Genomic DNA, 101,283 nt, shown 5'->3' on the forward strand with positions numbered 1-101,283 from the left:
CTAAAGCTAAAAAAACAGGCCTATGTACAGGATGAAATCTTGTCCACTGCCGCCATTCTTTTTGCTGACAAAGGTTTTCGCGCCATCACCATCAACGACATCGCTGCTGGGTTGGGGTACACAAAGTCGGTGGTTTATTATTACTTTAAAAATAAAAACGAGATACTCTGGCAGATCTTCAACAGAATGTATGAAAGCTACCAGCAGGCTATAGACGAGGTGATCGGAAAGTCGCTGTCTCCAACTGAGACTCTGCACGAGATTCTTTATCAACATGCGCTTCAGGTAATGAAGCGTAAGCACTGGACTGCTATCTACTTTCGTGATGAAAGTGAGCTGGAGCCAGAGCAGCAAAATCTGATGCGCAAGCGTAAGCGTGAATACGATGCGTCAATTGAGAAGGTCTACCATGAGGGCGTCAAGGAGGGTGTCTTTGTCGATATTCCATCGCATATTGCTGTGTCGGGCTTCCTGGGCATGTGCAACTGGTCTCATACCTGGTTCAATGACAATGGAAGTCATACAGCTGAGCAAATTGCCGGCTATTACTGCAGCATCATGTCAAAGGGATATTTGACGTAATAAGAGCAATAGCAGGCATGCGCCCTCCGATGAAGGCGCATTACGTTAGGACTTATTGATCAGCATAACGTGGCGTACCCGGAGTCGCGGCACTTGCATCCAGCCCTGCTTTTTGAAGCTCTTTTCCCAGCGAACCATTGTCTTGCAGCTCCTTGATGAGCCGATCCATGGCCTGCCCCAATTCCTGGTTCCCTTTTTTGTACAGATAAGCAGTTTGTGCGGGTTCGATGGACGACTTGACTGCCGGGTCTGGAGTCGCGACCTTGACCTGTATGTCCTTAGGCATTCCGCCTTGCTTCTGCGTTTCCACGCCTATGGAATAAGTGTTGACTGCCGCGCTGATACGCCCACTGCTCAAGTCTTGTGCAAGTGCAACTGCAGTAGGATAGAGATTTAGATCCGAGCCATACATTTTCTTTAGCTCTGGCACCCACAGGTAGCCCTGCACGGTTCCTACCTTCCTTCCTTTAAGCTGAGAGAACTGCGTAAGTCCCTCGCGCGAATAGATGGCTGTTTGTTCTAGGTATACGGGTGCGCTGACACCCAGTACCTTCGCGCGTTCGGCAGTGCGGTACCACGCGCCTACCGCAACGTCTGAACGACCTGCTACAACGTACTGGATAGCCGCTGCCGAATCGGTGAACTGGTGTTGGACTTCTAGGCAATTGGCCTTGGCGAAAGCCTCCATGACGAAAGCGTCGATGCCAGCTGCAGTTTTGCCATCTTCAGCCTGAACGATGTAGGGAGGTACGACCGCTGATGTGACCTTCAAAACACCTGGCTCCAGCGTCGAGAATTTGTCTGCTGGCTTGCAATCCGCCGCGGAGGCGATGGATGGTACTAGGTTGAACACGCCTGCGATCACGACAACACCGAGTTTTACTGCAGTACTTTTGCTTACCATTTTGATTCTCCGAAGATATTATTAGTTAGGCAGGACTTGAAACTAAGTAAAGCAGTGACGCATTCAGGTATTTTGTTTTTTAATGCTATGAGTTCCTGTAGCCAACAACGCAAAGTATCAGCGAAGCAATTTTTTCTTTAGCATATGTGTAATTAAGATTTGATGGGTCTAGTTGCTGAAAAACACCTTCTAACAAAGCGCGAATCGCACCTGTCGTAAGCGTCACATCGCTAACGCTAAAAGTGTTCTGTGAGTTGCCTAATGTCAGAATGTCCTGTAGGACTGCTACCTGCTCATTACGGATCGCTAATATCATTTCTAACTGTTGTTGTGAAAGATAACCCGAATCGCGCGTTGCTAGTACATGGTGACAACGATTTTCATAAATGAAACGTAGGTGGCACTGGACGTAGCATTCCAGAAGTTTGATGGCGACCTTCTTGCTCCGTTTCGAAGGCCGGATTGCGCTCAGCAGTACGTGCTCTGCTTCCTCAATGAGTTCAAAGAGGAGCTCTTGCTTGTTCTCCATGTGGTTATAGAGTGATCCCACTTGGATGCCTACCGATTCTGCAAGATGACGAAGACTGACAGAGGGGTAGCCGTGTATTGAAAACAGCTCAAGAGCCGCCTCCTTTACCGCCTTCCCTGTATCCAATTTTCTGGCTTCAGTGCCATTGGTCAGGACGTCTTCAAAAATTGCGGCCATGTTTACCTTGGGCGACGAGCGTCGAGTCAAAATAATCCGCCCGGGAAGCAGCAATCTCACGGGCGGCTGACAAAATCGTCAGAAACAGAGGAACCGAAACTGGTAGATCAACTGGCTGAGTAATCCTCAGCAAACGAGCGACGGTCGCGGGCGTAATCAACGTTTACATCTGGAATGACCCGGATGCGGACTTTGCTCTGCATTTCTTCCGAGATGTGCGCCACAACACCTGGCATGGTTGAAATCACGGCAAGACCAGTCATTTCAGCAGGCGTAAAGCCCATCTGAGCCAAAATAGCGCCCATCATGCCTACTTCATTGATGACGATTTCAGGCTTATTTGCTTGGGTGGTGAACGCCTTGTGAATGGCTTCATACCATTCACATACATCACCCCAAACGCCACACTCCAATGCCAATGCTTTCAGCTGCTGAGCGCGAGGATCGGTGAAGCGAAAAGCCGGATGACCCAGGCCTGGAACTCGTTCTTTTCGAGCTCGCATGCCATCGACCAATGCGCTAGCAGCCTCGTCAAGGCTTGCAGCGCTTCGTGCGTTAGGCAGTGTCTGGTTCAGGAAATGGCCAGTCTGATCGGGTGCCAGCGAGTACTCGCCAGCCGATAACACCGCCGTAGCAAGGCCGGCGACCATAGAAGGATTGCTGGATACACAGTAGCGCGCGGCGGCTGTGCCAGGCTTTTTCAGAGCGTAATCCAGTACTGAGCACAGAACCCCATCGATCATTTTTGCCTCGCCCGCTGACGGCAGACGGCCCCGGATGAGCAAAAACGTTGCTTCTGGGAAGCTCAGCTTGCCGATCAAATCACTCAGATCATAACCGCGGATGTAGACGGTGTTGTTCTCGACGTCGCTTACCGATGTTTGCCAATAACGATTTTGCTCTGTGCTCATGTGGATGTCCTTAAAGCGGTGTGACGGCGGCGCCATTGGGCCGGTGTACATCCATCGTATGGCAGGTCTGTTTTTTTGTCTAGCGGGTCAGTTAGAAAGAATGACTGGTTGGTCAGTCACCCGAGGAGTGGCATTGGCATGCGCTGATTGCACGTCACAGGCTAGCCATTGCCCCATGAGTCACGCAGCGCCCAGTCGCCGTCAGCACATCCGATGGGCTTTCTCTGCTCGTGAAATCGAAGGCTTACGCTGCCAGATAAGCGGCAGGCGGTTTCCCCATGTCCCCAGGAGCGATCAGAGGTGATAGGGCAGCATCAGCAGCCAGCTTCCGTCTGTAAAAAGATCATTCTTCACCCTGAAAATACCCTGTGGTCTGATAAAGTGACCATAGGGTATTATTGCTTTTTAGGCTGTGCCTAACCTGTATAGGCTCAGCATTCGGCTTGGAAAATGGGGATGCTCGGATGAAAGATCGGCCTAGAATTGAAGAGCTGAGCCACATTGGATCGCCCGCACGCGCCAATGATGTTGATCGAATGCATGAGGTGGCAACCAGGTCATTTCTTGAAAAAGGATCCGCGGCAGTTAGCCTGAGGGACATTGCATCGGCGGCCGAGATACCTATAGGTTCGATGCATAAACTCACAGGCGGGAAAGAGTGCTTGTTGTTCAGGCTTATAGAGGGGTATGAGATAGGTTTGCATGAAGCAGCATCAGTACGCGTCAAATGTGCACGTACAGCCACAACTGAACTAGATGCCTATGTTACTGCTTATGTGGAATATGGCGTTTCTGCTCGGCAACGGCACCACTTGGCAAGACAAGAATTGTCGGCGCTTCCCGAAAGCTTACAGGCAACTCTACGCTCTCTGAGAGACAAGCGGGTCAACAGTTTGTGGCGAATAATCGCACATGGACATTCAACGAAGTCGTTCGATTGCCCCGAGCTTAGATTCACTGCCAAAATCATCTTAGCTAGCCTGGAGGGTATCTTGAGTAACCGAACGGTCGGAAACGATGAGATTCTGCAGTCTCTTGATCTTCTAAAAAGAATGGCGAATAGATTTGTTATTGCTTATAAAGAACCTGTTTAATGTTTCTCTTGGGGCGAGGCTGGAATTTTAGACTCACAGCTACTCATGTCATCCGTGCAGAAGAGTGGTATCAGCATAAATGAATTAAAGCTACGCTTGTTTTGAACTATTTTTAATAAGTAAGCACGATGCGTCGCATTCTTTGAAACTTCAAGCAGTGAATATCGGCTAAGCATCGGATGTTAGGTCTAGCAGGCTGCTTCAATCAGAATGATCCTCCAGCCACAGAGCTGCATTGGTGTGCCCAACGTTTTATATGCTCCATTGATTGATCCAACAGGGTGAGAGGTGGTATTGGACACGACAACTCGGCCCTCAGAGTTGACAATCAAGCACGGTAGCTCGAATCTTGAAAGCGGGTAAGCCACAGAGCGTTCGAAGTCATCCAGCCTTACGTCTGCAGCTGCTACGCCTATGAAATGATCGGATACAACGATCGGCACGGCTAAGGTGAGCAAGTACTTATCAAAGTCGACATAGGGCCCGACGACCACAGGCTCTCGATTGAGCCGAGGGAGGCTCATCCACTCAGCCTTGGTGTACTCGTAAAAATTACCACGCCAAGGATAGCGACTATTGGAGTCTTCCTGGATGCTTCCATCTGATGAGAGTTCTAGCCAGCTGAGCGCGTAGTCTGTCCCTGGGATAACGTTCTCATCTAAAATAATGCCCAACGAAAAGGCAGATCCATCCAGGCGCATGAGCGCTTTCACAAGACTGGGTCGCATGTGCTTGACATCAGACTCCGCAACTTTGCTATTTTGAGCTGACTTGTTTTCGATTAGTTGGGTGAATTGGCTGCTTATCAGTCTTAATTCACCGAAGACCTTTTCAAATGCAGAGCAGGCGGCCTGCTTTAGAAAATCATTCAACGGTATGGCCTCGAAGTGCTTGTTGGTGTGATCGTGAAGCAATCAAGCTCAGACGCTTCTTGGCCAAAGATTCGAAGGATATTCGCGTTCTGTCACGAGCAAGCGTACCGGCCTCATGCACCAACCTTTGGCCCACCATCTTTGTCACCGCTGCAAGTGTCTGAGCGCACTCTTCTGTATACCCTTGGTCTTCGTGGGCGAGCGCGAGAAGCCAGCTATATTCTTCGTAAGTATGAAGCGCTGCTGAGCTTAATCTGACTGACTGAGCCGCTGCTGCTAGCTCGATGTCGAACCTGGCGTGTGCTCGGCAGGCTGCAATTGCGCTAGTAGCACTAAGCACTCGATTGCAGTATTCCTCCAAACGCGCAATATTCGACGGTGAAGCGCGGCTAGCCGCGAGCTCGGCCGCCTCACCTAGGAGCATTGCTTTCCAATCCGACAGGTCTCTAAGAGCCGTAGCAGATAAGTCTTTCAGTCGAATTTCCGCTTTATCATGGGCCACCCGGGATGTGCGCTGCACGAACGTGCCGCCGCCTCGTCCAGGCTTGGTATCGACTAAACCTTCCAGGCGCAGCTCAGCTAACGCCTCGCGAAGAGTGAAGGCAGTAACGTGAAGCTCCTTGGATAAGGCTGCTTCTTTGGGCAGCATCTCTCCGTCTTCAAAGAAGCCAAGATCAATAGCTGTGCGTAAGCGCGTCACCACTGAGCTGACCCCAGTAAGGTGCTGAGGTCGCAACGAAAACATGGTCACTCCCTGCGGGAGATCTGAACCGAGAGCCATGAGCGTCCTATGGGACAAATGATTACTCCCCATTCTATCGGTCATGACCAACCTATGCGACCCGGAATGTCTCTATCCGGGTCGTGGCCTCGCTTGTAAGCGACACCTTTCGTCAGGTGTTCAGCTTAGCTGTAATAACCTACCGTTGCTTTGACCTCCAAGTACTCGGTCAACGCATGCGGGCCGCCCTCCCGGCCATTCCCGGATTGCTTGTATCCCCCAAATGGAGCCATGACGTCCCAGTCCGGATAATTGATGAAAACCGATCCAGCCCGCAGTTTGCGGGCCACCAAGCGAGCGCGGTCGATATCAGAGGATTGAACGTATCCGGCCAATCCATAGTGACTGCTGTTCGCGATGGCAAGGGCTTCTTGTTCCGTGCTGTACGCGGAAATGACTAATACAGGCCCGAATATCTCCTCGCGAAGAATAGCCATCGACGACTTAGCGTCTGCGAAAACAGTCGGCTTCGCGTAGTAGCCTTTCGTGAGGCCGTTTGGTGTACCCACGCCGCCGGCGACAAGCCTGGCGCCTTCATCGATCCCACTCTGGATCAGCGCTTGCACCTTGTTGAGCTGCATTTCGCTCGCCAGCGGCCCTAGCTCAACTGACTCGTCTTGAGGGTCTCCCACGATCAGCGTATTGGCCGTCCTTGCGGCTACGTCCAGCGCCTGTTCATAAAAAGTCGCCGGCACCAACATATGGGTAGGTGCATCGCATGATTGGCCGCTGTTAGACATGCAGATGCGTACACCTGTCGAGACAGCAGTCTCGATATTGGCATCATCCAACACAATATTGGCGGATTTCCCACCTAGTTCCTGGGTAACCCGTTTGACCGTATCAGCAGCCGCTTTTGCCACCAAAATTCCGGCTCTTGTGGAGCCTGTAAAGGAAATCATGTCCACATTGGGGTGCCTAGATAGAGCCTCGCCCACGTTTGGGCCATCCCCATTCACTAGGTTGAACACACCATTAGGTAGCCCTGCTTCATGCAGAATCTCCGCAAATATGATTGCATCAAGAGGTGCTATTTCGCTTGGTTTGAGCACGATGGTGCACCCTGCAGCAATAGCAGGAATTACCTTGCAAATAATTTGATTCAGAGGCCAATTCCACGGGGTAATCAACGCGACTACGCCAATAGCCTCCTTAGTGACCTGGGTGGTTCCGTGCTGTTCCTCGAATGGGTAGTCTTCTAGGATCTTGATCATCGCTTCAATATGCGCGGAGCACGTGTAGGTCTGTGCTTCACGGGCGAAGGAGATAGGTGCCCCCATCTCCCTTGTTGTGATTTGAGCCACTTCCTCTCTGCGTTCGTTGAAGCCTTTGAGAATCCGCTGAAGCAGGTGGACTCGTTCCGACACTGAGGTGGTCGAAAACCCGTCAAACGCCGCCTTGGCTGCGGCAACAGCCTTGTCAACGTCAGCAGCCGTCCCCATAGCGATTTGGTCAAAAGCCTCTTCTGTGGATGGATCGATCACATCCAGGAAATTTGATTCCGTAGGAGCTACCCAGGCGCCATCGATATAAAATTTCTTTGTATTGCTCACTGCATTCCCCTTAATACTCTTATCGAACCAACATGCCAGCGGCTCGCTGGCATGCCTAAATTCAGATTTCTTGACGACCAATTGCCCGGTAGACCCCTGGTTTCGAAGATTTCAGTCTTATCCCGTAGATTGAGCCGAGGACGAGTGCGGCGAACAAGAATGCCAGCAGGATCATTGCTGTTTGCTCGCTACCAGTGAGAAGACCGATGTTGGACGTGGCCAGCCAAGCGGTGACGAGCAGTCCAAGCAATGCCAGCACCGGCGCAATCACGGACTGCCATTTAGACGCTGTGTGATCCACTCTCTTGAAAAATACCAATACGGCCACGGTCGTTAGGATTTGCAGGATCAAGAGGGTGTACCCCGCGATTCCAACCAGAGATGCATAGCCGCCGTAGGGTTCGATCTGAGAGATGACCACAGCTATTACGCTTGCCAGCGTAATTAACAGAACTGTCGCCGACGCTTTATAAGGGGAGCCATGACGCGGGTGCACCTTGGCAAAGGCCTTTGGGAATACGCCATCAACGCTCAATGAGTAGATGTAGCGGCCTAGAATGTTATGAATGGCCAAAACACAGGCAAAGATGCTTGTGGCCATCAACGTATGAACCACATCAACGCCCACCCGACCCAAATACATCTCGATCGCCAGCAAACCCGAATTTGACGGGTCGTTGATCGATTTTTGAAGCGCTTGCTCTGGCCCTAGCGCCCAGATAAACGCAGTGGTACCAGAGGCAAAAATAAAAGTCATAACGATAATGGCGATGTATGTAGCGCGGGGAACTGTCCTTTCCGGGTCGCGAGCTTCTTCACGAAAAACGGCTGTTGCCTCGAAGCCAGCAAAACAAGTCACGCCGAACAGGACAGCAAGGCCAATCGAGCCTGACGTAATGGCACTGGGGGTAAGCCATTCAAAACCAATACCACTCGCACCACCCTTGGTTACCACGCTCGCTTCCCATACGAAAACGACGATAATTTCCAACACTAGAGCAGCAGTCAGTACCTTCGCTGAAAGGCTAATGCGGTAATGACCCAAGATGCCAACGAGTAGCGCAATCAGCAGAGTCCACTGCCACCAGGGGAGGCTATCTATTCCGATCCATGACAGTGAAATGGAAGAAAAAATGACACCTGCGTACAGATAGGCACCCACCAACATGAACGTGTAGGCAAGGATCGCCATGAACGCGCTCCCTAGGCCGAGCGGACGTCCAAGACCAGCTGTGATGTAGGCGTAATAAGCACCAGCATTCGGTACGTGCCGCGCCATAGTCGTGAAACCCACAGCGAACAGGAGCATTAAAGCTCCCGCTGCCAGGTATGTCAGGGGCGCGCCCAGACCGTTGCCTGCACCGATGATGACGGGAATCAACCCAATGATGATCGTAAGCGGCGCGTTGTAGGCCAGAACAGTGAACACGATATCCATCGTGCCCAAATGCCCTTTCAATCGACGGTTTGTGTCTGTAGCGGTAGCAGGTGAACCCGCTGAATACGCCATTTTTTCGGAATAGCTCATACATCCCCCTTGCTGCTGCCAGAGCAATTGCTCAAATGACGATTGTGAAAAAACGGGCTGAGGCTCATGCCTTGTATGGCGGTCGTTTTTTCGTTTCGAATCTGCATGAAGTGCAGAGTCATTGGCAGAGAAGCTAAGGGTCGCCGCGTTCGGGATTTGGATGAGACATCCGGCCTGAAGGGCGTAATGCTGCTTGTTTTTACTCTACCGGCGCGATGATCGGGGCCAAGGTAGGTTGCTGTGCTCGCTTCGTCATGGGAGCGATTACTCCCACGCGATCGATGCCAGCGCTGTGTCTGGAGTCGGGGCATGCTTCACCTCTTGTTGTTGTGTTCAGCGTGTCGTTGCGTAGCCCATTTAAAATCTACGCCCACAAATATTTTTAGACAAGGCCTTTTGAGGTTGGTAACGTAATCCTCAGCGTCCGGCATGGGCTGCTAACAGTAAATGGCCTACTGAGACAAGAAAAATGGCCTTTTTTGTCGCTATCTGCCGCTAATTTGCTAACTCATGTGCCACGCCAGAACTCGGCGACGATCGGCTTTTTTTCAGCCTGGTCGTAGTGGGCAGACACGCGATGCCACGAATTTTCGTGGGACAACGAGACGTATAGGTGGGCGAAATGAGTACGAAATCGAGTGAGAGCTACGATTACATCGTGGTAGGTGCAGGCTCTGCAGGATGCGTTTTAGCCAGTCGACTTTCAGAAGATCCGGAAGTCAGAGTGTTGGTAATCGAAGCGGGTGGGCCCGATCGAAAGTGGGATTTCCGTATCCAGATGCCTGCTGCGCTCACCTATCCGCTCACTGGAAAGACCTATAACTGGCAATTTCTGACCGAACCAGTCGAGGCCCTAAATGGGCGCCGCGTACCCTATTTTCGAGGCAAGGTATTGGGCGGTTCGTCAACCATCAATGGCATGGTTTACATCCGCGGCAACGCCATGGACTACGATAACTGGGCGAAGGATCCAGAGCTTAAGCACTGGTCGTATGACCAATGCCTACCCTATTTCAAGCGCGCCGAATGCTACGACCAAGGGGAGAGTGAGTATCGGGGTGGAAGTGGGCCTCTTCATGTCACGAAAGGATTTGGTGCTAGCCCCCTCTACCAAGTCTTCATCGAAGCGGCTCAAGAAGCTGGGCATGCGCGCGTAAATGATCAAAATGCCTATCGTCAGGAAGGATTCGGTCGAATGGACATGACTGTCCATAAAGGCGTCCGAGAAAGCACCGCAAAGGCATACCTGCACCCAGCCATGGCGAGACCCAACCTGGAGGTAATTACCGGAGCACTGGTTCGCTCAGTCGCTTTTGAAGGTACGCGTGCGGTAGGGGTCAGTATTCTGAGCGAAGGTAAGGAGCAGATCGTTCGCTGTGATCGTGAGGTGATCCTTTGTGCGGGTGCAATCCAATCGCCGCAAATTCTAATGTTGTCCGGTGTTGGCCCCGCCGAAGAACTGACCAAACATGGGATCAAGGTTGTCTGTGACTCACCCGGTGTTGGGAAGAACCTGGGGGATCATATGGAATTCATCGTTGCCTATGACTGCACGAAACCTGTCTCGTATTATTCGGAATTGAAGCTTCACCGTCAGGCTGCAATCGGAGCCCAATGGCTTACTACGCACAAAGGGCTTGGTGCTTCCAACTTCTTCGAGGCGGGTGGGTTTTTGCGATCTTCTCCTGACAAGCCCTGGCCGGACGTGCAGCTCCATTTTGTCGGTGTTGCTGCTGAATACAGCGGACGCATGGCGGCAGAAGGGCACAGCTATCAAGTGCACTTGGGGCCCCAGCGTCCGCTGAGTCGAGGATGGGTCACATTGGCGTCAGCAGATCCTACGGCAGCACCACTTATCCAACCTAATTGGCTCACTCACGAGCAAGATTGGATCGATTCGCGCAATGCGATACGCGCGACCGTGGACATCATGGAGCAGGAAGCTTTCAAGCCCTACCGAGGCAAGCAACTGAAGCCCACAGCTGACATGATGACTGACAAGGGACTGGATGAATTCATCCGCGATCATGCCGAGTCGGGCTACCACTTCTGCGGAACCTGTAAAATGGGCAGCGGCCCCGAAGCTGTCGTCGATGGCCAACTGCGAGTTAAAGGTGTCCAAGGTCTAAGGGTTGTGGACGCTTCAATCATGCCGGAGGTGACCAATGGGAACACAAATGCTCCCACGATCATGATTGCCGAACGCGCTTCTGACATGATCCGGGGCCGGCAACAGCTACCTGCCAATAATGCGCCGGTATATAGGGCTCTGGTTGGAATCCCCTCAGCTGTAAAAACATACGCGTAAGATCTTCAGATCGAAAAAGGCTCCCACTCAACCCGGGAGCCTTCAGGTCTAAGAGCCATGGTATACCATTGCCTCTTTTCTACAGCCTTCGCCTGAGCCGTGCTTGCGGTTTTTTCTTAAATCAGCGACGCTTTTCTGTAGAAAAGTTGGTCTGCAGTGGTCAACTGATCCCGGACACTGAATTGAGTTTTCCTCAGCGACAGCAGGCGCTAGCCCTTCGTTGAACTGATGGGGTTTCCGCCAGTGGTGCCGTTCTACCAGGACCCAGCCGATATCCTGTTTAGCCAACGCGGCGCTCATGTAGCCCACCGTCGGTATCCATTCGGTTTTCAGGCTGCAAAATAGCCGCTCCATCGGCCCATAATTATCGCAGTTGCCGCGTCGACACATGCTCCGAGTGAAGCGGTGTCGCCACAGTCTCTGACGGAAACTTCGGGTGTCGTACTGGCTGCCTTGGTCGCTTTGCAATAACACGTTTTGCCGCCTGCCGCGCTGCTCGTATGCCATGTCCAGTGCCTTGATTACCAGATCGGTGTCGGGCTCGGCTGAGAACGCCCAACCCACAACTTAGAGAACATAAAGGTCGATGACCGCTGCCAGCTAGTGCCATCAATCTTAGGCCCAGACGTACCTAATGCCACCGCACCAGACCTTGTTGGGCGATGCCACGCTGGACCCTCGATCAAGAACGTTAGCAATATCAGGTCGCTCCACGGTGGACTTTTTGTAGGCATGTTAGCCCGGCTTTTGCTGATCAAGTTCATCTCGCACATCAACTTACGTACGTCGAATCGCCCAATCTACATGCCGTCCTCTTTCATCATTAGCACGATGGTCCGGCTGCCCCCAGCGCCCCTGCTTTGCGTAAACAGCGCACTAACGCGGCTGCAGATAACCACACGTTCAGCGTCCGAATATCGACGTTTTCGGCAGTACGCGTAGTAACACGATCGGGTGACTTCAGATACCGAGCACAACAGATCAACCGGCTTCTCGGAGCGAAGCTGATCGACTGACGCGAGCGCTCGTGTCAATCGGCCATCAAGAGCGAATAGTCTTTTTTAAAATCGATTATTTCCGTTCAATGCGGTTGATCCGGGCTTCCAGTTCCTGGATTCCCTGCTGCTCGGATGTTAGCGCTTGGCTGGTCGGCTTGACGCCACCTCGCTCCTGCTGAAGCAGGTTGGCCCACCGGCGCAGGGCCTACGCAACCAGTCCAAGCGACTGCGATGCATCAGTGTGCTCAAGGGCCATCGAAATGGGCATCAGATCTCGTCAGAAATACCTCTTCTTCTAGCTATCCCACAGCTGAGCAATCAAGACAGCACAGCCGGAGTCACCCACTTGGCTCATCAAACGCAACCCAGGTTGTGATCCCCCTCCCTTCCAGTTAACCTCCCCACCGTCGCTGCATATTCAGTGACCCAGGCTTGGCGGCCTGAGAGATACGGCGTAAAGCGCCGCCTCACCCATCGCGGCTTTTTTATGCCCGCGATGTCGTGTTATGGCGAGTTGCGCAGGGACCTCTTCGGAGGTGCCGGTTCGTATCCCGGTCCGCCAACCTTGTGCAATTCGCCACCCTTCCTGCTTGGCGGCAGAGGGTGTCGATTCCTCACTCGATACGGATCATCACACCATGACTACTTTGCATAACTGCAAAACCTTGGGTATCACTTCGTTCGCCCGGTGCGGCGACGGCTCGCACACGTTATTTCTGGTCAACTCCAATGTCCCCGCCGATGTGGCGCTCGAATATGCAGCGATGCTGCAAGCGAGCGTTAATCAGGCGCTGCTGGAGGCAGTGGAGGGGGATACGGGGACTGCGCTGCTGTGGCCGGCTTTGTATTTAGGTGAGATGGCAAAGGCGATCATTGATGATCTGGCTGAGGGGGCGAAGGCGGTGGGCTAGGCTTGAGGCTATCGCTTTCAGGCTTTCGTCAGGAATGTCTGAATCCTGAGGGGATGAGCATGGCTCAATGTCGGAGGTGGCTTATTCGCGGGCAGAGCCCGCTCCCACAGGAGCTGCGGCATCCCGTAGGAGCGGTCATTGGCCGCGAAGGGCGCACCGTGTGGTACCTGACACACCGCGGTGCGCCCTTCGCGGCCACGGACCGCTCCTACGAACGGGGTTGCGTTCAGTGCGGACCGGTCACTGCGGTCAACCCGCCGCGCAGATCGGCGCCGCTGGGCTTCTGGTAGACGCTCAGGCCAAACTCCGGCAGCACGGCCAGCAGGTAATCGAAGATATCGCCCTGAATCCGTTCGTACTCCGCCCACGCCGTGGTGCGGGTGAAGCAGTAGATTTCCAGCGGCACGCCCTCGGCGGTGGCTTCCATCTGACGGACCATGCAGGTCATGTTCGGCTGGATGTCCGGGTGGGCGTTGAGATACGCCAGCGCGTAGGCGCGGAAAGTCCCCAGGTTGGTCATGCGCCGCTGGTTGGCCGACAGTTCCGCGACCTCGCCCTGCGCCGCGTTCCACGCCTTGAGTTCGGCCTGCTTGCTGCTGACGTAGCCGCTGAGCAGGCGAATCTGGGTCAGGCGCAATTGCTCCTGTTCGTCGAGAAAGCGTATGCCGCTGGCGTCGATGTGCAGGCTGCGCTTGATGCGCCGTCCGCCGGACTGCTGCATGCCGCGCCAGTTCTTGAACGACTCGCTCATCAGCCGCCAGGTGGGGATGGAGACGATGGTCTTGTCGAAGTTCTGGATCTTCACGGTGTGCAGGGTGATGTCGACGACGTCGCCGTCGGCGCCCACCTGGGGCATCTCGATCCAGTCGCCGACGCGCAGCATGTCGTTGCTGGTCAACTGCACGCTGGCCACGAACGACAGCAGGGTGTCCTTGTAGACCAGCAGGATGACCGCCGACATGGCGCCCAGCCCGGACAGCAGCAACAGCGGCGAGCGGTCGATCAACGTGGCGACGATGATGATGGCACCAAAGATGTACAGGATCATCTTGGCCAGTTGCACGTAGCCCTTGATCGAGCGGGTGCGGGCGTGCTCGGTGCGCGCATAGATGTCGATCAGTGCATTGAGCAGGGCCCCCAGGGCCAGCACCAGGAACAGGATGGTGAAGCCCAGCGCGATGTTGCCGATGACGTGCTTGCTGTTGTCGCTCAGCACCGGGATCAGGCCCAGACTGAACTGCACCACCAGCGACGGCGTCATTTGCGCCAGGCGATGGAAGACCTTGTTGTGCAAAAAGTCGTTGAGCCAGTGCAGCGATGGCCGGCGACTGAGCAGCTTGACCGCGTGCAGGGTAAGGAAGCGCGCCAATCGGCCCAGGGCGAAGGCGGCGATCAGCAGCAGGAACAGTGACACACCGGCCTGCAGGACCGGCTGGTCGTCCAGGCCAGTGATGAACGTGACGGTTTGGTGCAAGAGCGATTCGATGTTCATGGGGTGGCGTGCAGCTCCCGGATTGAAAAGGGGCGGGGATTAAAGCCCATCGAGTGGGGCAATCGCCACGCCTGGAAAGATTTGCACGCAATTTACCGACTTACGGGTAAAGAAATTCGGCTAATCGTGCGCAAACCGGTACCCTATGCAGTCGAATTTATGTACTCCGTCGAGGTAACACCCGTGTTTTCCCAATTCGCCCTGCATGAACGCCTGCTCAAAGCCGTCGCCGAGCTGAAATTTGTCGAGCCGACGCCGGTGCAGCTGGCCGCCATTCCCCTGGCATTGCAAGGGCGCGACCTGCGGGTGACGGCGCAAACCGGCAGCGGCAAGACTGCCGCATTCGTCCTGCCGATTCTCAACCGCCTGATGGGCCCGGCCAAGGTGCGCGTCGACATTCGCGTGGTGATCCTGTTGCCGACCCGCGAACTGGCCCAGCAAACTTTGAAGGAAGTGGAGCGCTTCAGCCAGTTCACCTTCATCAAGGCGGGCCTGATCACCGGCGGTGAAGACTTCAAGGTGCAGGCCGCCATGCTGCGCAAGGTACCGGATATCCTCATCGGCACCCCTGGCCGCCTGCTGGAACAGCTCAACGCCGGCAACCTGGACCTCAAGAAGGTCGAGGTGCTGGTGCTCGACGAAGCCGACCGCATGCTCGACATGGGCTTCTCCGAAGACGTGACGCGCCTGAGCGACGAGTGCGGCCAGCGTGAACAGACCCTGCTGTTCTCGGCCACCACCGGCGGTGCCGGGCTGCGCGACATGATCGGCAAGGTGTTGAAGGATCCCGAGCATCTGCTGATCAACAACGTCAGCCAGTTGGCCGAGGGCACTCGCCAGCAGATCGTCACCGCCGACCACAACGTCCACAAAGAGCAGATCCTCAACTGGCTGCTGGCCAACGAGACGTACCAGAAGGCAATCGTCTTCACCAACACCCGGGCCATGGCCGACCGTATCTATGGGCGCCTCGTGGCGCAGGAATACAAGGCGTTCGTGCTGCACGGCGACAAGGACCAGAAGGACCGCAAGCTGGCCATCGATCGCCTCAAGCAGGGCGGCGTGAAAATCCTCGTGGCTACCGATGTGGCGGCCCGCGGCCTGGACGTCGACGGCCTGGACCTGGTGGTCAACTTCGACATGCCGCGCAGTGGCGATGACTACGTGCACCGCATCGGCCGGACTGGCCGCGCCGGCAACGAAGGCCTGGCGATCTCGCTGATCTGCCACGGTGACTGGAACTTGATGTCCAGCATCGAGCGCTACCTCAAACAGACCTTCGAGCGCCGGGTGATCAAGGAAGTCAAAGGTACCTACGGCGGACCGAAGAAGGTCAAGGCGTCGGGCAAGGCGGTCGGCGTGAAGAAGAAAAAGACCGACAAAGACAAGAAGGGCGACAAGAAAAGCGTTGCCAAGGGCCCGACCAAGCGCAAGAGCGTCAACCGTCCCAAGGCCGATGCACCGGCGTTGGTAAGCCAGGACGGGCTGGCGCCGCTCAAGCGTCGCAAGCCGGCTGTCAGCGAGTAAACTGCCCCAGGCAGGCTGGCCTCCCGGCGGAGGCCAGACCTGCCAAAACACCCCGCAAAGCTGTCTTCGCGCAACTCCCCCTCACCCACCCGGTCCCATACCTGGCAAGCCCTTTCACTCATGTGTTGGAGGTTCTTCCGGATGACCACTTACGACTGGCAGTTGATCGAACGGCTGTTGCACGAAGTGCAGAACGGCGCCAATCAGGATTTCACCCCGCACCGCTATGCCCAGGACCACGCCGATGCAGCCACCGCTCAGGGTGACACGCCTGCTGCTGTCGACCAGTTGCAAACCCAGGCCCGCGACTATGAGAAGCTGTTGCTGGAGCGCGGGTTCATCGAGCAGCGTCCTGACAGCGAAGGTGGCACGGGCCGCAACTTTCAGTTGACCATGCGGGGTTCCAGCCTGTTGAGCCTGCTCGACAGCAGCATCCCCGACAACGATCACGGGCTGGAAGTACTCGACGAGCAGGACGATGCGCTGGACCCGGCTACCTTCGATGAGTTGGCCAGTAAACCGCAGATTGTCTGAGCCTTTGGCATGGCTTGAAACCGTGTTGCTCTCTTCGCGGCCGCTGACCGCTCCTACAAGGGGGGAATGCGGTGTGCCTGATGTAGGAGCGGTCAGCGGCCGCGAAGCAGGCGACGTGGTGTGCCTGTGTGAGCGCAACCTTCCGCCGCGTAAGCCTTGTGACGCGTGGCTTGTTACACTGGCGATTCCTCATTGCCTGAAGGCATCGTCATGTCGTGGTCAATTCGCCGATGAGCATCGAACGCCGTCAACCCGATGGATTCGCGCTCAAGGTCATGCTCGGGTTGTGCCTGATCTGGGGTATCCAGCAGGTCACCATAAAATGGGCCGCGCCCGATATCGCCCCGGTGATGCAGGCGGCCATGCGCTCGGGCATTTCCGCGGTCCTGGTGGCCGCACTGATGTGCTGGCGCGGGGGCTGGGCGCACATGCCCTACACCTGGCGCGCCGGGCTGCTGGCCGGCTCACTGTTCGGGCTGGAATTCTTGTTCATCGCCGAGGGCCTGAAGCTGACCTCGGCAGCGCACATGTCGGTCTTTCTCTACACCGCCCCGGTGTTCACGGCGCTTGGCTTGCACGCCCTGCTACCCGGAGAGCGCCTGCGGCCCCTGCAATGGTTGGGCATTGCCCTGGCGTTCAGCGGTATCGCCTTCGCTTTCGCCGGCGGAATTTCCTGGCAACATCTGGACCGACGCATGCTGCTGGGTGATGCACTGGGCGTGATGGCAGGCTTGTGCTGGGGCGCGACCACGGTGGTGGTGCGCACCTCGCGCCTCTCCGAAGCACCCGTGACGCTGACGCTGTTCTACCAGCTGATCGTCTGCGTGATCGGATTGTTGCTTATCGCCCTGGCCACGGGGCAGTTCACGCAGGTCAGTTTTACCCCGGTCGGCATCGCCAGCGTATTGTTCCAAGGGGTGGTGGTGTCTTTCGCCAGCTTCCTGATCTGGTTTTGGCTGCTGCGACGCTACCTGGCGTCCAATCTGGCCGTGTTCTCGTTCATGACCCCGCTGTTCGGCGTGACGTTCGGTGTGCTGCTGCTGGGCGAACCGCTGAGCGTGAATTTCATTCTGGGCGCGCTGTTCGTACTGCTGGGCATCACCTTGGTCAGCGCCGAGCAGTGGGTGCGCCGACGATTACGAACGTGGATAAGGTAATGAATTACTTGCCTGGCAGATGATCAATACGTAGGACTGCGACTTTTCGACACAAGTGCGTGAATGCATCCTACGTCGCTTAGCGCTATGATCGAACAGAAGCGACGGACCATGACCGTCGTTCGGGCTTTTCCCTGAAGGGGGGCGATATGAACGGTAACTTGTACAACTGGCTCCACGATCTGGCTGTCGCACTGGGGCTGGTGCCGCCGCCACCACAGCCTGTGCCTATCCCGGCCGACAACCACCGGCCTCGGCAGCGCCCTCGGCGCTGAGCCCTCCGGGCCCGTCGCGCGCCATGCAAAACGCCCCTTACGGGGCGTTTTTCGTTGCTGACAGCGCTCAAGCCGCCTGGGTATTGGCCCGGCTGGCGTCGACTTTCGCCAGGTAAGCATCCAGGCGAAGCGCGGCCGCATCATCGACGAACAGCCCCAGCTTGCTGCGACGCCACAGCACGTCTTCGCTGCGGGTGGCCCATTCCTGCTCGTACAGGTAATCGACTTCGCGGCTGAACAGCCCCGTGCCCAATTCCTCGCCCAGATCGGCTACCGACTGTGCACCTTCGATCAAACGCCAGCTGCGGCTGCCGTAGCTGACCGCCCAACGCTCGGCCAGGCCGTTTGGCAGCCAGGGAGCTTTCACCCGCATGTCCTGAGCCAGGGCCTGCGGCGTGCTCATGTCTTCGCCACCGGGCAGGGCACTGGTCGCCGTCCAGCTACCGCGCATCTGCGCGAAGAATGGCTTCAACTGAGCCATGGCCGACTCGGCCAGCTTACGGTAAGTGGTCAACTTGCCGCCGAACACCGAAAGGATCGGCGCCTCGCCCTGGCCGCCGCTGAGCGACAGGGTGTAGTCGCGGGTGATGGCCGATGGGTTGTCCGACTCGTCGTTGCACAGCGGGCGAACGCCCGAATAGGTGCGCACCACATCGCTGCGGCTGACCTGTTTCTTGAAGTGGGCGTTCACCACCTTGAGAATGTAGTCGGCCTCGGCGTCGGTGATCTCCACCTTGGACGGGTCGCCTGTGTATTCACGGTCGGTGGTGCCCAGGATGGTGAAGCGATCCAGGTACGGGATGGTGAAGACGATGCGCTGGTCTTCGTTCTGCAGGATGTGCGCCTGCTCGCCTTCGTACAGGCGTGGCACGATCAGGTGGCTGCCCTGGATCAGGCGGATGCCGTATGGGGATTGCAACTGCAGGTCGTCACGAATGAACTTCGCTACCCAGGGCCCGGCCGCATTGACCAGCGCGCGCGCCTTGAGGGTGAACGTGCTGCCGTCCTCACGCTGCAGATTGACCTTCCACACACCGTCTACACGCTTCGCGTCGACACAGCGGGTGCGGGTATGGATGTGTGCGCCTTTTTCTCGCGCTGCCATGGCGTTGAGTACCACCAGGCGAGCGTCGTCGACCCAGCAGTCGGAATATTCGAAACCGCGGGTGATTTCCGGCTTCAACGCACTGTCGGCGCCGAAGCGCAGGCTGCGCGAGCCTGGCAGCTTTTCTCGCTTGCCCAGGTTGTCGTAGAGGAACAGCCCGGCGCGGATCATCCAGGCAGGACGCAGATGGGGCCGATGCGGCAGGACGAAACGCATGGGCTTGACGATGTGCGGAGCCTTGGCGAGCAACACTTCGCGTTCGGCCAGTGCTTCGCGTACCAGGCGAAATTCGTGGTGTTCCAGATAACGCAGGCCGCCGTGGATCAGCTTGCTGCTGGCCGAAGAGGTGTGGCTGGCCAGGTCGTCCTTCTCGCAGAGAAACACGGAAAGCCCACGCCCGGCAGCGTCGGCGGCAATCCCCACGCCATTGATGCCACCACCGATCACGGCGACGTCGTAGATTTCAGCCAGCGGTTGGCGGGGCAAGGTCGAATGGGGCATGGCAGCCTCCTGCGTTTATCAAGGAGCGTTCGAATGAGTGCTTTGAATTCGAACATCAATGTTCAATTTCGAAAATACTAGCCCAATACGAAGGGCTTAGCCAGTCGAAGATGATTGAAATTGTTGATCGAAGGGGGGCAAAGCGAAGAAATACGAACATCACAGGCGAAGCTGATGCGCCGTGGGCGGTGCCAGGTGGGGATTGCGGACGGGCAGGGCGGCTTGCGCCGCTGCCACAGGGTCAGACGATCTCGAGGCGGATCTTGTGTTGCTGCAGCAATTGCAGCAAGGCGGGCACGGGCGGTTGGTCGGTGACCAGGCAATCGATCAGGCTGATCGGGCCCAGGCGGACCATGGCATTGCGGCCGAACTTGCTCGAGTCGGCGGCCAGAATGACTTGGCGCGCATTGGCGATGATCGCCTGGCTGACGCGAACTTCCTGATAGTCGAAGTCCAGCAGGCTGCCGTCTTCGTCGATACCACTGATGCCGACCAGGGCGAAGTCGACCTTGAACTGGGTGATGAAGTCGATACTCGCCTGGCCCACCACGCCGCCGTCACGGCGTACGTTGCCGCCGGCCAGCAGTACGTCGAAGTCGTCCTTGCCGCTGAGGATCGAGGCCACGTGCAGATTGTTGGTGATGATCTTCAGGTGGCTGTGGTTGAGCAGGGCGCGGGCGATGGATTCGGTGGTGGTGCCGATATTGATGAACAGCGAGGCGTGGTCGGGGATCTGGGCGGCAATCGCCTCGGCGATGCGCTGTTTCTCGTCGCGCATCTGGTCGGCACGCATGGCGTAGGCCGTGTTTTCGATGCTCGAATCGTAGGCGGCGCCACCGTGATAGCGACGCAGCAGATTGACCTCGGCCAGCTGGTTGATGTCACGCCGGATGGTTTGCGGCGTCACGACGAACAGTTGGGCCATTTCCTCGATGCTGACATAGCCGCGTTCGCGTACCAGTTCGAGGATCTGCTGTTGGCGGGGAGGCAGGTTCATGGGGCTTCCTTTGGCTGCCATGCAAAAGCATGCATGATGCCGCAGGAACGGGCCCCATCGCCAGAAGTGATTCCATGGACCGCACTTGCGCAGGCCGGAACCGCCCGGTCTGCGCGTTCACTCGGTCACTGCTCTTCGTGCGGTTCCCAGTCACGGGTGCGTTCAACGGCCTTTTTCCAGCCGGCGTAGAGTTTTTCCTTGCCGGTTTCGTCGAGCAGAGGCTCGAAGGTACGCTCGATCACGGCCTTGCCGCGCAACTCATCCAGGCTGCCCCAGAAGCCGCACGCCAGGCCCGCCAGATAGGCGGCACCCAAGGCCGTGGTTTCGCGCATCTGCGGACGCTCCACCGGAGTGCCGAGAATGTCGGCCTGGAACTGCATGAGGAAGTTGTTGGCCACCGCGCCGCCGTCCACGCGCAGGGCGCTCAGGCGCTCGCCGGAATCCTGTTGCATGGCGTCGAGCACGTCGCGGGTCTGGTAGGCAATCGATTCGAGCGCCGCGCGAATGATGTGGTCGACGCGCACGCCGCGGGTCAGGCCGAACAGCGCGCCACGGGCATAGGGGTCCCAGTAGGGCGCGCCCAGGCCGGTGAACGCCGGCACCAGGTAGACACCATTGGTGTTCTTCACCTTGCTGGCGAAATATTCGGTGTCGTAGGCGTCGTTGACGATCTTCAGTTCGTCACGCAGCCACTGCACGGTCGAGCCACCGTTGAACACGGCGCCTTCCAAGGCGTAGGCGACTTCGCCACGCGGGCCGCAGCCGATGGTGGTGAGCATCCCGTGCTGCGACGTGACGGCCTTCTTGCCAGTGTTCATCAGTAGGAAGCAGCCGGTGCCATAGGTGTTCTTGGCCTGGCCAGGCTCGACGCACATCTGGCCGAACAAGGCGGCCTGCTGGTCGCCGGCGATCCCGGCAATGGCGATGCCGCTCTTGGTATGGCCGTAGATTTCCGACGACGACTTGACCTCTGGAAGCATCTCGCGCGGGATGTCCAGGGTCTGCAGCATCTTCTCGTCCCACTCCAGGGTGTGGATGTTGAAGAGCATGGTGCGCGAGGCGTTGGTGTAGTCGGTGACGTGCACCTTGCCGCCGGTGAATTTCCAGATCAGCCAGCTATCGACGGTGCCGAACAGCAGCTCGCCGTTGCGTGCGCGCTCGCGGCTGCCTTCGACGTTGTCGAGGATCCATTTCAGCTTGGTGCCGGAAAAGTACGGGTCGACCACCAGGCCGGTGGTCTGCTTGATGTAGTCTTCCAGGCCGTCGCGCTTGAGCTGCTGGCAGATCTCGGTGCTGCGTCGGCACTGCCAGACCACGGCATTGTAGATCGGGCGACCGCTGTTCTTGTCCCACACTACGGTGGTTTCACGCTGGTTGGTGATGCCGATGGCCGCAACCTGGGCGTGGCTCAGCCCGGCCTGGGCCAAGGCCTCGACCATGGTCGCGCTCTGGGTGGCGAAGATTTCCATCGGGTCGTGCTCGACCCAGCCGGCCTGCGGATAGTGCTGGACGAATTCGCGCTGCGAGGTGCCGACGACATTGGCGTCGCGGTCGAAAATGATCGCCCGGGAGCTGGTGGTACCTTGGTCCAGGGCAATGATGTAGTTCTTGTTGTCGGTATCGGTCATGTCGATGGCCTTGCGCAAGTGTGCAATAAATGCGGAATGTGGTGTTTGTGCAGGCTCAGGAGGCCTGCACCTTCGATGCGGACGCTTCGGCCGACCCGTTGTTCGAGTTTGGCAAATGGCGTGCGATCAGTACCCGGTACGCGCCGGCGCCCAGGCAGGCACCTACGATCGGCGCCACGATGGGAACGATGAAATAGGGAATCGTGCGGCCACCGGTGAAGGCTATTTCACCCCAGCCGGCGATGAACGTCATCAGCTTTGGACCGAAATCCCTGGCCGGGTTCATGGCAAAGCCGGTCAGCGGCCCCATGGCGCTGCCGATCACGGCGATCAGCAAGCCGACCAGCAGCGGCGCCATGGCCCCGCGCGGAAGACCGTTGTGCTCGTCGCCCAGGGCCATGATCACCGCCATCAGGATGGCGGTGATGACCATCTCGACCAAAAAGGCCTGACCGATGGACAGCGCCGCATGGGGGTAGGTGGAGAAGATGCTCGCCGTTTCGAGGCTCGCTTGCGTGCCCCTGACGATGCCGTGGGTTTGTTCGTAATCGAAGAACAGGCTGCTGTAGAGGGTATAGACCAGTGCTGCGGAACAGAACGCGCCTGCCACCTGAGCCAGAATATAGAAGGGCAGCTTGCGTTTATCGAAGCCGCCGAACAGGCACAGGGCGATGCTGACCGCAGGGTTCAGATGGGCACCGGACACGCCCGCCGTCAGGTAGATCGCCATGCTCACGCCGACGCCCCAGATGATGCTGATTTCCCACAGACCGAGGCTGGCACCTGCGACCTTGAGCGCCGCGACGCAGCCGGTACCGAAGAAGATAAGCAGTGCGGTGCCGAGAAACTCGGCAGTGCACTGGCCCGACAGGGTCGGTTGTTGCTGTGCGGTCATCGTGTATTACCCCAATTGTTTTTTTTGTCTGACGTCGTTTTCGGCGCCTGGAATCTGTCGTCGTACGATCCCCATCACACGTCGCAGTACAGCCTTCGAGCACATTGTACTATCGTGCCTATCTTCACAAACGAAAAAATATAGACAAGAAACGCCGCTGTCAAAGGTCGAAAGCGAACGAGTTCGTTCATTGCCTACGAACTTTTCCGCGCATTTCCGGCAAAGCCACGGTTGGCGTGGCTTGCCCGCCTGTGTCCTAATGCCGGGCCTGTTTTTTATTTGTCTGGAGTCCCTGCATGACCCCCGCCCTGGACCTCTTGAAGAAGCACCGCGCCGAGCATCGAGTGCATGCCTATGAACATGATCCCAAAGCAGCTTCCTATGGACTCGAAGCGGTGGAAAAGCTCGGTCTGACCGCCGCGCGGGTGTTCAAGACCCTGCTGGCGGCGACCGAAAGGAGCGAGCTGCTGGTGGCAGTGGTGCCGGTGACCGGCACCCTGGATCTCAAGGCGCTCGCGCATGCGGCCGGCGTGAAGAAATGCGAGATGGCAGATCCGCAGGCTGCGCAGCGGGCCACGGGGTATCTGCTGGGCGGGATCAGCCCGCTGGGGCAGAAGAAGCGCTTGCGGACCTTCATCGACCAAACCGCCGAGGCATTGCCCAGCATGTTCGTCAGCGCCGGCAGGCGCGGGCTGGAAGTCGAGCTGGCGCCGCAGCTGCTGGCCGAGCACACCCAGGGTCGCTTCGCCGATATCGGCCGCCCTTGATGCACCAAGGAAATTATTCATCGACTCGACGAGTCGAACGCCGATAGCCAGACGGCTTGGCCGCCACCCCTTTCCGCAACAGCGAGGATTGCCATGCAACTGGATTTCCATCAGGTCGATGCGTTTACCCAACAGCCTTTTGCTGGCAACCCGGCAATGGTCTACCGCCTCGACAGCTGGCTGGCCGACGAGCTGATGCAGAAGATCGCCGCCGAGCACAACCTGGCGGAGACCGCGTTTTTGGTTCGCGAAGCGCAGGGCTGGCACATCCGCTGGTTCACCCCGCGCACCGAGGTGCCCTTGTGTGGCCACGCCACCCTGGCCAGCGCCTACGTGCTGTTTCATGTCTATGGGGAGACAGCGTCGAGCCTGTCATTCGCCAGCCGCTCGGGCAACCTTACCGTCAGCCGCGAGGGCGACCGGCTGTGGCTGGACTTCCCGGCGATGATGCCCGAGGAGCAGTTGGGCCTGACCTTGGAGGTTGAGCGTGCCTTGGGTTGCGAAGCGGTCGACGTAATGGCGGCGGCGTCGCTGTTCGTCCTGCTGGAGTCGGAGCAGGCGGTACGCCAGTGCCGCCCGAACATGGCGGCCCTGGCACGCTTGCCCTGGCCCGGGGTGATCATTACCGCCCGGGGCGACCATCAGGACTTCGTTTCGCGCTACTTCGCACCTGCCATCGGCATCGACGAGGACGCGGTCACCGGCTCCACCCATTGCAGCCTCATCCCGTACTGGTCGAGGCGTCTGGTCAAGACCAGCCTCACTGCCTACCAGTGCTCGGCGCGGGGTGGCGATCTGTTTTGCCGGATGGAAGGCGAACGAGTCAAGATCGGCGGCTACGCCACGTTGATCAGCAGCGGCCGGCTACTGCTCGGTGCCCAGCCCTGATTGCGCCGAAGCCAGTGTGCCGGCCTGATCGTCGAGCAGCGCCATGAAGGCCCGCGCCGCATTCGACAGGGTCCGTTCGGTGTGCAGGATATAACCCAACTGGCGGCTCAGCTGCACACCGGGTAGCTGGAAGCGCGCCACTTGCTCGTCGAGCATGGTGCGCGGCAGCACACTCCACGCCAGGCCGATCGACACCATCATCTTGATGGTTTCCAGGTAGTTGGTGCTCATGGCGATGTTCGGGCTCAGGCCTTGCGCCTCGAACAGGCGGCTGACGATGTGGTGGGTGAAAGTATTGCCGCCCGGAAACACCGCCGGATGTTCGGCGATATCGCTCAGCTTCACCACCGCCTGCAGGGCCAGCGGATGTTCCGGGGCGGCGACGAAATCCAGCGGGTCATGCCACACCGGTACCGAGCGCACCAGGTGATGGGGCTCGGGCGCCAGGGTGATCACCGCCAGCTCCGCACGTCCGTGCAGGATCTCCTCATAGGCCACTTCCGAATCGAGAAACTGGATGTCCAGGGCGACCTTGGGGTACATCCGCGTGTAGGTGCGCAGCAGCGAGGGCAATCGGTGCAGACCTATGTGGTGGCTGGTGGCGAGGGTCAGGCGGCCCGTCACGTCGCCGCTCAGGTTGGTCAGGGCGCGGCGGGTGTCTTCCAGCACATCGAGAATCTGGTAGGCGCGGGGCAGCAGGGCCCGGCCGGCCTCGGTCAGATTGACTTCGCGGCCCAGGCGATCGAACAAACGCACGCCCAGCTGCGATTCCAGCCCGGCGATGCGTTTGCTGATCGCCGGCTGAGTCAGGTGCAGCCGATCCCCGGCCCTGGAAAAACTGCCCACTTCGGCGATGGCTATAAAGGCATTGAGACTGGCCAGGTCCATGCGCGAATTCCTTTTGGTTATCCAAAGTATGAAAATTATGAATTTGAGTTATTCAAGATAACCTCATAGCATCACCCCTACAAGCCAAGCGGTTATAGGCATAGAAAAGACAGCAAGACTGATGAGGAAACGTCTGATGGCCGGCAAAACGCTCTACGACAAGCTCTGGGATTCGCATTTGGTCAAGCAGCGCGACGATGGCTCGGCGCTGATCTACATCGACCGTCACATCATCCACGAAGTGACTTCGCCCCAGGCGTTCGAAGGCTTGCGCCTGGCCGGCCGCAAACCGTGGCGCATCGACGCCAACATTGCCACGCCCGACCACAACGTGCCGACTACCCCGGAACGCAAGGGCGGCATCGGCGCGATCGCCGACCAGGTGTCGCGTCTGCAGGTGCAGACCCTTGACGACAACTGCGACGAGTACGGCATCACCGAATTCAAGATGAACGACGTACGCCAGGGTATCGTCCATGTCATCGGCCCGGAGCAGGGCGCGACCTTGCCCGGCATGACCGTGGTCTGCGGCGATTCGCACACCTCGACCCACGGTGCCTTCGGTGCCCTGGCCCATGGCATCGGTACCTCGGAGGTCGAGCATGTGCTCGCCACGCAGTGCCTGGTGGCCAAGAAAATGAAGAACATGCAGGTGTTGGTCGAAGGTACCTTGCCGTTTGGCGTGACCGCCAAGGACATCGTGCTGGCCGTGATCGGCAAGATCGGCACCGCCGGCGGCAATGGCCATGCCATCGAGTTTGCCGGCAGCGCCATTCGCGACTTGTCGGTGGAAGGCCGCATGACCATCTGCAACATGTCGATCGAGGCCGGCGCCCGCGTGGGCCTGGTGGCTGCCGATGAAAAGACCGTCGCCTACGTCAAGGGTCGGCCGTTCGCGCCCAGCGGCGCTGATTGGGACAAGGCGGTGGAGTCGTGGAAAGGGCTGGTATCCGACGCCGATGCCCACTTCGACACCGTGGTGCGCCTGGATGCCGCGCAGATCAAGCCGCAGGTCAGCTGGGGGACCTCGCCGGAAATGGTCTTGGCCGTTGACCAGAACGTGCCGGACCCGGCGCGCGAGTCGGATCTGGTCAAGCGCGGTTCCATCGAGCGCGCGCTGAAATACATGGGCCTGACCGCCAATCAGGCGATCACCGACATTCAGCTCGACCGCGTGTTCATCGGCTCGTGCACCAATTCACGCATCGAAGACTTGCGCGCCGCCGCAGTGATCGCCAAGGGCCGCAAGGTGGCCTCGACCATCAAGCAGGCCATCGTCGTGCCAGGCTCGGGCCTGGTCAAGGCGCAAGCAGAGCGCGAAGGCCTGGACAAGATTTTCCTCGAGGCGGGCTTCGAATGGCGTGAGCCGGGCTGCTCCATGTGCCTGGCGATGAACCCGGACCGGCTGGAGTCGGGCGAGCACTGCGCATCGACCTCCAACCGCAACTTCGAGGGCCGCCAGGGCGCCGGTGGGCGTACCCATCTGGTCAGCCCGGCCATGGCCGCCGCAGCCGCCGTCGTCGGTCGTTTCGTCGACGTTCGTGAATTGATCCAGGGGGACGCAGCATGAAAGCCTTCACTCGACACACCGGCCTGGTCGCTCCGTTGGATCGTGCCAACGTCGATACCGACCAGATCATTCCCAAGCAGTTCTTGAAGTCGATCAAGCGCACCGGCTTTGGCCCGAACCTGTTCGACGAATGGCGCTACCTGGATGTCGGTCAGCCTTACCAGGACAATTCCAAGCGCCCGTTGAACAAGGATTTTGTCCTCAATCACGAGCGCTACCAAGGTGCCAGCGTGCTGCTGGCGCGGGAGAACTTCGGTTGCGGTTCCAGCCGCGAGCATGCGCCGTGGGCGTTGGATGAGTATGGCTTTCGCGCCGTGATCGCGCCGAGCTATGCAGATATCTTCTTCAACAACAGCTTCAAGAACGGCTTGCTGCCGATCATCCTCAGTGATGAGCAAGTCGATGAGTTGTTCCAGGAAGTCGAGGCCGCCCCGGGTTACCAGTTGACCGTGGACCTGGCGACCCAGAGCGTGACCAGCCCGAGCGGCAAGGTCTACAGCTTCGAGATCGACGAGTTTCGCAAGCATTGCCTGTTGAATGGGTTGGACGATATTGGCCTGACCTTGCAGGACGGTGAGGCGATTGCGACGTTCGAGGCCAAGCATCGGGCCAGCCAGCCTTGGTTGTTTCGTGATTGATTGATGTAGGCAGGTTTGGCCTTTTCGCGGGCAGAGCCCGCTCCCACATGGGCGGCGAGTCCTCTACGCGCGAAGAGGCCCGCAAGACCACCGAAAACCCAGGCACAAGGAAGCCCAGCCCATGACCCAGCACACCCAAGTCGTGCAGAAACAGTTCGGTGAACAGGCTTCGGCCTACCTGAGCAGCACCGTTCACGCCCAGGGCGCGGAATTTGCGCTGCTTCAGGCGGAGCTGGCGGGCCAGTCCCAGGCTCGGCTGTTGGACCTGGGGTGTGGCGCCGGCCACGTCAGTTTTCATTGCGCGCCTCTGGTCAAGCAGGTGGTGGCCTATGATCTGTCGCAACAGATGCTCGACGTGGTCGCCAGCGCTGCCAGCGAGCGGGGGCTGGGCAATGTCAGCACCCAACTCGGCCCGGCCGAGCAGCTGCCGTTCGCCGACGCCGCCTTCGACTATGTGTTCAGCCGCTATTCGGCGCATCACTGGAGCGACCTCGGCCTGGCCCTGCGCGAAGTGCGCCGTGTGCTCAAACCCGGTGGCATGGCCTGCTTCATCGACGTGATGTCGCCGGGCAGCCCGCTCCTCGATACCTATCTGCAAAGTGTCGAAGTGCTGCGCGACACCAGCCATGTGCGCGACTACAGTGCCGGCGAATGGCTGAGCCAGGTCAATGAAGCGGGTCTGCAGGTACGCGGGCACACTCGCCAGCGCCTGCGCCTTGAATACGCCTCGTGGGTCGAGCGCATGCGCACGCCCGAGGTCATGCGCGCGGCCATCCGCGCCTTGCAGCAAGCCGTGGGCGCCGAGGTGCGCGAGTATTACCAGATCGACGACAATGGCTCGTTCAGTACCGACGTGCTGGTGTTGTGGGCCCAGCGTTGAGCATTCATTCACGGCCCGCCCGAGGGCATGCCGTATTACCGGAATTAACGAGGAACGCATGAGCAAGCAGATTCTGATTCTCCCAGGCGACGGCATCGGCCCGGAAATCATGGCCGAAGCGGTCAAGGTGCTGGAACTGGCCAACGACAAGTTCCAGCTGGGCTTCGAACTGGCCCACGACGTGATCGGCGGCGCTGCCATCGACAAGCATGGCGTGCCGCTGGCCGACGAGACCCTGGCACGTGCCCGTACCGCCGACGCGGTGCTGCTGGGCGCGGTGGGCGGGCCGAAATGGGACAAGATCGAGCGCGATATTCGCCCGGAACGCGGTCTGCTGAAGATTCGCTCGCAGTTGGGCCTGTTCGCCAACCTGCGTCCTGCCATTCTCTACCCGCAACTGGCCGATGCTTCCAGCCTGAAGCCGGAAATCGTTGCCGGGCTGGACATCCTCATCGTCCGCGAGCTGACCGGCGGCATCTACTTCGGCGCGCCGCGTGGTGTGCGCGAGCTGGAAGGCGGCGAGCGCCAGGCCTACGACACCCTGCCGTACAGCGAGAGCGAAATCCGCCGCATCGTGCGCGTCGGCTTCGACATGGCCCAGGTGCGCGGCAAGAAGCTGTGCTCGGTGGACAAGGCCAACGTATTGGCTTCCAGCCAGCTGTGGCGCGAAATTGCCGAGGAGATCGGCAAGGATTATCCCGATGTCGAGCTGAGCCACATGTACGTCGACAACGCCGCGATGCAGTTGGTGCGCGCGCCGAAACAGTTCGACGTGATGGTCACCGACAACCTGTTCGGCGACATTCTTTCCGATGAGGCGTCGATGCTTACCGGCTCCATCGGCATGTTGCCTTCGGCCTCGCTGGACGCCCACAACAAGGGCATGTACGAGCCCTGCCACGGTTCGGCGCCGGACATCGCCGGGCAAGGCATCGCCAACCCGCTGGCGACCATTCTGTCGGTGTCGATGATGCTGCGTTACAGCTTCAACCAGCACGATGCTGCCGCTGCCATCGAGCAGGCGGTCAGCCTGGTGCTGGACCAGGGCTTGCGCACCGGCGATATCTGGTCTGAGGGCACCACACGGGTCGGTACGCAGGAAATGGGCGATGCAGTAGTCGCCGCGCTGCGGAATCTGTAATCTCTTGGGCCCGCTGCGACTTTCCATCGACAGCAGCGGCCCACTTTTCAAGAAGGTGTAGTTGCGATGAAACGTGTAGGTCTGATCGGTTGGCGCGGTATGGTCGGTTCCGTGCTTATGCAGCGGATGCTGGAAGAGCAGGACTTCGATCTGATCGAGCCGGTGTTTTTCACCACTTCCAATGTTGGCGGCCAGGGCCCGGCGGTCGGCAAGGACATTGCCCCGCTCAAGGATGCCTACAGCATTGAAGAGCTGAAGACACTCGACGTGATTCTGACCTGCCAGGGTGGCGACTACACCAGCGAGGTATTCCCCAAGCTGCGCGAGGCCGGCTGGCAGGGTTACTGGATCGACGCGGCTTCCAGCCTGCGCATGCAGGATGACGCGGTGATCGTGCTCGACCCGGTCAACCGCCGGGTGATCGACCAGCAACTGGATGCCGGCACCAAGAACTACATCGGTGGCAACTGCACCGTGAGTCTGATGCTGATGGGCCTGGGCGGGCTGTTCGAGGCCGGGCTGGTGGAGTGGATGAGTGCCATGACCTACCAGGCGGCTTCGGGCGCCGGCGCACAGAACATGCGCGAGCTGATCAGGCAGATGGGCAGCACCCATGCCTCGGTTGCCGATGACCTGGCCAACCCGGCCAGCGCCATTCTGGACATCGATCGCAAGGTCGCCGAAGCCATGCGTGGCGAGGGTTACCCGACCGAGAACTTCGGTGTGCCACTGGCTGGCAGCCTGATCCCCTACATCGACAAGGAACTGCCGAATGGGCAGAGCCGTGAAGAGTGGAAAGCCCAGGCCGAGACGAACAAGATTCTGGGACGGTTCAAGAGCCCGATCCCGGTGGATGGTATCTGTGTGCGTATCGGTGCGATGCGCTGCCACAGCCAGGCGTTGACCATCAAGCTGAACAAGGATGTGCCGATGGCGGACATCGAAGGGCTGATCAGCCAGCACAACCCATGGGTCAAGCTGGTGCAGAACAGCCGCGAAGCGAGCATGCAGGAACTCACGCCTACACAGGTTACCGGCACGCTGAACATCCCGGTCGGGCGCCTGCGCAAGTTGAACATGGGCTCGCAGTACCTGGGCGCGTTCACCGTCGGCGACCAACTGCTGTGGGGCGCCGCCGAGCCGCTGCGTCGCATGCTGCGGATCCTGCTGGAGCGCTGATTCCTCCAGCGTGACCGCATCCACCGCCGAGCGGCTTGCGCCGCTGCTACAGGGGGTTGGATCTCTGTAGCAGCGGCGCGAGCCGCGTCCGGATCCAACGGCGTTCGTCCAGGATCACCGCATCCACCGCCGACGCGGCTTGCGCCGCTGCTACAGGGTTGCGGTGTGGGGAGGATTATTGGGCTGGGAAGGTTTCCAGCGCATGCTGCAGGCTGGCTTTCGACAATTCGCCGAGATGGCTGCCGAGCAGCTTTCCTTCGCTGCTGTAGAACAGCGTGGTCGGCAGCGCGACCGAACCCAGCGCGCGGCCCAGTTCGCCTTGGCTGTCGAATAGCACCTGAGTCAAATCCAGCCCCGTCGTCCCGGCGAAGCTCGCCACGATCTGCGCGGTTTCGCCATGGTTCACGAACAGAAAACGCACCTCAGGGTGAAGTTTCTGCATTTCCAGCAGCACCGGCATTTCTCGTCTGCAGGGTGGGCACCAGCTTGCCCAGAGGTTGATTACCATAGGTTTGCCATCGTAGCTGCGCAGCGCTACGGGTTGGCCTGTGGCGGTGTGCAAGGTGACCTCGGGCAACTGCGAGTGCCGCGCCTGCTGATACCCGTGGCTGCCGACGCTGGCGAGCGTCCAGAACAACAGGCCGCTGGCCAGGCTCCAGCCCAGCGTGCGGCGTATTAACGGGCGCCGCCAGGCACACACCAACGCCATCAGAGCACTCACCAGCAAGCCGGGCCACAGCAGGAAGCCACCGTCGCGGATATCGGGAATCTGCCAGAGATCCTGCCGATACTGCGCCCAATAGCGCAGCACGAAAGCCCCGCGCGCGACCACCAGGCACAGCAGGAACAGGCGAAATATCAGCGCTTCTGGATTGCTGCCAAACCCCTTGCGCGCCAGCTGCCAGCCCACGAGGCTGGCCGAGCCCAGCGCCAGCAATATCAGCAGGTGATGCAGGGAAAGGGCGAAAGGCCCTACGGCAAGGCTCAGCATGACAACAGATCCTGATGAAGTGATCCGACAAGTATGGCTGCATCAAGGTTAACCGATGGTTAACCAGCTCCAGACCATTGTCACTGTGTGCACTCGATATCTCCCTGTAGGAGCGGTCCGTGGCCGCGAAGGGGCGGCGCGGTATATCAGACAGACCGCAGCGCCAGCTTCGCGGCCGATGGCCGCTCCTACAGGGGGGCGCTGTTCAGCGCATTGTGGGAGGGGTCCGTGGCCGCGAAGGCCCAGTGCAGTTCGCACAGATGAACCGCGGTGCGTTTTTCGCGGCCAATGACCGCTCCTACCCTGTATCAGGGGCATAATGTTGTGTTAATCACGGCCCGTCACTGTGCGGCCTTTATTCTTCGAGCGCTGTCATGCACGTATTGCTTTGCGAAGACGACGACCTGATCGCCAGCGGCATCGTCGCCGGGCTCAATGCCCAGGGGCTGAACGTCGACCGGGTGGCCACCGCCTCGGCTGCGCAGGCCATGCTGCAGGCAGCCAGCTTCGATGTGCTGGTGCTGGATCTGGGTCTGCCCGACGAAGACGGTATCAAACTGCTCCACCGCCTGCGCCAGCGTGGGGTGGCTCTGCCGGTGCTGGTATTGACCGCCCGCGACAGCGTCAGCGACCGGGTCGCCGGGTTGCAGGCAGGTGCCGACGACTACCTGCTCAAACCTTTCGACCTGCGCGAACTGTGCGCGCGGCTGCACACCCTGCAGCGCCGCGTGGCTGGCCGCACCTTGAACATGATCGAACATGGCCCGCTGCAGCATGATCCCAGCACCCGGCAGACCTGGCTGGCCGGCCAGGCCATCGACCTGTCCCGCCGCGAACAGGCGCTGTTGTACGCCCTGCTGCAGAACCGCGGCCGCGTCCTCTCCGGCGAACAGCTCAAGGACAGCGTCTACGGCTTCAGTGACGAAGTGGAAAGCAATGCATTGAACGTGCACATTCACCACCTGCGCCGAAAGCTGGGTAACGGCATCGTCGAAACCGTCCGCGGGCTGGGCTACCGCCTGGGCCCGGCCCACACCGAACCAAAAGAGGCCCCATGAGCCTGCGTCTGCGTTTGAGCCTGATCCTCGGCGCGGCCTTCGTGGTCATCTGGGCACTCGCCGCCACCTGGATGTTCCGCGATCTGCGCAGCCAGATGATGTTCTCTCTGGACCAGCGTCTGGTGGCCTCGGCACGCATGGTCGCCGGCATGGTCGACCGTTTGCCGCAACCGCTTGCGGCACAGGGCGAAGGCACCCGCTTCAGTGCCGACCAATGGAGCATTCCTGATGGCATCGCCTGCCAGATCAGCTCGTTGCGCGGCGAAATCCTTGCCCGCAGCCACAGCAATGCCGACCAGGTGCTGGACGATCAGCGCACCGGTTTTCACGATCAGGCCATCGATGGTGAGCACTGGCGCAGTTTCACCCTGGCCCGTGACGATGTGCGAATCACCACCGCCGACCGCGAACTGGAACGCGAAGCCTTGAACCGTTCGGTCATGCTGGCTGCCTCCGCGCCGGTGCTCATGGCCCTGCTCGGCAGCATCGCGATGCTCTGGCTGGGTATCGGCAAGGGCCTGGCGCCTCTCAACCGGATGTGCGAGGCGCTGCGCAAGCGCGATGTCGATGCCCTCGACCCGCTGGTGCTGAAGTCGCTGCCCAGCGAACTGCAGCCGTTGCTGGACACCCAGAACCAGCTGTTTCTGCGCATCGGTCGCACCCTCGAGCGCGAACGACAACTGACAGGCGATGCGGCGCATGAGTTGCGCAGCCCGCTGACCGCGATCAAGACCCACTTGCAGGTGGCCCGCATGACCACCGGCCTTGCCCATGAGCAGGCTCTGGCGCACGCCGAGGAAGGCGCCGACCGGCTGCAGCGCACGCTCGAGCAGTTGCTGCTGCTGGCGCGGGTCGAGGGCAGTCTGTCGTTCGACGATGGCGCACCGTGCAGTGCCGAACATGTGGCGCGCCTGGCCATCGGCGATGCCAGTCAGACGGATCGTTGGCGGGTCGAGTTGCACATGCCGCCGCAGTTGCCGTCGATTGCGTTGGGCATGCCGTCGACCCTCGCGGTACAGGCGCTGCGCAACCTGATCGACAATGCCCTGCGGCACAGCCCCGACCGGGCGCCGGTGTGGCTGACGCTGGCCACCGAGCCTGGCTGGGTCTGCTTCACGGTGCGCGACTTCGGCCCTGGCATCGGTGCCGAAGATTTGCAACACCTCACCCAGCGTTTCTGGCGCAGCCGCGCCAGTGCCGGTTGCGGGCTGGGCCTGGCGATCGTTCAGGCCATCGCCCAGCGTTGCGGATGTAGCCTGGACTTCGACAGTGGCGAAGACGGCCTGCGCGCCATTTTCAGGATTCCGGTCCGGCCGGTGTGAGCGGCAGTGGCTCAGCGCGCCGAGAGCGCGCTGGCCAGTTGCTGCGGGTCATTGAAGGTCTTGATGTCCACCACTACGCCATCCTTGAGTTCCAGCCACTGCACGGTTTCCCGATCACCGTTGTAGCGCGGCGCCACCCGGCCTTCTTCGTCCAGCAGGATGCGGTAGTTGAGTTTCTTCATGCCCGGGATGGCGATCCACTTGGCCACCGAAGGCATGTGCTCGATATCCGCGATGTAGGCCGCATGTCGTGATTCGAGAAAGTCCTTGGGCCGCTTCTCCATGGCAGTCCCCATCAACTGGGCGGCGTCCATGCTGCGTGCGACGATGATCAACTGGGTCTGGTCGCTGAGCGAGTAGGGTTGTTCGAATTGGTCTAGCAGGGTCCACGGGCCCAGGCGTTCACCGATCTCCGTGGCCTGGGCAGTAAGGGACAGCAAGCTGAGAAGTAATGCGCAGCAGTATTTCATTGCGGCAAGGTCCTGGGACAGTGGGGTTTACATTAGAGCGGATCGGCCACGTGGGTACAAAGGTTTAGCGGCACCATGGGTGACTTTTTCCGTGCTGGTCGATCGAGCAAGGTGTTGCCTGTTCGCCGCGCCGTGGCACAATTGCGCATGTCCAGACCCCAATGCCCGCGCTGCCACCGCCCCCTGGCCCAGTGCCTGTGCGCCCTGATCCCGAACCTGCCCAGCCACACTCGGGTGCTGATCCTGCAGCACCCTAGCGAGGTCGATCATGCCTTGAACACAGCGCGTCTGGCCGCACTGGGCCTGCAAAACTGTGAGATCAGGGTCGGCGAGGTGTTCCAAGACCTGCCCCGATGGCTGGTCCAGCCCGGATATCAGCCCTGCCTGCTGTTTCCCGGGGAACACAGCGAAGCATTGAGCGCTTACCAGCCCTGCGCCCAGCCCAGGCTACTGGTGGTACCGGATGGTACCTGGCGCAAGGCACGCAAACTGCTGCACCTCAATCCGCCACTGGCCGCCTTGCCCAGGGTTCAGTTGGCAACCGCCGAGCCTTCGCGCTATCGCTTGCGCAAGGCACCCGGCCCCGGCGCGCTATCGACCCTCGAAGCCATCACCCAGGCGCTGGAAGTGCTCGAATCACCGGCATCATTCCAGGCATTGCTCAAGCCCTTCGACGCGCTCATCGAAGGTCAGATCGCTGCCATGGGCGAAGAGGTCTATCGGCGCAACCATCAGCGCCATTGATGGATCGGCCAGCCGGCCTTTTCGGCATGCTCGCGCAGCACCGGGTCGGGGTTGACCGCATGAGGCGACGGTACTTCCAGCAGCAGCGGCAGGTCGTTGCGTGAATCCGAATAGAAGCTTGCGCCTTGCAGGGTTTCACCCTCGTCGTGCATCCATTCGCGCAGGCGCTTGATCTTGCCCTCGCGGTAGGTCAGTACGCCCACCGTATTGCCACTGTAGGTGCCGTGCTTGAGCTCGAGCTCGATGGCCAGCACATCGTCGACGCCCAGCCGCGCCGCAATGGGCCCGACCAGGTGAATGCCCGAGGCGGAAATGATCAGGATGCGGTCACCGGCCGCGCGGTGGGCGGCGATGGTGCGGGTGGCGTCGCTGAAAATGATCGGCTCGATGAAATCTTCCACCCACGGCTCGACCAGGTGTTCGACCTCTTCCGGCGTGCGCCCGAGCATGGGCTCCAGGCTGAACGCCATGTAGTCTTCCATGGCCAGCCGACCCTCGTTGTAGGCCTGCATCAGCTCGTGGTCGCGGCGCATGAAGGACTCGGGATCGACCCAGCCGAGGCGACCCATCTGTTCGCTCCAGAGCGAAGCACAGTCGCCGTGGATCAGGGTTTCGTCGAGATCGAAAATCGCTAGAGCCATGTGGAACCTCCCGTGGAAAGACGCTCAGGCTACCTCACAAAGTGCGTCGGGCCCAATCGTCAGGGACACCCTTTGGCCGTCGGGCAGCAGGTCGGCGGCCGTGCGGTTGAGCACGTCCACCAGCAGCTGCACGCCGTGGGCCTGCACCCGGTAGCGGATCACGTTGCCCAGCAGGCTATGGCTGCGGATCTCGCCGTCCAGGGCACCGTCAATCCCCAGTTCGATGGCTTCCGGGCGAATCGCCACGCGGGTGTGGATCGGCCGCTGCAGCAGGGCGCTGGCCTGGGCGGCATCGAGCAGGTTGTAGTTGCCGATGAAACCGGCAGCGAACGCATCGACCGGCGCCGTGTACAGACTTTGCGCATCGCCGCTCTGGACGATGCGGCCCTTGTTCATCAGGAAGATGCGGTCGCTCATGGTCAACGCCTCTTCCTGGTCGTGGGTGACGAAAATCGTGGTCAGACCCAGTTCCCGCTGGATCTGCCGGATCTGCTCGCGCAGGTGCTTGCGGATACGTGCGTCCAGGGCCGACAGGGGCTCGTCGAGCAGCAACAGGCGCGGGCGGGTGACCAGCGAGCGGGCCAGGGCGACCCGTTGGCACTGGCCGCCGGACAACTGATGGGGATAGCGCCCGGCAAACTCACCCAGCTCCACCAGCGCCAGTACCTCGGCCACGCGGCGGGTACTTTCGGCGCCCTTGACCTTTTGCATGCGCAAGCCGAACGCGACGTTCTGTTCCACGTTCATGTTGGGAAACAGGGCATAGCTCTGGAAGACCATGCCGATATCGCGCTTCTGCGGGCCAAGCGGAGCAAGGTTTTGGCCATCGAGCAGGATTGTGCCGGCATTGATCGGGGTCAGCCCGGCAATGGCGCGCAACAGGGTCGACTTGCCGCAGCCGGAGGGCCCGAGCAGGGTGATGAATTCGCCTCGCTCGACGGTGAAGCTGATATCGCTGAATACTTCGGTAGTGCCGTAGCGCTTATCCAGTCTTTCGACGCTGACGAAGCTCATATCAGTCTTTGTCCTTGTTCAAGCGATTGGCACCCCAGGTGAGCAGCAACACGAAAAGAAAATAGGAGATCACCAGCGCACTGTTGAAGTGGCCGCTGCTGTTGCGCATGTTGTTCAGGTAGACCTGCAGGGTTTCGTAGCGCGTGCCTACCAGCAGGTTGGCGAACACGAACTCGCCGAACAGGAACGAGAACGAGAGCAGCAGGGCGATCATCAGGCCCTTGCGCAGGTTGGGCAGCACCACCAGAACAGCCGCCTGGAACGTGCTGGCGCCCAACAGCTGCGCTGCGTCCATCAGGTCGCGCAGGTTGATCGCCTGCAGGTTGTTGGTGATGGCGCGGTACATGAACGGCAGGGCCACGGTGAAATAGCAGCCGATCAGGATCCAGGGTGTGCCGACCATGGCCAGCGGTCCCGAGCCGTACAGGTTCAACAGGCCAACCGAAGACACCACCGGGGGCACGGCAAAGGGCAGCAGGATGAGAATGTTCATCAGCGCATCCAGCCGCGGAAAGTGGTAGTGCACCACGAACAGCAGCGGCAGGATCACCAGCACCGACAGCACCAGCGCACCGACGCAGACCACCAGCGACTGGCCAAAGGCCTGGAGGAATCGCGGGTCGCCCCACAGCTGCAGGTACCACTTGAAGGTCAGCCCGCTGGGCAGGATCGATGCCGACCAGCTGGTGGCGACCGAGTACAGCAGGGTACCGGCCAACGGCAGCAGCAGAATCAGGAACAGCAGCCAGACCACGGCCCGGTGGTAGAGGCCGGGTGCGTCGAGTTCAGCGCGCGACATGGTAGCTCCTGCGCAACAGCCATTGATGGACAAGGGTGACCAGGGTCATCAGCCCCACCAGAATCATGGCCAGGGCGCTGGCCAGGTTGGGGTCCAGACTGATGTCGCCGGCCACCATGGCGGCGATGCGGATCGGCAGCACGTTGAAATTGCCGGTGGTCAGCGCGTACACCGTGGCGTAGGCACCCAGGGCATTGGCCAGCAGGATGACGAAGGTGCCCAGCAGCGCCGGCGTCAGCACCGGCAGGCCGATGTGGCGCCAGTAGGCCCAGCCGTTGGCCCCGAGCAGGGCAGCGGACTCGCGCCAGTCTTCGCGCAACGCGTCGAAAGCGGGGTAGAGCAGCAGTACGGCCAGCGGGATCTGGAAATAGGTGTAGGTGATGATCAGGCCGGTCTTGGAGTACAGGTTGAAATCGTCGATCAGGCCGCTTTGCTTGAGCATCATGGTAATCGCGCCATTGAAACCCAGCAGGATGATGAAGGCGAACGCCAGCGGTACGCCGGAAAAGTTGCTGGTCATGTTGGCGAAGGCGCTGACGAAATCCCGTAGCCGCGAGTCGACCCGGCGCAGTGAACTGGCGCCGATGACGGCGATGACGATGCCGAACAGGCTCGACCAGAAACTGATTTCCAGGCTGAACTGGATGGCCTGGCGATAGAACCGCGAGCCGAAGGCCTTGCTGAAGTTGTCCAGGCTCCAACCGGCGTCGGTCTGCACGCTGTGGATCGCCACCCAGGCCAGGGGGGCGATCTGGAAGACGAAAAAGAACAGGGCGAAGGGCACCAGCAGGAGCAGGGCCAGGGTTCTGCCGCGGGTAGGGGTGGTCACTGCTGGAGGGCTCCGGGGTGTCAGGGATGTCGGCGTTGGCGGCTTCGCGGCCGCTGACCGCTCCTACAGATGTTGCGGGGTATCGGAGGTGATCAGTGTTGGCCTCTTCGCGGGCAGAGCCCCGCTCCCACAGGGATCGACGCTTCTGCTCATGTGGGAGCGGGCTCTGCCCGCGAAGAGGCCCTACCTGATGCACCGCGATCACTGCATCTCGAAGATCACCTGCTCCTGCCACTGCTGGGGCAGGGCCTTGGAGCTTGCCTCCCAGACGTCCGGATTCTTGATCGGTGTGACATGGCGATACTGCTCGGCCGGCAGCAGCTTGGCCGCGACATCATCCGGCAGCTTGATGTGGTCAGCACGGATCGGCCGGGCGTAGCCGCGCGCCAGGTTGATCTGCCCGGCATCGCTGAGGATGTACTCGCGGGCCAGCTTCGCGGCATTCGGGTGCTTGGCGTACTTGTTGATGATGGTGGTGTAGCCGGAAATCACCGACCCGTCCGAAGGGATCAGCACATCGAAGCGTTTCGGATCGATCTGGTCGCGATAGCTCAGGCCATTGAAGTCCCAGACCACACCCACTTCGATCTCGCCTTTTTCCAGGGTCTGGATGGTCGGGTTGGCCAGGGACAGGCGTTTCTGCTTGGCCAGTTCGGTGAACAGTTGCAGGCCCGGCGCCAGGTTGCTTTCATCGCCCTTGAAGGCGATTGCCGCCGCCAGCACGCCATTGGCTGCCTGGGCCGCGGTGCTGACATCACCGATGGCCACCTTGTACTTGCCGTTCTTCAGGTCTGCCCAGCTTTTCGGAGCATCTTCGGGTTTGACCAGTTGCTTGTTGACGATGAACGCGATGGTGCCGGTGTACGCCAGCATCCAGTGGCCATCGGCATCCTTGGCCCAATCGGGGATCTGCGCCCAGGTGGAAGGCTTGTAGGCCTGGGTCACGCCCTGTTTGGTGGCGATGGGGCCGAATGCTGCACCGACATCGCCGATATCGGCACTGGCGTTGTCTTTCTCGGCGGCGAACTTGGCCACCTCTTGCGCCGAGCTCATGTCGGTGTCCATGTGCTTGAGGCCGTACTTGCTGGCCAGGTCGTCCCAGGTGCCCTTCCAGTTGGCCCAGGCGTCGGGCATGCCGACGCTGTTGACCATGCCTTCGGTCTTGGCCGCGGCTTCAAGGGTTTGCAGATCGGTATCTGCGGCCGAGGCCAGGTTGCACAACGCGATGCTCGAACCTAACAGTGTGGCCAGGAAAAGCTTTTTCATCCGGTGCTCCTATGGGCGCCTATCGAAACGAGGGGACTGTCGACGACTGGATTGATCTGGATTCAGCAATACCCGAGCCAACGTAGGTGACGCTCATGACATTTTGACGTCGAGCACGTCGGCCACAGGCATGCCCAGGGCAGTCGTGCCCTTGGAGGCTAAGCGTAGACGAGATTTGCCGCTTCGATCGGTGCTAAGGAAAGGCAGTTGCAAGCGGACATGTACACAAGGGTATGCACGGACAGGCGGCCGCGGGACAGCAGCAGAGCAGGACCGCGAGCCGGGCCCTGCAACCAAACGGATGCATCAGTGCATCAGTGGTTCACGGTAAAGGCGAGCATCGCCGAGAGTTGGCACATCGGTCGACCGCTTTCGGCATGCCACTGATTGAATGCCGCCTGGACCGCCGCCTGATCGCGTTTGGAACTGGGCACCTTGTCGACGATCTCCTGGGCGCTCAGCGCCGCTACCACGTCCCAACTGGGAATGAAGGTATCCTTGCCCACCATGCGCAGGAAGCGTGGCGCCGACAACCCGCCCATCTGGTTGCCATGCTTGGCGATGTACTGCCACAGCCCGGTGATGTCCTCTACCGGCCAATCGGCGATGAAGTCACCGAAACTGCCGTGTTCCATGGCCACGTCGAGAATCATCTGGGCGTTGCGCGGCACGCTCTTGAGTTTGCCGAAATGGCGGATGATGCGCGTGTCCTGCATCAGCCGTTCCAGGCGCTCGGCGCCCATCAGCACGATTTTCTCCGGATCGAAGCCGAAGAACACCTCTTCGAAGGCAGGCCATTTCGAGTCGACCAGGCTGTGCTTCAAGCCTGCGCGGAAGACCCTCAGGGCCATGGTGGACAGGTAGCGGTCGGCGCTGATCTTGCGCAGCTGCGCCGCTGACTTGGCCGTCGGCAAACGCGCTTCCAGCGCCTTCTGCGAGCCGAAGCGATTCAGGCAGTACTCGTTCAGCCACTTGTAGTCATGCATGGAACCGGTGTCCTCAACTGCTGGATGAATGCACGGGCAGGTCGCCTTCGCGCAGCCAGACCTCGTCGATGCGGTGGTCCGGTGCCTTGTGCAGAATCATCTGCGCCCGATCGCGGGTCACCAGGATGTTTTCCGTGAGGTTCTTCAGGTTGACCTCTTCCCACAAATAGTCGGCGCGCGCCTGTGCAGCGTCGCCCGATAGAGTGGTCAGGCTCATGAAGCGTTCCATGTACCAGTGACGAATGTCCGCAGTAGGCGCATCCAGGTAGATGGAAAAGTCGTGGGCATGGTCCAGCTGCAGGATGTTCAGACCTTCCAGAATGAGAATGTCGGGCTGGTCGATCAGGTGGAAATTCGTGTCGATGTCCTTGAGCGCCTGGGAATAGACCGGCACCTGCAAACCGCGCGCACCTTGCCTGAGGTCATGCAGAAACGCCTTCAAGTCGTCGGTGCGATAGCTTTCCGGGAAGCCCTTGCGGGGCATCAACTGGCGTTGTTCCAGAATCCGGTTGGGATACAGAAAACCATCGGTGCTGACCACCTCGACCCGCGGTGCTTGCGGCCAGCGCTCGAACCGCTCCTTGAGCAGCGTGGACAGGGTGCTCTTGCCCACGGCGACGCTGCCGGCGATGGCCACCACGAAGGTGTGCCGATGGCCCAGATAGTGCTGGTGGATGTGTTCGCTGATCCAGGCCAGCGGCGACTCGTCGCCGAGGGCCGTGGCGGGGTACTTGGTGTAGGTGTGGATACTCAAGCGTGACCCGCCATCGTGCGATTCAACCTGCGATTCAACCTGAGATTCAACTTAGCCACGCGGTGTGCTCAACAGTTGTGCGGTCTGGCCCAGACGCTTGCCCAGCGCTCGGCAAAGGGTTTTCTCGTGCTCGTCGAGCACACGCTTGCCATCGGCGCCGGCGTGGTGGCTGGCGCCATAGGGGGTGCCGCCGCCCTGGGTTTCCACCAGTGCCGACTCGCTATAGGGCAGCCCGGTGATGAGCATGCCGTGGTGCAGCAGGGGCAGCAACATCGACAGCAGGGTGGTTTCCTGACCGCCGTGCAGGCTGGCGGTGGAGGTGAACACGCCGGCCGGCTTGCCGACCAGGTCGCCACTGAGCCACAGGCTGCTGGTACCGTCGAGGAAGTACTTGAGCGGCGCGGCCATATTGCCGAAGCGCGTGGGGCTGCCGAGTGCCAGGCCGGCGCAGTTCTTCAGGTCGTCGAGGCTGGCGTATACCGCGCCTTGCTCGGGAATTGACGGTGCCACGGCCTCGCACTCGGTGGAGATCGCCGGCACGCAGCGCAGACGTGCCTCCAGCCCGCTGGATTCGACACCGCGGGCGATCTGTCGGGCCATCTCGGCGGTGGCGCCGTTGCGGCTGTAATAGAGCACCAGGATGTAAGGTGTGTTCACGACAGAATCTCCAGTACGTTTTCCGGTGGCCGGCCGATCACCGCGCGCTCACCGTTGACCAGAATCGGACGCTCGATGAGTTTCGGGTGGCTGGCCATGGCTTGCACCAGTTGTTCTTCGCCCAGCGTCGCGTCGGCCAGGTCCAGGGTCTTGTATTCCTCTTCGCCGGTGCGCAGCAAGGCCCGGGCGCTGACGCCCAGCTTGCCCAGCAGGGCGTGCAAGGTGGCCGCATCGGGAGGCGTTTCCAGATAGAGCACGACGACGGGTGCAAGCCCGCGGGCGTGCAGCAGCTCCAGCGCCGCGCGTGATTTGGAGCAGCGCGGATTGTGGTAAAGGGTCAGTTGGGTCATGGGAAAAGTCGCCTCCGGCATCCAGTGGCGGGTATTCTAACCACGTGGCGGTATTCGGTCGCCTTTTTCGCATGGCCTCGGGAATAAGGAAGGATAGACCCATGAACTGGCGTATCAAGACCCACCTCGCGCCGCTGGCTGGCCTGTTGCTGGCCGCCCTGCTGCTGGGCGGTTGCGGCGGCGACTACGGGCCCGATCAGCATGGCACGCAGGTCGGCGCCAAGACGCTGGACAAGCAATGGCTGGTGATCAACTACTGGGCCGTATGGTGCGGGCCGTGCCGCCGCGAGATCCCCGAACTCAATGCGCTGTCGCAGAGCCTGGAAGGGCAGGGCGTGCGCGTGATCGGGGTGAACTTCGACAACCTGCAGGGCGACGAATTAAGCGCCGCTGCCAAGACCCTGGGAATCGACTTCACGGTGCTGGCTCAGGATCCGGCACCGCGCTTCGAGCTGCCCCGCAGCCAGGCCTTGCCCGTAACCTATATCATCGACGCCCAAGGCAAGGTGCGCGACCAGTTGCTCGGTGAGCAGACCGCCGCCGGCATCAAGGCGCGCCTGACAGCCCTGCAGCGCGGCGAAAGCTGAGAAGCCGCAGGTAGGGGGTTTGCCTGATGTTGCACTCCGGCTCTAAGGGGCTGGCTGACTCATACGCGGCTTCGCACAGCTGATGGATGCTGCCTGCGTGCGTTGAGCCCAGGCATGCGGGTGCTAGTATTCACAGATGCCGCCGCGAGGGGGAAATCGATCACGAGGATCGAGTCCGTCCATGGATGTAATGACCGGATTAAGGATGATTATTTTGAAGGATCGAAGCATAGAAGTTACTTATGAGAAAATGTATGCCTATGAAGAGGAGATAAAGAACAGTATTTCCATCAAGACCCAATTGATATTCACTGCCATCTTCGCGCTCTTGTCCGTATCTGCGTATTTGGCTAGATTTCTGGACTTCACTGAACGTCATGGTATTGCTTATGTGATCGCTTCTTTGATTCTATTGGTGATTGTCATTATTTCGGTTTCTGTTTATTTCAACTGCAGGGCATTCAGTGGGTCTGAGTTCAATCGAATGCCATATGCCGCTGAGGTAAAAAAATACCATGACGACCAACTAAACTATAACAGTGAGGTCAAGAAATATAATTTCCAGGTCAGCCATGCCGAACAACTTGATCTCGTAGACCCCATACATGAAACCGAGTCTTATATTTCCCAAACCTACGTGCGGTGCGCAACTCATAACGCATTGGTCAACGAGCAACGTTCAAGATGGGTCTTCAAATCGGTTGCAGCCTTCCTGATCGCGTGCATACCTCTCGTGTTGGCAAGCGTCCTGTTCGTTGTCTTTGATATGGATACATCGTCTCCGAGAAAAAACCTGTCTATCAGGGACAGCTATGTAGGAGATGAGATCTCGTCGTTAAAGAATCAGCTCCTTGCTGGTCCTGGACGTAATCAGATAGCAGATTTGGAAAAAAGGACTATAATTCTGGAAAATGCTTTGCTTGCAATGAGGTCGAGAACATTGAGTGACTCTGAAAAAGCCACTGCTGAACAGCAGTCAAAGCCTCCAGCTCCAGTCAAACCTGCAGCCCCCCCTCGTCGAATGACATTGGATGAGGCGCCACCAGGAGAAAGAAAATGAAACCCGACAACGAGAAATCCAAGCCGAATGGCTATATCAAGCCGATTCCGCCGAAGAAACCTTCTGTCCCGGTAGTAAGGCGCGTGGTCAATGAAAAGGTGATCAACAGGAGCGAAATTGCTTTAGGTGGCTGAAGCGCTGATCAATGATCATTGATTGGCCGCAGACTCACTGCACCAGATAGATGATGCCTGGGTGCGCTCATGATCAACTGTAATGCTTGGCGCTTTTTTTTACGTTGTCCATCTTGCTGAGTCGCTGAGCACCCACGGTGCATAGCGCGCCTCAACGGTGCGCCGCACCTGAAAATTCCTGACCCACTCAACCGCGCTGACCCTCGTTTAACGTGATCCGCTCGATCCGATGGGGTTGGCGCATGTATTGCAAGCACCCTCGCACACAATGCAATCGATGCCGATTGCCCCCCACACGACAACGGTGCCGTGCTGCCCGCTCTGATGAGCGAAGGCAGCCGGCGCCGTTTTTGTTTTGTAGCCAGCAGCGAGGAACGCCGATGACCCGCACTTCTGTCCGTAGCGTGTGCCCGTACTGCGGGGTGGGCTGCGGTATCGTCATGACCGTCGAGAACGATCGGGTGGTCAAGGTCAGCGGTGACAAGCAGCACCCGGCCAACGCCGGGCGTCTGTGCACCAAGGGCAGCAGCTGTGCCCAGCCGCTGACTGACCCGGGCCGGATGCAGCATGCCTACGTGCGCCACGGGCGCGACCACGAGCCGGTGCAATCGAGCATGGACGCGGCCATTGCGGACGCCGGTGGCCGTTTGCGGCAGATCCTCGATGAGCATGGCCCGGATGCAGTAGCTTTCTATGTTTCCGGGCAGATGTCGCTGGAAGCCCAGTACCTGGTCAACAAACTGGCCAAGGGCTACGTTCGCACTCGGCACATCGAGTCCAACTCGCGGCTGTGCATGGCCAGTGCGGGGAGCGGCTACAAGCTGTCGTTGGGTGCCGATGGCCCGCCCGGCTCCTATGATGATTTCGACCACGCCGACGTGTTCCTGGTGATCGGCGCGAACATGGCCGACTGTCATCCAATTCTGTTCCTGCGCCTGCTGGACCGTCTCAAGGCAGGGGCCAGGCTGATCGTGGTCGACCCGCGACGTACTGCCACTGCCGACAAAGCCGACCTCTTTCTGCAGATCGAGCCGGGCACCGATCTGGCCTTGCTCAACGGCTTGCTGCACCTGTTGCATGCCGATGGCGCTACCGACCCTGCGTTCATCGCGGCACACACCGAAGGCTGGGAGGAATTGCCAGCGTTTCTGGCCGACTACACGCCGGCGCGGGTCGCCGAGATCACCGGCCTCGATGAAGGGGCGATCCGTCAGGCCGCGCAGTGGATCGGTGGCGCGGCGAACTGGATGAGTTGCTGGACCATGGGGCTGAACCAGAGTATCCAGGGCACCTGGAACACCAATGCGCTGTGCAACCTGCACTTGGCCACGGGCGCCATCTGCCGTCCGGGCAATGGGCCGTTTTCCCTGACCGGCCAGCCCAATGCCATGGGCGGACGCGAAATGGGCTACATGGGGCCTGGTCTGCCCGGCCAGCGTTCATTGCTGGTGGACGCGGACCGGGCCCATGTCGAGCGGCTCTGGAACATCCCTTCCGGCAGCCTGCGCAAGGAAGGCAACGCCGGTACCATCGACCTGTTCCGGCAAATGGGCGAGGGCGCGATCAAGGCCTGCTGGATCATCTGCACCAACCCGGTGGCCAGTGTCGCCAACCGCCGGCAAGTGATCGAGGGCTTGCAGGCCGCCGAACTGGTGATCACCCAGGATGCGTTTCTCGATACCGAAACCAACCGCTACGCCGACGTTCTGCTGCCGGCTGCGCTGTGGGCCGAAGCGCAAGGGGTGATGATCAACTCCGAGCGCAACATGACCTTGATGCCCAAGGCCGTGAACGCACCGGGACAGGCCTTGGCCGACTGGCAGATCATCGCCCGGGTGGCCTGCGCCATGGGCTTCGCCGAAGGCTTCGACTACGCTAGCGCCGAGCAGGTCTATGAAGAGCTGCAACGGTTCGACAATCCGCAGAGCGGCTATGACATCCGCGGCGCAAGCTATGCGCAACTGCGCAAGCAGCCAAGGCAATGGCCCTCTGCGCCTGGCCAGGACGCTCCGCGCAGCCCGATTCGCTACCTGACCGATGCCGGGCCGCGCTTTCCCACCGCCAGCGGGCGCGGACGCTTCTTCGCCCGTCCGCATCTGCCACCCGCCGACCTGCCCGACGGCCAGTTCGCGATGGTGCTCAATACCGGCCGTCTGCAGCACCAGTGGCATACCCTGACCAAGACCGGCAAGGTCGCTACGCTGAACAAGCTCGACCCTGGCCCGTTCATCGAAATCCACCCCGACGATGCCGAGCGCCTGAGCATCGGCGAGGCTGATCAAGTGCAGGTCCGCTCGCGGCGCGGCCAGGCGGTATTGCCGGCACGCATCAGCGACCGAGTGCGGCCAGGCAATTGCTTCGCGCCGTTTCACTGGAGCGATGTCTACGGCAGCGACCTGGCCATCAATGCGTTGACCAGCGACGCCAGCGATCCGCTGTCGCAACAGCCCGCGTTCAAATTCGCGGCCGTGGCCCTGCAACGGGTCGGCTCGCCGAAGATCACCCTGCACGACCTCGACCCAGCGCTGGCCGAGGCGGTTGCGCCGCTTGCCGGGCAAGCGGGGACCCTGGTGCTCTGGGCCTCGCAGACCGGCAACGCGCAAGCCATCGCCGAGCGCTGCGTGCAGACCCTGCGCGAGCGCGGCGCGCCGGTGCTGCTGCGCGGCATGGACGAGATCACCACCGCCGACCTGCTGGCGGCGCGCAACGTCTTGCTGGTGACCAGCACCTTCGGCGACGGCGACGCACCCGACAACGCGGTGCGCCTGTGGGCGCAGCTGCAGGCCGAGGGTATCGAGCCCTGCTCGGACCTGCGCTACGCGGTGCTGGCGCTGGGCGATTCGAGTTACGGACAGTTCTGTGGCTTCGCCCGCAAGCTGGACGCACGCCTGCAGCAGTTGGGTGGGCAGCGCCTGCTGGCCCGCGTCGAGTGCGAACCTGACGATCAGGAGCTTGCCGAGCAGTGGACCCAGGCCGTTGGCCTGCTGCTGGCGGGCGCCCCGCTTGGCGAAACGACCCCATTGGCGACTCAGGCCCCGCCGCTGTACACCCGCAAGCGGCCATGGCTGGCGCGGGTCCTGCACAATCAGGTGCTCAATGCGCCGGGCACCGAGAAGGAAGTTCGCCATGTGGTGTTCGACCTCAAGGAAAGCGGGCTGGTGTACGAGGCGGGCGATGCGCTTGGGGTGTGGCCGAGCAACTGCATGAGCCTGGTCGAGGAACTGCTGGCGTGCCTGGGCCTGGACAGCAGCGAGCGGGTGATGCTCAAGGGGCAGGGCGAACAGCCGCTGGCGGTGGCGTTGCACAAGCATCTGGACATTACCCGCATCACCCCGCAGTGGCTGGCGTTCATTGGCCAGCGCTGCGCCGACCCGCTGCTGGCCACGCTGCTCAAGCCCGACCGCGCCGGTGAGCTCCAGCAATGGCTGTGGGGTCGGCAACTGATCGACCTGCTCGACGCCTTTCCCGTCACACTCACCACGCAGGAACTGCTTGGCCTGCTCAAGCCGCTGCAGCCGCGGCTGTATTCCATCAGCTCGAGTGCCCGCACCGACCCGCAGCAGGTGCACATCACCCTCTCGACGGTGCGCTATCACTGCAACGAGCGTGTGCGCAGCGGGGTGTGTTCGGGCTTTCTGGCGGATCGCTCGGCGGCGGCGCTGGTACCGATCTTCGTGCACAAGGCCACCCAGTTTCGCGTGCCCAGCCAACCCGAGACACCGATGATCATGGTCGGACCGGGTACCGGCATAGCGCCGTTTCGCGCCTTCCTCCACGAGCGGCAGGCGCTCGGCCACAGCGGACGCAATTGGCTGCTGTTCGGCGAGCAGCGCGAGCTCAGCGACTTCTACTACCGCGACGAGCTGCACGCCTGGTTGCGCAGCGGCCATCTGCATCGGCTCGATACAGCGTTCTCCAGGGATCAGGCGGAAAAGATCTACGTCCAGGACCGCCTGCGCCAGCAGGGTGCCCAGGTCTGGCAATGGTTGCAGCAAGGTGGCCATTTCTATGTCTGCGGGGATGCCAGCCGGATGGCCAAGGATGTCGATGCGGTGCTGCGACAGGTAGTGGCCGAGCACGGCGGCATGAGTGAGGTACAGACCGAGGCTTATATGGCGCAGCTCAGTCGCGACAAGCGCTACGTGCGGGATGTGTACTGAAACGGTGCGTGGTGCACTGGGATGGGTCTTGTTGTCAGTGAGGGCTTCTTCGCGGCGAGCCCTCTGCCCGCGGAAAGGCCCTACCTGACACACACCAAACCACCCTGGCACGCAATCTGCTTTCACCTTGGCCAAGTCCCGGTGATCAACGACGATTACCCTACCGGACAACCTCAATTCGACCATCAGGCAAAGGCGCCTGGAGCATTCGCTCCAGGCGTTTTTTTTTGCCCGATGGTCAGGACACCGTGACCCGCTTGGAGATACCTATGAATGCGCTCGTGAACCTCAGGCCCCGGCAGAAGCTCATCGTTATCGGCAACGGCATGGTCGGTCATCATTGTGTCGAGCAGCTGATCGAGCGCAGCGCGGTCGATCGCTACGAGATCCATGTCTTCGGCGAAGAGCGCCAGCGCGCCTACGATCGAGTGCACTTGTCCGAATACTTCGGCGGCTCATGTGCCGAAACCCTGGCCTTGGGCGATGCTCAGCTGTATGGCCTGCACGGCGTCACCCTGCACCTGAGCCAGCCGGTGCTCGAGATCGACCGCCAGGCGCGCGAAGTGGTCACCGCCACTGGGCGGCACGGCTACGATGTGCTGGTACTGGCCACCGGCTCGTTCCCCTTCGTGCCACCGATTCCAGGTTGCGAAGGCAACGCACGGCTGGTCTATCGCACCCTGGACGATCTGGACGCCATTCGTGCAGCCGCGTGCGGTGCGCGCCGTGGTGTGGTGGTCGGCGGCGGTCTGCTCGGCCTCGAAGCGGCGAATGCCTTGAAGTCGCTCGGGCTGGAAGCTCATGTGGTCGAATTCGCCTCGCGTCTGATGCCCGTGCAATTGGACGTCGACGGCGGCGCTGCCTTGCGTGCGCGCATCGAGGCATTGGGTGTGGGCGTGCACACCTCCCGTGCCACGCAGAACGTCGAGGCCGGCGAGACCCATCGCTACCGGATGAACTTCGACGGCGGCGAGTTCCTGGAAACCGACCTGATCGTGTTCTCCGCCGGGATTCGTCCCCAGGATGCGCTGGGCCGCGCCTGCGGGCTGGAGATCGCCGCCCGCGGCGGCATCGTCATCGACCCGCACTGCCGCAGCAGCGACCCGGCGGTGTATGCGATCGGCGAATGCGCTTCGTGGAACGGCAGCGTCTTCGGCCTGGTGGCGCCAGGCTACAGCATGGCCCGCAACGTCGCCTGTGAGCTGGCCGGGGAGGCACCGGTGGCGTTCAGCGGCGCCGACATGTCGACCAAACTCAAGCTGTTGGGCGTCGACGTCGGCTCCATTGGTGATGCCCATGCCATTACGCCGGGCGCCAAGAGCTACCGTTTCATCGACGAAGCCAACGCCAGCTACCGTCGTCTGGTGGTGGACGCCAGCGGCAAGCAGGTGCTGGGCGCTGTGCTGGTCGGTGACAACAGTTACTACGACACCTTGCTGCAATATGCCCAGAACGGCATCGCCTTGCCGGCCGACCCTTCGACGCTGATCCTGCCCTTGTCCGACGGCGCACCGACCCTGGGCGCCGATGCGTTGCCGGACACCGCCATGATCTGCTCCTGCCACAACGTCAGCAAAGGGGCGATCTGTTCTGCCATCGATGGAGGCTGTGGCGACCTGTCGGCGCTCAAGTCCCAGACCAAGGCCTGCACCGGTTGCGGCGGCTGCGCCGCGCTGCTCAAGCAGGTGTTCGAACATGAGCTGATTGCCCGCGGCGTCAGCGTCGACAAGAGCCTGTGCGAGCATTTCGCCTACACCCGCGCCGAGCTTTATGCCCTGGCCCGTTTCGAGGGCATCGCCAGCTTCGAAGACATGCTCGCCCGCCATGGTCGCGGCGCAGTAGGTTGCGACGTGTGCAAGCCCACTGTCGGCAACATCCTCGCCTCCTGCTGGAACCAGCCAATCATGGACCCCTCGCTGGTGCCGCTGCAGGACACCAACGACACGTTCATGGCCAACATGCAGAAGAACGGTACCTACTCGGTGGTGCCACGCATTCCGGGTGGTGAGATAACCCCGGACAAGCTGATCGCCATCGGTGTGGTGGCGAAGAAATACGACCTCTACACCAAGATCACCGGCGGCCAGCGCATCGACCTGTTCGGTGCACAGTTGCACGAGTTGCCGGAGATCTGGAGCGAGCTGATCGAAGCCGGCTTCGAGACCGGTCATGCCTACGGCAAGTCGACCCGTACCGTGAAATCCTGTGTGGGCAGCACGTGGTGCCGCTACGGCGTGCAGGACAGCGTGGCCATGGCCTTGCGCATCGAGGATCGCTACAAGGGCCTGCGCTCGCCGCACAAGCTCAAGTTCGCCGTCTCCGGCTGCACCCGCGAATGTGCCGAGGCGCAGAGCAAGGATATCGGCGTGATTGCCACCGAGAAGGGCTGGAACCTCTACGTGTGCGGCAACGGCGGCATGCGTCCGCGGCACGCCGAACTGTTCGCCACCGATCTTGACGATGAACAGCTGATTCGCTACATCGACCGCGTCCTCATGTTCTACATCCGTACCGCCGACAAGCTGCAGCGCACCTCGGTGTGGCGCGAAAGCCTGGAGGGCGGGCTGGAGTTCCTCAAGCAGGTCGTGCTGGAGGACAGCCTGGCCCTGGGCGCCGAACTCGAAGCGCAGATGCAGCGGGTGGTCGATCACTATGAATGTGAATGGGCCAATGCCCTGAAGGATCCGGAAAAGCTCAAGCGCTTCCGCACCTTCGTCAACGACAAGCGCGCGGACCCGGGTGTGCAGTTCGTCAAGGAACGTGGCCAGCGTCGCCCAGCGCAGGCGGGCGATGTGGTCACTTTGATCCCGGTGATGGAGGAGGTGTTGTGATGCAGGCGGCCAAGGCGGTGCAAGCGATGGACTGGCAAGCAGTGTGCGATCGAGCGGACTTGATCGCCAATTCCGGTGTAGTGGTATGGCTGGACGGCGACCAGGTGGCAGTCTTCTACCTTCCCGACGCGGGCGAGGGCAGGGTGCTGCACGCCATCGACAACCATGACCCGCGCTCGGGCGCCAATGTGCTGGGGCGTGGCATCGTCGGGTATCTGCAGGGCGAGCTGGTGGTGGCTGCGCCGCTGTACAAGCAGCATTACTGTTTCAGCGACGGGCGCTGCCTGGAGGCGCCGGAGCAGGGCATCAGGGTGTGGCCGGTGCGCTTCAATGGTGATCGGGTGGAGATTGGCAGGGTCTAGGGTGGTCTTGCGGGCCTCTGCCTGCGAATGGGCCCTCACTGCCAAAGCAAACCCCATGGCCCAATGCTACGATTGGCGCCATGAACCTCGACAGCCGCATCAAATTCCGCCACCTGCTGTGCTTTCTCGAAATTGCCCGCCAGGGCAGCTTCGCCAAGGCTGCCGATGGCCTGTCCATCAGCCAGCCGGCGATTTCGAAGACGCTCAAGGAACTCGAAGACCTGCTGCAGACCCGCCTGTTCGACCGCGACAAGAGCGGCGTCGAACTGACCGCCGCTGGCGTGCGCTTCATGCGTTATGCCGGGCCCTGCGTGCAGGCCTTGCGCGACGGCGTCAGCAGCCTGCGCGGCGAGCCCCATGAAGCCCCCCAGGTGCGCATCGGCGTGCTGTCGACCGTGGAAAGCCAGCTGTTGCCCGAAGTACTCTGCCGCCTGCACGAACGCCACGCTGCATTGGTGGTGAGCGTGGCGACCGGGCCGGGTGCCTATCTGCTGGCGCAACTGCACGTCGGCGAACTGGACCTGGTGATCGGCCGCATGACCGACAGCCCGCAGATCCAGGGTCTGTCGTTCGAACACCTGTATAGCGAATCCATGACGCTGGTGGTGCGCCCGGCGCATCCGCTGCTGCAGATGCGCCCGCTGAGCGCCGAACAGGTCGGCAGCTACCCCTGGGTGCTGCCGCTGGCCGGTACGACCATCCGCAAGCATGCCGACAGTTTGTTCGTGCAATGCGCCATCACGCCCTCGGCGCAACGTCTGGAAACGCTTTCACCGACCCTCAGTCGACGCTACGTCGCAGGCAGTGACGCCATCTGGGTGGCCCCGCGCGATGCGGTGCAGCGCGATATCGCCACCGGCCAGCTGTGCGAACTGGATCTGGGCGTGCACGAGCCGGGTGGTTCGGTGGGTATCTGCCGCAACGCCGCGCTGCCGCTGGCCTTGCCGGCGCAGTGGCTGTGCGAGGTGGTGCGTGAAGTGGCTGCGCACTACGGCCAGGCACCCAGCCCTGCGTGACACATGTTTCATCCAGCCGCTGCCGCACCACTTTCCTTTTGCTGGCCTGAACTTATCGTCTTTTTGCCTCTCTCATGCCGGTAGCCATTGGTCGTGGCCGCCTGATAAGCTCGCGGCCTCATTCGATTGCCCTTATGGCGCATGAACAAGGAAATAGCATGAAACAGCATCGGTTGGCGGCGGCAGTTGCCTTGGTCACCCTGGTCCTCGCAGGTTGCGATTCCCAGACCAGCGTCGAGCTCAAAACCCCGGCGCAGAAAGCTTCCTACGGTATCGGCCTGAACATGGGCAAGAGCCTGGCTCAGGAAGGTATGGACGATCTCGACTCCAAGGCCGTTGCCCTGGGTATCGAAGACGCCGTCGGCAAGAAAGAGCAGAAGATCAAGGACGACGACCTGGTCGCAGCCTTTGCCGATCTGCAGAAACGCGCCGAAGAACGCATGACCAAGATGAACGCCGAGGCGCAGACCGCCGGCAAGAAGTTCCTCGAGGACAATGCCAAGAAAGACGGCGTGGTCACTACCGCCTCCGGCCTGCAGTACCAGGTCATCAAGAAGGCCGAAGGCGCCCAGCCCAAGCCGACCGATGTGGTTACCGTTCATTACGAAGGCAAGCTGATCGACGGCAAGGTCTTCGACAGCTCCATCGAGCGCGGCGCGCCCATCGATCTGCCGGTCAGCGGCGTGATCCCGGGCTGGGTCGAAGGCCTGCAACTGATGCACGTGGGCGAGAAGGTCAAGTTGTTCATTCCGGCTGATCTGGCCTACGGCGCGCAGAGCCCGAGCCCGACCATTCCAGCCAACTCGGTGCTGGTGTTCGACCTCGAGCTGATCGCCATCAAGGACGCAGCCAAGGCTGCCGCTGACGCTGAAGCTGCAACCGACGACGCCGAAGTCGAAGAAGCAGCACCCGCCAAGTAAGCTGCTTCGTTTCCCGGAACGCCCCGTCTCGACGGGGCGTTTTCGTTTGAACCGGGTCTGTGCCAATGGGTCTTAAAGGAAGCGGCAGTAGCTGTTTTCAGAACGCTGCGTCAAGGATTTTCGTGGGTTTTTTGTGTGAGTAAAAAACGCCCGATTTGACCTCAGCCCTTGAAAACCGGGCAGGTCAGGCGCGAAAAGCGGCTCTGTTCACAAGGTTATCCACAAATACTGTGGATAACCTCAAACCATCATTCGGCACCGGAGGGCTCATGAAAGCACCTTGGAATTTCACTCGTTTCCTGCCCATTGCCGAACGTGTCCTGAGTCGAGGCCGTCTGCCGGCCCTGATCTTCGCCGTGGCACGCAAGGGCAAGGGCTACCGGTTGGGCGCTTTGAAAGAGGACGTGCAACTGCTGCAGGCCCTGTGCCTGGCGTACTGGCGCGGCGAGTACCGCAGCATCAGCCCCAAGGCACTGGTGTCCATCGTTGCCGGACTGGTCTATTTCGTCAGCCCCATCGATGCGATCCCCGACTTTTTGATCGGTGTCGGCATGCTCGATGACATTGCCGTGTTGGCCTGGGTGATGAAGACCCTGTCCGGGGAACTCGATGCGTTCCGTGCCTGGCGTCAGCGTCAGTCGCCGGAGAAACTGCGAGTGCTCGAACGCCTGCCAGCCTCGGAGAAGGATCTGGAACTGGAAAAGTCCCACCGCTGAAGCCGCCCCGCTGGCTTTGGCGCGCAGTTAACGCCCCGGAGTCGGCAATCCCCTGTTAACATTCCGCCATTACGCTCGCATCGTCCGATGTGCGCGCTCATCGGGCGGGAGGATGCAATGGGGGTTCAAGTGATCAGCCGCGACGGCCAGCCGGAGTATGCGGTCGTGCCATGGGACGAGTATCAGCGGTTGATTGCTGCAGCTGCGGTCAACCCGGTTGGCGCCTCTGCCGACGTCGCAGCCTCGCAGCCTGCTGCCGACCCTGTCGGCGCTGCGCCGCTCGCGCCCCCGCCAGGCTTCGAGCGTCTGCGCGAACTGCGCGAGGCGCAGGGCCTGCCGCTTGAAAGCCTGGCGCGCGCCGTGGGCATCAGTCCCTCCTACCTGTCGATGATCGAAACCGGCGAGCGGGAGCCGGATGCCGCCATTCGCCGCAGCCTCGCCTGGGAGTTGGGGGTGCCGGGCTGGAGCACCCGCTCGTGAGCGTGCGCATCAGTCGGCAGCAATGGGACGGCCTGCTCGGCGAGCTGGACCACGCTCGCCGCCAGCGTCACCTGCTCACCTACCGCGCGCTGCTCGAACGCCTGGAATTGCCCACGCCCGCTATGCAGACACTGACGGCGGCACTCGAATACCTGGCCATGATCGACGCCCGCGCCGATCAGCCACTGCGCAGCTCTCTGGTGATCAGCCAGGGCGCCAGCCGCTTGCCGCGTACCGGTTTTTTCGAGTGTGCGGAAAAACTCGGACGTTTCTGCGGCCCATCGGATGGCGTTGCCGCCGCCTCGTGGCACGCCTCGGAAGTGGCGCGGGTGTTCGAATACATCTACCCGCCCACTACGACGGCCTGAGTCGTCAGGCCGACTCGGCGAGCTGCGTGTCGATCACGTGCACACTGGACCCCAAGACTTCTTTGGCCAAGTGCTTGGCCTGCGAAGCCATTTCCGCCAGTTGACTGCCATCCATGAGGCTACAGGCCTCGGCCCGCAAATGAACCACGCCGATGGACAGCGACAGCAGGGCAAATCGTTGCTGCTCGCCGCGACGATCCGTGGCCAGAAAACAGCCTGCTTGCAGATGCTCGGGGCGATAGAAGCGCCGGCACTGATGCTGGAAGTCTTCCTGTAACTGACTCAGGCGCCGGCACCAGTCGGCCGGACTGATGACCAGGATGAAATCGTCGCCACCGATGTGGCCGACGAAGTCTCGGCTCGGATCCACGCGCTCGCTCAGGCACTGGGCCAGGCACAGCAGCACCTCATCGCCACGTGCGTAGCCATAGATGTCGTTGAAGGGCTTGAAGTTGTCGATGTCCACATAGCAGATGATCGCCTCGCGGCCCTGTTCCAGCACACGGGTCAGGCACTGCTGGATCGGCACGTTGCCAGGCAACAGGGTCAAGGGGTTGGCATGCCGGGCCTGCTGGATTTTCAGCTCGGTGATCAGCTTGAGCACGTCGATGACCCGGCCCAGCCCCAGGTAGCACCCACCCTGGATGACGATGAAGTCTTCCTCGATCCGCTGCCGCGCACGCCCGGTGAGCAAACGGCTGACCTGTTGCAGCGATTGCTTGCAGTCCACTGCCAGAAAATCATTGCTCATCAGTCGGCTGATCGGCTTGCGCGCGAACAGCTCGTTGGCGAATGGCTTGAGCAATGCATCGGAGAGCGAGTGCCGATGAACGATGCCGCAGGGGCGCCGCTCGCCGTCGACGACGGCGAGGGTGTTCAGGTTGGCCTGCAGCCGGAAGGCTTCCAGGACCTGCTGAGTCGGCGTATCGCGATGCACCGCAGCCTGCTCGATGATCAGCGATGCAAGGTCGCTGCCGTTGTCGCCAAGCGGCGGATTGCCGTCCTCGAGCCGCGGGACCAGCCCACGTGCGTCCCGTGGCGGCTGTTCCTGAGGGCGGCAGAGGAGATAACCCTGGACCAGGTCGACACCCATTTCGATCAATACCAGCAACTCCTCGACCAGCTCGATGCCCTCGGCGATCACCTGGGCCCGGGAAGCCTTGGCGATCTGCAGGATCGAACCGACGAATTCGCGCTTGAGCGCATCCTGGTGAATGCCGTCGATGAAGTGTCGGTCGATCTTTACGTAGTCCGGACGCAACTCGGACCACAGGCGCAGGCTTGAATAGCCTGCACCCAGATCGTCCAGGGCAATCGAAAAGCCCATGGCGCGGTAGTGATGCAGGGCGTTGAACAGCAGTTGGAAATCGTCGGTAGGAGTCTGCTCGGTGAGTTCGATGACCACCTGGCTCGGGCTGATGCCGTAGCGCTGCAACAGCTGCAACGTGCGGCCGTCCTCGTGCAGCGGTTCGAGCAGCGACTCGGGCGAGACGTTGAGAAACAGCTTGCCGTCCAGGCGCTGTTCGCTGAAACGGCGGCAGGCGGTTTCCCGACACATCACTTCCAGCTCGTTGAGCCGACCGGCCTGGCGTGCCACCGCGAACAGATTGATGGGCGAATGCAACGGGCTGTTCGACGGCCCCCGGCTCAATGCCTCGAAGCCCAGTATCTGCCGTTGCGACAGTGACACGATCGGCTGGAACAAGCAGTGCACACCGCCTTGGGCAAGAATGGTGTCCAGGGCGCTGAGCTGTTCAATGACGGTCATCGGTTCCTACCTTGCTGAATGTCGTGCTGGCCGGTCGCGCGAACGGGTCGAAAGCCGCGGGCCAGACGCAAAAAAAGACCCGCTGCAGGCGCAGCGGGTCCCTATTTCACGACAGCTTCATGTCGGTTTGATGACCGTCCTGTCACCTATCCGTCAATGCAGGGCCATGCTCCGGTCAATGCTTGGCCACCGACGTGTTGAGCTTGAGGTAGTCGAGCAGAATGCGCCCGGTTTCCGCGAGGTAGGCGTCATCTTCCGGCTTGGTCTTGTCCGGATCGGCACCCAGGGCATCCTCGTCTTCCTTCTTCAGCTCTTTCAGCGGTTCTTCGCCTTTGGCCTTGCGTCGGGTGTTCTCCAGGGCCAGTTGCTTGGCTTCGATATCGCTGTGCTGCGCGCGACGGTCGGCTTCGTTCAGGCTGACGGTCTTCTCTTTCATCAACTGCTCGGCAAGGGCCAGGCGATCGCGGATGTAGATGAATTCCGGGTCCTTGACGGTGCGGGCGTCGTGGTCGGCGGTCAGCTTGGCCAGGTAGGGCTTGAACGGATCGCTGGCCGGCTTGATGGCCGGGCGGATGGTGTCCCAGGGCATGGCTTCGGGCAGGGCGCTTTCACCGATTTCCTTGGTGTCGATGATCGACGGGTAGGCGATGTCCGGCAGTACACCCTGGTGCTGGGTACTCTGCCCGGAAACACGGTAGAACTTGGCCAGGGTCAGCTTGAGCTCGCCATGGTTGAGCGGCTGGATGGTCTGCACTGTGCCCTTGCCGAAGGTCTGGCCGCCGACGATCAACGCGCGGTGGTAGTCCTGCATGGCGCCGGCGAAAATCTCCGAGGCCGAAGCCGACAGGCGATTCACCAGCAGCGCCAGCGGGCCCTTGTAGAACGCACCGGGGTTTTCATCTTCAAGTACATCGACGCGGCCATCGGCGTTGCGCACCAGCACGGTCGGACCTTTCTCGATGAACAGGCTGGTCAGCTCGGTAGCTTCCTGCAGGGAGCCGCCGCCGTTGTTGCGCAGGTCGATGACCACGCCGTCGACTTTCTCTTTCTGCAATTCGGTAAGCAGCTTGCGCACATCGCGGGTGGTCGACTTGTAGTCCGGGTCACCGGCGCGGAATGCCTTGAAGTCCAGGTAGAACGCAGGGATCTCGATCACGCCCAGCTTGTAGTCGCGGCCGTTTTCCTTGAGGTTGAGGATCGACTTTTTCGCCGCCTGCTCTTCGAGCTTGACCGCTTCGCGGGTGATCGAGACGATCTTGCTGGTCTGGTCGTTGGGCGCATTGGTGTGCGGAATGACTTCCAGGCGCACGGTGGAGCCTTTCGGGCCGCGAATCAGCTTGACCACCTCATCCAGGCGCCAGCCGACCACGTCGACCATTTCCTTGTCGCCCTGGGCGACACCGATGATCTTGTCGGCAGGGGCGACCTGCTTGGTCTTGTCGGCCGGGCCCGCGGGTACCAGGCGGACGATCTTGACCTGGTCGTTGTCGCTTTGCAGGACCGCACCGATACCTTCGAGCGACAGACTCATGTTGATGTCGAAGTTTTCCGCGTTGTCCGGGGACAGGTAGTTGGTGTGCGGATCGTAGGACTGGGCGAAGGTATTGATGTAGGCCTGGAAGATGTCCTCGGCGCGGGTCTGGTCCAGGCGCGCGAGTTGATTCTTGTAGCGCTTGGACAAGGTGTCCTGGATCTGCGCTGCGTCCTTCCCGGCGATCTTCTGGCGCAGCACTTCATCTTTCACGCGCTTGCGCCACAAGTCGTCGAGTTCGGCCTCGTTTTTCAGCCAAGGGGCATCCTTGCGGTCTACCAGCAGGGTTTCCTTGGTGGTGAAGTCGAACTTGTCGACGCCCTTGTTCAGTTCCGCCAGGGCGAAGTCCAGGCGTGCCTTGACCCGGTCCAGATAGCGCTTGTAGATGACGAAACCGGGATCCAGGTTGCCGTTCTTCAGGAAGTCGTCGAACTGGGTCTTCCACTTGTCGAATTCGGCGATGTCGGCCGCAGTGAAATAACTGCGCGAGGGATCGAGCAGCTTGATGTAGCTGTCGTAGATGATGACCGAGCGCGCATCGTTGAGCGGCGGCTTGCTGTAATGATGACGCTTGAGCAGCTCGACGACATTGAGGCTGGCCACCACTTCGTCGCGATCCGGCTGAAGTTTGTCCCAGCTGTTGGCAGCGAAGGTATTGGCGGACATCGACAGGGTGCCGAGGCCGATACACAGCGCCAGGGCACTGCCGGGAATGAAATGCTTCATGCTGATTCGACGTGGGGGCAATTGATCACGCATATTAGGCCGTCTTTGAATTCGCCGGTTCCGTTGAAGCCGGACGCATAATGCGAAAAGCCCGACGCCAAGGCGTCGGGCTCAGTCATGACTCAACTATGGAGGCACCGTGAAGGCATTGCAAGGCGTGGAAGGACATGTGGAGTGGCTCGAACAACCGAGCCCGACGTGTGACGTGGGTCAAGTGAAGATTCGGGTAGCCGCGGCCGGCCTCAATCGGGCCGACCTGATGCAGCGCGCAGGCTTGTACCCGCCGCCGCCGGGTGCCAGCGATATCCTCGGCCTGGAATGTGCAGGCGTCATCAGCGAAGTCGGCGTGGGTTCGTCCTGGCAGGTCGGCGACCGTGTCTGCACCTTGCTGGCTGGTGGCGGCATGGCTGAAGAAGTGGTGGTCGATGGCCGCCATGTGCTGCCTGTGCCCGAGGGGCTGAGCCTGCACGAAGCCGCGGGCATCGTCGAGGTCTACGCGACGGTGTGGCTGAACCTGTTCCAACTGGCCGACCTGCAGCCGGGCGAGAAGGTCCTGCTGCATGCCGGTGCCAGTGGCATTGGCTCGGCGGCGATCCAGCTGTGCAAGGCGTTCGGCAACCCGACCTGGGTCAGCGTCGGTTCCGCCGAGCGCCTGGCCTATTGCGAAGCGCTGGGCGCACAGGGCGGTGTGGTACGCGGCGACGGGCTTGAAGCGCTGAAGGACCTGGGGCCCTTCAATGTGATCCTCGACCCGGTCGGCGCCAACTACAGCGAGCTGAACCTGGACGTGGTGGCACTGGACGGGCGCTGGGTGATGATCGGCCTGATGGGCGGTCGCGAGGCGCAGTTCGATCTGGCCAAGGTGCTGGGCAAACGGGTGCGTCTGCAGGGTTCCACCTTGCGCAGCCGTGACGATCAGTTCAAGGCCGACCTGCTCAGTGACCTGGGCCAGCATGTATGGCCATTGTTCACCGAAGGGCGTTTGAAGTCGCAGTTGGCCAAGACGTTTCCGATCACCGACGCCGAAGCGGCGTTCGAAGCGCTGGCGAGCAATCAGATTTCCGGGAAGGTGGTACTGGTGATCGACGAAACCCTGAGCTGAGCCCAGGGCTTTCGTCATGCGAACCCCGTGACCGGCTGCGAACGAGCGGGCACGGGGTTCGGCGGAGCGGCAATCAGCGCATTTCTGGCAGGCGCGCTTCGCTCTTCACTTCGCTCAGGGCAACGGCTTCGGCTGGCAGCACGACGCGGGTCTTGGCCAGCAGCTCACCCATGCTCGAGAGCACGCGGTACATCGAGTATTCCTCGGTGTAGCGCACTTCGGCGTAGCGGGTGTTGGCGGTGTACAGCTCGTTCTCGCTGTCGAGTACGTCGAGCAGGGTACGCTGGCCCAGGCCGAACTGGTCCTGGTAGGCCGCTCGCACGCGGGTGGTAGTCTCGGCGTATTCACGGGCGTACGGAATCTGCGTGCTGGCGTTTTTCATCGCGTTCCACGACAGCGCCATGTTCTCGTTCAACTGACGCAGGGCATTGTTGCGGATGTCCATGGCCTGGTTGATGCGATGTGCATCGCCCTGCAGACGAGCCTTGTCGCTGCCGCCACGGTACAGGTTGTAGCTCATGCTCACGCCGGCACGCCAGTCGGTGTTGTTGTGGCCGCGCTCGCCCGACAGGTTGTTGTTGGCACCGGTGGCCAGTTCAGCGTCGATCCGTGGGTAGAACGCCGACTTGGCGCCTGCGTACTGGCTTTCGGCAGCCTGTACGTCGGCTTGGGCCGATTTGAGGTACGGATTGTTTTCCATCATCGACTGGCGGGCGGCGTTCAGGTCGGCCGGCAGTTCGCCACGCATCGAAGGCAGGGGTTCCAGTTCGTCGGGCATGCGGCCCACGGCGCTGAAGAAGGCAGCTTCGGCATCGGCCAGGTTGACCTGAGCGGTGTTGTAATTGTTCTCGGCCAGGGCGCGACGAGCACGCGACTGGTCGACGTCGGCGGTGCTGCCCACGCCGCGCTCGCTGCGCAGGCCGATCTGGTCGTTGACGCGCAGGTGCGCCTGCAGGTTGTTCTTGGCCAGAGTGACCAGTTCACGGTTGCGCAGTACGTCGAGGTAGACCTGCACGGCGCGCAGGGCCAGGTCCTGGGCGGTGGCCTGGACATAGTAGGCACGCGACGTGGCGGTGGAGCGGGTCCGGCTGACTTCACTGGAGGTGCTGGAACCGTCGAACAGCATCTGGCGCAGGCGCAACTCGGACTGGGTGTAGTTCAGCGTTTCCTTGTTGTGATTGCCGCGCGCGCGGGTGTTCAGGTTGTCCGAACGCTCGCGACCGTAGCCTGCAACGAAATCGACGCTGGGGCGGTAGGCACCCTGGGCGATCTTCACGTCCTCATCCGCGGCGAGGCGACTGTTGATGTTGGATGCCAACTCAGGGTGGTTATCCACGGTGCTCTGGATCGCCTCGGTGAGCGACATGGCTTGCGCGTGCGAGCACGCCATGGCCAACAAAATCGCGCTGCAGATGGGGGTGAAAACGCGCATTCGGGTGCTTCTCCGTGATGTGTGAAGTCGTGCAGACGCCAGAATGTTGGCGAATAACTCGTTTAAAAGTCCGTTTCGGGTTTGTAACAAGCGCAACCGAGGCGCCGAAAGCAGCGCGTTCAACGGAATTTTCACATGATATAGAGCAAAAAACACTTATGCCATCATTCGTTTCGATGATGGCAAATAGATTTCACTGCTCCTGAGGCGCGCGGTGTGAGCGGGGTTCGGCGATAAAGAAGGCGCAACGCCAGCGTTTTCGGGGGTCGCGGGGCATAGGCGAGAGAAGACGGAAAATTGCAGTCGGTTAGTGACGGAAAATTGTCACAGTGAATACAGGGTGTATCACCGTTGATTCATTCCGAGATATGAGATTAGTCAGTTGATTTCATTCGGTTTTTGTCGAGTATCGACCGTTCGTCGACATCATTGCCCAACGGATGCTGACCCTTTACGGCACTTGTCTTCAGACGAGCAATATAGACAGTCACTGCCATCGCGATGCCCACGAGCAGCACACGCAGCCACGGCCAGGGCACCAGCCAGCAGGACACCGCGATGCTGACCCACGTGGAACCAATGGCCAGCACCTTGGCTTTGCGCGGAATGCCTTCGCCGCCCAGGTAGGTCTTGAGCAAAGGGCCGAGTTGCGGATGGCCGAGCAGCCACGCATGGAAGCGCGGCGAGCTTCGCGCGAAGCACGCTGCGGCGAGGAGCAGAAAGGGGGTAGTGGGCATCACCGGCAGGAAGATGCCGATGACACCGAGTGCAACGCTGATGCAGCCGATGCCCAACAGCAGGTAACGCAGCCAGGCGGACCGAGCCGGCCGCATGGCGCAGGACTTAGTGATGACGGGGCTTGAGGATGGCCGGTTTCTCGTCCGGAGCGTTGCACAGCAGGTAGAGGGCGGTGAGCGCTTCGGGGATCTGCACGATCATGTCATCCATGAGATTGGCATCGGCGGCAATGTCGGAAAACTCCGGCTGCTCGTCGAACAGGCCGGAACCGACCATGATCGGCAGAAGCATCTCGCTGACTTCGTCTTCGGCGGTTTCGAACCAGGCGGCCTCGCGCAGGAATACCCCTTCCATGAAGCCGATGCACCAGCCGCGCAGGTCGGAGTCATCCGGCTCGTCGCCGAGGTCGAGGTCGCATGGCAGCTCGAATTCCTCGTCGCTGGCCAGTTGGCGCGCGATATGTGCCTTGAGCTGGATCAGCGTGCCTTCGATCTCTTCGCGCTGGGCATCGTCGCTGTAGTGCGGCGGCTCGGCGAACAAGGCGTCGATCCACTCGCGCTCGGGCACCTCTTCGGAACAGATGGAGAGGGCGGTCAGGTAGCCATGGGCGGCGACGTAGTCCAGCGCCTCGTCATGCAGCTCATCGGCGTCGAGGAAGGCTTGCAGGCGGGTCAGTTGCTCGGCGAAGGACATTAACAGGTTACCTTGGAAGACTATGCGGATACTGAATTCTAGGCCTTGTTAGGCCCTGTGCGCCACCCAAGGGGTGAAATGGCAGGATGGGCGGGTGCTGCGCCGCGGTGCTGGCACTGGGGTATACTGCCGCGGTCTTTCGCTCAGGCCCCGAGTTCACGGGGCGGTAACCCCCGCTTACGCAAAGGCGGATGCGGCAAAAGCGCTTTTCATCCAGCCTGTGCGGCCCGGGTGGTTTTACGATTTCTGGAGTGACCCATGCTCGAACAGGCTCAACGCGTTCTTAAGGACATCTTCGGCTATGACAGCTTCCGCGGTCGCCAGGGTGCCATTATCGAGCGTGTGGCCCGCGGTGGCGATGCCTTGGTATTGATGCCCACCGGCGGTGGCAAATCGCTGTGTTTTCAAGTCCCGGCCTTGCTGCGCGACGGCCTGGCGGTGGTGGTTTCGCCGCTGATCGCCTTGATGGACGACCAGGTCGCCACCCTCGAGGAACTGGGCGTGGCGGCAGCGGCCCTGAACTCCACGCTCAGTTCCGATGAGCAGCGCGAGTTGGCCGCGCGCATCCGCCGGGGCGAAATCAAGATGCTGTACCTGGCGCCGGAGCGCCTGGTGCAGCCGCGCATGCTGGATTTCCTCCGCGGCCTGGACATCGCCTTGTTCGCCATCGACGAGGCCCACTGCGTTTCCCAATGGGGGCACGACTTCCGTCCCGAATACCTGCAGCTGGGCCAGTTGGCCGAACAGTTTCCCCAGGTGCCGCGAATCGCCCTGACCGCCACTGCCGACAAGCGCACGCGCGAGGAAATCGTCACCCGTCTGCACCTGCAGGACGCCGAGCGATTCCTGTCCAGCTTCGACCGGCCCAACATCTTCTACCGCATCGTACCCAAGGAAAGCCCGCGCAAACAGTTGCTGGCGTTCCTCGCCGAGCGGCGCAGCGATGCCGGCATCGTTTACTGCCTGTCGCGCAAGAAAGTCGACGAAGTCGCCGCGTTCCTGTGCGAAAACAACTTTCCGGCCTTGCCGTACCACGCCGGTCTGCCTGCTGCGACGCGGGCCGCCAACCAGAAGCGCTTCCTCAACGAGGAAGGCCTGATCATGGTGGCCACCATCGCCTTCGGCATGGGCATCGACAAGCCCAACGTGCGTTTCGTCGCGCACCTGGACCTGCCCAAGTCGCTGGAAGCCTACTACCAGGAAACCGGCCGCGCTGGCCGCGATGGTCTGCCGGCAGACGCCTGGATGGCCTACGGGCTGCAGGATGTGCTGATGCTCAAGCAGATGCTGCAGAATTCCGAAGGTGACGAGCGCCACAAGCGCCTTGAACAGCACAAGCTCGACGCCATGCTGGCGCTGTGCGAAGAAACCCGCTGCCGCCGTCAATCGCTGCTGGCCTATTTCGATGAAGAGATGCCCAACCCCTGCGGTCACTGCGACAACTGCGTCGACGGCGTGCAGACCTGGGATGCCACCGAGCCAGCGCGCCAGGCGCTGTCGGCCATCTACCGCACTGGGCAACGCTACGGCGTCGGCCATCTGGTGGACGTGCTGCTGGGCAAGGACACCGAAAAGGTACGTAGTTTCGGCCACGACAAACTGGCAGTGTTCGGTGTCGGCAAGGGCCGCTCGGAAGGCGAGTGGCGGTCGCTGTATCGCCAGGTGGTCGCGCGCGGTCTGGCCGATATCGACCTGGAGGGCTACGGCGGCCTGCGTTTGAGCGACAGCTGCCGACCGCTGCTGCGCGGCGAGGTGACGCTTGCGCTGCGCAAGGAAATCAAGCCGCAGACCTCTGCCCGCGGCAGCGGCTCGGCAAGCCCCGCCAGCCAGTTGGTGCGCGACGAGGAGCGTGAACAGTGGGAAGCACTGCGCACTCTGCGGCGCAACCTGGCGCAGGAACATGCGGTACCGCCCTACGTCATCTTCCCGGACTCGACCCTGCTCGAAATGCTCCGCAGCCAGCCGACCAGCATGGCCGATATGGGGCGGGTCAGTGGCGTCGGCGCTCGCAAGCTCGAGCGTTACGGTGAAGCGTTCCTGCAGGTACTGGCTGGGTCGGGCGGGGCAGAGGCGCCACGCGAGGTGGCCGATATCCGCCACGAGCTCATCAGCCTTGCCCGCGCAGGCATGACGCCGCTGCAGATCGCTGGCCAGTTACAGTGCAGTGAGAAGAATGTCTACAGCCTGCTGGCCGAAGCCATCGGCCAGCAGCAGCTGTCGCTGGAGCAGGCGCTGGATCTTCCCGAGGAACTGCTCAGTGAAATCCAGGACGCCTTTCTCGACGGCGAAGGGGAATTGCCCGGCGTCGCCGAGATTGCGGGGCAGTTCACCGGCCGTGTGCCCGAAGGCGTCCTGTATTGCATACGTGCGGCGTTGCAGTCCGAATTCGAGGTGTGAACGAGGCTGCCACTCGGCATGAGTCTTGCCTGTGGGCTAAGGTCATGATTAGCTGACTAATCATCAGCTCCGACCTTCACGCATGCGCTGCTTGTGCAAGGCTGTTTTTTCAAGAGAGATCTATGCCGTTAACTGATCAACATCGCTTCGGAATGCAGCTGGCGCACATGTCCCGTGGCTGGCGGGCCGAACTGGACCGTCGGCTGGCGGGCCTGGGATTGTCGCAGGCGCGCTGGCTGGTCCTGCTGCATCTGGCGCGGTTCGGCGAAGCGCCGACCCAGCGCGAGCTGGCGCAGAGCGTGGGCGTCGAGGGGCCGACCCTGGCACGCTTGCTGGACAGTCTCGAAGCCCAGGGCCTGGTCGAGCGCCAGGCCGTGGTCGAAGACCGTCGAGCCAAGAAGATCACGCTGTGCGCGCCCGCACGGCCGCTCATCGAGCAGATCGAAACCATCGCCAACGCCTTGCGTGCCGAGCTGTTCATGGGGGTCGACGAAGAAGAACTGAGCACCGCCATGCGGGTACACAGCCGCATCCTGGCGAATCTGGAAAAGAAATCCTGAAGTCAACGGGCCGTCACCCGCTTGGAGCAAGTGGGCCGTACGGGCTATAAAGTTATTGGATGTCGGTCTTCAAGGGATTCCCATGCAAGTGCGTATACCGTCGCGTACCAGGTTTGCTTCACGTCGTCTGCTGGCATCGGTGTGGGCCATGGCGCTGTGCTATTCCACAGCCGCCTCCGCGCTGGGCCTTGGCGAGCTGACCCTGCGCTCATCGCTCAACCAGCCGTTTCGCGCCGATATCGCCTTGCTCGACACCGCAGGGCTGGAGCAGGACGACATCCGTGCCAGCCTGGCGACGGCCGAAGAGTTCGCCAGGGCGGGGGTGGAGCGCAGTTTCTTCCTCAACGACCTCAAGTTCTCGCCCGATTTCAGCGGCGGGCGCAAGGTCATTCATGTCAGCTCCAGCAAAGTGGTCACCGAGCCCTTCATGAGTTTCGTGATTCAGGTCGGCCGGCCGAATGGGCAGCTGCTGCGTGCCTTCACGGTATTGCTCGACCCGCCGGGGATGGGGCCGGGCCTCGCCGACCGCGCGCCCCAGCGCATACAGCCGGCGCAGGCCAGCGCGCAGCCTGCAGCAGCGCCCACTAGGCCCAAAGGCGCGAGTGCACCCACGCCGAGCGCCAGTGAGCCTGCGAAACAGGCGCCGGCCAAGGCCGCTGCGCAGGACGCTGCGCAACTGGCTGCCGCCGCCCTGGAGAACCAGCAACTGCAGAAGAGTTTCGACGAGGTGCAGGCGCGCCTGCAGAGCCTGGAGGCGCAGGTAGCCGACAAGGACAAGCAGGTTGCCCAGCTGCAGGCACGCATGGCCGAAACCCCTGCGGCCGAGGCCGATTCGTCCGTCGCTCCCGCAACCGCACCCGCTGCGGCAACGCCTGCGCCTTCGCCTGTATCTGCCCCACCCGCAGCGGTTGCCACGCCAGCACCGGCTCCGGCCCTGGCTCCGGCTCCGGCTCCGGCTCCGGTGGAGGATGGCAGTGGCTGGTTGAACATCCTGGCCCTGATTGCGGCACTGCTGTTGATCATCGCCCTGTTGCTGCTGTTGCGCCGCCAGCGACAGCGCAAGTCGGCCGCGCTGCAGGACGCCTTCGAGCCGGTCGCTACCCAGCCGCTCCGCGCGGCGCCGGTCGCCACTGTGCCGGCCGCCGCAGTGGCGGCCGCCACCGCGCCGCTGCGTGCCGAGCCCGCGCCGGTGGTACGCCGTGAAACACCGACAGCCACCGACGCCCTCGATGGTGCAAGCATCTATATTGCCTACGGCCGCTTCAACGAAGCGCTGGGTATTCTGCGCGACGGGCTGGCCAAGCAGCCAGAACGTACCGACCTGCGTGTGCGCATGCTCGAAGTGCTGGGCCAGCAGGGTAATGCCAAGGGATTTGCCGAGCAGGAAAGCCTGTTGCTGGCGGCAGGCTTCAGCGCGGCGACGCTGGCCGAGATACGCAGCCGCTTCGCTAATCTCGAACCCGCGCCAGTAGCGTCAACGTCAACCGCTACCGGGGGTCTGTCACCGGCAGTGGCAGCGACTGCAGTGACGCTGGCGTCCACTGCAGCAGCCGCAGCGTCGGTGCAGCCCGCTCCGAAGCCTGAGCCCGAGCCGGACCCCGAGCCGGAATTCGAGCTGCCCGATCTCGACCTGGCAGCGCCTGAGCCATCAGCTCGGTCAACCCCGCGGCGCGAGCAGGAAGACGAATTCCAGCTCAACCTCGATGACCTGTCCATGGACGCCGATTGGGCGTTGGTCAGCCCATTCGATGATGCGCCGTCGCCCAAAGGCAAGCCGGTGGTCGTCGAGACACCGCCCGAGGTCGAGATGGACCCGGCGTTCACCAGCAATCTGAACGAACTGCCGGAAGTCTTCGAGATGCCCGACGAGCAGTTCCTCAGCGACTTCGCCGATGTCGAGGAGGAGCCGTTCCTCCAGCAGGACGAGGCCCCGGCCGGGAAGACTCAGGACGACATCGACAACGATTTCCTCGACAGCTTCATCGCCGACAGCGACCTGCCCGAGCTGGATGCTCTGACCGTGGATTTCGACGACCTGGAACTGCAGCACGCTTCGGCGGAGAAACTCGATCAGGCCCAGCAGTTGCTCGACGACGGCGATACCAGCGAAGCCAGCGTGCTCTTGCACGAACTGCTGCGCGAAGGCGATGACTCCTGCAAGCAGGCGGCCCGGCAGTTGCTGAATCGGATGGACGAAGCATGAGCGAAGCCATCGCATCCAAGCCTCAGGTGGTGATCACCTATTGCACACAGTGCCAATGGCTGCTGCGCGCCGCGTGGCTGGCCCAGGAGCTGCTCAGCACTTTTGGCGAGGACCTGGGGCAGGTGGCGTTGGCGCCCGCCAGTGGCGGTCGCTTTCTCATCACCTGCGACGGCGTGCAGGTTTGGGAGCGCAAGGCCGACGGTGGTTTTCCCGAGGCCAAGGTGCTCAAGCAGCGCATCCGTGACCTGATCGATCCCGAGCGCGACTTGGGCCATAACGAATCCAGAAGTCCGGCAGCCGAGTAAGCCTCTGCCGGCTCATGCTCAGTGTCGCCAGAAAGCCGGCATGCACAGGATCAGCACGGTGATGATTTCCAGTCGGCCCAGCAGCATGCCCAGGGCCAGGATCCACTTCGCCGCATCGGGCAGCGTGGCGAAATTGCCGGCCGGCCCTATCACCTCGCCCAGCCCTGGCCCTACACCGGAAACCGTGCTGGCGGCACCGGTCAGGGCGGTCATCCAGTCCAGCCCCAGGAGTGACAATGCCAGGGCGATGATGCCGACGGTGAAGCCGAAGAAGAACGAGAACGTCAGGATCGACCGGACGATTTCCTCATCGAGGCGATGGCCGTTGTATTTCTGTTTGATCACCGCGCGCGGATGAATCAGCTGGTTGAGGTTGGACTTGAGCAGGATATAGGCCACCTGGAAGCGGAATATCTTGATCCCGCCTGCGGTCGAGCCCGAGCAGCCGCCGATGAAGCCCAGGTAGAAAAACAGCATCAGCGAGAAATTGCCCCACAGGCTGTAGTCGCCCAGGGCGAAGCCCGTGGTAGTCACCACCGAGGTGACGTTCAGGGCTACGTGACGAAAGGCCGTCCACCACGGCAGCTCGGTGGTGGCCCAGTACCAGGTACCCAGCACCAGCCAGGTGGCGATCAACAGAATCAGCATGCCTTGCACCTGCTGGTCGCGCAGCAGCGCCTGGCGGTTGCCGCGCAGGGTCGAGACGTAGAGCGCGAACGGCAGGCTGCCCAGAATCATCACCACGATGGCCACCCAGTGCACGGCCGGTTGCTGCCATTTGCCCAGAGACAGGTCGGACGTCGAGAAGCCGCCAGTGGAAATGGCCGACATCGCGTGGTTGACCGCGTCGAACGGGCTCATCCCTGCCAACCAGAACCCCAGGGTGCCCAGGGCGGTGAAGCCGACATACACCAGCACGATGTACTTGGCGACCATGTGCGAGCGCGGCATGACTTTTTCGGAGCGATCGCTGGATTCGGTCTGGAACAGCCGCATGCCACCAATGCGCAACAGCGGCAGGATGGCCACGGCCATGCCGATGAAGCCGATGCCGCCCAGCCAGTGCAGCATCGAGCGCCACATGAGGATGCCCGGTGACATCTCGTCCAGATGACTGAGCACCGTGGAACCCGTGGCGGTAATGCCCGACATGCTTTCGAAAAAGGCGTCGGTGTAGCTGATGTGCTGAGTCAGCAGGAAGGGCAGGGCGGCGAACACGCACACCACCACCCAGCTGCTGACCGTGAGCAGGTACATGTCGCGCGGCCGCAGGTTGACGTTGTCGGGGCGGCCGGGCAGCACCAGCAGCAGGCCGGCGACGAAAGTGATCAGGCTGGCCCATAGAAACGACTGGATGTCTTCGGTGCGTTCGAACACCACCAGCGTGCCCATGGGCACGACCATGCTCACGGCCAGGGTGATCAGGAAGATGCCGATAATGAAACCGATGATGCGCAGGGTCGGCAACGCCATGGGGTCAGCTCTGGCCATGAAGGAAAGGGCCGCCATTCTACCTGCGGGCCACAGCATGTAAACCCGGCAGGCGAAGGCCGCTTGGGTCTAGAATAGCGGCTTATCGTTCGACAGGAGGTTGCCCATGGAGGCGCTCGAGGTTTTGCTCAATCGTGTTTCAGCTCCCCGGCTCATGGCGCCCGCGCCGACGGCCGCGCAGCGTGAAGTGCTGTTCCAGGCCGCGCTGCGCGCGCCCGACCACGGCCAGCTGCGGCCATGGCGTTTTCTCACCGTCGAAGGGGAAGGCTTGCAGCAGCTCGGCGAAGTCCTGGCCGAGGCCACTGCGCTCAACCCCGAGGCTGGCGAAGCGGCACTGGAAAAAGCCCGCAACATGCCGCTGCGCGCGCCCCTGGTGGTGGTAGTGATCGCCCGCTTGCAGGAGCATCGAAAAGTGCCGCAGAGCGAGCAACTGCTGGCGGCTGGCTGCGCCGCCCATGGCATCCTGCTTGCGGCGAATGCTCAAGGGCTGGGTGGGGTATGGCGCACCGGCGAGCTGTCCTATGCGCCTTATGTGGCCGGCAAGCTGGGCCTGATCGAAGGCGAACAGATCATCGGCTTCCTGTACCTAGGCACGCCGGCACGAGAATTGCGCGAAGCGCCGACGCTGGCTACCGCCGACTTCGTGCAAGCCTGGGGCGTCGAGGCCTGAAGCGTTCAGGTTCGAGCCAACCGATCGCGGCGGTCTAGGCCACCACCACCGGTACCGGCGGCAGGTCCAGGGTCGCGATCAAGCCGCCTTCAGGGTGGTTTTCCAGCTGCAGGCTGCCGCCGTGTCGCTCGGCGGCGCGGCGGGCGATGGCCAGGCCCAGGCCATGGCCAGCAGCGCTCTGGCCCGGTGCGCGGAAGAATGGCTCGCTCAGGCGCGCCAGGTGTTCCTCCGCCACGCCCTGGCCGTGATCGCGCACGCTGATGCGCACCCGCCCTTGCACCTGTTGCGCCGACAGCACGACCGGCGCGGGCCTAGGGTTGAAGCGCAGGGCGTTGCGCAGCAGGTTGTCCACGGCCCGTTCGATCATGGTCGGCCAGCCCTGCAGCGCAAGGTGCGCGGCAACGTCCAGCTCGATGGCCTGCTCCGGCACGGCGATCAAGGCGTCCTTGCGCACCGCCTGCAGGAGTGCCGGCAGGTCCACGTCTTCGGCCGTGGCTTGCTCCGCATCGACCCGCGCCAGCACCAGGATCTCGCTGATCAAGGCTTCAAGACGATCGCATTCGCGCGTCAGGCGCGGCCACAACAGGTCGCGCTGGGCAGGCTCGGCCCGTTCCGCGAGGGCCAGGGCGATGCGCAGCCGCGCCAGGGGCGAACGCAACTCGTGGGACACGTCACGCAACAGTTGTCGCTGGCTGCCGATCAGGCTCTGCAGGCGCGCACCCATGCGGTTGAAGTCGTGCGCCAGCACGCCGAATTCGTCGCGACGGCTGGCCAGCTGCGCCAGGCTGTTCTGCTGATAGGTGGTCTGCCCCAACTCGTGCACGGCACCGCGCAGCCGGCTCAATGGGCGCGTGATGGACAACGTCACCATCAGGCTGAACAGCGTCAGTACGACCAACGCGATCACCAGTGCGCTGATCGGCATGAGCAGGGAGTCGCGGTGCCACGAGTCGAGTTCGGGGTGCGGGATGCGGTAGATCAGCAAGTAGGTGTCGCCCGTGGTGGGGCTGGTGTAGTCCGCCGTCAGTCGGCGCCACGGCAGGTCGCGATCGGCTTCGTTGTGGCGCGCCTCGAAGGCTTCGGCGCGACGCGGGAAGGTCCCCGGTACCACGGCCTCGCCGGCTTCGTTGAGCACTTGAGTGTCGATGCGATAGCGGCGCTTGCGCTGCTCGAGCAGTTCCTGGGCTGCCTCGGCGCCTTTGCTTTCGTAACGCTCCACCCAGTCCTGGGCGAAATGCTTCACCGCCGGGTGCCGACTGAGGATCCAGGTGTCCTGGTTCAACATGTGGCCCAGCAGCACCGAGAGGCCGGCTACCAGGGCGATGGCCAGCCAGAAGCTGGCCAGGATGCGCCAGAACAGTGAACGCAAGGCAAATTCCTCAATGAAAGAAGCCCGGTACGCATGCGCGGACCGGGCTGGGGGCTTGCGCCGATATTACTGGGTTTTCTTGCCTTGCTGGGCTTTCCAGGCCTGGAATTCGGCCCATTCGGCGCGGCGCTCGTCCTGCTTCTTTTTCATTTCGTCGAACTGCTTCTGCTGTTCGGGCTTGAGCACTGCACGTACGTCGGCCTGGGCCTTGTCGTGGTTGGCCTTGATTTCATCTTCCATGGCCTTGCGATCGGCCGCCGGCAGCTTGTCCAGGTACTTCTTGGTGATGTCGCGCTGCTGGTGGCGTTCTTCGCCCATCAGTTTGCCCACCTGGGTGCGTTGCTCGTGGGTCAGGTCGAGCTGGGCGAACGGCTCGCCGCCACGAGGGCCTGGGCCGCCCTTGCCTGGGCCTGGGCCGAAACCGTCAGGGCCGCCCTGCGGCATGGCCATGGCCAGGGTCGGCAGGGTAGCGGCGAACAGCATTGCGAGTGTGGTCTTGCGCATGGTGAATCTCCTGTCTGGTTCCCGGTGTTTACCGGATGTGCCCAGTTTATGGAGATCAAGGTCAGGCGCGGTCAATGCCGCGTAAGGCTTGTGTAAAGACATGACGCGGGTGGCATTTACAAACCAGGCCGTTCGCGCCGTACGCGGCGGCAGCTATTGCGCATAGAAATAGCCGCGGCTGCGCAGCGCCATGATCCGCGGGCGGCCGTCGGCGTGCGGGCCGATCTTCTTGCGCAGATTGCTGACGTGCATGTCGAGGCTGCGGTCGTAGAGGGTGAGCTTGCGGCCCAGTGCGATCTGCGCCAGCTCCTGTTTCTCCAGGGGCTCGCCCGGCTGGCGCATGAGTGCCTCGAGCAGGCGGCTTTCGGACACCGTCAGGTTGATGTCGTGTTGATCGATGCTGACCACGCCGCGCGCCGGACTGAAGCACAAGTCGCCCAGCTCCATCTGCCCCGCCACGGCAACCGGGTGGCTGCGGCGCAGTACCGCGCGCAGGCGGGCGGTCAGTTCGCGCGGATCACAGGGTTTGGCCAGGTAGTCGTCGGCGCCCAGCTCCAGGCCCAGGATGCGATCAAGCGGTTCGCCCCGCGCCGAGAGCATCAGCACTGGCAACTCGGCGTGTTCGCTGCGCAGCTGCTTGAGCAGTTCCAGGCCGCTGCCGTCGGGCAGCATCACGTCGAGCACCACGGCCGCCGGTGCCAGCTCGGCCAGGGCCTTGCGTGCGCTGCTGCCATCGTGGCAGGCGCGGACCTGGAAACCTTCCTGGCTCAACCAGCTGTTCAGCAGTTCACACAGCTCGACGTCATCGTCGATCAGTAGCAGATCGCTCATCTAGACCTTCATTCGGGCGCAGGCAAAGTCTGCTTGAAGGGTTTGACCAGCACGTCCTTGTACACCCCGGCGGCAACGAACGGGTCGGCGCCGGCCCAGGCCTGGGCTTCGTCCAGGGACTCGAAGCGGGCCACGATGAGGCTGCCGCTGAAGCCGCTTTCGCCTGGGTCGTTGCTGTCGATGGCCGGGTGTGGCCCGGCCAGTACCAGTTGCCCGGCGGCTTCCAGCTGTTTCAGCCGTTCCAGGTGCTCGGGCCGTGCGGCCAGGCGCTTTTCCAGGGAGTTGGGCGTGTCGGTGGCAATGATGGCGTAGAGCATGTCAATCCTCGGTTTTAGGTGTTGTACGATCGGAATCATGCAGGTGACGGGACAGGTAGATACCCTGGCCCACCAGGAACATCAAGGTCATGGCCAGGCTGCCGAACACTTTGAAGTCGACCCAGAACTGCTCGAAAGTGAAAGCCACGAACAGGTTGGCGGCTCCGCAGAACAGGAAGAAGACCACCCACGCAACGTTGAGTTTCGCCCAGATCGGGTCCGGCAGGGTCAACGCGTGGCCCATCATGCGCTTGATCAGCAGTTGCTTGCCGATGAAATGGCTGCCGGCGAACGCCAGGGCGAACAGCCAGTTGACCACAGGCGCCTTCCACTTGAGGAAGGTTTCGCTGTGGAAGGCCAGGGTCAGGCTGCCGAACACCAGGCAGGCGATCAAGGTCAGCCACTGGCCCTTTTCCAGCTTGCGCTGCTTGAGGAACAGCAGGCCATAGACGATCACCGAACTGGCGATGAGCACCTTGGTAGCACTGAAGATGCCGCCCAGTTCGAAGCTGTACCCCGCCAGGTCGACCATGTGCGGGTCGGTCTTGTAGACGATGAGGAACAGGAGCAGCGGGATGAAATCGATCAATTGTTTCACAATGGCAGCCAGAAGCAGGATGTGACGGCATAATAACAAACATCAATGACTGCGAAAGCGCCACTATGAATGTTGACCTGCACTGCCACAGCACCGCCTCCGATGGCGCCCTCGCGCCTGCCGTTCTGGTGCAGCGAGCGTTCGATCATGGTGTGCAGACCCTGGCCTTGACCGACCACGACACCCTGGAAGGCCTGCCAGAGGCCCGTGCGGCGGCCACAGCACTGAACATGCAGTGGGTCAGTGGTGTCGAAATGTCGTGCACCTGGGGCGGTGCGACCATCCACGTGCTCGGTTACAATTTCGCTCTGGATGCACCGCCGCTGGTGGCCGCGCTCGACAGCCTGCACCACGGTCGCTGGCTGCGTGCCGAGGAAATCGACCGGCGCCTGGCGCTCAAGGGCATGCCGGGTGCGCTGGACGGTGCTCGGGCCATCCAGAAGGGTCTGGGCGACAGCGGCAATGCGCCGGCGCGCCCGCACTTCGCCGATTTCCTCGTGCAGCAGGGCCACGTCAAGGACCGCCAGGAAGCGTTCCGCAAGTGGCTCGGGGCGGGCAAGCTGGGTGACGTCAAGCAGCACTGGCCCACCCTCGAGGACACCGTGCGCACATTGCGCGAGGCGAAGGCCTGGATCAGCCTGGCTCATCCGCTGCACTACGATTTCACGCGCAGCAAGCGGCGCAAGCTGATCGGCGACTACATCCAGGCCGGTGGCCATGCGATCGAGGTGGTCAACGGCATGCAGGCCGCCGAACAGGTCGGCACGCTGTCCATCCTGGCCCGCGAATTCGGCTTGATGGTCAGTGGCGGCAGCGACTTCCACGGCCCGGGCACGTGGGGTGAAATCGGTGTCTATCGGCCATTGCCCGTCGACCTGCCGCCGTTGTCCGCGCGGTTCAAGCACGACCCGTCAACCTCCGCCTGAACAGGATGCCAACGTGAGTCAATTCTTTCAGATCCATCCGCAGAACCCGCAGCCGCGGCTGATCAAGCAAGCGGTCGAGATCATTCGCGGCGGTGGCATCGTGATCTACCCCACCGATTCTTCCTACGCCATCGGTTGCCAGATCGGCGACAAGAACGCCGTGGAACGGGTGCGTCGCCTGCGTCAGCTGGACGACAAGCACAATTTCGCGATCATCTGCTGCGACCTCTCGCAACTGGGGCTGTTCGCCAAGGTCGACACCGCGGCGTTCCGTCTGCTCAAGGCGCACACGCCGGGGCCCTACACCTTCATTCTGAGCGCCACCCGTGAAGTGCCGCGCCTGCTGCTGCATCCCAAGCGCCGGACCATCGGTTTGCGCGTGCCCAGCCATCCGATCGCCCTGGCCTTGCTGGAAGAGCTGGGTGAGCCGTTGATGAGCGTGAGCCTGATCATGCCCGGCGCCAAGGAGCCGCTCAGCGACCCTTACGAAATGCGCCAGTTGCTGGAAAAGCAGGTCGACCTGATCATCGATGGCGGTTTCGGCGGCACCGAGGCGTCCACCGTCATCAACCTGTCCGATGGCGATCCGCAAGTGGTGCGCGTGGGCTGTGGCGATCCGGCACCGTTCGCGGCCATGGCGTGAGTGATCTGAGCGCGGTCGACAATCCGCCGGCGAATCTCGCCCAGGGCTCGCCCGAGCAGCTGCAACTGGCGCTGGTCTACGGCCAGGCGTTCACCCAGATGCCGCAGGACCTGTACATCCCGCCGGATGCGCTGGAGGTGTTCCTCGAAGCATTCGAAGGCCCGCTCGACCTGTTGCTGTACCTGATCCGCAAGCAGAACATCGACATCCTCGACATTCCCGTGGCGGAGATCACCCGTCAGTACATGGGCTACGTCGAGCTGATGAAAACCGTACGCCTGGAGTTGGCCGCCGAATATCTGGTGATGGCCGCCATGCTTGCGGAGATCAAATCGCGCATGCTGTTGCCGCGCAGCGCCGTGGTCGAGGATGACGAGCACGACCCGCGGGCCGAGCTGATTCGCCGCCTGCAGGAATACGAGCGCTTCAAGGCCGCCGCCGAAGGTATCGATACCCTCAAGCGGGTAGGCCGCGACCTCTACGTGCCCAAGCTCGATGCACCTCAGGCCAAGGTACGCAAGCTGCTGCCCGAGGTCAGCCTGGAAGAGCTGCTGATGTCGATGGCCGACGTGTTACGGCGCAGCGACATGTTCGAAAGCCATCAGGTCAGCCGCGAGGCCTTGTCGACCCGCGAACGCATGAGCCAAGTGCTCGAACGCCTGCGCGGCGGTGGCTTCGTGCCTTTCGTCAAGCTGTTCGGTGCCGAGGAGGGCAAGCTGGGCGTGGTGGTCACCTTCATGGCCATTCTCGAACTGGTCAAGGAGCAGTTGATCGAACTGGTGCAGAATGACGCCTTTGCCGCTATCCATGTGCGCGCCCGAGCCGAACAATGAATCTGACTGACCCGCGCGATCTGGCGCCACTGCTCGAAGCCTTTCTGCTGGCCTCCGGAAAGCCGCAGTCTCTGGAACGCCTCCATGAGCTGTTCGAGGAAGCCGAGCGGCCGGAGCCGGCGGTGTTCAAGAAGGCCCTGGAGGTGCTGGGCAAGTCCTGCGAAAAGCGCGCTTTCGAGTTGGTGGAGGTCGCCTCGGGCTACCGCTTGCAGATCCGCGAAAGATACGCGCCCTGGGTAGGTCGATTGTGGGAGGAACGCCCGCAGCGCTACTCCCGCGCGTTGCTGGAAACCATGGCGTTGATCGCCTATCGCCAGCCCATCACCCGTGGCGAGATCGAGGACGTGCGTGGCGTGGCGGTCAACAGCAATATCGTCAAGACGCTGGTGGAACGCGAGTGGATCCGCGTGGTGGGCTATCGCGACGTGCCGGGCCGGCCGGCGATGTTCGCCACCACCAAGGCGTTTCTCGACCATTTCAACCTCAAGAGCCTCGATGAGCTGCCCCCATTGGCAGTGCTGCGCGAGATGGAACCCGAAACCATCCTCGAAGACCACGACGACGATGCGCCAGTGCCTGCTCATCTGCAGGCGCTGGCCGATGCCAGCGCCGAGGGCGAAGCCCCGGCCAAGGACGAGACCAGCTTTCGATCGTTGCTGGTGGAGCTTGATTCCATGGAACAGGGCCTCAAGATCGACTTCGACGACCTGCTCCAGAACCCCGCGCCGACCGACGACGACCGCTGATTGCAAGGTAGACCTGCGGGAGCGGGCTCTGCCCGCGAAAAGGGCGGCGCGGTGGGGCAGGTGGACCGCATCGAGGCTTTCGCGGCCACTGACCGCTCCTACGGGGAGGGGTGTGAACATGCTCTGCCAAGGTGCGCCCTTGGCCTGTGTGCTGCGTCCGGCAGCCGCCATACCGTACGCTTCCTGCGTTTGCCAGATGCACCAATGCGGGCACGTACTGCCCTCCTGTGGAGCATTTAATTCATTAAATTTATTTCTTGAAGTATTTGATCCTTGGCCCTAGTCTCGTTCTTGACAGGCCTGCGCAAGCACCCAGGCCGCCATTGGCACTGACGTGAATCGGGGAGCTGGACATGAGCGTGAAATTACTTTTGAGCATGGCTGTGGCCACTGCGTTTTCGGCCTCGGCACTGGCTGCCGATTGGACCGTCGGTGCCAACGTGGGCAATGTGCCCTGGGAGTTCCAGGACGCCAAGGGCGACATCGTCGGCTTTGAAGTCGACGTGGTGAAGGAAGTCGCCAAGCGCGCCGGCAAGACCGTGGAGTTCGTCAACATCCCGTTCAATGGCCTGTTCAGCGCCGTGCAGTCCAAGCGCGCCGACATCGCCATTTCTTCCATCACCATCACGCCCAAGCGTCTGGAATCGGTAGGGTTCGCGCAGCCGTACTACGACAGCGACCAGTCGCTGTCGGTGCTGACCAAGTCCGGCATCAAGGGCCTGGATGACATGAGCGGCAAAGTGGTCGGCGTCGACACCGGTTCGACCGGGGACATGTGGGCCGCCAAGCATCAGGGCGAGTACAAGTTCAAGGACATCTCGCGCTACGAAGGGCTGTCGCCGGCCATGCTCGACCTGGCGTCCGGGCGCATGGATGGCTACATCAGCGACATTCCGGCCGTGCTCTATTACATCAAGGACAAGCCACAGTATGCCGTGGTCGCGCGCATTCCCACCGGCGAGAAATACTCGCTGATGCACGCCAAGGGCTGGGCCGAAGGCGCGCGAGTGAACACGATCATCAGCGAGATGAAAAAAGACGGCGTGATCGCCGACCTGCACAAGAAGTGGTTCGGTGCGGCCGCCGCAGACGACTCCAGCACCGTGAAAGTCGTCGACGTTCCGCAATAAGCACCGCGCTTCGGCCCGCCCGCTACCGGCCCACGACCAAGGTAACCGTTCATGGAGTTGCTACAGACTTTCTTCAACTGGGACGTGTTCGTCGACGCGCTGCCTTTGATGCTGCGCGGCCTTGGCGTGACCATATTGCTCGGCGTGGTGAGTATCGTGCTGGGCCTGGCCGGCGGTCTGCTGCTGGCCATGCTCAGATTGTACGGCTACACCCCCGTGCGCTGGCTGGCACGGGTGTACATCGATGTGCTGCGGTCCATACCGCTGCTGGTCCTGCTGGTGTTGATCTACTACGCCTTGCCCTTCGTCGGCATTCGCCTGTCGTCCTTCGCTGCTGCCACGGCCGCGCTGTCCCTGGTGTCGTGCGCCTATTCGGCGGAGATCTTCCGTTCCGGCATCGAGGCTATCCCCAAGGGTCAGTTCGAAGCGGCGGCTTCCCAGGGCATGAGCTTCTTCAACACCATGCGCGACGTGATCCTGCCCCAGGCCATGCGCATCGTCTTGCCGCCCATGACCAGCAACTGCATCAACGTCATGAAGGACACGGCACTGGCGTCAGTGGTCGCCATGCCCGACCTGCTCAAGCAGGCCACCCAGGCCCAGGCGCTGTCGGCCAATCCAACGCCGCTGGTGGGGGCGGCGATCATGTACCTGTTGTTGCTGCTGCCACTGGTGCAGCTGGTCAGCTGGGTAGAGCGTCGCAACGGCAGCGGAGGCAAGCGCGCATGAGCAACGTCATCGAAATCGAACGACTGGACAAGTTCTACGGGCCATTCCAGGCCCTCAGCGACATCAACCTGACTGTCGCCCAGGGCGAAGTGGTGGTGATCCTGGGGCCTTCGGGGTCGGGCAAGTCCACCCTGATTCGCTGCATCAACCTGCTCGAGCCCTACCAGGGTGGCGACATCCGGGTTTCCGGGCAGCGCGTGGAAACCGGCCCCAAGCTTGCCGGCATCCGCTGCGAAGTGGGCATGGTGTTTCAGAACTTCAATCTCTACCCCCACCTCACCGTGCTCGCCAACGTGGCCCTGGCGCCGGTGCGCGTGCGCGGCATGAACCGACGTGATGCCCAGGAGCGCGCGCGGCTGTTGCTGGAAAAGGTCGGTATGTCCGCACATGCCGACAAGTACCCCAGCCAGTTGTCCGGGGGCCAGCAGCAACGGGTCGCGATCGCCCGGACCATGGCCATGGAGCCACGGGTGATCCTGTTCGACGAGCCGACCTCGGCGCTGGACCCGGAAATGGTCGGCGAAGTGCTCGACGTGATGCAGAACCTTGCCCGTTCCGGGGTGACCATGATCGTGGTGACCCACGAGATGGGCTTCGCGCGCAAGGTCGCCGACCGGGTGATCTTCATGGAAACCGGGCGCATCATCGAACAGAACCATCCCCAGGCCTTCTTCACCGCGCCCCAGGAACCCCGTACCCAGGCATTCCTGCAGGCCATCCTGCACCACTGACAGGCTCTACCCCTAACAAGCAAACGGGAGACTCACTTTGACTGCCCTCGATATCGACTACGTCCGTCGCCAATTTCCCGCACTCGCCGACGGCTACGGCTACCTGGACAACGCCGGCGGCTCGGCGGTGCTCAAGCCGGTGGCCGAGCGCATCACCGAGTACCTGCTCAACCACGCGGTGCAACTGGGCGCCTCGTACGCGCCATCGGTCAAGGCCGGTGAGAAAGTGCTGGAAGCACGCGCCTCGGTGGCCCAGTTGATCAACGCCCGCCACTCTGAAGAGTGTGTGATGGCCGGTTCGACCACCTTGTTGCTGCAGCTGCTGGCTCGGGCGATTGCGCCGTCGATCGGCGCGGGCGACGAGATCATCGTCACGCACAGCGACCACGAAGCCAACATCGGCCCCTGGCAGCGCCTGTGCCAAGAGCGCGGGGCCACCCTGCGCGTATGGTCGGTGGATCCGTCGAGCCTGGAGCTGGAGCTGCGCGACCTGGAGCAACTTCTCGGGCCGCGCACGCGTTACGTGGCGATGACCCACGCGTCGAACATTCTGGGCAGCGTCAACCCGGTCGCGCAGGTCGCCGAGCGCGTGCACGCTTGCGGTGCCAAGCTGGTGGTGGACGCGGTGGCGTACGCACCGCACCGTCTGGTCGATGTGCAGGCCAGCGGCGCCGACTATTACGTGTTCAGCTTCTACAAAGTGTTCGGCCCGCATTTCGCGGTGCTGTGGGGCAAGCGCGAACTGCTGCTGGAACTGCCCAGCCTCAACCATTTCTTCATCGGCCAGGACGTGCTGCCGTACAAGCTGCAGCCGGGCAACGTCAACTACGAACTGTCCTACGGTTGCATGGGCATCAGTGACTACCTGCTGGACATCGGCCGGCGCCTGGGCACCGTAGGCAGCGAGCGGCAGATCATGCAGGCGGCCTTCGATGCGTTCGAGGTGCAGGAAAACCTCTTGGCCGAGATTCTGCTGGGCTATCTGCGCGAGGCCGACGGCGTACGCATCATCGGCAAACCACGGGTGACCGCGGGCGACCGGGTACCGACCATCAGCTTCGTCGTCGAGGGCGTGCAGTCCGAGGCCATCGTGCGACAGGTGGACGCGGCACGCATCGGCATTCGTTTTGGTGACTTCTATGCCCGTCACTTGATCGAAGAACTGGGCCTGGCACCTCAGGGAGGGGTGGTACGCGTTTCCATTGCGCACTACAACACCGTCGATGAAATGACGCGGCTGGTGGAATGCCTGGCCCGAGCCATCGCAGACCTGCGTCCCAGCTGACCGCCATCGAGCCACTGAACCATGCCATTACCGCACACCCTTGAAGAACTGCGCAGCGCCATTGCGGTGGGGCAGGACAAACTCACTGCGCGCATGCGCGATGCCGCCCAGTACGTGATCGAGCACCCCCATGATGTAGCGCTCAACACGGTCGCGGCCCTGGCCGCGCGTTCGCAGATCCCCGCTTCGGCGTTCATTCGTCTGGCCCAGGCCTTGGGCTTTGGTGGTTTCAGCGACCTGCAGCGGGTGTGCAAGGCGCCGCTGGAGAAAGCCGGGCAGGGCAGCTTCAAGGAACGTATTCGCCATTATCGCGGCGAACAGTTGCTCGACGACCCGACCGATGTGGGCGCCATGCTCGGCGCCTTCAGCCGGGCCAACATCGTCTCCCTCGAACACCTTGCCGAAGGGCAGCAGGTGCAGGCGCTGGAACAGGCCATCGGCTTGCTGCAACAGGCGCGCACCACGTTCGTGGTGGGCATGCGCCGTTCGTTTCCGATGGCTGCCTACCTCAGCTATGCCCTGAGCCGTGTCGGCCGGCGCGCCGTGCACATCAGCGGCCTGGGCGGCAGCCTGCGCGAGCAGGTCGGCGCGCTGCACGGTGACGACGTGCTGGTGGCGGTGAGCTTCCCCCCGTATGCCCAGGAAACCATCGACGCCTGCAACCAGGCGGTGGCGGCCGGTACGCCTATCGTTGCCATCACCGACAGCCTGCTCAGCCCCATCGGCCAATGCGCCTCGGTGATGATCGAAGTCGACGACGCCGAACTGCTTGGCTTTCGCTCGTTGACCGCCGCGTTCTGCGTGGCCCAGACACTGGCCATGGGCCTGGCCTTCGCCGCAGGTGAAACCTTTGGCGGCATCGACCACGACGCTTTGAAAGATATCGACTGCTGAGGCCCCAGGCCCGGCATTTTGCCCAACCTGCTGGAGAGCCGTACCGTGACATCACCCCTAAGAGATCTGGTCGGCTATGGCCAGCAACGTCCCCAGGGTACCTGGCCCAATGGCGCCCGGCTGGCGATCAGCCTGGTCATCAACTACGAGGAAGGCTCCGAACGGTCCCTGGCCATGGGCGATCCCGATCAGGAAAGCATGACCGAGTGGGGCAGCTATCAGTTTCCCGATGGCGTACGCAACCTGGCCATGGAATCGATGTACGAATACGGCTCGCGGGTCGGTATCTGGCGCATCCTGCAGATTCTGCAGAAGGCCAACGTGCCTGCCACGTTCCATGCCTGCGCGGTGGCCTTCGAGCAGAACCCCGACGTGGCGCGGGCGGCGGTCGAGCTGGGCCATGAAGTATGCAGCCATGGCTACCGTTGGGAGGAAGTGTTCCGCCTCACCGAGGAGCAGGAGCGCGAGCACATTCGCCTGGCCATCGAGTCCTTCCAGCGCACCTGCGGCAAGCGCCCGGTAGGCTGGTACTGCCGCTATGGCGCCAGCGTGCGCACCCGTCGCCTGGTGGCCGAGGAGGGCGGTTTCCTCTACGACTCCGATGCCTACAACGATGACGTGCCGTACTTCGTCGACGTCGAAGGCAAACGCCGCCTGGTGGTGCCGTACACCAGTGACGTCAATGATTTCCGCTACTGGAATTCGCCGGGCCTGTCCCAGGCTTCCGACTTTCTCGAGTACATGAAGGAAAGCTTCGAGGTGCTGCACGAAGAATCTGCAGACGGCCTGCGCATGATGTCCGTCGGCCTGCACCCGCGCATGGTCGGACGCCCGGGCCGGATACGCGCCTTGCAGAAGTTCATCGAGTACGCACAGGGCCACGAAGGCGTGTGGTTCGCCACTCGCGAGCAGATCGCCCAGGCGTGGCTGGAGCGTGACGCTGCCGCAGTGTGAAAGCGGCTCTCTTTACCCGAAGACACTCTCCCACCTGATTGCGCTGTGCTGTTCCTGGCTCAGGTCCAGCACGCTTTCCACGTGGGCGAGGTGATGCAGCATCAGGGCAATGGCACGTTTTTCGTCCTGGGCTTCGATGGCGGCGACGATCGCGCTGTGTTCGTCCTCGGGGCAGGCATGCATCTGCGGACCGTCGTAGAGCGCGTGCATCAGCGACGTCACCGGACACAGCTGGCGCATGATGCGAGTGATGAAGCTGTTGCCACCGATCTCGGCCAGCAGGCTGTGGAAATCCCCGGACAGCTTGATCAAGGCGCGCCGATCCTGGTTCTTGCGCGCCAGGGCCTCCTTTTTCAGGTGGGCATGTAAAGGCTTGCGCTGGGCCTTGGTCGAGCGGTGGATGACATTGCGAATGATCTCCGGTTCAAGCAACCGGCGGGTGGCGAACAGGTCACGGGTTTCCTGCACGGTGGGGCTGGTGACGAACGCGCCTCGGTTGGGGTGCAGCTTGACCAAGCCTTCCTTGGCCAGCGCCATGAGCGCCTGGCGAATCTTGTTGCGGCCCACGCCAAACGCGATCGCAAGTTTCTCCTCGGCCAGCTTGATACCCGGCGGCAGGCGGTGCTCCATGATGGCGATGGTAATGTGTTCGGCGATGCCATCGGCATCCTGTGGTGTGTTCAGATCCATATCCGTTTCCTGACGTACCCTTGCCCGCGGTCAGCCGCGGATGCGCCGACTGATGCCGGTCAATTTTTCCATCACTACCATCATCACCAGAGTGACGATCACCAGCACGCTGGACAGGGCGGCAATGGTGACGTCCAGTTTGCTCTCCAGGTCCTGCCACATGCGGATCGGCAGCATGTCGGTGCGTGCGTCGCGCAGGAACAGCGAGACGGCAGTGTTATCGAACGAAGACATGAACGCAATGAATGCCCCGGCCGCGATGCCTGGCGCAATCAGCGGTAGGGTGATGCGCCGCAACGCGTGCGCTCTCGAAGCACCCAGGCTGGCAGCGCTTTCCAGCAGCGCCGGCGGCAACTGCATCAGCGCCGAAGAGGTGGTACGGATGACGTAGGGTACGCAGACCACGGTGTGACCGATCACCAGCGTCGTCATCGATACCGGCACGCCCAGCTCGCTGAAAAAGATCAATGCCGACAGGCCGAACGCCAGCCCCGGCAGAATCAACGGTGACATGAACAGCGCATCGAGGCAGCGCGCTGTCTTGCTCGTGGAACGGGCGATGGCCAGCGAGGCGGCAGTGCCCATGACCACACACAGAAGCGTGGTCATCGACGCCACCAGAAAGCTGTTCCACGCCGCGAAATGCAGGGTGAACGCCTTGAGCAGGGCGACATACCAGCGTGTCGAGAAGCCCTGAGGCGGAAAGCGCAGCGAGTAGCTGTCGGTGAACGAGACGATCAGCACGATCAGCGTCGGTGCCAGCAACAGGATAAGGGCGGCCCAGGCCACCAGATAGAGGGTGCCCTTGAGGGCGATGTCCGACAGGTCGTTTCGACGTCCCATGCTCATGTGGTCGCGTACCCCTTGCTGAGGCGGCCCAAATAGCTCAACAGCGTCACGCAGCCGATCACGGCCACCAGGAACACCAGTGAGATGGCTGCCGCGTATGGCCAGTTCTGCAGGGCCGACGCCTGCTGGTAGATGTACATCGGCATGAACAGCATCTGCCCGCCACCTACCAGAGACTGAGTGATGAAGGCGGTGATGGTCGCCGAGAAGGTCAGCAGGCTGCCGGCGATGATGCCCGGTAGCGACAGCGGCACGGTGATCCGCCGGAAGGTGCGCCAGGCATTGGCGCCCAAGGCGGCGGAGGCATCCTCCAGATTGCTTTCCAGGCGTTGCAAGGTAGTGATCAGGGGCAGGGTCATCAGCGGCAACTGCACATTGGCCAGGGCCCAGATCAATCCTTCGCGGGAGTAGAGCAGGCGCAGTGGCTTGTCGATCCATGCCCAGCCCAGCAGCAGTTCGTTGACGATGCCCTGGCGCCCGAGGATCACTACCCAGGCGAAGGTGCGCACCACCACGCTGGTCAGCAGGGGCATGACGATGATCATCATCAGCACCTTCTGGGTGGTCGGCGAGCTGCGCACGTAGGCCCAGGCCAGAGCGTAGCCCAGGGTCAGGCACAGCACGGTAACCTGCACGCCGAGCCACAAGGTATCGCCAAGCACGCGCAGGGCCAGGCCTTCGCCGAAGATCTTCGCGTATTGCGCCACGCCCCAGACGCTGACGGCGGTGTCGTCGTGCAGGCTGACCAGCACCAGCAACAACAGCGGCGTGATGAAGAACAGCACGAAGAATGCTGCCAACGGCAGGCCGTAGCGCAGGCTGTACACGGTGACGTCATGGTTTCGGGTGCTCACGTGCCGCACTCCTCACAGCGGGAAGGGATGGCTTCAGGCATGGCTCAGACCTGGATGTCCTTGTTGAAGCGCTCGATCCAGGCCGCCCGGTTCGGATTGATCACCTTCCAGTCCTGAAAGCGAAACCGCGACTTCATTTCTGCCTGATCCTTGGCCAGTGATTCGGCTATCTCGCCAGACATCTTCACCTGCATGTTGGTCGGCACTACCAGGTACGGCGCTTCCATCAGCTGCGATTGCACCTGGGGCGACATCGACGCCTCGATCAAGGCGAAAGCCAGATCGCGATTCGGTGAGTTCTTGACGATATGGATACTGGTCTTGAACGCGATCGCGCCTTCCTTGGGCGCCACCCATTCCACCGGTACGCCACGGGCCTTGAGGATCTGGATGGCGTTGAAGTTGCCTGGGCTGATGTCGATCTGGCCTTGCTGGAACAGCGACGCCAGTTGACCGGGGTTGGCGGCGACGGCGGCCAGGTTGGGCTTGAGTTTGGCCAGCAGTTCAAAGGCCGGTTCGATGTTGCTGTCCGAGCCGCCATGCAGTTTGGCCAGCTCGACCATGAAGCCGGTGCCCAGGGAGGAGTTCATGTTGGTGATGCCTACCCGGCCCTTGTACTCGGGCTTCCACAGGTCCATCCAGGAGTCGGGAGGGGTCTGGATAGTGTCCGGGTTATAGGTCAGGCCAACGATCTGATAGAAGATGCTCGGCCCCATCGGGTCTTGGGCTTCGGGCATCAGCTGCTGGTAGTAGGCGCTGTCCGCCACCGGGTAGGGCTCGATCAAGCCCTGTTCGATGGCGGTCAGGGCAGGGCCCGGATCGTGCAACATGACGTCGATGGGCGGATGTTCACGGGAGGCCATGACCTTGGAGATCTGGTCGACAGAGATCATCGGGTCGAGAATGATGTTCGCGTCTTTCATGTGTTCCAGCGCGGCAGGCACCAGCACGGCCTTGTGTGCTTCTTCCCAGCTGCCGGTAAACGTCGCGAACACCAGATTGCGCGCCTGGGCCATGGTCAACTGCGGGAACAGCTGCAGTGCACCCAAGGCCAGGGCGGATTGCATGATGCGTCTGCGGGAAATATCCATCGTCGATTCCTCGTGCGGGTCAGTTCAGGGCTACAGGCTGGGCGCGGTAAACGTGGTGATCGCATGGGCGCTGATAGGCCTCAGGCTTACCTGAGTGCCGGGCTTCAATGGCTCGGCACCCAGGCCGCGCGGCGAAGCAATCTTGATCCGCTGTCCGCCGGGCGTGAGCATTTCGTGGACGATCGAAGGGCCCAGCGGTAGGCCGAGTTCGACCTGTGCGGGAAATCCGTCGCCTGCCTTCGTCAGCTCCAGATTCTCCGGACGAATGCACGCCACCACGGCGCTGCCGGGCCGGGCGTCGCGCGGCGTACGGCAGGCCAGCAGGCTGCCGTCGGCCAGGCGTATCCGGGCCGACTCCCCGGCGTAGCTTTCCAGGGTCCCGGGCAGCACGTTGGCGCTGCCGACGAAGGTATTGACGAACAGGCTGCCGGGCGAATCGTAGATTTTCGAAGGCGCGGCGAACTGCTCCAGCCGGCCGGCGTTGAGCACCGCCACGCGGTCGGCCATCGACAGCGCTTCCTCCTGGTCGTGGGTGACCATCACGCAGGTCACGCCCGACTGGCGCTGGAGCCGCTTGATCTCGATCTGCATGTCCATGCGCAGGCTTTTGTCCAGGGCCGAGAACGGTTCGTCGAGCAACAGGATGCGCGGTTCCACGGCCAATGCCCGGGCCAGCGCCACGCGCTGCTGCTGGCCACCGGAAAGCTGGCGCGGATAGCGGTCGGCCAGATGACCCAGCTGGATCATCTCGAGCATTTCATCGATGCGCTGCTTGCGCCGCGAGCGTGGCACGCCGCGCGCATCCAGACCGTAGGCGATGTTTTCGGCCACGCTCAGGTGGGGAAACAAGGCGTAGTTCTGGAACACGATGCCGATGTCGCGGTGATGCGGGGGCAGGTGGTCGATGAGCTTGCCGCCGATCACCACCTTGCCCGAGGTCTGCGGCTGGAACCCGCCGATGATGCGCAGCAGGGTGGTTTTGCCACAGCCGGAGGGGCCCAGCAGCGCCACCAGTTCGCCGGCGGCTACTTCCAGGGTGATGTGGTCGACCGCCGGAGCTGCACCGGCGTACTGATGGAAGATGTCGTCCAGGGTAAGGTCGAAACCGGCGGTGGCAGTCGTCATGCGGTGGCTCGCAGTGCTGAACTAGGTTATCTGGCTCGAAGCAATGCATGTGCCAAGCAGGACAGAGCCGGTCATCCCACGGTTTAACTCGTTGTTTTAAATAAACCGATAGCTGGATGCGGGTTACCCTGGTATCAGGATTGTGCACAAAATAGTTAACTAAATATTGCACCGAATCAGTGCTCAATCTAAGCATGTTCACCATTATGTCGCTCGCCAGCCGCCTGACCTGCTTGCCCGCACCCGCGGTCACGGCACCTGCGTCCGGCGGCGCGGATCTTGCTGAAACAGCGGTATCAGCCTTTCGCAGTGGAGTGACCCATGGATATTCATCGTCTCAAGGCGCAGCAGATCGCTCACCTGGTCAACACCCGTCAGCTGAGCGCGGTCGAGGTGGCGACAGCGGTGTGCGATCGTCTCGAGCGGTTGAATCCGTCGCTCAATGCGTTCATCGATTACCAGCGGGCCGACGTGCTGGCTCGAGCGCGTACCAGCGACCAGCGGGTCGCCGCCAAGCAATACCTGCCTTTGGCCGGCGTACCGTTCAGCGTCAAGGACAACCTCTGGTTGGGCGGCCGACCGGCGAGTTTCGGTTCCAGGGTGTTTGCCGACTTCGTGGCGCCACGCGATTCGTGGTGCGTGCAACGCCTTGGCGAACTGGGCGGCGTGGCGCTCGGGATGACCAACTGCTCCGAGTTTGCCTGCAAGGGCATCACCACCAATCCGCTGCACGGCACCACCCGCAACCCGTGGAACCTCGAGCTGACCCCCGGCGGGTCGTCGGGCGGCGCGGTGGCTGCAGTGGCGGCCGGGTTAGGACCATTGGCCCTGGCCACCGACGCCGGCGGCTCTACCCGGCGACCGGCCGCGCACACCGGGCTGGTCGGCTTCAAGCCGAGCCTGGGTGCCGTGCCCAATCCCTGGGGGTTCGCCGACCCGAACCATCTGCTCTCGGTGATCGGCCAACTGGGACGCGATGTCGAGGACGTTGCACTCATGGCCCGCAGTTTGTTCGCCTGGTGCCCCTCCGACCCCTTGTCGCAGCCGCATTTTAGCGCTCAGTCGCTAGCCCAGACGCCGCGAGCGCCGCGCTCGCTGCGCATTGCCTGGTCGCCGGACCTGGGGCTGGGCCTGCCACTGGACAGCGATGTTGCCAGTGCGATGGTTGCCGCGCTGGCAACGCTGGAGCGCGATGGCTGGTCCATCGAGCTGGCCAGCCCGCGCTGGCCAGGCGGCCTGGAAGGCTATGCGCTGCTGGGCTTGCAGCACACGGCGCTGGCTGCGCAATTCGGTGCGCTGGCGGATGAGCAGTTGCAGCAGCTGGATCCGGATATTCTGGCGCAGATAGAGCTGGGCAGAGCGTTGTCCGGGGTGCAAACCGCGCGTCTGCTAGCGTTGCGCAATGGGTTGTCGATCACCCTGGCCGCGTTTTTCGATGACTACGATCTGCTGTTGTGCCCGACCGCACCGGTAGAGGCCTGGGCCGTGGGACAGCTGGGGCCCGCCACCATCGGCGGCCAGCCGGCCGGGCCGCGCGGACATGCCGGCTATACCCCGGTGTTCAACTACTGCGGGGTACCCGCACTGTCGTTGCCCTGCGGGTTCGGCAAGCAGGGACTTCCGGTAGGCCTGCAGGTGATCGCCCCGCGCTACATGGACGGGCGCGTGCTTCAGGCCGCCGCGGAAATGGAGCGCGTGCTAGGCCTGTCGTTCGAGGCGCCCATGCTGCGCAACCAAGGTATCCCCCAACCCCTGTAGCAGCGGCGCAAGCCGCGTCGGCGGCACATGCGGTTTGGCAGGCACACCGCGGTGAACCCGGACGCGGCTTGCGCCGCTGCTACAGGAGGGCCTGCAAGCCCGCTGGCAAGCCTTGGTTGGGTTTGGCGGGTGGGCGGGCGAAGCTGCCTTGGGTGGCCCGACCGGCCTGCAGGCGGTGCAACAACTGCGCCTGAGCCACGCCGCACGACACGCCGTCCACCACCGGAACCGGCAACCGACCGGCCAACCCCCGTGCCAGCCCGGCCAACGGGGCACCGGCGAGGATCAGCACGTCGGCGCCATCTTCGTTCACCGCCAGGTGGCTGAGCTCCAGTAGGCGCTCGGCATGATCTTCCTGGACGCTGCCGGCGTCGCGCAACGGGCGGTCCAGATGACGAATGCTGGCCAGGCGGTCGAGCATGCCGTTCTGTGCCACGCACTCGCGGTACCAACTGGTGATGCGTCGGGAAATGGCGATGATCGAGATCCGCTGGCCCAGCTGCGCGGCCGTCATCAGGGCCGCCTCGGTCATGCCCACCACCGGCACGTCCAGCACTTCCTTGAGTGCGAGCAGGCCCGGATCGCCGAACGCCGCCACCAGCACGGCGTCATAGCTGCCCTGACGTTCTCCGGCGATAACGGCGGCCGCGTGGGCGCCAAGCAAGGCTTCGAAGCGGGTTTCGATGTAGGCCACGCCACTGGGTGCCGTGGCCATCTGGATCTGCGTGTCCGTTGCTGCTGTGCGGCGCGCTTCCGTCTCGATCAGGTCGGTGACGCTCTGGGAGATATTGGGGTTGATGATCAGCAGTCTCATGGCGACTCCGGGCGGTCGGGTGGCGTTAGCCGAAAATAGCGTGCAGGTCGACCTCGGCCTCATCTTCCAGCGACAGGTCGAGCGTGGCCTCGATATGGTCGAGGTGGCCCAGCATCAAGCCGATGGCTGCCTCGACCTCACCCTGTTCCATGGCCTCGACGATTTCGGTGTGCTCATGGTTGGGGCAGGCAGGCACGTTGGGCGAGTCGTACAGCAGAATGATCAAGCAGGTCAGCGAAGACAGTTCGCGCATCAGTTTGATCAGCGGCGGGCTGTCGACCATCTGTGCGATCAACAGATGAAACTCGCCCGACAGGCGAATTACCGCGCGTTTGTCGCCTGTCTCGCGCGCGGCGCGTTCTTCGGCCACATGGGCGTGCAGGCGACGAAACTGCTGGCTGTCGGCCTTGGCCACCAGGCTGCGGATCAGCGCGGGCTCGAGAATGCGTCTGGCCTGGAAAATATGCCGGGCTTCTTCCACCGAGGGGCTGGCGATGAAGGCACCGCGATTGGGGATAGTGGTGACGATCCCTTCGTGGGCCAACCGCGCGAGCACCTCGCGGATACGTGTGCGATTGACCTGGAACACGCCGGCCAGCTTCTCCTCCACCAGCTTGGTGCCGGGGATCAGGCGATGTTCCATCACGGCGTTGAGGATGCGCTCGTAGATGCCATCGCGGGTACTGCCGGTGCCCAGGATCTGCCCGGTACTGCGGGCCTTGCGAGGTGCAGGAGAAAGTGTTTCCGAGTTGAGCACGTGCGCGATCCTCGTCAGCCTGATTACGGTCAATGGTGGATTGTCACAAAATGGTGAGCGATTGTCCAAACATGCACCGTCGCAACTCATTCGCCGCCACGGAGTGCTTTATTGAGCCTGCTCATCTCGTCACCACGTCAGCCGCCGCCGAACGTGAAAGCGGCACCGCGCGATCACACAAGCCCCGCCGTACAGGGCCTGGACACCAAAGGCGCCCATGGAAAGCAATGCGGTTTTCAAATGGTGCCACGAACATGGCATAGCCGTTGCAAACTCTTTGCCACAAAGCCTCAGCCTTTAGTGACAATTGGAGAAGCCCGATGCCAGCTATTCGTTCGTCCACTACCTTGCTCAAGCGTGCCGTTTCGGCCTTGGTGTTGAGCCTCGGCATGATGGCCATGTCGCATGCCGACGAAGCCAAGCCGGTCAAACTCGGTTATGCCAAGTGCGCCCACTGCACGCCGTTGTCCCTGACGCCGCAAAACGCCGCCGGGGTGAAACTCGACGCCATTGCCTTCAACACCGGCAACGACGTGCTCACGGCGCTGCTGTCCAAGAGCATCGACGTGGCGCAGGTCACCTACCTGCATTACGCCACTGCGCTGGACAAGGGGTTCGACGTGGTGGCCGTGTCCGGGCAGATCAACGGCGGCTCGCAGATTCTGGTGGGCAACGACCTGCCGCTGCAGCCAGGCGACTGGGTCGGCTTGAAGGCGCTCATCGACAAGTACAAGGCCGAGGACAAGCCGTTCCGGGTCGCCGCCTCGCGCGGCAATGCGCAGGATATCCATATGCGTGGGGCGTTCCTCAAGCACGGCATCGATATCAACAAGGATGTGCAATTCATCAACATCCCCAACCCGTCTGACCACGTGCAGGCACTGCGCCGCGGCGAAGTGGAGCTGATCACTTCGGTGGACCCGTTCGCCACCCAGATCCGCGAGGTCAAGGCGGCCAAGTTCTTCGACTTTCCCTACGACCAGGCGGCTGGCAAGTTGACCAACCTGATCGTTACCCGCTCCGATGTGATCGAGGACAACCGCAAGGGCGTCGAGGAAACCGTGCGTTCCATCGTCAAGGTCAATGACCTGATGGCCAGCGACAAGCCGCTGTTCATCGACACCATCCAGAAAGTCACCGGCCTGGACAAGGCCATCGCCACCGGCGCGGTCGACAACCTCTACCCCGACTACGCCATGCACCGCGCCTCGGCCGTAGCCATTGCGCAAATGATGCGCGACCTCAAGTACATCAGCACCGATGTCAGCGAGCAGGTAGAGAAGAACCTGGACTACAGCTTTCTGGAAGCGGTGACCGGCAAGCCGAAAACCGAGCTGGGGTATTGAGATGAAAAGTACCGCCATCAAGGCGCACGGGGTCGGGCGAGGGCATGGCCCGTCCCTGGCCCGGCGCCTGTACAAGCGCATCGAACGCGGCATCGTGCCGGTGTTGCTGCTGGTCGGCTGGGAGATCTTTTCCCGCTCCGGGATTTTGCCGCGCGCGCTCCTGCCGGCGCCGTCCCAAGTCATCATCGCCTGGGCAGACTGGGTCTTTGCCACCGATGGCAATACGCAAAGCTACAGCGGTCACTGGATTCTCGATGTGGCGGCCAGTTCGTTCCGGGTGTTCGCAGGCTTTGCCCTGGCCGCCTTGCTGGGCATCGGCGCGGGCATGGCCATCGGTTGGTCGCGCACCGCAGAAAACCTGTTCGAGCCGGTGCTGCAGATTCTGCGCCCGATCCCGCCGGTGTCCTGGATTCCCCTGGCGATCATCTGGTTCGGCATTGCCGACAAGCCGGCGATCTTCCTGGTGTTCATGGGCGCATTCTTCCCGGTGCTGTTGAGCACCATTCACGGCGTCAAGAACTGTGACCGCAACCTGTTGCGGGCAGGCGCCATGACCGGTGGTACGCCAAGCAGACTACTGCTTTACATCGTCTTCCCGGCGGCGCTGCCGAGCATCTTCTCCGGCCTGCGCATCGCCATCGGCTCGGCGTGGATGCTCACCGTCACCGCGGAAATGGTCGCGGTTAAAAGCGGCGTCGGTTACGTGCTGTGGGATTCCTATTACTTCCTGCGTTACGACATCGTCATCGCTTCCATGGTCAGCATCGGCCTGCTGGGTTTTCTCAGTGACTATGCGATCAAGCGGGTGGGCGCATACCTGTTGCGCTGGCAGCGCGGTTCCACGTTGCAGAAGGAGGGCTGAGGCATGGCACTGATCACCATCGACCGCGTCTCGCGCGTGTTCGAAGACCCCAAGCGACCCACCGGCATCGTGGCCCTGGACGATGTCAGCCTGACCGTGGCACGCAACGAATTTCTTTGCCTGCTGGGCCCCAGTGGCTGCGGCAAGTCGACCCTGCTGAACATGATCGCCGGCTTCGACCACCCCACCCACGGCACGGTCAGCGTCGGCGGGCAGTCGATCACCGCACCGGGGGCAGACCGTGGCGTGGTGTTCCAGCAGGCCAACCTGATGCCTTGGTTGCCGGTCTGGGAGAACGTTGCGTTCCACTTGAAGATGCGCGGTGTGGGCAAGGAGATACGCCGGGAGAAGGCGCAGAAATTCATCGAAATGGTGGGCCTGGCCGGCTTCGAGAATCACTTCCCCAGCGAGCTGTCCGGCGGCATGAATCAGCGCGTGGGTATTGCCCGAGCCTTGCTGATGAACCCTGAGGTGATCCTCATGGACGAGCCCTTCGGTGCGTTGGACGAGCAGACCAAGATGGACATGCACGCCGAGCTGATCCGGATCTGGCGCGAAAGTCAGAGCACCATCGTGTTCGTCACCCATGGTATCGATGAGTCGCTGGCCCTGGGTACCCATGTCGCCGTGATGTCGGCACGTCCGGGACGCATTCGCGAGCTGCTGCCGATCGAGCTCGAACGTCCGCGCGACCCGACCAGCAAGGCCTTCAATGACTACAAGCGGCATATCCTGTCGCTGCTGCGGCCGGAACCTGTGCGGGAAAGCGTCTGAGATGAAGACGCTGATCACCGGCAGCAGTGGCTTCGTCGGCCTGGCGTTGAGCGAGCACTTGCTGGCGGCGGGTGAGGACGTGATCGGCTTCGACCTGGGGCCGATACCTGCGCAGGCGCAGGCTGCGTTCGCCAGACTGCCGGGGCGGTTCACCGAGCATCGAGGTGATGTGCGTGACGCGACGGACCTGCGCATGGTCATGGGTCGTCATCGCCCCCAGCGAGTGGTGACCCTGGCCGCCATCACCGCCGATGCCGAGCGCGAGCGATTGGCGCCCCAGGCGATCTTCGAAGTGAACGTGGGCGGGGTGCTTGCGGCCATCGGCGCGAGCGCCGAGTGCGGCGTGTCGCGGCTGGTGCACATCAGCTCGGGCTCGGTCTACGGCACCACCGGGCGTCACGCACCGTTGCTCGACGAAGCACGTTCCGCCCTGGCCCCCGAGGGCCTGTACGGCCAATCCAAGCGCAGCGCCGAGGACGCGGCGCGGCGCCTTGCCCAACTGCATGGGTTGCCCTTGGTCATCGGCCGCCTGGGCACTTGCTTCGGGCCCTGGGAAGCCGACACCGGCGTGCGCGACACCCTCAGCGCACCGCTGCAATTGTTGCAAGTGGCCCGCAGTGGCGGCACGGCGATCCTGGTGCGCGACAGCCTGCGCGACTGGCTGTATGTCCGCGACGCCGCGCGGGCTATCGGCTGCCTGCTGGACCAGCCGCAGTGGCGATATCCCCTCTACAACCTGGCGGCGGGTTTCCAATGGCCGCTCAGTCAATGGTGCACGCGTCTGGCCACACGCTTCCCGGACTTTCGCTGGCGTCTGGCGGCGCCGGGTGAAACACCGAACATCGAGCTGTACGCCGACTACGACCGGGCGAGCATGGCGCTCGACCGTCTGCGCGACGACTGCGGTTTCGTTCCGCGATTCGACATCGACGCTGCCGATCACGACTTTCATCACTGGCTTGCCCACGTGGCAGGCCCCCAGACAACGGTGAACCCATGACCCCCACCCTTTTGGCGAACTCATCGAGCATGGCGGGCCAGGTGTGCATCGTCACTGGTGCGGCCTCCGGCATCGGCCGCGCCATTGCCTGGCACCTGGCAAGCCACGGTGCCTGCGTGGTCATCGCCGATGTCACCACGGCTGTCATCGAGGGCGGCGAGCCAACCGCCGACCTGATTCGCGCCGCTGGCCACCAGGCCCTGTTCGTGCAGACTGACGTTGCCGACAGCGCTCAGGTCGAAGCCCTGGTCAAGACCACGGTAGCGCGCTTCGGGCGCCTCGATGTGCTGGTCAACAACGCCTGCATCCGCCACGCGCGGCCCTTGCTCGAGCTCGACGAGGCCGACTGGCAGCGTGTCCTGGACGTCAATCTGGGGGGTGTCTACCGCTGTTGCCGGGCTGCCGTGCGGCAAATGGTCGGCCAGGCGCTGGTCGGCGAAACCCGCGGGCGCATCGTCAACCTGTCTTCGCAACACGGCATGATTGCCGCACCCCAGGACTTGGCCTATGGCGTGAGCAAGGCGGCTGTGGATTACCTCACCCGGCAGGTCGCCAGCGACTATGCCGAGCAGCGCATCGTCTGCAACGCGGTGGCGCCCGGCAAGATCCAGACCGGCGCCGGTGGCCGGGCGGTCGACCCGGCGGTGATGGAGCGGGCCACGCGGCGTACCCCCTGGCCGCGGTTGGGCCATCCCGACGATGTCGCCAAGGCCGTGCTGTTTCTGGCCAGCGCCGAGGCCAGCTTCATCACCGGCACCACGTTGATGGTGGACGGCGGGTGGATGGCCGCATGATCGACAACCCACTGGATCTACTGATTACCGGCGCCGTGCTGCTGGACCCGGTCGACGGCCGTGCGCAGTCCGCAAGCCTGGGCATCCGTGGCCAACGCATCGCCCACGTCGGGCCAGCCCACCAGGCTGCGCCCAAAGCCGTGCGGCATCTGCACCTGCCGGGCCGGGTGGTGGTGCCCGGCTTCGTCAATACCCATTACCATGCCGGCCTGAATTTCGTCCGGGGGGTGGCGCCGGACTGCGGCTTCGCGCCGTCCTACACCCCCGGCCTGCCACAGGCTTCATGGCTCAGCCCGGAAGAAGCACTGGCGTTGTCCCGCCTTGGTGCACTCGAAGCGCTGCGGGCGGGTTGCACCACGCTTGTGGACAGCTTCGTGCATGCCGAGCACACCGTGGCAGGCATGGCCGAAACAGGTGTGCGCCTGTTCGCCAGCCAACGTCTGGCCGATGTCGATTTCGCTTCGGTGCTGCAGGGCACGCGGCGCTTCGACCTAAAGCGTGGCCTGGCCCAGCTGGACCACGCCGAGGCCTTCGTCGAACGCTGGGCAGGGCAAGCCGACGGACGTATCCAGGCCCACCTGACCGCTCACGCGCCCGACACCTGCTCGCTGGACTTCCTGCGCCAGATCGATGCCTTGGCCCGCCGCCATAATCTGCAGATCAGCACGCACCTGGCGCAAAGCCAGGACGAACTGGATTGGGTGCGCGCCACCCATGGCCGCTCGCCGGTGCAACTGCTCGATGAGCTGGGGATGCTCGATTCGCGCCTGCTGGCCGGTCACTGCATTCACGTGGATGACGAGGACATCGCCCGCATCGGCGCCTCCGGTGCCCATGTCGTGCACATCCCGGTCGGCAACGCCATGTCCGGACGGGTAGCGCCGACGCGTCGCCTGCTGCAGGCCGGCGCGCGCCTGTGCCTGGCGACCGACACCATGCACGGCGACATGATCGAGGTGATGCGCTGGGCGCTGGCGGTAGGGCGGTTGAGTGCCGGGCGGGTGGCCGACGACTGGCAACCACGCGACGTGCTGCGCATGGCCACCGTCAACGGCGCCGCGGCGCTGGGTTGGGGCGACCATCTGGGTCGATTGGCGGTCGGCCAGTTGGCTGACCTGGCCATCCTCGACTATCGACAGCTCCACCTCACTCCCTGTATCGATGCGCTGGGCAGTTTGGTGCACAACGCCACCGGAGCCGACGTCGAAACCGTGATCGTTGACGGTCGGGTGGTGATCGACCAAGGCCGCTCGACTCAGGTCGACGAAGCCTGTGTACGTGCCGCAGCCGACACCGTGTGCCGCGACCTGTGGCAACGTTGTGAAAACCCTCTGCGCGCCTATCCTTCCTCGCACGCGATCACTGGAGGTCCAGCATGACCCGCCGTATTCGCCTGGGCGTGCTTACGCCTTCCTCGAACACTGCACTGGAGCCGCTGACCCAGGCGTTGATAGCCAACCTCCCGGAAGTCAGCGTGCATTTCTCACGCTTCAGTGTCACCCAGATCGCCCTCAGCGCCGACGCGCTGGGCCAGTTCCAGCGCGAGCGGATTCTGGACGCGGCGCGCTTGCTGGCCGATGCCCATGTCGATGTCATCGGCTGGAGCGGTACCTCTGCCGGATGGCTGGGTTTCGATACCGACGTGGCGCTGTGCCAGGCCATTACCGAGGCCACGGCGATACCGGCGACGACCTCGGTGCTGGCACTGAACAAGGCGCTGCACCGCTTCGGCATTCGCCGCCTGGGCCTGGTCTCGCCGTATCTGGCGGATGTGCAGGCAAGGATCGTTGCCAATTATGCCGCTCTGGGTATCGATGCCAGCGCCGAAAGCCACCTGTCGCTGCAGGACAATTTTTCCTTTGCCGAAGTGGACGAAGCTATCCTGGATCGTCAGGTGGCCGAGGTGGTCGCGGCCGGTGCCGAGGCCATCTCCACCTTCTGCACCAACCTGCACGCCGCCCACCGCGCCGAGTCCTGGGAGCGCCAGCACGGGGTACCGGTGTTCGACACGGTGACGACGGTGCTCTGGGACATGTTGAACATGACCGGCGTGGACACACGTCGCTTGACCGGCTGGGGCCGGCTACTGCTTGAAGAGGCTTGATATGCAACCTTTCGATACGGTTATTCGCAACGCTCGCGTGGTCACTGCCGCAGACACCTTCACCAGTGACATCGGCATTCGCGACGGGCGCATCGTTGCCCTGGCCCTGGAGCTGCCTCCGGGCCTTGCGGAAATCGACGCGGCCGGCCGGCACGTGACCCCGGGCGGCATCGACAGCCATGTGCACCTGGACCAGCCCACCGGCGACGGCTCGGTCATGGCCGACGACTTTTTCAGCGGCACGGTGTCGGCGGCCTGCGGCGGGACCACCACGGTGATTCCTTTCGCCTGTCAGCAGAAGGGTGAAACCCTGCGTGCAGCAGTGGATGACTACCATCGCCGGGCAGGCAACAAGCCGGTGATCGACTACGCCTTTCACCTGATCGTCACCGACCCCACGCCGCAGGTCCTGCGTGAGGAATTGCCGGCACTGATCGCCGAGGGCTATACCTCGTTCAAGATCTACATGACCTACGACGCGCTGAAACTGGGCGATCGAGAGATTCTCGAAACCCTGTCCGTGGCCCGCCGCGAAGGCGCCATGGTCATGTTGCATGCCGAGAACAGCGACTGCATCGCCTGGCTCACCGAGCGGCTGCTGGCGGCCGGGCTCAGCGCGCCGCGCTACCACGCCAGCTCGCGACCGATGCTGGTGGAACGCGAGGCCACGCACCGCGCCATTGCCTTGGCCGAACTGGTGGATGTGCCCATTCTCATCGTCCACGTGTCGGGTCGCGAGGCCGTGGAGCAGATTCGCTGGGCGCAGAACCACGGTTTGAAGGTGTATGCCGAAACCTGCCCGCAATACCTGTTTCTGACCGCCGACTCGCTGGGCTGCGACGACAGCTTCGAAGGCGCCAAATGCATCTGCAGCCCACCGCCTCGGGACGCCGCAAACCAGCAGGTGATCTGGGACGGGCTGGAAAACGGTTCGTTCGAGATCTTCTCGTCCGACCACGCGCCGTTTCGTTACGACGGCCCCGATGGCAAGAAGGCCCACGGCGAAGACGTGTCGTTCGACCAGATCGCCAACGGCATTCCCGGTGTGGAAACACGCATGGCGCTGTTGTGGTCCGAAGGCGTGCGCACCGGGCGCATCACGGCGCAAAGTTTCGTCGCGCTGACGTCGACCAACGCTGCGAAGATGTACGGGCTGTACCCGCGCAAGGGCAGTATCGCCATCGGCGCCGATGCCGATCTGGTGATCTGGGACGAAGGGCAGCCGGTGTCGATCAGCAACGAGATGTTGCACCACAACGTCGACTACACCCCTTACGCCGGCATGCAGCTGAGCGCCTGGCCGGCCATCACCCTGTCGCGCGGCGAAGTGGTATGGGACGGTGAGCCTCGCGGCGAAGCGGGGCGGGGCCAGTTTTTGCCCTGCGAGCGTCCGGCACCGGCGCAGGTGCGTCGGCGCAACACCGAGTTGCCGCTGTGAGCGCGGTCGAGCAGGTGGCGCAGCGGCTCATTCGCGCTTGGCGCGAGGGTCGGCAGCAGCCGGTCGAAGGCTTGCGTCTGGACAGCGAGGCGCAGGCGTATGACGTGCAGCGGCGGGTGGCCGAGGCGATGGGCTGGTTTGTCCACGCGCCCGCGCGGGCCTGGAAACTGGGAGGTGCGCCGGGCAGCCTCATCAGTGCCGCAGGCGTGCCGGCCGGTACCGTACGCGCATCCGGGTGGCAGGTGCCGCCCGGGCACTGCCACGCGTTGGGTATCGAAGGCGAGCTGTTCGTGCGCTTGTCCCGGGATCTGGACGAACACACCGACCTGGCCGCCGCCTATGCGGCCATCGACGCCTGGATGCCGGGCATCGAGTTGTGCGATACGCGCTGGGTCGACGGCATCCAGGCCGATGCCCTGCTGCGACTGGCCGACCAGCAGCTCAACCGTGAGTTGATCGTTGGCCTGCCTGTAACGCTGGCGTCCATCCCCGACTGGTCGGCCCAGGCCGCAACGCTGCGTATCGACGGCGAACAAGTGGTGCGTGGCCTGGGCAGCCATCCGTTCCGCGAACCGTTGAACTCCCTGCCATGGCTGGCGCGACACGCTGTCGCACTGGGCAACCCGCTGCGCGCGGGCGATCTGATCGCCACCGGAAGCTGGACCGGTATCCACTGGGCGCCCCCAGGCGCCAGCATCGAAGTCGACTTCCCCGGCATCGGCACCGTAACCCTCGCCACCTGACCCACCGCGTTGCGCCCTTCGCGGCCACGGACCGCTCCTACAGTGGTCATGCGCTGCCACGGGGATCACGCCATCTTCCGTAGGAGCGGCCATAGGCCGCGAAAGGTGCGCCGCGCTATGCTTGCCGCCTGCGCTGGCCCCTTCGCGGCCATGGACCGCCCCTACAGTGGTCATGCGCTGCCACGGGGATCGCGCCATCTCCCGTAGGAGCGGTCATCGGCCGCGAAAGGTGCGCCGCGCTATGCTTGCCGCCTGCGCTGGCCCCTTCGCGGCCATGGACCGCTCCTACAGTGGTCATGCGCTGCCACGGGGATCGAGCGCCATCTCCCGTAGGAGCGGTCATCGGCCGCGAAAGGTGCGCCGCGGTATGCTTGCCGCCTGCGCTGGCCCCTTCGCGGCCACGGACCGCTCCTACAGTGGTCATGCGCTGCCACGGGGATCGAGCGCCATCTC

General features: G+C 62.0%; 96 protein-coding genes and 2 pseudogenes (1 of these 98 only partly in view). 55 read left to right on the forward strand and 43 right to left on the reverse strand.

Features of this window, described 5'->3' with window-relative positions:
* A protein-coding gene (locus tag IFT75_RS06410) for a TetR/AcrR family transcriptional regulator (protein ID WP_096140710.1) crosses the window boundary here: on the forward strand, positions 1–582 show its 3' portion. Its footprint begins 24 nt before the window's first position; only the last 582 of its 606 coding nucleotides appear in the window; its start codon lies off the left edge, out of view; its stop codon occupies positions 580–582.
* Positions 583–634: 52 nt separating this feature from the next.
* On the opposite strand, the gene IFT75_RS06415 is transcribed toward IFT75_RS06410, so the two are convergent.
* The 3 genes from IFT75_RS06415 to IFT75_RS06425 all read right to left on the reverse strand — a co-directional run bounded on the left by IFT75_RS06415 (position 635) and on the right by IFT75_RS06425 (position 3,103).
* Positions 635–1,486: a substrate-binding periplasmic protein gene (locus tag IFT75_RS06415; RefSeq protein ID WP_192053854.1), complete on the reverse strand. Its 852-nt coding sequence runs from the start codon at positions 1,484–1,486 to the stop codon at positions 635–637.
* An 85-nt stretch (positions 1,487–1,571) separates the two neighbouring features.
* Positions 1,572–2,192, reverse strand: a complete 621-nt coding sequence (locus IFT75_RS06420) for a TetR/AcrR family transcriptional regulator (RefSeq protein ID WP_192053855.1) — start codon at positions 2,190–2,192, stop codon at positions 1,572–1,574.
* 107 nt (positions 2,193–2,299) lie between these two features.
* On the reverse strand, positions 2,300–3,103 hold the full coding sequence (locus tag IFT75_RS06425) for a citryl-CoA lyase (RefSeq protein ID WP_192053857.1): 804 nt from the start codon (positions 3,101–3,103) through the stop codon (positions 2,300–2,302).
* A 464-nt stretch (positions 3,104–3,567) separates the two neighbouring features.
* Here IFT75_RS06425 and IFT75_RS06430 point away from each other — a divergent pair, with 464 nt between their 5' ends.
* On the forward strand, positions 3,568–4,197 hold the full coding sequence (locus IFT75_RS06430) for a TetR/AcrR family transcriptional regulator (RefSeq protein ID WP_192053859.1): 630 nt from the start codon (positions 3,568–3,570) through the stop codon (positions 4,195–4,197).
* Between the two features lie 188 nt (positions 4,198–4,385).
* Here the strand turns inward: IFT75_RS06430 and IFT75_RS06435 are convergent, their stop codons facing one another.
* The 4 genes from IFT75_RS06435 to IFT75_RS06450 all read right to left on the reverse strand — a co-directional run bounded on the left by IFT75_RS06435 (position 4,386) and on the right by IFT75_RS06450 (position 8,931).
* A complete protein-coding gene (locus IFT75_RS06435) occupies positions 4,386–5,069 on the reverse strand; it encodes a cache domain-containing protein (protein WP_199864045.1) in 684 nt (227 codons plus the stop codon).
* Complete coding sequence (locus IFT75_RS06440) at positions 5,062–5,814, reverse strand: FadR/GntR family transcriptional regulator (RefSeq protein WP_192053861.1); 753 nt, start codon at positions 5,812–5,814, stop codon at positions 5,062–5,064. The genes IFT75_RS06435 and IFT75_RS06440 overlap by 8 nt, the downstream gene beginning before the upstream one ends.
* 161 nt (positions 5,815–5,975) lie before the next feature.
* Positions 5,976–7,403 carry an aldehyde dehydrogenase family protein gene (locus IFT75_RS06445; RefSeq protein ID WP_192053863.1) on the reverse strand — a complete coding sequence of 476 codons (1,428 nt, stop codon included), beginning with the start codon at positions 7,401–7,403 and terminating at the stop codon, positions 5,976–5,978.
* A 61-nt stretch (positions 7,404–7,464) separates the two neighbouring features.
* On the reverse strand, positions 7,465–8,931 hold the full coding sequence (locus tag IFT75_RS06450) for an APC family permease (protein ID WP_244652705.1): 1,467 nt from the start codon (positions 8,929–8,931) through the stop codon (positions 7,465–7,467).
* 622 nt (positions 8,932–9,553) lie between these two features.
* Here IFT75_RS06450 and betA point away from each other — a divergent pair.
* The gene (betA, locus tag IFT75_RS06455) at positions 9,554–11,239 is read left to right on the forward strand and encodes a choline dehydrogenase (protein WP_192053865.1); all 1,686 of its coding nucleotides are present in this window, start codon (positions 9,554–9,556) and stop codon (positions 11,237–11,239) included.
* A 160-nt stretch (positions 11,240–11,399) separates the two neighbouring features.
* Here the strand turns inward: betA and IFT75_RS21395 are convergent.
* Positions 11,400–12,505 (reverse strand): annotated as a pseudogene (locus IFT75_RS21395) (IS3 family transposase).
* A gap of 370 nt (positions 12,506–12,875) precedes the next feature.
* Here IFT75_RS21395 and IFT75_RS06465 point away from each other — a divergent pair.
* Positions 12,876–13,148: a DUF3077 domain-containing protein gene (locus IFT75_RS06465; protein ID WP_192053867.1), complete on the forward strand. Its 273-nt coding sequence runs from the start codon at positions 12,876–12,878 to the stop codon at positions 13,146–13,148.
* A gap of 226 nt (positions 13,149–13,374) precedes the next feature.
* Here IFT75_RS06465 and IFT75_RS06470 read toward each other — a convergent pair whose 3' ends face one another.
* Positions 13,375–14,640, reverse strand: coding sequence for a mechanosensitive ion channel family protein (locus IFT75_RS06470; protein ID WP_192053869.1), 1,266 nt, complete (start codon positions 14,638–14,640; stop codon positions 13,375–13,377).
* A 183-nt stretch (positions 14,641–14,823) separates the two neighbouring features.
* Here IFT75_RS06470 and IFT75_RS06475 point away from each other — a divergent pair, with 183 nt between their 5' ends.
* The 4 genes from IFT75_RS06475 (at position 14,824) to IFT75_RS21525 (ending at position 18,133) form a co-directional block, all read left to right on the forward strand.
* Positions 14,824–16,167, forward strand: a complete 1,344-nt coding sequence (locus IFT75_RS06475) for a DEAD/DEAH box helicase (protein ID WP_163007604.1) — start codon at positions 14,824–14,826, stop codon at positions 16,165–16,167.
* Between the two features lie 141 nt (positions 16,168–16,308).
* Positions 16,309–16,701 (forward strand): transcriptional regulator, encoded by a 393-nt coding sequence (locus tag IFT75_RS06480; protein WP_185793888.1) that lies wholly within the window; start codon positions 16,309–16,311, stop codon positions 16,699–16,701.
* 230 nt (positions 16,702–16,931) lie between these two features.
* A complete protein-coding gene (locus IFT75_RS06485) occupies positions 16,932–17,858 on the forward strand; it encodes a DMT family transporter (protein ID WP_122479219.1) in 927 nt (308 codons plus the stop codon).
* Positions 17,859–18,007: 149 nt separating this feature from the next.
* Positions 18,008–18,133: a PA1414 family protein gene (locus tag IFT75_RS21525; RefSeq protein ID WP_286916280.1), complete on the forward strand. Its 126-nt coding sequence runs from the start codon at positions 18,008–18,010 to the stop codon at positions 18,131–18,133.
* A gap of 67 nt (positions 18,134–18,200) precedes the next feature.
* Here the strand turns inward: IFT75_RS21525 and glpD are convergent, their stop codons facing one another.
* The 4 genes from glpD to IFT75_RS06505 all read right to left on the reverse strand — a co-directional run bounded on the left by glpD (position 18,201) and on the right by IFT75_RS06505 (position 23,259).
* The gene (gene glpD, locus IFT75_RS06490; RefSeq protein ID WP_192053871.1) at positions 18,201–19,739 is read right to left on the reverse strand and encodes a glycerol-3-phosphate dehydrogenase; all 1,539 of its coding nucleotides are present in this window, start codon (positions 19,737–19,739) and stop codon (positions 18,201–18,203) included.
* A 241-nt stretch (positions 19,740–19,980) separates the two neighbouring features.
* Positions 19,981–20,736: a DeoR/GlpR family transcriptional regulator gene (locus IFT75_RS06495; RefSeq protein ID WP_043187404.1), complete on the reverse strand. Its 756-nt coding sequence runs from the start codon at positions 20,734–20,736 to the stop codon at positions 19,981–19,983.
* Between the two features lie 125 nt (positions 20,737–20,861).
* Positions 20,862–22,364: a glycerol kinase GlpK gene (gene glpK, locus IFT75_RS06500; RefSeq protein ID WP_122479712.1), complete on the reverse strand. Its 1,503-nt coding sequence runs from the start codon at positions 22,362–22,364 to the stop codon at positions 20,862–20,864.
* A gap of 55 nt (positions 22,365–22,419) precedes the next feature.
* Positions 22,420–23,259, reverse strand: a complete 840-nt coding sequence (locus tag IFT75_RS06505; protein WP_122479217.1) for an MIP/aquaporin family protein — start codon at positions 23,257–23,259, stop codon at positions 22,420–22,422.
* Between the two features lie 296 nt (positions 23,260–23,555).
* On the opposite strand from IFT75_RS06505, the gene ybaK reads away from it, so the two are divergent.
* Together ybaK and IFT75_RS06515 are read left to right on the forward strand one after the other, a co-directional pair.
* Positions 23,556–24,026 (forward strand): Cys-tRNA(Pro) deacylase, encoded by a 471-nt coding sequence (gene ybaK / locus IFT75_RS06510; RefSeq protein ID WP_122479216.1) that lies wholly within the window; start codon positions 23,556–23,558, stop codon positions 24,024–24,026.
* Positions 24,027–24,119: 93 nt separating this feature from the next.
* Complete coding sequence (locus tag IFT75_RS06515; protein ID WP_122479215.1) at positions 24,120–24,914, forward strand: PhzF family phenazine biosynthesis protein; 795 nt, start codon at positions 24,120–24,122, stop codon at positions 24,912–24,914.
* Here IFT75_RS06515 and IFT75_RS06520 read toward each other — a convergent pair.
* On the reverse strand, positions 24,891–25,802 hold the full coding sequence (locus IFT75_RS06520) for a LysR family transcriptional regulator (protein WP_122479214.1): 912 nt from the start codon (positions 25,800–25,802) through the stop codon (positions 24,891–24,893). The two genes, IFT75_RS06515 and IFT75_RS06520, sit on opposite strands and share 24 nt — an antisense overlap.
* A 136-nt stretch (positions 25,803–25,938) precedes the next feature.
* Between IFT75_RS06520 and leuC the strand changes: the two genes are divergently transcribed.
* The 5 genes from leuC (at position 25,939) to asd (ending at position 31,210) form a co-directional block, all read left to right on the forward strand.
* The gene (gene leuC / locus IFT75_RS06525) at positions 25,939–27,372 is read left to right on the forward strand and encodes a 3-isopropylmalate dehydratase large subunit (protein WP_192053873.1); all 1,434 of its coding nucleotides are present in this window, start codon (positions 25,939–25,941) and stop codon (positions 27,370–27,372) included.
* Positions 27,369–28,010 (forward strand): 3-isopropylmalate dehydratase small subunit, encoded by a 642-nt coding sequence (gene leuD, locus IFT75_RS06530; RefSeq protein WP_122479212.1) that lies wholly within the window; start codon positions 27,369–27,371, stop codon positions 28,008–28,010. Before leuC ends, leuD begins: the two co-directional genes overlap by 4 nt.
* Before the next feature lie 121 nt (positions 28,011–28,131).
* Positions 28,132–28,890 carry a class I SAM-dependent methyltransferase gene (locus IFT75_RS06535; protein WP_192053875.1) on the forward strand — a complete coding sequence of 253 codons (759 nt, stop codon included), beginning with the start codon at positions 28,132–28,134 and terminating at the stop codon, positions 28,888–28,890.
* A gap of 58 nt (positions 28,891–28,948) precedes the next feature.
* Positions 28,949–30,031 carry a 3-isopropylmalate dehydrogenase gene (gene leuB / locus IFT75_RS06540; protein WP_192053877.1) on the forward strand — a complete coding sequence of 361 codons (1,083 nt, stop codon included), beginning with the start codon at positions 28,949–28,951 and terminating at the stop codon, positions 30,029–30,031.
* A gap of 66 nt (positions 30,032–30,097) precedes the next feature.
* On the forward strand, positions 30,098–31,210 hold the full coding sequence (asd, locus tag IFT75_RS06545; protein ID WP_122479209.1) for an aspartate-semialdehyde dehydrogenase: 1,113 nt from the start codon (positions 30,098–30,100) through the stop codon (positions 31,208–31,210).
* Positions 31,211–31,385: 175 nt separating this feature from the next.
* Here asd and IFT75_RS06550 read toward each other — a convergent pair whose 3' ends face one another.
* A complete protein-coding gene (locus IFT75_RS06550; protein WP_192053879.1) occupies positions 31,386–32,201 on the reverse strand; it encodes a TlpA disulfide reductase family protein in 816 nt (271 codons plus the stop codon).
* Positions 32,202–32,575: 374 nt separating this feature from the next.
* On the opposite strand from IFT75_RS06550, the gene IFT75_RS06555 reads away from it, so the two are divergent.
* Both IFT75_RS06555 and IFT75_RS06560 read left to right on the forward strand, forming a co-directional pair.
* The gene (locus IFT75_RS06555; RefSeq protein WP_122479207.1) at positions 32,576–33,259 is read left to right on the forward strand and encodes a response regulator; all 684 of its coding nucleotides are present in this window, start codon (positions 32,576–32,578) and stop codon (positions 33,257–33,259) included.
* The gene (locus IFT75_RS06560; RefSeq protein ID WP_185793879.1) at positions 33,256–34,581 is read left to right on the forward strand and encodes an ATP-binding protein; all 1,326 of its coding nucleotides are present in this window, start codon (positions 33,256–33,258) and stop codon (positions 34,579–34,581) included. The genes IFT75_RS06555 and IFT75_RS06560 overlap by 4 nt, the downstream gene beginning before the upstream one ends.
* Positions 34,582–34,592: 11 nt before the next feature.
* Here the strand turns inward: IFT75_RS06560 and IFT75_RS06565 are convergent, their stop codons facing one another.
* Positions 34,593–35,051 carry an FAD/FMN-containing dehydrogenase gene (locus tag IFT75_RS06565; RefSeq protein ID WP_122479205.1) on the reverse strand — a complete coding sequence of 153 codons (459 nt, stop codon included), beginning with the start codon at positions 35,049–35,051 and terminating at the stop codon, positions 34,593–34,595.
* 147 nt (positions 35,052–35,198) lie between these two features.
* On the opposite strand from IFT75_RS06565, the gene IFT75_RS06570 reads away from it, so the two are divergent.
* Positions 35,199–35,795 carry a tRNA-uridine aminocarboxypropyltransferase gene (locus IFT75_RS06570; protein WP_192053880.1) on the forward strand — a complete coding sequence of 199 codons (597 nt, stop codon included), beginning with the start codon at positions 35,199–35,201 and terminating at the stop codon, positions 35,793–35,795.
* On the opposite strand, the gene IFT75_RS06575 is transcribed toward IFT75_RS06570, so the two are convergent.
* The 9 genes from IFT75_RS06575 to arsC form a co-directional block, all read right to left on the reverse strand.
* Entirely contained in the window at positions 35,783–36,436 is a 654-nt protein-coding gene (locus tag IFT75_RS06575) for an HAD family hydrolase (protein ID WP_122479204.1), read from the reverse strand. The two genes, IFT75_RS06570 and IFT75_RS06575, sit on opposite strands and share 13 nt — an antisense overlap.
* 24 nt (positions 36,437–36,460) lie before the next feature.
* Complete coding sequence (locus tag IFT75_RS06580) at positions 36,461–37,450, reverse strand: ABC transporter ATP-binding protein (protein ID WP_192053882.1); 990 nt, start codon at positions 37,448–37,450, stop codon at positions 36,461–36,463.
* A 1-nt stretch (position 37,451) separates the two neighbouring features.
* The gene (locus tag IFT75_RS06585) at positions 37,452–38,249 is read right to left on the reverse strand and encodes an ABC transporter permease (protein ID WP_122479202.1); all 798 of its coding nucleotides are present in this window, start codon (positions 38,247–38,249) and stop codon (positions 37,452–37,454) included.
* Positions 38,236–39,078, reverse strand: coding sequence for an ABC transporter permease subunit (locus tag IFT75_RS06590; protein WP_192053884.1), 843 nt, complete (start codon positions 39,076–39,078; stop codon positions 38,236–38,238). Before IFT75_RS06590 ends, IFT75_RS06585 begins: the two co-directional genes overlap by 14 nt.
* A 201-nt stretch (positions 39,079–39,279) precedes the next feature.
* Positions 39,280–40,344 carry an ABC transporter substrate-binding protein gene (locus IFT75_RS06595; RefSeq protein ID WP_122479200.1) on the reverse strand — a complete coding sequence of 355 codons (1,065 nt, stop codon included), beginning with the start codon at positions 40,342–40,344 and terminating at the stop codon, positions 39,280–39,282.
* A 314-nt stretch (positions 40,345–40,658) separates the two neighbouring features.
* The gene (locus tag IFT75_RS06600) at positions 40,659–41,330 is read right to left on the reverse strand and encodes a DNA-3-methyladenine glycosylase I (RefSeq protein WP_122479199.1); all 672 of its coding nucleotides are present in this window, start codon (positions 41,328–41,330) and stop codon (positions 40,659–40,661) included.
* A 13-nt stretch (positions 41,331–41,343) separates the two neighbouring features.
* Positions 41,344–42,084, reverse strand: coding sequence for a type I pantothenate kinase (locus tag IFT75_RS06605; protein WP_192053886.1), 741 nt, complete (start codon positions 42,082–42,084; stop codon positions 41,344–41,346).
* A 51-nt stretch (positions 42,085–42,135) separates the two neighbouring features.
* Entirely contained in the window at positions 42,136–42,741 is a 606-nt protein-coding gene (wrbA, locus tag IFT75_RS06610) for an NAD(P)H:quinone oxidoreductase (protein ID WP_192053888.1), read from the reverse strand.
* The gene (arsC, locus tag IFT75_RS06615; RefSeq protein WP_185793873.1) at positions 42,738–43,091 is read right to left on the reverse strand and encodes an arsenate reductase (glutaredoxin); all 354 of its coding nucleotides are present in this window, start codon (positions 43,089–43,091) and stop codon (positions 42,738–42,740) included. The genes wrbA and arsC overlap by 4 nt, the downstream gene beginning before the upstream one ends.
* Positions 43,092–43,192: 101 nt before the next feature.
* Here arsC and IFT75_RS06620 point away from each other — a divergent pair, with 101 nt between their 5' ends.
* The 11 genes from IFT75_RS06620 (at position 43,193) to IFT75_RS06670 (ending at position 55,725) form a co-directional block, all read left to right on the forward strand.
* Positions 43,193–43,678, forward strand: coding sequence for a TlpA disulfide reductase family protein (locus IFT75_RS06620; protein ID WP_192053890.1), 486 nt, complete (start codon positions 43,193–43,195; stop codon positions 43,676–43,678).
* Between the two features lie 181 nt (positions 43,679–43,859).
* On the forward strand, positions 43,860–44,738 hold the full coding sequence (locus IFT75_RS06625) for a hypothetical protein (RefSeq protein ID WP_122479194.1): 879 nt from the start codon (positions 43,860–43,862) through the stop codon (positions 44,736–44,738).
* On the forward strand, positions 44,735–44,872 hold the full coding sequence (locus IFT75_RS06630; RefSeq protein WP_163007603.1) for a hypothetical protein: 138 nt from the start codon (positions 44,735–44,737) through the stop codon (positions 44,870–44,872). The genes IFT75_RS06625 and IFT75_RS06630 overlap by 4 nt, the downstream gene beginning before the upstream one ends.
* Positions 44,873–45,252: 380 nt before the next feature.
* Complete coding sequence (locus tag IFT75_RS06635; protein ID WP_192053892.1) at positions 45,253–49,032, forward strand: bifunctional nitrate reductase/sulfite reductase flavoprotein subunit alpha; 3,780 nt, start codon at positions 45,253–45,255, stop codon at positions 49,030–49,032.
* 269 nt (positions 49,033–49,301) lie between these two features.
* Positions 49,302–51,863: a nitrite reductase large subunit NirB gene (gene nirB, locus IFT75_RS06640; protein WP_192053894.1), complete on the forward strand. Its 2,562-nt coding sequence runs from the start codon at positions 49,302–49,304 to the stop codon at positions 51,861–51,863.
* The gene (gene nirD / locus IFT75_RS06645; protein ID WP_122713184.1) at positions 51,863–52,225 is read left to right on the forward strand and encodes a nitrite reductase small subunit NirD; all 363 of its coding nucleotides are present in this window, start codon (positions 51,863–51,865) and stop codon (positions 52,223–52,225) included. The genes nirB and nirD overlap by 1 nt, the downstream gene beginning before the upstream one ends.
* Before the next feature lie 80 nt (positions 52,226–52,305).
* Positions 52,306–53,241, forward strand: coding sequence for a pca operon transcription factor PcaQ (gene pcaQ / locus IFT75_RS06650; protein WP_192053896.1), 936 nt, complete (start codon positions 52,306–52,308; stop codon positions 53,239–53,241).
* A gap of 158 nt (positions 53,242–53,399) precedes the next feature.
* Positions 53,400–54,161, forward strand: coding sequence for an FKBP-type peptidyl-prolyl cis-trans isomerase (locus tag IFT75_RS06655; protein ID WP_122479189.1), 762 nt, complete (start codon positions 53,400–53,402; stop codon positions 54,159–54,161).
* A 269-nt stretch (positions 54,162–54,430) separates the two neighbouring features.
* Positions 54,431–54,877 (forward strand): YkvA family protein, encoded by a 447-nt coding sequence (locus IFT75_RS06660; protein ID WP_122479188.1) that lies wholly within the window; start codon positions 54,431–54,433, stop codon positions 54,875–54,877.
* A 117-nt stretch (positions 54,878–54,994) separates the two neighbouring features.
* The gene (locus tag IFT75_RS06665) at positions 54,995–55,357 is read left to right on the forward strand and encodes a helix-turn-helix domain-containing protein (RefSeq protein WP_185793867.1); all 363 of its coding nucleotides are present in this window, start codon (positions 54,995–54,997) and stop codon (positions 55,355–55,357) included.
* Positions 55,354–55,725, forward strand: a complete 372-nt coding sequence (locus IFT75_RS06670) for a hypothetical protein (RefSeq protein WP_192053898.1) — start codon at positions 55,354–55,356, stop codon at positions 55,723–55,725. Before IFT75_RS06665 ends, IFT75_RS06670 begins: the two co-directional genes overlap by 4 nt.
* Before the next feature lie 4 nt (positions 55,726–55,729).
* Here the strand turns inward: IFT75_RS06670 and IFT75_RS06675 are convergent, their stop codons facing one another.
* Both IFT75_RS06675 and IFT75_RS06680 read right to left on the reverse strand, forming a co-directional pair.
* A complete protein-coding gene (locus tag IFT75_RS06675; RefSeq protein ID WP_192053900.1) occupies positions 55,730–57,493 on the reverse strand; it encodes a bifunctional diguanylate cyclase/phosphodiesterase in 1,764 nt (587 codons plus the stop codon).
* Positions 57,494–57,668: 175 nt separating this feature from the next.
* Entirely contained in the window at positions 57,669–59,750 is a 2,082-nt protein-coding gene (locus IFT75_RS06680) for a carboxy terminal-processing peptidase (RefSeq protein WP_192053901.1), read from the reverse strand.
* Positions 59,751–59,889: 139 nt separating this feature from the next.
* Between IFT75_RS06680 and IFT75_RS06685 the strand changes: the two genes are divergently transcribed.
* On the forward strand, positions 59,890–60,852 hold the full coding sequence (locus tag IFT75_RS06685) for a zinc-binding dehydrogenase (protein ID WP_192053903.1): 963 nt from the start codon (positions 59,890–59,892) through the stop codon (positions 60,850–60,852).
* Between the two features lie 73 nt (positions 60,853–60,925).
* Here the strand turns inward: IFT75_RS06685 and IFT75_RS06690 are convergent, their stop codons facing one another.
* The 3 genes from IFT75_RS06690 to IFT75_RS06700 all read right to left on the reverse strand — a co-directional run bounded on the left by IFT75_RS06690 (position 60,926) and on the right by IFT75_RS06700 (position 63,715).
* A complete protein-coding gene (locus IFT75_RS06690) occupies positions 60,926–62,284 on the reverse strand; it encodes a TolC family outer membrane protein (protein WP_192053905.1) in 1,359 nt (452 codons plus the stop codon).
* A gap of 374 nt (positions 62,285–62,658) precedes the next feature.
* Positions 62,659–63,117 (reverse strand): YbaN family protein, encoded by a 459-nt coding sequence (locus IFT75_RS06695; RefSeq protein WP_192053907.1) that lies wholly within the window; start codon positions 63,115–63,117, stop codon positions 62,659–62,661.
* 10 nt (positions 63,118–63,127) lie between these two features.
* Positions 63,128–63,715, reverse strand: coding sequence for a UPF0149 family protein (locus IFT75_RS06700; RefSeq protein ID WP_090356978.1), 588 nt, complete (start codon positions 63,713–63,715; stop codon positions 63,128–63,130).
* 258 nt (positions 63,716–63,973) lie between these two features.
* On the opposite strand from IFT75_RS06700, the gene recQ reads away from it, so the two are divergent.
* From recQ to IFT75_RS06720, 4 genes are all read left to right on the forward strand, one after another.
* On the forward strand, positions 63,974–66,112 hold the full coding sequence (gene recQ / locus IFT75_RS06705) for a DNA helicase RecQ (protein ID WP_185793861.1): 2,139 nt from the start codon (positions 63,974–63,976) through the stop codon (positions 66,110–66,112).
* Between the two features lie 122 nt (positions 66,113–66,234).
* Entirely contained in the window at positions 66,235–66,672 is a 438-nt protein-coding gene (locus IFT75_RS06710; protein WP_185793860.1) for a MarR family transcriptional regulator, read from the forward strand.
* Positions 66,673–66,754: 82 nt separating this feature from the next.
* Positions 66,755–68,875: a FimV/HubP family polar landmark protein gene (locus IFT75_RS06715; protein ID WP_192053909.1), complete on the forward strand. Its 2,121-nt coding sequence runs from the start codon at positions 66,755–66,757 to the stop codon at positions 68,873–68,875.
* Entirely contained in the window at positions 68,872–69,180 is a 309-nt protein-coding gene (locus IFT75_RS06720; RefSeq protein ID WP_185793858.1) for a SelT/SelW/SelH family protein, read from the forward strand. The genes IFT75_RS06715 and IFT75_RS06720 overlap by 4 nt, the downstream gene beginning before the upstream one ends.
* 18 nt (positions 69,181–69,198) lie before the next feature.
* Here the strand turns inward: IFT75_RS06720 and IFT75_RS06725 are convergent, their stop codons facing one another.
* Positions 69,199–70,653: a TrkH family potassium uptake protein gene (locus IFT75_RS06725; RefSeq protein WP_185793857.1), complete on the reverse strand. Its 1,455-nt coding sequence runs from the start codon at positions 70,651–70,653 to the stop codon at positions 69,199–69,201.
* A gap of 124 nt (positions 70,654–70,777) precedes the next feature.
* On the opposite strand from IFT75_RS06725, the gene IFT75_RS06730 reads away from it, so the two are divergent.
* Complete coding sequence (locus IFT75_RS06730; RefSeq protein WP_192053911.1) at positions 70,778–71,341, forward strand: NAD(P)H nitroreductase; 564 nt, start codon at positions 70,778–70,780, stop codon at positions 71,339–71,341.
* A 34-nt stretch (positions 71,342–71,375) separates the two neighbouring features.
* On the opposite strand, the gene IFT75_RS06735 is transcribed toward IFT75_RS06730, so the two are convergent.
* The 5 genes from IFT75_RS06735 to IFT75_RS06755 form a co-directional block, all read right to left on the reverse strand.
* Positions 71,376–72,710, reverse strand: coding sequence for a sensor histidine kinase (locus tag IFT75_RS06735; protein WP_192053913.1), 1,335 nt, complete (start codon positions 72,708–72,710; stop codon positions 71,376–71,378).
* Between the two features lie 66 nt (positions 72,711–72,776).
* On the reverse strand, positions 72,777–73,214 hold the full coding sequence (locus IFT75_RS06740) for a Spy/CpxP family protein refolding chaperone (RefSeq protein ID WP_122479172.1): 438 nt from the start codon (positions 73,212–73,214) through the stop codon (positions 72,777–72,779).
* A gap of 153 nt (positions 73,215–73,367) precedes the next feature.
* Positions 73,368–74,045: a response regulator transcription factor gene (locus tag IFT75_RS06745; protein ID WP_122479171.1), complete on the reverse strand. Its 678-nt coding sequence runs from the start codon at positions 74,043–74,045 to the stop codon at positions 73,368–73,370.
* 8 nt (positions 74,046–74,053) lie between these two features.
* Positions 74,054–74,362 carry a YciI family protein gene (locus IFT75_RS06750; protein ID WP_122479170.1) on the reverse strand — a complete coding sequence of 103 codons (309 nt, stop codon included), beginning with the start codon at positions 74,360–74,362 and terminating at the stop codon, positions 74,054–74,056.
* 1 nt (position 74,363) lies between these two features.
* Positions 74,364–74,960: a septation protein A gene (locus IFT75_RS06755; protein WP_192053915.1), complete on the reverse strand. Its 597-nt coding sequence runs from the start codon at positions 74,958–74,960 to the stop codon at positions 74,364–74,366.
* A gap of 65 nt (positions 74,961–75,025) precedes the next feature.
* Between IFT75_RS06755 and IFT75_RS06760 the strand changes: the two genes are divergently transcribed.
* The 10 genes and pseudogenes from IFT75_RS06760 to IFT75_RS06805 all read left to right on the forward strand — a co-directional run bounded on the left by IFT75_RS06760 (position 75,026) and on the right by IFT75_RS06805 (position 83,831).
* On the forward strand, positions 75,026–75,886 hold the full coding sequence (locus IFT75_RS06760) for a PHP domain-containing protein (RefSeq protein WP_122479168.1): 861 nt from the start codon (positions 75,026–75,028) through the stop codon (positions 75,884–75,886).
* Positions 75,887–75,899: 13 nt separating this feature from the next.
* A complete protein-coding gene (locus tag IFT75_RS06765) occupies positions 75,900–76,529 on the forward strand; it encodes an L-threonylcarbamoyladenylate synthase (protein WP_192053917.1) in 630 nt (209 codons plus the stop codon).
* A gap of 131 nt (positions 76,530–76,660) precedes the next feature.
* Entirely contained in the window at positions 76,661–77,362 is a 702-nt protein-coding gene (locus tag IFT75_RS06770; RefSeq protein WP_192053966.1) for a segregation and condensation protein A, read from the forward strand.
* Positions 77,359–78,096: pseudogene (gene scpB / locus IFT75_RS06775) on the forward strand (SMC-Scp complex subunit ScpB); the annotation flags it as partial. The gene IFT75_RS06770 and the pseudogene scpB, both read left to right, overlap by 4 nt.
* Positions 78,097–78,461: 365 nt before the next feature.
* Positions 78,462–79,238 carry a transporter substrate-binding domain-containing protein gene (locus IFT75_RS06780; RefSeq protein WP_185793854.1) on the forward strand — a complete coding sequence of 259 codons (777 nt, stop codon included), beginning with the start codon at positions 78,462–78,464 and terminating at the stop codon, positions 79,236–79,238.
* A 51-nt stretch (positions 79,239–79,289) separates the two neighbouring features.
* Complete coding sequence (locus IFT75_RS06785; RefSeq protein WP_122479164.1) at positions 79,290–79,967, forward strand: amino acid ABC transporter permease; 678 nt, start codon at positions 79,290–79,292, stop codon at positions 79,965–79,967.
* Positions 79,964–80,698 (forward strand): amino acid ABC transporter ATP-binding protein, encoded by a 735-nt coding sequence (locus IFT75_RS06790; protein ID WP_122479163.1) that lies wholly within the window; start codon positions 79,964–79,966, stop codon positions 80,696–80,698. Before IFT75_RS06785 ends, IFT75_RS06790 begins: the two co-directional genes overlap by 4 nt.
* Positions 80,699–80,735: 37 nt before the next feature.
* Positions 80,736–81,983, forward strand: coding sequence for a cysteine desulfurase-like protein (locus IFT75_RS06795; RefSeq protein ID WP_192053921.1), 1,248 nt, complete (start codon positions 80,736–80,738; stop codon positions 81,981–81,983).
* A 21-nt stretch (positions 81,984–82,004) separates the two neighbouring features.
* Positions 82,005–82,877 (forward strand): MurR/RpiR family transcriptional regulator, encoded by an 873-nt coding sequence (locus IFT75_RS06800; RefSeq protein ID WP_122479161.1) that lies wholly within the window; start codon positions 82,005–82,007, stop codon positions 82,875–82,877.
* Positions 82,878–82,922: 45 nt separating this feature from the next.
* Positions 82,923–83,831 carry a polysaccharide deacetylase family protein gene (locus IFT75_RS06805; protein ID WP_185793851.1) on the forward strand — a complete coding sequence of 303 codons (909 nt, stop codon included), beginning with the start codon at positions 82,923–82,925 and terminating at the stop codon, positions 83,829–83,831.
* Positions 83,832–83,843: 12 nt separating this feature from the next.
* Here the strand turns inward: IFT75_RS06805 and IFT75_RS06810 are convergent, their stop codons facing one another.
* From IFT75_RS06810 to IFT75_RS06830, 5 genes are read right to left on the reverse strand one after another with little or no spacing between them, the layout of a single operon-like run.
* On the reverse strand, positions 83,844–84,521 hold the full coding sequence (locus IFT75_RS06810) for a GntR family transcriptional regulator (protein WP_185793850.1): 678 nt from the start codon (positions 84,519–84,521) through the stop codon (positions 83,844–83,846).
* Positions 84,522–84,551: 30 nt separating this feature from the next.
* On the reverse strand, positions 84,552–85,364 hold the full coding sequence (locus tag IFT75_RS06815; RefSeq protein ID WP_197975745.1) for an ABC transporter permease: 813 nt from the start codon (positions 85,362–85,364) through the stop codon (positions 84,552–84,554).
* Positions 85,365–85,366: 2 nt separating this feature from the next.
* On the reverse strand, positions 85,367–86,224 hold the full coding sequence (locus tag IFT75_RS06820) for an ABC transporter permease subunit (protein ID WP_192053922.1): 858 nt from the start codon (positions 86,222–86,224) through the stop codon (positions 85,367–85,369).
* A gap of 44 nt (positions 86,225–86,268) precedes the next feature.
* A complete protein-coding gene (locus IFT75_RS06825; protein WP_192049657.1) occupies positions 86,269–87,315 on the reverse strand; it encodes an ABC transporter substrate-binding protein in 1,047 nt (348 codons plus the stop codon).
* A 30-nt stretch (positions 87,316–87,345) separates the two neighbouring features.
* Positions 87,346–88,440 carry an ABC transporter ATP-binding protein gene (locus IFT75_RS06830; RefSeq protein ID WP_192053924.1) on the reverse strand — a complete coding sequence of 365 codons (1,095 nt, stop codon included), beginning with the start codon at positions 88,438–88,440 and terminating at the stop codon, positions 87,346–87,348.
* A gap of 321 nt (positions 88,441–88,761) precedes the next feature.
* Between IFT75_RS06830 and IFT75_RS06835 the strand changes: the two genes are divergently transcribed.
* Entirely contained in the window at positions 88,762–90,198 is a 1,437-nt protein-coding gene (locus IFT75_RS06835; protein ID WP_199864046.1) for an amidase, read from the forward strand.
* A 79-nt stretch (positions 90,199–90,277) separates the two neighbouring features.
* Here IFT75_RS06835 and IFT75_RS06840 read toward each other — a convergent pair whose 3' ends face one another.
* Both IFT75_RS06840 and IFT75_RS06845 read right to left on the reverse strand, forming a co-directional pair.
* Positions 90,278–91,012 carry an aspartate/glutamate racemase family protein gene (locus tag IFT75_RS06840; protein ID WP_192053926.1) on the reverse strand — a complete coding sequence of 245 codons (735 nt, stop codon included), beginning with the start codon at positions 91,010–91,012 and terminating at the stop codon, positions 90,278–90,280.
* 25 nt (positions 91,013–91,037) lie between these two features.
* Entirely contained in the window at positions 91,038–91,769 is a 732-nt protein-coding gene (locus IFT75_RS06845) for a GntR family transcriptional regulator (RefSeq protein WP_192103825.1), read from the reverse strand.
* 320 nt (positions 91,770–92,089) lie between these two features.
* Between IFT75_RS06845 and IFT75_RS06850 the strand changes: the two genes are divergently transcribed.
* Genes IFT75_RS06850 through IFT75_RS06890 form a run of 9 tightly spaced genes read left to right on the forward strand, consistent with a single transcriptional unit; the run spans position 92,090 to position 100,830 of the window.
* The gene (locus tag IFT75_RS06850) at positions 92,090–93,115 is read left to right on the forward strand and encodes an ABC transporter substrate-binding protein (RefSeq protein WP_192053930.1); all 1,026 of its coding nucleotides are present in this window, start codon (positions 92,090–92,092) and stop codon (positions 93,113–93,115) included.
* 1 nt (position 93,116) lies between these two features.
* Positions 93,117–93,977 carry an ABC transporter permease gene (locus IFT75_RS06855; protein WP_122479152.1) on the forward strand — a complete coding sequence of 287 codons (861 nt, stop codon included), beginning with the start codon at positions 93,117–93,119 and terminating at the stop codon, positions 93,975–93,977.
* A 3-nt stretch (positions 93,978–93,980) separates the two neighbouring features.
* Complete coding sequence (locus IFT75_RS06860; protein ID WP_185793842.1) at positions 93,981–94,751, forward strand: ABC transporter ATP-binding protein; 771 nt, start codon at positions 93,981–93,983, stop codon at positions 94,749–94,751.
* A 1-nt stretch (position 94,752) separates the two neighbouring features.
* Positions 94,753–95,751, forward strand: coding sequence for an NAD-dependent epimerase/dehydratase family protein (locus IFT75_RS06865; RefSeq protein ID WP_192053931.1), 999 nt, complete (start codon positions 94,753–94,755; stop codon positions 95,749–95,751).
* Positions 95,748–96,545, forward strand: coding sequence for an SDR family NAD(P)-dependent oxidoreductase (locus IFT75_RS06870; RefSeq protein WP_199864047.1), 798 nt, complete (start codon positions 95,748–95,750; stop codon positions 96,543–96,545). The genes IFT75_RS06865 and IFT75_RS06870 overlap by 4 nt, the downstream gene beginning before the upstream one ends.
* Positions 96,542–97,924, forward strand: coding sequence for an amidohydrolase family protein (locus IFT75_RS06875; protein ID WP_192053933.1), 1,383 nt, complete (start codon positions 96,542–96,544; stop codon positions 97,922–97,924). Before IFT75_RS06870 ends, IFT75_RS06875 begins: the two co-directional genes overlap by 4 nt.
* Positions 97,921–98,649 (forward strand): maleate cis-trans isomerase family protein, encoded by a 729-nt coding sequence (locus tag IFT75_RS06880; RefSeq protein WP_192053935.1) that lies wholly within the window; start codon positions 97,921–97,923, stop codon positions 98,647–98,649. Before IFT75_RS06875 ends, IFT75_RS06880 begins: the two co-directional genes overlap by 4 nt.
* Position 98,650: 1 nt before the next feature.
* Entirely contained in the window at positions 98,651–100,087 is a 1,437-nt protein-coding gene (hydA, locus tag IFT75_RS06885) for a dihydropyrimidinase (protein WP_122479146.1), read from the forward strand.
* Positions 100,084–100,830: a fumarylacetoacetate hydrolase family protein gene (locus IFT75_RS06890; protein WP_192053937.1), complete on the forward strand. Its 747-nt coding sequence runs from the start codon at positions 100,084–100,086 to the stop codon at positions 100,828–100,830. Before hydA ends, IFT75_RS06890 begins: the two co-directional genes overlap by 4 nt.
* Positions 100,831–101,283: the final 453 nt, after the last annotated feature.

This window comes from Pseudomonas sp. CFBP 8758 (assembly GCF_014841725.1).
GTDB classification, from domain to species: Bacteria; Pseudomonadota; Gammaproteobacteria; order Pseudomonadales; family Pseudomonadaceae; genus Aquipseudomonas; species Aquipseudomonas baltica.

Bases quoted from the DNA above. Each gene is read 5' to 3' on its own strand.
- IFT75_RS06415 (WP_192053854.1), bottom strand. From the start codon at position 1,486: ATGGTAAGCAAAAGTACTGCAGTAAAACTCGGTGTTGTCGTGATCGCA.
- IFT75_RS06420 (WP_192053855.1), bottom strand. From the start codon at position 2,192: ATGGCCGCAATTTTTGAAGACGTCCTGACCAATGGCACTGAAGCCAGA.
- IFT75_RS06425 (WP_192053857.1), bottom strand. From the start codon at position 3,103: ATGAGCACAGAGCAAAATCGTTATTGGCAAACATCGGTAAGCGACGTC.
- IFT75_RS06430 (WP_192053859.1), top strand. From the start codon at position 3,568: ATGAAAGATCGGCCTAGAATTGAAGAGCTGAGCCACATTGGATCGCCC.
- IFT75_RS06440 (WP_192053861.1), bottom strand. From the start codon at position 5,814: ATGTTTTCGTTGCGACCTCAGCACCTTACTGGGGTCAGCTCAGTGGTG.
- IFT75_RS06450 (WP_244652705.1), bottom strand. From the start codon at position 8,931: ATGAGCTATTCCGAAAAAATGGCGTATTCAGCGGGTTCACCTGCTACC.
- betA (WP_192053865.1), top strand. From the start codon at position 9,554: ATGAGTACGAAATCGAGTGAGAGCTACGATTACATCGTGGTAGGTGCA.
- IFT75_RS06465 (WP_192053867.1), top strand. From the start codon at position 12,876: ATGACTACTTTGCATAACTGCAAAACCTTGGGTATCACTTCGTTCGCC.
- IFT75_RS06470 (WP_192053869.1), bottom strand. From the start codon at position 14,640: ATGAACATCGAATCGCTCTTGCACCAAACCGTCACGTTCATCACTGGC.
- IFT75_RS06480 (WP_185793888.1), top strand. From the start codon at position 16,309: ATGACCACTTACGACTGGCAGTTGATCGAACGGCTGTTGCACGAAGTG.
- IFT75_RS06485 (WP_122479219.1), top strand. From the start codon at position 16,932: ATGAGCATCGAACGCCGTCAACCCGATGGATTCGCGCTCAAGGTCATG.
- IFT75_RS21525 (WP_286916280.1), top strand. From the start codon at position 18,008: ATGAACGGTAACTTGTACAACTGGCTCCACGATCTGGCTGTCGCACTG.
- glpD (WP_192053871.1), bottom strand. From the start codon at position 19,739: ATGCCCCATTCGACCTTGCCCCGCCAACCGCTGGCTGAAATCTACGAC.
- IFT75_RS06495 (WP_043187404.1), bottom strand. From the start codon at position 20,736: ATGAACCTGCCTCCCCGCCAACAGCAGATCCTCGAACTGGTACGCGAA.
- glpK (WP_122479712.1), bottom strand. From the start codon at position 22,364: ATGACCGATACCGACAACAAGAACTACATCATTGCCCTGGACCAAGGT.
- IFT75_RS06505 (WP_122479217.1), bottom strand. From the start codon at position 23,259: ATGACCGCACAGCAACAACCGACCCTGTCGGGCCAGTGCACTGCCGAG.
- ybaK (WP_122479216.1), top strand. From the start codon at position 23,556: ATGACCCCCGCCCTGGACCTCTTGAAGAAGCACCGCGCCGAGCATCGA.
- IFT75_RS06515 (WP_122479215.1), top strand. From the start codon at position 24,120: ATGCAACTGGATTTCCATCAGGTCGATGCGTTTACCCAACAGCCTTTT.
- IFT75_RS06520 (WP_122479214.1), bottom strand. From the start codon at position 25,802: ATGGACCTGGCCAGTCTCAATGCCTTTATAGCCATCGCCGAAGTGGGC.
- leuC (WP_192053873.1), top strand. From the start codon at position 25,939: ATGGCCGGCAAAACGCTCTACGACAAGCTCTGGGATTCGCATTTGGTC.
- leuD (WP_122479212.1), top strand. From the start codon at position 27,369: ATGAAAGCCTTCACTCGACACACCGGCCTGGTCGCTCCGTTGGATCGT.
- IFT75_RS06535 (WP_192053875.1), top strand. From the start codon at position 28,132: ATGACCCAGCACACCCAAGTCGTGCAGAAACAGTTCGGTGAACAGGCT.
- leuB (WP_192053877.1), top strand. From the start codon at position 28,949: ATGAGCAAGCAGATTCTGATTCTCCCAGGCGACGGCATCGGCCCGGAA.
- asd (WP_122479209.1), top strand. From the start codon at position 30,098: ATGAAACGTGTAGGTCTGATCGGTTGGCGCGGTATGGTCGGTTCCGTG.
- IFT75_RS06550 (WP_192053879.1), bottom strand. From the start codon at position 32,201: ATGCTGAGCCTTGCCGTAGGGCCTTTCGCCCTTTCCCTGCATCACCTG.
- IFT75_RS06555 (WP_122479207.1), top strand. From the start codon at position 32,576: ATGCACGTATTGCTTTGCGAAGACGACGACCTGATCGCCAGCGGCATC.
- IFT75_RS06560 (WP_185793879.1), top strand. From the start codon at position 33,256: ATGAGCCTGCGTCTGCGTTTGAGCCTGATCCTCGGCGCGGCCTTCGTG.
- IFT75_RS06565 (WP_122479205.1), bottom strand. From the start codon at position 35,051: ATGAAATACTGCTGCGCATTACTTCTCAGCTTGCTGTCCCTTACTGCC.
- IFT75_RS06570 (WP_192053880.1), top strand. From the start codon at position 35,199: ATGTCCAGACCCCAATGCCCGCGCTGCCACCGCCCCCTGGCCCAGTGC.
- IFT75_RS06575 (WP_122479204.1), bottom strand. From the start codon at position 36,436: ATGGCTCTAGCGATTTTCGATCTCGACGAAACCCTGATCCACGGCGAC.
- IFT75_RS06580 (WP_192053882.1), bottom strand. From the start codon at position 37,450: ATGAGCTTCGTCAGCGTCGAAAGACTGGATAAGCGCTACGGCACTACC.
- IFT75_RS06585 (WP_122479202.1), bottom strand. From the start codon at position 38,249: ATGTCGCGCGCTGAACTCGACGCACCCGGCCTCTACCACCGGGCCGTG.
- IFT75_RS06595 (WP_122479200.1), bottom strand. From the start codon at position 40,344: ATGAAAAAGCTTTTCCTGGCCACACTGTTAGGTTCGAGCATCGCGTTG.
- IFT75_RS06600 (WP_122479199.1), bottom strand. From the start codon at position 41,330: ATGCATGACTACAAGTGGCTGAACGAGTACTGCCTGAATCGCTTCGGC.
- arsC (WP_185793873.1), bottom strand. From the start codon at position 43,091: ATGACCCAACTGACCCTTTACCACAATCCGCGCTGCTCCAAATCACGC.
- IFT75_RS06620 (WP_192053890.1), top strand. From the start codon at position 43,193: ATGAACTGGCGTATCAAGACCCACCTCGCGCCGCTGGCTGGCCTGTTG.
- IFT75_RS06625 (WP_122479194.1), top strand. From the start codon at position 43,860: ATGGATGTAATGACCGGATTAAGGATGATTATTTTGAAGGATCGAAGC.
- IFT75_RS06630 (WP_163007603.1), top strand. From the start codon at position 44,735: ATGAAACCCGACAACGAGAAATCCAAGCCGAATGGCTATATCAAGCCG.
- IFT75_RS06635 (WP_192053892.1), top strand. From the start codon at position 45,253: ATGACCCGCACTTCTGTCCGTAGCGTGTGCCCGTACTGCGGGGTGGGC.
- nirB (WP_192053894.1), top strand. From the start codon at position 49,302: ATGAATGCGCTCGTGAACCTCAGGCCCCGGCAGAAGCTCATCGTTATC.
- nirD (WP_122713184.1), top strand. From the start codon at position 51,863: ATGCAGGCGGCCAAGGCGGTGCAAGCGATGGACTGGCAAGCAGTGTGC.
- pcaQ (WP_192053896.1), top strand. From the start codon at position 52,306: ATGAACCTCGACAGCCGCATCAAATTCCGCCACCTGCTGTGCTTTCTC.
- IFT75_RS06655 (WP_122479189.1), top strand. From the start codon at position 53,400: ATGAAACAGCATCGGTTGGCGGCGGCAGTTGCCTTGGTCACCCTGGTC.
- IFT75_RS06660 (WP_122479188.1), top strand. From the start codon at position 54,431: ATGAAAGCACCTTGGAATTTCACTCGTTTCCTGCCCATTGCCGAACGT.
- IFT75_RS06665 (WP_185793867.1), top strand. From the start codon at position 54,995: ATGGGGGTTCAAGTGATCAGCCGCGACGGCCAGCCGGAGTATGCGGTC.
- IFT75_RS06675 (WP_192053900.1), bottom strand. From the start codon at position 57,493: ATGACCGTCATTGAACAGCTCAGCGCCCTGGACACCATTCTTGCCCAA.
- IFT75_RS06680 (WP_192053901.1), bottom strand. From the start codon at position 59,750: ATGAAGCATTTCATTCCCGGCAGTGCCCTGGCGCTGTGTATCGGCCTC.
- IFT75_RS06690 (WP_192053905.1), bottom strand. From the start codon at position 62,284: ATGCGCGTTTTCACCCCCATCTGCAGCGCGATTTTGTTGGCCATGGCG.
- IFT75_RS06695 (WP_192053907.1), bottom strand. From the start codon at position 63,117: ATGCGGCCGGCTCGGTCCGCCTGGCTGCGTTACCTGCTGTTGGGCATC.
- IFT75_RS06700 (WP_090356978.1), bottom strand. From the start codon at position 63,715: ATGTCCTTCGCCGAGCAACTGACCCGCCTGCAAGCCTTCCTCGACGCC.
- recQ (WP_185793861.1), top strand. From the start codon at position 63,974: ATGCTCGAACAGGCTCAACGCGTTCTTAAGGACATCTTCGGCTATGAC.
- IFT75_RS06710 (WP_185793860.1), top strand. From the start codon at position 66,235: ATGCCGTTAACTGATCAACATCGCTTCGGAATGCAGCTGGCGCACATG.
- IFT75_RS06715 (WP_192053909.1), top strand. From the start codon at position 66,755: ATGCAAGTGCGTATACCGTCGCGTACCAGGTTTGCTTCACGTCGTCTG.
- IFT75_RS06720 (WP_185793858.1), top strand. From the start codon at position 68,872: ATGAGCGAAGCCATCGCATCCAAGCCTCAGGTGGTGATCACCTATTGC.
- IFT75_RS06725 (WP_185793857.1), bottom strand. From the start codon at position 70,653: ATGGCGTTGCCGACCCTGCGCATCATCGGTTTCATTATCGGCATCTTC.
- IFT75_RS06730 (WP_192053911.1), top strand. From the start codon at position 70,778: ATGGAGGCGCTCGAGGTTTTGCTCAATCGTGTTTCAGCTCCCCGGCTC.
- IFT75_RS06740 (WP_122479172.1), bottom strand. From the start codon at position 73,214: ATGCGCAAGACCACACTCGCAATGCTGTTCGCCGCTACCCTGCCGACC.
- IFT75_RS06745 (WP_122479171.1), bottom strand. From the start codon at position 74,045: ATGAGCGATCTGCTACTGATCGACGATGACGTCGAGCTGTGTGAACTG.
- IFT75_RS06750 (WP_122479170.1), bottom strand. From the start codon at position 74,362: ATGCTCTACGCCATCATTGCCACCGACACGCCCAACTCCCTGGAAAAG.
- IFT75_RS06760 (WP_122479168.1), top strand. From the start codon at position 75,026: ATGAATGTTGACCTGCACTGCCACAGCACCGCCTCCGATGGCGCCCTC.
- IFT75_RS06780 (WP_185793854.1), top strand. From the start codon at position 78,462: ATGAGCGTGAAATTACTTTTGAGCATGGCTGTGGCCACTGCGTTTTCG.
- IFT75_RS06785 (WP_122479164.1), top strand. From the start codon at position 79,290: ATGGAGTTGCTACAGACTTTCTTCAACTGGGACGTGTTCGTCGACGCG.
- IFT75_RS06790 (WP_122479163.1), top strand. From the start codon at position 79,964: ATGAGCAACGTCATCGAAATCGAACGACTGGACAAGTTCTACGGGCCA.
- IFT75_RS06800 (WP_122479161.1), top strand. From the start codon at position 82,005: ATGCCATTACCGCACACCCTTGAAGAACTGCGCAGCGCCATTGCGGTG.
- IFT75_RS06810 (WP_185793850.1), bottom strand. From the start codon at position 84,521: ATGGATCTGAACACACCACAGGATGCCGATGGCATCGCCGAACACATT.
- IFT75_RS06815 (WP_197975745.1), bottom strand. From the start codon at position 85,364: ATGGGACGTCGAAACGACCTGTCGGACATCGCCCTCAAGGGCACCCTC.
- IFT75_RS06825 (WP_192049657.1), bottom strand. From the start codon at position 87,315: ATGGATATTTCCCGCAGACGCATCATGCAATCCGCCCTGGCCTTGGGT.
- IFT75_RS06830 (WP_192053924.1), bottom strand. From the start codon at position 88,440: ATGACGACTGCCACCGCCGGTTTCGACCTTACCCTGGACGACATCTTC.
- IFT75_RS06835 (WP_199864046.1), top strand. From the start codon at position 88,762: ATGGATATTCATCGTCTCAAGGCGCAGCAGATCGCTCACCTGGTCAAC.
- IFT75_RS06840 (WP_192053926.1), bottom strand. From the start codon at position 91,012: ATGAGACTGCTGATCATCAACCCCAATATCTCCCAGAGCGTCACCGAC.
- IFT75_RS06850 (WP_192053930.1), top strand. From the start codon at position 92,090: ATGCCAGCTATTCGTTCGTCCACTACCTTGCTCAAGCGTGCCGTTTCG.
- IFT75_RS06855 (WP_122479152.1), top strand. From the start codon at position 93,117: ATGAAAAGTACCGCCATCAAGGCGCACGGGGTCGGGCGAGGGCATGGC.
- IFT75_RS06860 (WP_185793842.1), top strand. From the start codon at position 93,981: ATGGCACTGATCACCATCGACCGCGTCTCGCGCGTGTTCGAAGACCCC.
- IFT75_RS06865 (WP_192053931.1), top strand. From the start codon at position 94,753: ATGAAGACGCTGATCACCGGCAGCAGTGGCTTCGTCGGCCTGGCGTTG.
- IFT75_RS06870 (WP_199864047.1), top strand. From the start codon at position 95,748: ATGACCCCCACCCTTTTGGCGAACTCATCGAGCATGGCGGGCCAGGTG.
- IFT75_RS06875 (WP_192053933.1), top strand. From the start codon at position 96,542: ATGATCGACAACCCACTGGATCTACTGATTACCGGCGCCGTGCTGCTG.
- IFT75_RS06880 (WP_192053935.1), top strand. From the start codon at position 97,921: ATGACCCGCCGTATTCGCCTGGGCGTGCTTACGCCTTCCTCGAACACT.
- hydA (WP_122479146.1), top strand. From the start codon at position 98,651: ATGCAACCTTTCGATACGGTTATTCGCAACGCTCGCGTGGTCACTGCC.